General features: G+C 37.1%; 114 protein-coding genes and 4 pseudogenes (1 of these 118 only partly in view). 19 read left to right on the top strand and 99 right to left on the bottom strand.

All coding sequences use genetic code 11. The annotated features are described in order from the left end of the window. Positions 1 to 236: 236 nt before the first annotated feature. The 22 genes and pseudogenes from LDX58_RS02320 to LDX58_RS02220 form a co-directional block, all read right to left on the bottom strand. A complete protein-coding gene (locus LDX58_RS02320) occupies positions 237 to 1,028 on the bottom strand; it encodes a Cof-type HAD-IIB family hydrolase (protein ID WP_227935240.1) in 792 nt (263 codons plus the stop codon). Positions 1,029 to 1,274: 246 nt separating this feature from the next. After that, the gene (locus tag LDX58_RS26575; protein WP_227935477.1) at positions 1,275 to 1,586 is read right to left on the bottom strand and encodes a WYL domain-containing protein; all 312 of its coding nucleotides are present in this window, start codon (positions 1,584 to 1,586) and stop codon (positions 1,275 to 1,277) included. A 20-nt stretch (positions 1,587 to 1,606) separates the two neighbouring features. Next, a complete protein-coding gene (locus LDX58_RS02310; protein ID WP_227935239.1) occupies positions 1,607 to 1,750 on the bottom strand; it encodes a hypothetical protein in 144 nt (47 codons plus the stop codon). Between the two features lie 262 nt (positions 1,751 to 2,012). Next, complete coding sequence (locus LDX58_RS02305) at positions 2,013 to 5,105, bottom strand: AAA family ATPase (protein ID WP_227935238.1); 3,093 nt, start codon at positions 5,103 to 5,105, stop codon at positions 2,013 to 2,015. After that, the gene (locus LDX58_RS02300; protein ID WP_227935237.1) at positions 5,102 to 6,259 is read right to left on the bottom strand and encodes an exonuclease SbcCD subunit D; all 1,158 of its coding nucleotides are present in this window, start codon (positions 6,257 to 6,259) and stop codon (positions 5,102 to 5,104) included. The genes LDX58_RS02305 and LDX58_RS02300 overlap by 4 nt, the downstream gene beginning before the upstream one ends. 861 nt (positions 6,260 to 7,120) lie before the next feature. Continuing rightward, on the bottom strand, positions 7,121 to 8,020 hold the full coding sequence (locus tag LDX58_RS02295) for a benzoate/H(+) symporter BenE family transporter (RefSeq protein WP_265416522.1): 900 nt from the start codon (positions 8,018 to 8,020) through the stop codon (positions 7,121 to 7,123). Between the two features lie 34 nt (positions 8,021 to 8,054). Continuing rightward, positions 8,055 to 8,372, bottom strand: a complete 318-nt coding sequence (locus LDX58_RS25745) for a benzoate/H(+) symporter BenE family transporter (protein WP_265416521.1) — start codon at positions 8,370 to 8,372, stop codon at positions 8,055 to 8,057. A 254-nt stretch (positions 8,373 to 8,626) separates the two neighbouring features. After that, positions 8,627 to 8,968, bottom strand: coding sequence for a pentapeptide repeat-containing protein (locus LDX58_RS02290; protein WP_265416546.1), 342 nt, complete (start codon positions 8,966 to 8,968; stop codon positions 8,627 to 8,629). Between the two features lie 125 nt (positions 8,969 to 9,093). Beyond that, a complete protein-coding gene (locus LDX58_RS02285) occupies positions 9,094 to 9,264 on the bottom strand; it encodes a hypothetical protein (protein WP_227935236.1) in 171 nt (56 codons plus the stop codon). 654 nt (positions 9,265 to 9,918) lie between these two features. Further along, positions 9,919 to 10,132 (bottom strand): annotated as a pseudogene (locus LDX58_RS02280) (GMC oxidoreductase); the annotation flags it as partial. A gap of 229 nt (positions 10,133 to 10,361) precedes the next feature. After that, the gene (locus LDX58_RS02275) at positions 10,362 to 11,258 is read right to left on the bottom strand and encodes a DMT family transporter (protein ID WP_227935235.1); all 897 of its coding nucleotides are present in this window, start codon (positions 11,256 to 11,258) and stop codon (positions 10,362 to 10,364) included. 179 nt (positions 11,259 to 11,437) lie between these two features. Beyond that, positions 11,438 to 12,565, bottom strand: coding sequence for an NAD(P)/FAD-dependent oxidoreductase (locus tag LDX58_RS02270; RefSeq protein ID WP_227935234.1), 1,128 nt, complete (start codon positions 12,563 to 12,565; stop codon positions 11,438 to 11,440). Positions 12,566 to 12,955: 390 nt separating this feature from the next. Then, positions 12,956 to 14,542, bottom strand: coding sequence for an acyl-CoA synthetase MbcS (mbcS, locus tag LDX58_RS02265; RefSeq protein WP_227935233.1), 1,587 nt, complete (start codon positions 14,540 to 14,542; stop codon positions 12,956 to 12,958). Positions 14,543 to 14,657: 115 nt separating this feature from the next. Further along, positions 14,658 to 15,206 (bottom strand): hypothetical protein, encoded by a 549-nt coding sequence (locus LDX58_RS02260; RefSeq protein WP_227935232.1) that lies wholly within the window; start codon positions 15,204 to 15,206, stop codon positions 14,658 to 14,660. 20 nt (positions 15,207 to 15,226) lie between these two features. Further along, positions 15,227 to 16,876 carry a solute symporter family protein gene (locus LDX58_RS02255; protein ID WP_227935231.1) on the bottom strand — a complete coding sequence of 550 codons (1,650 nt, stop codon included), beginning with the start codon at positions 16,874 to 16,876 and terminating at the stop codon, positions 15,227 to 15,229. Continuing rightward, positions 16,877 to 17,149, bottom strand: coding sequence for a hypothetical protein (locus LDX58_RS02250; RefSeq protein ID WP_227935230.1), 273 nt, complete (start codon positions 17,147 to 17,149; stop codon positions 16,877 to 16,879). A gap of 784 nt (positions 17,150 to 17,933) precedes the next feature. After that, a complete protein-coding gene (locus tag LDX58_RS02245) occupies positions 17,934 to 18,098 on the bottom strand; it encodes a hypothetical protein (protein ID WP_227935229.1) in 165 nt (54 codons plus the stop codon). 60 nt (positions 18,099 to 18,158) lie between these two features. After that, complete coding sequence (pdxS, locus tag LDX58_RS02240; protein ID WP_227935228.1) at positions 18,159 to 19,043, bottom strand: pyridoxal 5'-phosphate synthase lyase subunit PdxS; 885 nt, start codon at positions 19,041 to 19,043, stop codon at positions 18,159 to 18,161. Positions 19,044 to 19,375: 332 nt separating this feature from the next. Further along, entirely contained in the window at positions 19,376 to 20,923 is a 1,548-nt protein-coding gene (gene pruA / locus LDX58_RS02235; RefSeq protein WP_227935227.1) for an L-glutamate gamma-semialdehyde dehydrogenase, read from the bottom strand. A 41-nt stretch (positions 20,924 to 20,964) separates the two neighbouring features. Then, on the bottom strand, positions 20,965 to 21,213 hold the full coding sequence (locus LDX58_RS02230; protein WP_227935226.1) for a biotin/lipoyl attachment domain-containing protein: 249 nt from the start codon (positions 21,211 to 21,213) through the stop codon (positions 20,965 to 20,967). Between the two features lie 12 nt (positions 21,214 to 21,225). Then, complete coding sequence (locus tag LDX58_RS02225; protein ID WP_227935225.1) at positions 21,226 to 22,488, bottom strand: Glu/Leu/Phe/Val family dehydrogenase; 1,263 nt, start codon at positions 22,486 to 22,488, stop codon at positions 21,226 to 21,228. 36 nt (positions 22,489 to 22,524) lie between these two features. Next, complete coding sequence (locus tag LDX58_RS02220; protein WP_227935224.1) at positions 22,525 to 23,721, bottom strand: ornithine--oxo-acid transaminase; 1,197 nt, start codon at positions 23,719 to 23,721, stop codon at positions 22,525 to 22,527. Between the two features lie 292 nt (positions 23,722 to 24,013). On the opposite strand from LDX58_RS02220, the gene LDX58_RS02215 reads away from it, so the two are divergent. Both LDX58_RS02215 and LDX58_RS02210 read left to right on the top strand, forming a co-directional pair. After that, positions 24,014 to 25,474 (top strand): sigma-54 interaction domain-containing protein, encoded by a 1,461-nt coding sequence (locus LDX58_RS02215; protein WP_227935223.1) that lies wholly within the window; start codon positions 24,014 to 24,016, stop codon positions 25,472 to 25,474. A gap of 905 nt (positions 25,475 to 26,379) precedes the next feature. Beyond that, on the top strand, positions 26,380 to 26,544 hold the full coding sequence (locus tag LDX58_RS02210; RefSeq protein ID WP_227935222.1) for a transposase family protein: 165 nt from the start codon (positions 26,380 to 26,382) through the stop codon (positions 26,542 to 26,544). Between the two features lie 132 nt (positions 26,545 to 26,676). Here the strand turns inward: LDX58_RS02210 and LDX58_RS26570 are convergent, their stop codons facing one another. Further along, positions 26,677 to 26,934 carry an IS3 family transposase gene (locus tag LDX58_RS26570; RefSeq protein WP_227935475.1) on the bottom strand — a complete coding sequence of 86 codons (258 nt, stop codon included), beginning with the start codon at positions 26,932 to 26,934 and terminating at the stop codon, positions 26,677 to 26,679. Between the two features lie 879 nt (positions 26,935 to 27,813). On the opposite strand from LDX58_RS26570, the gene LDX58_RS02200 reads away from it, so the two are divergent. The 3 genes and pseudogenes from LDX58_RS02200 to LDX58_RS02190 all read left to right on the top strand — a co-directional run. Next, positions 27,814 to 27,951, top strand: a complete 138-nt coding sequence (locus LDX58_RS02200; protein WP_227935221.1) for a hypothetical protein — start codon at positions 27,814 to 27,816, stop codon at positions 27,949 to 27,951. Continuing rightward, positions 27,948 to 28,184, top strand: a complete 237-nt coding sequence (locus tag LDX58_RS02195; RefSeq protein ID WP_227935220.1) for a helix-turn-helix domain-containing protein — start codon at positions 27,948 to 27,950, stop codon at positions 28,182 to 28,184. The genes LDX58_RS02200 and LDX58_RS02195 overlap by 4 nt, the downstream gene beginning before the upstream one ends. A gap of 44 nt (positions 28,185 to 28,228) precedes the next feature. Next, positions 28,229 to 28,451 (top strand): annotated as a pseudogene (locus LDX58_RS02190) (IS3 family transposase); the annotation flags it as partial. A gap of 72 nt (positions 28,452 to 28,523) precedes the next feature. Here LDX58_RS02190 and LDX58_RS02185 read toward each other — a convergent pair. Genes LDX58_RS02185 through LDX58_RS02175 form a run of 3 tightly spaced genes read right to left on the bottom strand, consistent with a single transcriptional unit; the run spans position 28,524 to position 32,425 of the window. Beyond that, positions 28,524 to 29,627 carry a GerAB/ArcD/ProY family transporter gene (locus tag LDX58_RS02185; RefSeq protein WP_227935219.1) on the bottom strand — a complete coding sequence of 368 codons (1,104 nt, stop codon included), beginning with the start codon at positions 29,625 to 29,627 and terminating at the stop codon, positions 28,524 to 28,526. Between the two features lie 27 nt (positions 29,628 to 29,654). Continuing rightward, on the bottom strand, positions 29,655 to 30,854 hold the full coding sequence (locus LDX58_RS02180) for a Ger(x)C family spore germination protein (protein WP_227935218.1): 1,200 nt from the start codon (positions 30,852 to 30,854) through the stop codon (positions 29,655 to 29,657). A gap of 11 nt (positions 30,855 to 30,865) precedes the next feature. Further along, positions 30,866 to 32,425, bottom strand: coding sequence for a spore germination protein (locus LDX58_RS02175; protein WP_227935217.1), 1,560 nt, complete (start codon positions 32,423 to 32,425; stop codon positions 30,866 to 30,868). Positions 32,426 to 32,759: 334 nt separating this feature from the next. Here LDX58_RS02175 and LDX58_RS02170 point away from each other — a divergent pair, with 334 nt between their 5' ends. After that, positions 32,760 to 33,101 carry a hypothetical protein gene (locus tag LDX58_RS02170; RefSeq protein WP_227935216.1) on the top strand — a complete coding sequence of 114 codons (342 nt, stop codon included), beginning with the start codon at positions 32,760 to 32,762 and terminating at the stop codon, positions 33,099 to 33,101. A 277-nt stretch (positions 33,102 to 33,378) separates the two neighbouring features. Here LDX58_RS02170 and tpx (LDX58_RS02165) read toward each other — a convergent pair whose 3' ends face one another. From tpx (LDX58_RS02165) to LDX58_RS02075, 19 genes are all read right to left on the bottom strand, one after another. Then, entirely contained in the window at positions 33,379 to 33,879 is a 501-nt protein-coding gene (tpx, locus tag LDX58_RS02165; RefSeq protein ID WP_227935215.1) for a thiol peroxidase, read from the bottom strand. A gap of 253 nt (positions 33,880 to 34,132) precedes the next feature. After that, the gene (locus LDX58_RS02160; RefSeq protein ID WP_227935214.1) at positions 34,133 to 34,990 is read right to left on the bottom strand and encodes a class II fructose-bisphosphate aldolase; all 858 of its coding nucleotides are present in this window, start codon (positions 34,988 to 34,990) and stop codon (positions 34,133 to 34,135) included. A 66-nt stretch (positions 34,991 to 35,056) separates the two neighbouring features. After that, positions 35,057 to 36,016: a 6-phosphofructokinase gene (gene pfkA / locus LDX58_RS02155; protein ID WP_227935213.1), complete on the bottom strand. Its 960-nt coding sequence runs from the start codon at positions 36,014 to 36,016 to the stop codon at positions 35,057 to 35,059. A gap of 366 nt (positions 36,017 to 36,382) precedes the next feature. Next, positions 36,383 to 37,375, bottom strand: coding sequence for an aldo/keto reductase (locus LDX58_RS02150; protein ID WP_227935212.1), 993 nt, complete (start codon positions 37,373 to 37,375; stop codon positions 36,383 to 36,385). An 11-nt stretch (positions 37,376 to 37,386) separates the two neighbouring features. After that, positions 37,387 to 38,667: a TRAP transporter large permease gene (locus tag LDX58_RS02145; RefSeq protein WP_227935211.1), complete on the bottom strand. Its 1,281-nt coding sequence runs from the start codon at positions 38,665 to 38,667 to the stop codon at positions 37,387 to 37,389. A gap of 8 nt (positions 38,668 to 38,675) precedes the next feature. Beyond that, positions 38,676 to 39,149 carry a TRAP transporter small permease gene (locus LDX58_RS02140; protein ID WP_227935210.1) on the bottom strand — a complete coding sequence of 158 codons (474 nt, stop codon included), beginning with the start codon at positions 39,147 to 39,149 and terminating at the stop codon, positions 38,676 to 38,678. 72 nt (positions 39,150 to 39,221) lie between these two features. Beyond that, positions 39,222 to 40,244 (bottom strand): DctP family TRAP transporter solute-binding subunit, encoded by a 1,023-nt coding sequence (locus LDX58_RS02135; RefSeq protein ID WP_227935209.1) that lies wholly within the window; start codon positions 40,242 to 40,244, stop codon positions 39,222 to 39,224. A 105-nt stretch (positions 40,245 to 40,349) separates the two neighbouring features. Beyond that, positions 40,350 to 41,366 carry a zinc-dependent alcohol dehydrogenase gene (locus LDX58_RS02130; protein WP_227935208.1) on the bottom strand — a complete coding sequence of 339 codons (1,017 nt, stop codon included), beginning with the start codon at positions 41,364 to 41,366 and terminating at the stop codon, positions 40,350 to 40,352. 390 nt (positions 41,367 to 41,756) lie between these two features. Then, positions 41,757 to 42,467, bottom strand: a complete 711-nt coding sequence (locus LDX58_RS02125; protein ID WP_227935474.1) for a FadR/GntR family transcriptional regulator — start codon at positions 42,465 to 42,467, stop codon at positions 41,757 to 41,759. Between the two features lie 290 nt (positions 42,468 to 42,757). Next, complete coding sequence (gene rpiB, locus LDX58_RS02120) at positions 42,758 to 43,204, bottom strand: ribose 5-phosphate isomerase B (RefSeq protein ID WP_227935207.1); 447 nt, start codon at positions 43,202 to 43,204, stop codon at positions 42,758 to 42,760. 138 nt (positions 43,205 to 43,342) lie between these two features. Further along, positions 43,343 to 43,468 (bottom strand): GapA-binding peptide SR1P, encoded by a 126-nt coding sequence (locus tag LDX58_RS02115; RefSeq protein WP_227935206.1) that lies wholly within the window; start codon positions 43,466 to 43,468, stop codon positions 43,343 to 43,345. A 282-nt stretch (positions 43,469 to 43,750) separates the two neighbouring features. Next, entirely contained in the window at positions 43,751 to 44,452 is a 702-nt protein-coding gene (locus LDX58_RS02110) for a FadR/GntR family transcriptional regulator (protein ID WP_227935205.1), read from the bottom strand. Between the two features lie 120 nt (positions 44,453 to 44,572). Continuing rightward, a complete protein-coding gene (locus LDX58_RS02105; protein WP_227935204.1) occupies positions 44,573 to 45,331 on the bottom strand; it encodes an SDR family NAD(P)-dependent oxidoreductase in 759 nt (252 codons plus the stop codon). A gap of 39 nt (positions 45,332 to 45,370) precedes the next feature. Beyond that, positions 45,371 to 46,318, bottom strand: a complete 948-nt coding sequence (locus tag LDX58_RS02100) for a transketolase family protein (RefSeq protein WP_227935203.1) — start codon at positions 46,316 to 46,318, stop codon at positions 45,371 to 45,373. Beyond that, positions 46,318 to 47,151 (bottom strand): transketolase, encoded by an 834-nt coding sequence (locus LDX58_RS02095; protein WP_227935202.1) that lies wholly within the window; start codon positions 47,149 to 47,151, stop codon positions 46,318 to 46,320. The genes LDX58_RS02100 and LDX58_RS02095 overlap by 1 nt, the downstream gene beginning before the upstream one ends. Positions 47,152 to 47,460: 309 nt before the next feature. Next, complete coding sequence (gene tpx / locus LDX58_RS02090) at positions 47,461 to 47,961, bottom strand: thiol peroxidase (protein ID WP_227935201.1); 501 nt, start codon at positions 47,959 to 47,961, stop codon at positions 47,461 to 47,463. A gap of 286 nt (positions 47,962 to 48,247) precedes the next feature. Then, positions 48,248 to 49,516 (bottom strand): TRAP transporter large permease, encoded by a 1,269-nt coding sequence (locus LDX58_RS02085; RefSeq protein ID WP_227935200.1) that lies wholly within the window; start codon positions 49,514 to 49,516, stop codon positions 48,248 to 48,250. Then, positions 49,513 to 50,031, bottom strand: a complete 519-nt coding sequence (locus tag LDX58_RS02080; RefSeq protein ID WP_227935199.1) for a TRAP transporter small permease — start codon at positions 50,029 to 50,031, stop codon at positions 49,513 to 49,515. Before LDX58_RS02080 ends, LDX58_RS02085 begins: the two co-directional genes overlap by 4 nt. 31 nt (positions 50,032 to 50,062) lie before the next feature. Then, complete coding sequence (locus tag LDX58_RS02075; protein WP_227935198.1) at positions 50,063 to 51,082, bottom strand: TRAP transporter substrate-binding protein; 1,020 nt, start codon at positions 51,080 to 51,082, stop codon at positions 50,063 to 50,065. A gap of 316 nt (positions 51,083 to 51,398) precedes the next feature. Between LDX58_RS02075 and LDX58_RS02070 the strand changes: the two genes are divergently transcribed. The 4 genes from LDX58_RS02070 to LDX58_RS02055 all read left to right on the top strand — a co-directional run bounded on the left by LDX58_RS02070 (position 51,399) and on the right by LDX58_RS02055 (position 54,163). After that, complete coding sequence (locus tag LDX58_RS02070; RefSeq protein ID WP_227935197.1) at positions 51,399 to 52,409, top strand: LacI family DNA-binding transcriptional regulator; 1,011 nt, start codon at positions 51,399 to 51,401, stop codon at positions 52,407 to 52,409. A gap of 732 nt (positions 52,410 to 53,141) precedes the next feature. Further along, the gene (locus LDX58_RS02065) at positions 53,142 to 53,429 is read left to right on the top strand and encodes a hypothetical protein (protein ID WP_227935196.1); all 288 of its coding nucleotides are present in this window, start codon (positions 53,142 to 53,144) and stop codon (positions 53,427 to 53,429) included. Positions 53,430 to 53,469: 40 nt separating this feature from the next. Continuing rightward, on the top strand, positions 53,470 to 53,997 hold the full coding sequence (locus LDX58_RS02060; RefSeq protein ID WP_308017416.1) for a transposase: 528 nt from the start codon (positions 53,470 to 53,472) through the stop codon (positions 53,995 to 53,997). 7 nt (positions 53,998 to 54,004) lie between these two features. Then, positions 54,005 to 54,163 (top strand): DUF4368 domain-containing protein, encoded by a 159-nt coding sequence (locus LDX58_RS02055; RefSeq protein ID WP_308017415.1) that lies wholly within the window; start codon positions 54,005 to 54,007, stop codon positions 54,161 to 54,163. 596 nt (positions 54,164 to 54,759) lie between these two features. Here the strand turns inward: LDX58_RS02055 and LDX58_RS02050 are convergent. From LDX58_RS02050 to LDX58_RS25735, 4 genes are all read right to left on the bottom strand, one after another. Next, the gene (locus LDX58_RS02050; protein ID WP_227935194.1) at positions 54,760 to 54,990 is read right to left on the bottom strand and encodes a hypothetical protein; all 231 of its coding nucleotides are present in this window, start codon (positions 54,988 to 54,990) and stop codon (positions 54,760 to 54,762) included. A 631-nt stretch (positions 54,991 to 55,621) separates the two neighbouring features. Next, a complete protein-coding gene (locus LDX58_RS27025; RefSeq protein WP_504752601.1) occupies positions 55,622 to 55,732 on the bottom strand; it encodes a transposase in 111 nt (36 codons plus the stop codon). 223 nt (positions 55,733 to 55,955) lie between these two features. Further along, a complete protein-coding gene (locus LDX58_RS02045) occupies positions 55,956 to 56,159 on the bottom strand; it encodes an alpha/beta-type small acid-soluble spore protein (RefSeq protein ID WP_227935193.1) in 204 nt (67 codons plus the stop codon). Positions 56,160 to 56,421: 262 nt separating this feature from the next. Then, complete coding sequence (locus LDX58_RS25735; RefSeq protein WP_265416518.1) at positions 56,422 to 56,544, bottom strand: hypothetical protein; 123 nt, start codon at positions 56,542 to 56,544, stop codon at positions 56,422 to 56,424. Between the two features lie 165 nt (positions 56,545 to 56,709). Between LDX58_RS25735 and LDX58_RS02040 the strand changes: the two genes are divergently transcribed. After that, entirely contained in the window at positions 56,710 to 56,895 is a 186-nt protein-coding gene (locus LDX58_RS02040; protein ID WP_227935192.1) for a hypothetical protein, read from the top strand. 88 nt (positions 56,896 to 56,983) lie between these two features. Here the strand turns inward: LDX58_RS02040 and LDX58_RS02035 are convergent, their stop codons facing one another. The 3 genes from LDX58_RS02035 to LDX58_RS02025 all read right to left on the bottom strand — a co-directional run bounded on the left by LDX58_RS02035 (position 56,984) and on the right by LDX58_RS02025 (position 59,914). Then, complete coding sequence (locus tag LDX58_RS02035; RefSeq protein WP_227935191.1) at positions 56,984 to 57,532, bottom strand: CBO0543 family protein; 549 nt, start codon at positions 57,530 to 57,532, stop codon at positions 56,984 to 56,986. Further along, positions 57,522 to 58,052, bottom strand: a complete 531-nt coding sequence (locus LDX58_RS02030; protein ID WP_227935190.1) for a CBO0543 family protein — start codon at positions 58,050 to 58,052, stop codon at positions 57,522 to 57,524. Before LDX58_RS02030 ends, LDX58_RS02035 begins: the two co-directional genes overlap by 11 nt. Positions 58,053 to 58,549: 497 nt before the next feature. After that, positions 58,550 to 59,914 (bottom strand): peptidoglycan D,D-transpeptidase FtsI family protein, encoded by a 1,365-nt coding sequence (locus LDX58_RS02025; protein ID WP_227935472.1) that lies wholly within the window; start codon positions 59,912 to 59,914, stop codon positions 58,550 to 58,552. 24 nt (positions 59,915 to 59,938) lie between these two features. Between LDX58_RS02025 and LDX58_RS02020 the strand changes: the two genes are divergently transcribed. Both LDX58_RS02020 and LDX58_RS02015 read left to right on the top strand, forming a co-directional pair. Next, positions 59,939 to 60,232, top strand: coding sequence for a metal-dependent hydrolase (locus tag LDX58_RS02020; RefSeq protein ID WP_227935189.1), 294 nt, complete (start codon positions 59,939 to 59,941; stop codon positions 60,230 to 60,232). Between the two features lie 137 nt (positions 60,233 to 60,369). Further along, a complete protein-coding gene (locus LDX58_RS02015) occupies positions 60,370 to 61,524 on the top strand; it encodes a cation:proton antiporter (protein WP_227935188.1) in 1,155 nt (384 codons plus the stop codon). Between the two features lie 1,150 nt (positions 61,525 to 62,674). Here LDX58_RS02015 and LDX58_RS02010 read toward each other — a convergent pair. Beyond that, positions 62,675 to 62,971: a hypothetical protein gene (locus LDX58_RS02010; RefSeq protein ID WP_227935187.1), complete on the bottom strand. Its 297-nt coding sequence runs from the start codon at positions 62,969 to 62,971 to the stop codon at positions 62,675 to 62,677. 906 nt (positions 62,972 to 63,877) lie between these two features. On the opposite strand from LDX58_RS02010, the gene nhaC reads away from it, so the two are divergent. Further along, positions 63,878 to 65,302, top strand: a complete 1,425-nt coding sequence (gene nhaC / locus LDX58_RS02005; protein ID WP_227935186.1) for a Na+/H+ antiporter NhaC — start codon at positions 63,878 to 63,880, stop codon at positions 65,300 to 65,302. 1,037 nt (positions 65,303 to 66,339) lie between these two features. Here nhaC and LDX58_RS02000 read toward each other — a convergent pair. The 31 genes and pseudogenes from LDX58_RS02000 to LDX58_RS01865 form a co-directional block, all read right to left on the bottom strand. Beyond that, the gene (locus LDX58_RS02000) at positions 66,340 to 68,268 is read right to left on the bottom strand and encodes an amidohydrolase (protein WP_227935185.1); all 1,929 of its coding nucleotides are present in this window, start codon (positions 68,266 to 68,268) and stop codon (positions 66,340 to 66,342) included. 25 nt (positions 68,269 to 68,293) lie between these two features. After that, positions 68,294 to 68,542, bottom strand: a pseudogene (locus LDX58_RS26565) (ATP-binding cassette domain-containing protein); the annotation flags it as partial. Positions 68,543 to 68,565: 23 nt separating this feature from the next. Then, a complete protein-coding gene (locus LDX58_RS01990; protein WP_227935184.1) occupies positions 68,566 to 69,135 on the bottom strand; it encodes an oligopeptide/dipeptide ABC transporter ATP-binding protein in 570 nt (189 codons plus the stop codon). A gap of 755 nt (positions 69,136 to 69,890) precedes the next feature. Continuing rightward, on the bottom strand, positions 69,891 to 71,321 hold the full coding sequence (locus LDX58_RS01985) for a YfcC family protein (RefSeq protein WP_227935183.1): 1,431 nt from the start codon (positions 71,319 to 71,321) through the stop codon (positions 69,891 to 69,893). Positions 71,322 to 71,409: 88 nt separating this feature from the next. After that, positions 71,410 to 72,585: a M20 family metallopeptidase gene (locus tag LDX58_RS01980; protein WP_227935182.1), complete on the bottom strand. Its 1,176-nt coding sequence runs from the start codon at positions 72,583 to 72,585 to the stop codon at positions 71,410 to 71,412. Between the two features lie 99 nt (positions 72,586 to 72,684). Beyond that, a complete protein-coding gene (locus LDX58_RS01975) occupies positions 72,685 to 74,310 on the bottom strand; it encodes an amidohydrolase (protein ID WP_227935181.1) in 1,626 nt (541 codons plus the stop codon). 320 nt (positions 74,311 to 74,630) lie between these two features. Further along, positions 74,631 to 74,723, bottom strand: a pseudogene (locus tag LDX58_RS26560) (hypothetical protein); the annotation flags it as partial. Positions 74,724 to 74,742: 19 nt separating this feature from the next. Then, complete coding sequence (locus tag LDX58_RS26555) at positions 74,743 to 74,865, bottom strand: hypothetical protein (protein WP_372459059.1); 123 nt, start codon at positions 74,863 to 74,865, stop codon at positions 74,743 to 74,745. Between the two features lie 34 nt (positions 74,866 to 74,899). Further along, positions 74,900 to 75,124, bottom strand: coding sequence for a branched-chain amino acid transport system II carrier protein (locus LDX58_RS25725; protein WP_265416517.1), 225 nt, complete (start codon positions 75,122 to 75,124; stop codon positions 74,900 to 74,902). 354 nt (positions 75,125 to 75,478) lie between these two features. Next, positions 75,479 to 76,846 carry a sigma-54 interaction domain-containing protein gene (locus tag LDX58_RS01965; RefSeq protein ID WP_227935180.1) on the bottom strand — a complete coding sequence of 456 codons (1,368 nt, stop codon included), beginning with the start codon at positions 76,844 to 76,846 and terminating at the stop codon, positions 75,479 to 75,481. A gap of 651 nt (positions 76,847 to 77,497) precedes the next feature. Beyond that, positions 77,498 to 78,475, bottom strand: coding sequence for a beta-ketoacyl-ACP synthase III (locus LDX58_RS01960; protein ID WP_227935179.1), 978 nt, complete (start codon positions 78,473 to 78,475; stop codon positions 77,498 to 77,500). Positions 78,476 to 78,559: 84 nt separating this feature from the next. Continuing rightward, a complete protein-coding gene (locus tag LDX58_RS01955; protein WP_227935178.1) occupies positions 78,560 to 80,134 on the bottom strand; it encodes a benzoate-CoA ligase family protein in 1,575 nt (524 codons plus the stop codon). 156 nt (positions 80,135 to 80,290) lie between these two features. Next, the gene (locus LDX58_RS01950; RefSeq protein WP_227935177.1) at positions 80,291 to 81,088 is read right to left on the bottom strand and encodes an enoyl-CoA hydratase/isomerase family protein; all 798 of its coding nucleotides are present in this window, start codon (positions 81,086 to 81,088) and stop codon (positions 80,291 to 80,293) included. Positions 81,089 to 81,152: 64 nt separating this feature from the next. After that, a complete protein-coding gene (locus LDX58_RS01945) occupies positions 81,153 to 82,673 on the bottom strand; it encodes an aldehyde dehydrogenase family protein (protein WP_227935176.1) in 1,521 nt (506 codons plus the stop codon). 14 nt (positions 82,674 to 82,687) lie between these two features. Then, positions 82,688 to 83,887: a thiolase family protein gene (locus LDX58_RS01940; RefSeq protein WP_227935175.1), complete on the bottom strand. Its 1,200-nt coding sequence runs from the start codon at positions 83,885 to 83,887 to the stop codon at positions 82,688 to 82,690. Further along, complete coding sequence (locus LDX58_RS01935; RefSeq protein WP_227935174.1) at positions 83,884 to 84,636, bottom strand: 3-hydroxyacyl-CoA dehydrogenase family protein; 753 nt, start codon at positions 84,634 to 84,636, stop codon at positions 83,884 to 83,886. Before LDX58_RS01935 ends, LDX58_RS01940 begins: the two co-directional genes overlap by 4 nt. Next, positions 84,629 to 85,486, bottom strand: coding sequence for a 3-hydroxyacyl-CoA dehydrogenase NAD-binding domain-containing protein (locus LDX58_RS01930; RefSeq protein WP_227935173.1), 858 nt, complete (start codon positions 85,484 to 85,486; stop codon positions 84,629 to 84,631). The genes LDX58_RS01935 and LDX58_RS01930 overlap by 8 nt, the downstream gene beginning before the upstream one ends. A 16-nt stretch (positions 85,487 to 85,502) precedes the next feature. Continuing rightward, positions 85,503 to 85,661 (bottom strand): PaaD-like zinc ribbon domain-containing protein, encoded by a 159-nt coding sequence (locus LDX58_RS26955; protein ID WP_443627126.1) that lies wholly within the window; start codon positions 85,659 to 85,661, stop codon positions 85,503 to 85,505. Continuing rightward, positions 85,651 to 86,292, bottom strand: coding sequence for a Phenylacetic acid catabolic protein (locus LDX58_RS01925; protein WP_227935172.1), 642 nt, complete (start codon positions 86,290 to 86,292; stop codon positions 85,651 to 85,653). Before LDX58_RS01925 ends, LDX58_RS26955 begins: the two co-directional genes overlap by 11 nt. Next, positions 86,292 to 86,516: a hypothetical protein gene (locus LDX58_RS01920; protein WP_227935171.1), complete on the bottom strand. Its 225-nt coding sequence runs from the start codon at positions 86,514 to 86,516 to the stop codon at positions 86,292 to 86,294. Before LDX58_RS01920 ends, LDX58_RS01925 begins: the two co-directional genes overlap by 1 nt. Next, positions 86,513 to 86,845: a metal-sulfur cluster assembly factor gene (locus LDX58_RS01915; protein ID WP_227935170.1), complete on the bottom strand. Its 333-nt coding sequence runs from the start codon at positions 86,843 to 86,845 to the stop codon at positions 86,513 to 86,515. The genes LDX58_RS01920 and LDX58_RS01915 overlap by 4 nt, the downstream gene beginning before the upstream one ends. 3 nt (positions 86,846 to 86,848) lie before the next feature. Continuing rightward, entirely contained in the window at positions 86,849 to 87,790 is a 942-nt protein-coding gene (locus LDX58_RS01910; protein WP_227935169.1) for a Phenylacetic acid catabolic protein, read from the bottom strand. A 276-nt stretch (positions 87,791 to 88,066) separates the two neighbouring features. Next, on the bottom strand, positions 88,067 to 89,038 hold the full coding sequence (locus LDX58_RS01905; protein WP_227935168.1) for an MBL fold metallo-hydrolase: 972 nt from the start codon (positions 89,036 to 89,038) through the stop codon (positions 88,067 to 88,069). Positions 89,039 to 89,048: 10 nt separating this feature from the next. Continuing rightward, positions 89,049 to 89,819, bottom strand: a complete 771-nt coding sequence (locus tag LDX58_RS01900; protein ID WP_227935167.1) for an enoyl-CoA hydratase/isomerase family protein — start codon at positions 89,817 to 89,819, stop codon at positions 89,049 to 89,051. Between the two features lie 19 nt (positions 89,820 to 89,838). Further along, a complete protein-coding gene (locus LDX58_RS01895; protein ID WP_227935166.1) occupies positions 89,839 to 90,825 on the bottom strand; it encodes an NAD(P)H-dependent flavin oxidoreductase in 987 nt (328 codons plus the stop codon). A gap of 21 nt (positions 90,826 to 90,846) precedes the next feature. After that, complete coding sequence (locus tag LDX58_RS01890; protein ID WP_227935165.1) at positions 90,847 to 91,623, bottom strand: enoyl-CoA hydratase-related protein; 777 nt, start codon at positions 91,621 to 91,623, stop codon at positions 90,847 to 90,849. Between the two features lie 138 nt (positions 91,624 to 91,761). Further along, entirely contained in the window at positions 91,762 to 92,640 is an 879-nt protein-coding gene (locus LDX58_RS01885; RefSeq protein WP_227935164.1) for a PaaX family transcriptional regulator, read from the bottom strand. Between the two features lie 75 nt (positions 92,641 to 92,715). Continuing rightward, positions 92,716 to 93,165: an acyl-CoA thioesterase gene (locus tag LDX58_RS01880; protein ID WP_227935163.1), complete on the bottom strand. Its 450-nt coding sequence runs from the start codon at positions 93,163 to 93,165 to the stop codon at positions 92,716 to 92,718. Position 93,166: 1 nt separating this feature from the next. Further along, positions 93,167 to 93,940 carry a CoA-transferase subunit beta gene (locus LDX58_RS01875; RefSeq protein WP_227935162.1) on the bottom strand — a complete coding sequence of 258 codons (774 nt, stop codon included), beginning with the start codon at positions 93,938 to 93,940 and terminating at the stop codon, positions 93,167 to 93,169. Between the two features lie 18 nt (positions 93,941 to 93,958). Further along, positions 93,959 to 94,873: a CoA transferase subunit A gene (locus LDX58_RS01870; protein WP_227935161.1), complete on the bottom strand. Its 915-nt coding sequence runs from the start codon at positions 94,871 to 94,873 to the stop codon at positions 93,959 to 93,961. Positions 94,874 to 94,960: 87 nt separating this feature from the next. Next, complete coding sequence (locus tag LDX58_RS01865; RefSeq protein WP_227935160.1) at positions 94,961 to 95,758, bottom strand: enoyl-CoA hydratase/isomerase family protein; 798 nt, start codon at positions 95,756 to 95,758, stop codon at positions 94,961 to 94,963. A 637-nt stretch (positions 95,759 to 96,395) separates the two neighbouring features. On the opposite strand from LDX58_RS01865, the gene LDX58_RS01860 reads away from it, so the two are divergent. The 4 genes from LDX58_RS01860 to LDX58_RS01850 all read left to right on the top strand — a co-directional run bounded on the left by LDX58_RS01860 (position 96,396) and on the right by LDX58_RS01850 (position 97,725). After that, positions 96,396 to 96,692 carry a hypothetical protein gene (locus LDX58_RS01860; protein WP_227935159.1) on the top strand — a complete coding sequence of 99 codons (297 nt, stop codon included), beginning with the start codon at positions 96,396 to 96,398 and terminating at the stop codon, positions 96,690 to 96,692. A 331-nt stretch (positions 96,693 to 97,023) separates the two neighbouring features. Further along, positions 97,024 to 97,155 (top strand): hypothetical protein, encoded by a 132-nt coding sequence (locus LDX58_RS25720; RefSeq protein WP_265416516.1) that lies wholly within the window; start codon positions 97,024 to 97,026, stop codon positions 97,153 to 97,155. 170 nt (positions 97,156 to 97,325) lie between these two features. Beyond that, on the top strand, positions 97,326 to 97,490 hold the full coding sequence (locus tag LDX58_RS01855) for a hypothetical protein (protein WP_227935158.1): 165 nt from the start codon (positions 97,326 to 97,328) through the stop codon (positions 97,488 to 97,490). Then, a complete protein-coding gene (locus LDX58_RS01850) occupies positions 97,483 to 97,725 on the top strand; it encodes a ferredoxin (RefSeq protein ID WP_227935157.1) in 243 nt (80 codons plus the stop codon). The genes LDX58_RS01855 and LDX58_RS01850 overlap by 8 nt, the downstream gene beginning before the upstream one ends. Positions 97,726 to 97,792: 67 nt before the next feature. Here the strand turns inward: LDX58_RS01850 and LDX58_RS01845 are convergent, their stop codons facing one another. The 6 genes from LDX58_RS01845 to LDX58_RS01820 form a co-directional block, all read right to left on the bottom strand. After that, a complete protein-coding gene (locus tag LDX58_RS01845) occupies positions 97,793 to 99,058 on the bottom strand; it encodes a benzoate/H(+) symporter BenE family transporter (protein WP_227935156.1) in 1,266 nt (421 codons plus the stop codon). Between the two features lie 432 nt (positions 99,059 to 99,490). Continuing rightward, entirely contained in the window at positions 99,491 to 100,183 is a 693-nt protein-coding gene (locus tag LDX58_RS01840) for an ABC transporter ATP-binding protein (protein ID WP_227935155.1), read from the bottom strand. After that, the gene (locus LDX58_RS01835) at positions 100,177 to 100,947 is read right to left on the bottom strand and encodes an ABC transporter ATP-binding protein (RefSeq protein WP_227935154.1); all 771 of its coding nucleotides are present in this window, start codon (positions 100,945 to 100,947) and stop codon (positions 100,177 to 100,179) included. Before LDX58_RS01835 ends, LDX58_RS01840 begins: the two co-directional genes overlap by 7 nt. Positions 100,948 to 100,974: 27 nt before the next feature. Next, positions 100,975 to 101,949, bottom strand: a complete 975-nt coding sequence (locus LDX58_RS01830) for a branched-chain amino acid ABC transporter permease (protein ID WP_227935153.1) — start codon at positions 101,947 to 101,949, stop codon at positions 100,975 to 100,977. Between the two features lie 2 nt (positions 101,950 to 101,951). After that, entirely contained in the window at positions 101,952 to 102,818 is an 867-nt protein-coding gene (locus LDX58_RS01825) for a branched-chain amino acid ABC transporter permease (RefSeq protein ID WP_227935152.1), read from the bottom strand. Positions 102,819 to 102,840: 22 nt separating this feature from the next. Next, on the bottom strand, positions 102,841 to 104,130 hold the full coding sequence (locus tag LDX58_RS01820) for an ABC transporter substrate-binding protein (protein ID WP_227935151.1): 1,290 nt from the start codon (positions 104,128 to 104,130) through the stop codon (positions 102,841 to 102,843). A 245-nt stretch (positions 104,131 to 104,375) separates the two neighbouring features. On the opposite strand from LDX58_RS01820, the gene LDX58_RS01815 reads away from it, so the two are divergent. Further along, positions 104,376 to 105,368, top strand: coding sequence for an MBL fold metallo-hydrolase (locus LDX58_RS01815; RefSeq protein WP_227935150.1), 993 nt, complete (start codon positions 104,376 to 104,378; stop codon positions 105,366 to 105,368). Here LDX58_RS01815 and LDX58_RS01810 read toward each other — a convergent pair. The 9 genes from LDX58_RS01810 to LDX58_RS01770 all read right to left on the bottom strand — a co-directional run. Beyond that, positions 105,361 to 106,620: a benzoate/H(+) symporter BenE family transporter gene (locus LDX58_RS01810; RefSeq protein WP_227935149.1), complete on the bottom strand. Its 1,260-nt coding sequence runs from the start codon at positions 106,618 to 106,620 to the stop codon at positions 105,361 to 105,363. The genes LDX58_RS01815 and LDX58_RS01810 overlap by 8 nt on opposite strands. Before the next feature lie 289 nt (positions 106,621 to 106,909). Continuing rightward, positions 106,910 to 107,311, bottom strand: coding sequence for an acyl-CoA thioesterase (locus LDX58_RS01805; protein ID WP_227935148.1), 402 nt, complete (start codon positions 107,309 to 107,311; stop codon positions 106,910 to 106,912). 65 nt (positions 107,312 to 107,376) lie between these two features. Beyond that, positions 107,377 to 109,593, bottom strand: coding sequence for a helix-turn-helix domain-containing protein (locus tag LDX58_RS01800; protein ID WP_227935147.1), 2,217 nt, complete (start codon positions 109,591 to 109,593; stop codon positions 107,377 to 107,379). Between the two features lie 151 nt (positions 109,594 to 109,744). Next, positions 109,745 to 111,118 carry a solute carrier family 23 protein gene (locus LDX58_RS01795; protein ID WP_227935146.1) on the bottom strand — a complete coding sequence of 458 codons (1,374 nt, stop codon included), beginning with the start codon at positions 111,116 to 111,118 and terminating at the stop codon, positions 109,745 to 109,747. Positions 111,119 to 111,239: 121 nt separating this feature from the next. Further along, positions 111,240 to 111,590: a cupin domain-containing protein gene (locus LDX58_RS01790; RefSeq protein WP_227935145.1), complete on the bottom strand. Its 351-nt coding sequence runs from the start codon at positions 111,588 to 111,590 to the stop codon at positions 111,240 to 111,242. Between the two features lie 39 nt (positions 111,591 to 111,629). Then, the gene (locus LDX58_RS01785; protein WP_227935144.1) at positions 111,630 to 113,213 is read right to left on the bottom strand and encodes a long-chain-fatty-acid--CoA ligase; all 1,584 of its coding nucleotides are present in this window, start codon (positions 113,211 to 113,213) and stop codon (positions 111,630 to 111,632) included. 20 nt (positions 113,214 to 113,233) lie between these two features. Further along, positions 113,234 to 114,415: an acetyl-CoA C-acetyltransferase gene (locus LDX58_RS01780; RefSeq protein WP_227935143.1), complete on the bottom strand. Its 1,182-nt coding sequence runs from the start codon at positions 114,413 to 114,415 to the stop codon at positions 113,234 to 113,236. 11 nt (positions 114,416 to 114,426) lie between these two features. Further along, a complete protein-coding gene (locus LDX58_RS01775) occupies positions 114,427 to 115,203 on the bottom strand; it encodes an enoyl-CoA hydratase/isomerase family protein (RefSeq protein WP_227935142.1) in 777 nt (258 codons plus the stop codon). A 14-nt stretch (positions 115,204 to 115,217) separates the two neighbouring features. Beyond that, a protein-coding gene (locus tag LDX58_RS01770; RefSeq protein WP_227935141.1) for a 3-hydroxyacyl-CoA dehydrogenase family protein crosses the window boundary here: on the bottom strand, positions 115,218 to 115,343 show its 3' portion. Its footprint extends 729 nt past the window's final position; the window shows 126 of its 855 coding nt (coding positions 730-855); its start codon lies beyond the right edge, outside the window; its stop codon occupies positions 115,218 to 115,220.

The following is a 115,343-nucleotide window of genomic DNA, read 5'->3' as shown; positions in this document are numbered from 1 at the left end:
TGGCCAGAAAGTCCTTAATAACTCGTTTTCACTAAACGTTAAGTTTACACCAATACAAATGAGCTAAAAAAGTCCTTCTAAGAATTCAGAAAGACTTTTCGCCCATAAACTGATAAAACGTTGAGAATGAGCGACCCCTATAATTTTTAGTAATAATCAATTAGCCTTAATTTATTCATGCTCTATTCGTTGCATACTTCAGTTCTAAAAATGTAAAATTTCTACTAACTACTTCTCTATTCAACTAAACCTAATCTTTTCAATCCGTTAAAGATTCCTGAATTCGTTACATCAGTTGTTTTATGCTTAGCATATGGAAAAAGCTGCGGTTGAGCATTCCCCATGGCAAATCCAGCCCCAACTGAACTAAGCATTTCCTTGTCATTCATCCCATCTCCAAAGGCAATAGCTGCTTCTTTGTGATAGCCAAGGAAATCTAACACCTGCTGCACAGCGAATCCTTTATTAACTTTGTCACGAATTACGTCATAGGCGTGATCTTTAAATCCTTCTACATTGATTGGTGACAGATGGATGACACCAGTTTCCTCATAGAGAGCTACATCATTTACATCTAGATTCATTAGGGATATCCCTAGAATGTCATGGCTATAAGCTGAATGATACAAATCATTATGTTTTAAATGAAACTGCTTGATAAATTTTCTCATAACCGGAGCTTTTTTCGTAGTGAGAAGATTTTTTTCATTTGTGTACAGGACCGCTTCATGACCCTTGTCTTTCATGACTTTTAAAAAAAATTCAACTTTCCTTGCCTCCATCGGCTCCATACATACCTCTTTTCCTTTATGTATAGCGTAGGCTCCATTGTAACCAATAAAGGATTCAATTTGTAATTCTTCTCCGATTTCACTAAGCTCATGTAGTGGTCGTCCTGTTGCAAGGAACACCTCTAATCCTTTTTGTTGAACTTGTTTGATCGCTTCTTTCGTCGATCTTTCAATCTCGTCTTCTGGAGTTAAAATCGTTCCATCAATATCAAGAAATAAGATTTTATGTTTTGGCATCTTTTTTCTCCTTTAATGCATTTCTTTACAAAACCAACTGAATAGCACTTTAAACTTCTCAAGGTAAAAATAGTATAACATGTTGTATTTTTCTATTATTTGGTTTTCTAAGTTAAACATACAAAAATTAGGATTCCAAAATTAAAAATCTAAAAAAATATAACTGTGATTCAAATCACAGTTATATTTTAGTAATTCTTTTATTCTAGAATTAACAGAACAACTTAACAAGAGGTTATCTTCATTTTAATTTAAAGGAGCGATTGATATGTTGAATGTATGTTGAACGTATGAGCTAATATCCCTTGATTTCTTGATGAACTTCTCAAACGTAATCGAAACATTCCGCATGCGGGCAAGCGGATAATGTCTTGAATTTTTGGTTTTATCATATGCGATATCATCCCCTATCAAATAATAAAAATTAGATTCCCAAACAAGGGCATAAGGCTTAATCTGATAGTGGTTCCCTTTATGTCGCAATTGAAAGTCTTTATGTATGTTCACATCACCATACTGAAAAGAAATGATCTTGCTTTCAGTTATCGCTTGATGAATCTGGTCAATATGAAACTTGATTAATTGATGTCACTGTTAATCGATTGATGATAAACAATCGGATCTGGAAACGTCTTAGCTAGATCTAGATGTTGACTCGTTAGTTTCTTCAACTGTTGAACAAGGTTTCTTTTTTCCTCTTCCGTAATAAATCTTGCTGACAAAAAAATAGAAACTTAGTTCGTTCCCATACTATTCGAAGAACCCTTCCCCTAGTATTGGTTCAACTAATCCATCGTCTCCACTCGCTACAAGGATTTCTACTGTTAAGATTGCTGAAACTTTTTTAAAATTTTGTTTCCTCCGTTTTCTATTGTCTGACAAAGAAAACAGCCACTGAATAAAGGACAATGTTTACCTTTGTAAGTGGCCTCTCGTTTTCATCTTTTTCAGTGGCTTCTATCGTAAGTAGGGTGCTTTCGTCATCTATTTAATTATAAAAGTCGTCCGACTATGTCCTTCTCGTGTTTTCTTCACGTCCAAAATAGCTGGAATGGCTTGCTTTAACTCTTGAACGTGAGAGATAATTCCAATCATCCTTCCTGATTGTTGTAGGTCGATCAATGTATCAATCGCTTTATTTAAGGACTCTTCATCTAAAGAACCAAACCCTTCGTCAATAAACATCGTTTCAATGGAAATCCCACCTTGATGAGACTGAATAACGTCAGCCATACCAAGAGCTAAACTTAAGGAGGCATTAAATTTTTCACCACCGGATAAGGTTTTCACATCACGGTTGTGCCCAGTATAGTTATCAAATACATCAAGACCAAGGCCACTTTGTTTTCCCCTTTTTTCAAGTCGTTCACTTCGGATCAGATGAAATTGACCATTCGATAGACGATTTAAACGTTGATTTGCGGCTTGAACGATTTGTTCCAAAAATTCAATTTGCAAATAGCGCTCGAATGACATCTTTTTCGAGTTCTCTCCTCTAACCACATCGTAAAGATCTTTATGAAGATAAAACGTTTGTTCTGCTTCTTTAACTTGTTCATGAGCAACTTGAATATTATTTTTTGCCTTAACCGCAGTTTCATAGAACTGATTCACTTGTGTTAAATCATGTTGAACCACTTCTATCTCTTGACCTAATAACTTCAACTGATCGTCTAGGACCATTAAATCTTGGTGTTCCTTGCCTTGAAGCTCTTTTTCTGTATCGACAATCTGTTGTGTTAGTGAAGAGATATTCGTTTTAAATAACTCGACTTCAGTCTTGATAGCTTCAAGGTTTCGTTTAGGTATTTTTGAAGCAACATACTCCTCTTCCGAAGCAAAATTCGCCTCTAAAAGAGCTTCCTTAAACATAGTAAGAGCTTTTACCTTTTTTTCTAACATTACCTCAAGCTGCTGAATAAAATTTTTCAATGTCATGTCTGCTGTTAGTTGGCGTTCTTTTGCTTGATTCAGCTGTTGTTGAACAAACTGCCACTTCTGTTCCAACTTTTGTTTCACTTGTTCCGCAATCTTTATTTCCCCGGCAAGTGCTTCAATTGATTGCAATTGTTCAGGAATCACGTTCATTTTCTGCTCAAGTAACGCTTGCTCTGTTTGATAGCTTGATTGTTTTTGATTCAACAAAGATTCAGTTTGCGTTTTTTCCGTTTCTAATTGTTCTATGTTATCTTCTATTTTCTCTTGCGCTATTTTTAGTTGCTCAACTTTTTCTTGGTCAACTTTTAAACATGTCATTTCTGTTTGAAGTCCTTGTTCAACCAGAGATAACTGCTGAAGGTCAGCTTCGGTCTGCTTAACCTTTACCCCTAAGGAAAGCAATTCCTGTTCTTTCTCGTTTGTCTGTAAGTAGACTGCGCTTAGTTCAGCCTGCAAAGTTCGGTAAGCCCCATCTACTGCATCTTTTTCGAGACGCTTTTGCTCAAGCAATTCTTTTGTTGGGATTTCCGCTGTAAACTCTACAGGGTTTGGATGCTCTTCACTACCGCATACTGGACACGGTCCCCCCTGATGGAGATGCTTGGCAAGTAAACTTGCTTGTCCTTCAATCCAAAGTGTTTCTAACTGGTCATAAGAAGCCTTTATTTCCCCTAACTTTTCCTCTTTGTGCAAAACTTGATCAGAAAGCTCTGTTTGCTTTGCTGATAAAGCTAGATAGCCTTTTACTGCTTTAAGTTGCGACTGCACGACCTGTAAATTTTCACTTGTTTCAGGTATTTTTTTTATATTGATCTCTAAGTGCTTGATTTGTTTAACAAGAGTTGTCTTTTCATTTTTCTTGCCTGTCAGTATAAGCACAATCTGCTCAACATTTTCTTGAAGCTCCTTTACTTCTTGTTTCAATAAAGCAACCGATTTTTTTTTCTGATCCAGTTCTGATACATCAGGAAGATAATCTTTAAGCTTATTAATCGTTAAACTAGCTTCTTCACGGTCTAGCTTCCTCTTTTCTTCCTCTGAATAAGCCATTTGCGCTTTCGTGAAAGATGTTTCTGCTTCTATTAATTCTGACTTTGCCGTTTTTCGGTTTTCCTGCAGCTTGTCTTCCTCGGTTGTTACTTCAAGGAAGTAACTCTCATGAATTTCAATTTGACTCGCTTTCACGGCTTGGCTAAGTTTCTGTTCTTTTTCCTGAATAATGGGAAGCTGCTCATCCAGTTTTAATTTTTGTTGGCGCTGGTTTTCTAGCGCAGCAAACCGGTCATTGATCGCTTTCGCTAAATGATACTCATTTGTTTTTTCTTGTAAGTGTTTCTTATTTTTATCTAATAGTAATTGCTGTTTGTTTTGTTCCTCAAAATAGAAAGCAATCTCTTCGGCTAACGCTTCAAGCACTTGATAAGTATTGTGGTTTTCTTGTTCAAACACCTGAACAAGAAGGGAATCGTCTCTTTTCGGGAGATTTTTCTCTAGATTCTTTATATAAAGATCTCGCTCTTGGCTTTGTTTCTCGTATTGCTTTTGTGATGCCAATCGTTTTTCATTCAGTCCCTCCGTCATTTGCTTGAAATGAACAGTCCGAAAGATCTTACGAAGAATTTCTTCTTTATTTTCGGTATCTGACGTCAGCAGCTTACGAAATTCACCTTGTGGTAGCATCACAATTTGTCTAAACTGATCTTTTGTTAGACCAATGATCTCTTGAATTTTTTGGTTGACGTTCCCTACTGTTAACCGATCCACTAATAGAATTTCAGATTGATTTGTCGTTTCATATAATTCGTATTTGTCACCCGTTGGTGTTTTGTTGGTTCCTTTAATATGAGGCATCTGTCGAAAAACACGATACGACCGTTCACGTAATTCAAACTCAAAATTAACAGAAGTATGAACGTCATCTTCAGCAAACTGGCTTCGTAACATTCGTGAATCGCTTCTGTCTTCACCACTTGCATCTCCGTATAAAGCAAAACAAATCGCGTCAAAAATCGATGTCTTCCCTGCTCCTGTATTCCCAGAAATGACAAAGAGACGATGTTCTTTTAAATTTTTAAAATCAATGGTTTCTTGATGTTTATAAGGTCCAAAGGCCGTGATCGTGATTTTTAATGGTTTCATCCTCGCTCACCTTCCCTTTGCAAAGTTTCTTGTAAAACGTCGCGAAATAACTGTTCTGCGTCTGCCTGTATTTCTTCGTTTTTCACCTCTTTGTAAAAAGCTTTGAAAAGAGAAAGGTCGTCCATTTTAGAACGGGAGACTTTGGATGTTGATTCCTCGCTTGTCATTACGGCTTTTATCGCTCGTTCGACATGCATTGCATTTGGATATACAGAACGAACACGCTCCATTGGGTAAATGACTGGGTTTTCATCCAACAATCTGATGAATACATAATCTTCATTTCGTTCATGTTGTTCGATCTCATCTATTTTGCCTTCCACCGTTCGAATCTGTCGTCTTGGTTCAAGCAGTCTTTTTTCAACGGTTGTTTGTCCGTCTTTATCTAGCTCAACTACATAATAGCCCTTTTTGTGGCGTTCTTCAGAAATGGAGTATTTTAACGGAGAACCAGCATAGCGAACTTTTTCAATTCCGACATGATGGGCTTGGTGTAGATGTCCAAGAGCTGTATAATGAAATGAATCAAAAAGACTTGCATTCACATGCTCGACCCCTCCAATTGCTAAAGGGCGCTCTGAATCACTCGTGTTTTCTTTTTTTTCACCACCTGGCGTTACAAAAGCATGACCAATAAACACATGACGAGCATCACGATCCATCGACTTTGAAATTTCTTCTATAACCACGCGCATCGCATCATCATGCGTGCGGATTTCATCGTTTTCCAACTCATAACGAACTTTGCTTGGTTCTGCATATGGAATGAGATGGAAATGTACAGCACCATGCTCATCTTGAAGAACAATCGGTTCCACTAACTTCGTAAACGAACCTTTAATATGAAATCCCGTTGATTTCATGATTTTGCTGCCAAAATCTAATCGCTCTGGCCCATCATGATTTCCACCTACGGCAAGAACTGGCGTTTTTAACTTAATAACAATCGTCTCTAAAATTTCATCCAATAAATCAACCGCATCTGTTGGTGGAATGGAGCGGTCATAAAGGTCTCCAGCAATAATAACAGCATCCGGCTTTTCTTCTTCAACCGCTTGTACAAATTGTTGTAAAACATATTTTTGGTCTTCCGTCATATATACACCTTGAACAAGCTTTCCAAGATGCCAATCGGCCGTATGAAATAATTTCAAATTGAACACCGTCCTTTTACCGTTTCGTGGATTAAATAAGCTATAACTCAAAATCACACTTGCTACAACATAATCGATACTGTCATTTATTCTATATACAGTATGTCAGAAAAGGTCTACCGAAAATGGTATACCTATGACGACCGTTGCAAATCTATAACTCTCTTTAATAATAAAGAATAACTGAATATTTCTCTATCGAAAAGTCTCCTAAACAAGGAGGTGATAAAAGGTTAAATCACCTTTCTAAGGCGTTTGCTCATTGTCACTTGTCAATCTCCATTAATTTATAAAATGGATTAACTTAATGAATACAGACCTTCCACAGAATCAGGACTTAATTTATTGATTAATTTAATTCAGTTCATTAGCACTCTGCCCTCTTCCTACATAAGTTATTAGGAATATCATCTAAATCGACCCTTTTAAGGAGAATTGCCAAATGAACCTCTATCACTATCACGGATATTCCCCCCGCAATCACTTGGTTTAAATCCTTATAACAATTCTTATTCGCAACCAGAACGAAATGGCTTTTTTCAACAGCAACCTTAAAGGGAGAATCTTGAAAACAAAATAAATGAACTCGGAAGACAAAATCAGCAGCAAGTCAGAGAACTCACACGACTTAATCAAGAAATCAACCGTTTAAACGGGGAGTTAAATCGCATTAACGGAAAATCAGTCGTTTAAATCAAAGAATGAACTATAATCCGAATAAATGAAACTGTGAAAAGAATCCTTTGTTTGGGTTATAGAGTCTGTATGTTAGTCGGTTACCTTTTTTAAAGAACCAATTATGTTTTCAGGAATTGTGCTCATTAGCAAAAAGAAGAACGATTCTCATCTTAAGCCTGTTTACTATGCAGACCATTTTCTCTTTCCTCGCTCTGTTCTTGTGGCAACATTGCTTCTATTTCTTTCAACAAACCTTGCAATAAGTGTACCTATTAATAATGCCCAAACTGGTGCACCTATATGAAATACAGTAATATTGGAAACCGCGATGACAAACGAAAATGTTGCACCCAGTTTCACCGTTGGGTTTGAGAAACTAAGGTGTAGGCTATTTGCGAATACGCTAATTAGTACAAAACCAATAAGGATGGAAACAAATGCTTGTGGTAATGAAGAAATAAATGGGACTAGTTTATATGAAAGTAATCCAAATAAAATGATTATTATCCCTGAAACAACCGACCCCATGTACCTTTTTTCCTTTGGACCTGCTTCCTTGTCCGCACAAATCGCTGTCATCATTCCTGCTATATTCGCAGACTGTCCCCCAAAAAAACTAGTAATCATTGAAAAAATACCGCTGGATGAAATAATCCGATTTACTTGTGGGCGGTAATTATTTTGTTGTAACGCCCCAATACCGACTGCTGCATCGTTGCTTAAAATAAGCAGGGAAAGCGGAAGCGAAACCGAAAGAAAGCTTAATAGGTTAAATTGGGGAAGAAGAACGGTCGGATAAACAAAAGATGTTTGCGTAATCCCGCTCTCTAGTGATTGTGTAAAGACGAACATGATAAATGCCGTGGTAATTGCCGCGAGCATTGGTGGTATCTGCCTTACCCAATTACTAACAACAAAATAAACTAAAAGCGAAGCAATACCAATCGATGCCATTTGCTGAATCGAACCAACGAAATCTATCATATATTTCATGATCATTCCTGCTAACATCGCTGCAAGTACTTCTTTGGGAACATAGTAAATTAGTTTTGCAAATAAACCACAATAGCCAATGACAAACATTAATAGACCCGAAAAAAGATAAGCCCCTAATAACTCATAGTAAGTAAACTAAAGAGGTAACCGTTGCAAGAAACGCGATTCCTGTAATCGTATGTGCCCCAACGATAGGTATTCGATAATACAGTGGAAGTAATATACTATATACTCCGCCAATAACGTAGATTGAAGACATCCAAAGAATTGTCTGTGTCATCGTAAAATTTCCATTGGCTGATGCTTGCAGTAAAAGTACTGGTGGTCCTGTCATTACAAGTAAACTAGCTACAAGACCTGCTGAAATATTTTTTTGATTCAAATCTTTCAGAGGAAAGGTGTCCCCCCTTTTCCCCAGTAGCTTTTGAAATAAGTTCATAAACTCTCCCCTTCAAATTTTTGTAATTAATATATTTACTCATTATACAGCCTTAGCTAAACAATTTAAATCGCATTGTTTTTCCTATTTTTGTTCTTGAAAGCTATTTAACATGTAATTTTAACCTTAGCAGTTTAGGGATTTTTTTAGGACACTGCGCTTCCTTTAGCCTTAATAAAAAAGAACAGCGACGCATGAAGCGAGCTGTTCCAAATCATCATCCGTTAATTCACTAAAGAACTATATCATAAATTCTATTCTTTAATTTTCAATCCCAACATTGTAGCAAATCCAATTGCTTGTTCAGGAGAAACTTCGCAACCGTCCAAATTTTCCAGAGCTACATTGAGTCGGTCAAATATACACGTACTAATATCTATTCCCTTTAGTAGCGTTTGAGTAAAATCAATATCGTTAATATCGCATTGATGAAACTTTACTTTGCTAAGTTTACAGTCGGAATAGTTAACACTCTGTAACGACGAATCACTAAATATTACTTGTTTTAATCGAGCATCTACAAAGTCACTCAAATTTGCGATGCAATTTTCAAATGAAACATTTCCAAGATTAGCTTCTGAAAAATCTAATCCCATTAGTTTGCATTCTGTAAAAGTGACTCTATGTATAATACCTTCACTAAAGCTAGCGTTAGACAGATCACAGTTTTCAAAAGTCACATCGGTCATATCGATTTTATTAAAGGAAGCATTTATGAACGTTACATTTTTAAAAATGACTTTAGATGATCAATCTCCTCATAATCGACTCTTTGATTAGTAATAATACAGTTAGATAGATATGGATCTTCATCATGATAAATGTCTTGTAAATTTGCTGTTTCTAAATCTAGTGGAATTTTCGGAAGTTCTATTTTAAATCTTTTTGTCAAAATAACGCCTCCATAAATGATTAGATAGTAAGGAAACTATATCATAAAGATAGTTAATTATAAGTCTTTGATTTTTTATGGAATTGTGTCTTCAAATTGATTTTAACAATTGTTCTCTTAAACTAACTGCGTCATAATTTTAAATATACTCCTTCACAATCTACCGCAATAATTGAAAATAACAAAGAAAAATAACATGTTTTTAGTACTTAATGAAGAGTAAAGAGGATGAATCAAAAGAAAATCTTTTGACTCATCCTCCCACCTTGTAGTATCGTTTATCCGAAAACTTCACAAAGGCTACATGTAATAATATTAGTATATTAAACTGCCATCTTAAAGATCGAGCCTATTTGTTATTTGATCTTTAATCCCTTTTCAAGGAAAGAAAGAGTCACTAATTACTTTGTAATATTTCTCAAAAAATTCAATCCGACTCTCTTACATGCTTTTAAGCTTTTTTTCAGGGCTTCATTCCTCTTCTTTAACGACCTCTCGAGCTCTTTTTCACTGTTTCTAGGCTTTATCCGTCTTCTATGATGTCCTCTCTTCAGAAATTCGAAACATCTATCGCTCGGATCAAGTTATAAAGGGTCGATCTTTTCTAAAAAGTAAATATTACCTGTAGTTCATCTAATTATAAGAACGCTCTCATTATATAGATTGCTGAATAATATAATCTGCTGTACGTATTGCTAATGCCACCGTTGAAAGTGTGGGGTTGGCCCCAAGTGAGGGCAGAACGCTGTTATCTGCGACAATAAGGCCAGATATCCATGTATTTGACCGTACTGATTGACGGCGGAAGTTGAGGGATCGATCCCCATGCGACGGTTCCTGATTCGTGGTTATCATCACCTGGAGGTCTTAAGTAAACATCAGGTTGACCTTTCAACGAGCCTAAGGATTCCATCACTTGTCTTGTGCCCTCGGTCACTAAAAAAGTCCCTTTTAGCAAATTCGAGGAAGTAGCAATAGCTCAACACGTTGCGCGCCCGCTGTGAGAACGAAGCAACCATTCCGCTCATTGCTTCAAGAGCACTGAAAATCACACCTTTTTCAGTGCCCTTGGAATCTGCTTCTTGTTATAACTATTCCTATAAGCTTTCCTGCTTTGTGAATTTTTTCTCAACATTTGCTTTCTTCCCTTTCCAATTTACTAAGAAAATTCCAGTAAAGATTAACAAGCCACCTAACATGATATACCATTTAATATCCTCATTTAATAGCACCCACCCTGAAAGGACACCAAAAAAAGGAGCTAAAAAGAGAAATGCACTAACCTTGCCTGGATCACCTTTTTCCAATAGATAGAACCATACTGCAAACTGAACGATCGACGCCATGATCGCTAGCCAAGCTAAAATCGTAATCGATTGGAATGAAATGATAAAGAAGGGCGTTTCAAGAAGAAAACTTGACACTAATAAAGTAAGACCACCGAATAACATTTGATAGGCAGTTAGCACCCACGTATCAAACAGATTTCCCCATTTTTTTATAAGTAACGTACCAATCGCCCATGATAAAGCGGATAAAAAACCTAATACTGTTCCGATCTTAAAATCAAGGTGTGCTCCTAATGTGATAAAAACCCCAATAAAGCCAATGATAACTCCTAGCCACTGGCGAAGCCCATATTTTATCTTCAAAAATAAAGTGGCAAGAACGACTACGAGTATAGGATTTATAAAAGTAAGAATGGACGTTTCTCCTGCGTTAATCGTTTCTAATGCAACGAAAATACAGCCCATAACTCCTCCTGTTTGCACGAATCCTATTATCGCTATTTTGAACCAGTCACCGCCTTGTTTAGGATGATTTCTTTTAAACATCCTAACGATAACAGCCATGATTATTCCCGCAAACGTAAAACGAAGAGCCACTAGTAAAAGTGGCGAAGAATATTCTAAACCTATTTTTCCTATGGCAAATGATGATCCCATCAAAGCAGTTGTTAAGATGACTAAAAGTGAAAAAATAATCTTATTCATATGAGGCCGCCTATCTCTGCTTTTTTTCTTTTTAACTATTAATCCATTCGCTTCTTTAAGCCCTTTCTCATCTATTAATGTTCAATGTACACGAACAAAATCCCTGTATTTCCATTGAAAACAAAAAGAACCAAGTTAGTTCTTTCGAAAACTAATTGATTCTTTGATAAAAAGTTCTGCTAGTGTTTACTCGCTTCAAATGCAGCGGTTGCATCATAAAGTTTAAGATCAATCTCCGTGTCTTTTCCAAGTGCTAACTTAGCAAGCTCAGCTCCAAGATATGGACCAACTGTTAACCCTGATGATCCTAATCCGTTTGCAACCAAAATTCCCTGATAATTTGCGACAGTACCAATTACCGGGAGAAAACCTGGGGCTACCGGCCTGAAACCTACTTTTGTCTCTAGTACTGTGCTATCAAATAAGCCCGGTGCTATCTTAAGAGCTTTATCAAAGATATCATGAATTCCCCCAACTGTTACACGGTGGTCAAAGCCTCGATCATCTTCGTGAGTCGCTCCGACCACGATTCGCCCCCCTTCAAACGCTAGCAAATACTGATTCGTAGGAGGCATGACAACAGGCCAAGAACTTGTATCTGTATTTGGTATTTCAAGATGAACGATTTGAGCTTTTTGCGGCTTAATTTTAAAATGAATGCCTAAAGGTTGCAACAATTCATTCGCCCAAGCCCCCGTTGTAACAATTACCTCATCAGCAAACAATTTATTCCCTTCAAACTGAATTCCAGTCACTTGGTTATTTACAAACATCAACTTTGCATCTGCTTCTATGTATATGGCTCCATGTTTTTTCGCCGCTGAAATTAATGCCTCACAAAGGGACTTTCCGTTCACACGGGCGGCACCACTAACGTGAATAGATCCGTACTCGTCTGCTAGTGGTGGAAACAAAGCTTTTGTTTCAGAAGGTGACAACCTTCTAATTTCACCGATCTCTGGTGCTTCCTCACGACGTTTTCGAACTCGTTCCTCCATCTTATCTAGTTTAGCTTCTTCCGAGTGAAGACTAATGGCACCGACCATAGCATAACCTGTCTCCGTTTCTCCTTCCGCTTCTAATTCGGAAATTAAAGCCGGATAATACCTCGCTCCTCCTCTCGCTAGTTGATACCAAGCTTTGTTACGGCGTTGAGATAGCCAAGGACAAACGATTCCAGCGGCAGCGTCCGTCGCTCTCCCTCGCTCTTGACGATCAATTAACGTGACCTTTGCCCCTGCTTTTGCAAGATGATAAGCCGTTGCAGCACCTAAAATACCAGCTCCAACTACAATGTATGAATTCATGAAAAACACCTTCATTTCAATTTATTTGCCCAATGATACTTGGATATTCTTGTTTAACTTCATCTAATTTCCGTTTACGGTTCAGATGGTTTGTTCAATCTTATCATTTTACTCCTATCATGCTTTTGAACTCAAGGTCAGTAAATTAATGAAGAACTTCCCCCGTAATTATTGACCATAAAGATATTTCTGTATGCTAGGTCTTTCCTCTTATTGATCAATCCAAATTAAACAAGGCTACAGACGCATAAAAAGTCATCGTAGATAGACTAACAAGAAGTTAGAATTAAAAAGAGAGGCTAGGGGTTCAACTTCCCCCAAGCCTCAAAATAAAACCTCTTAACTACTAGTACCTACTAAAAAAATAGTTTTATAATGATCTAGTATTGTTTACAAAGTACTCTTACCTTTTTCAAGCTGCCTTAATTCAACACGACGAATTTTTCCAGACGTAGTTTTAGGAAGTTCCTCGACGAATTCGATCGCTCTTGGGTATTTGTACGGAGCTGTCATTTGTTTGACATGCTCTTGTAATTCCCTCACTAAATCTTCATTTCCTTCTGTTTGCTCTTTTAAAATAATAAAAGCTTTGACAATCGACCCACGAGTTTCATCAGGGGCAGCGACAACCGCACATTCCTTCACCGCCGCATGCCTAACTAACGCATCTTCTACTTCAAAGGGACCAATCGTATAGCCAGAGCTAATGATAATATCATCAGAACGTCCTTCAAACCAAAAATAGCCGTCTTCATCTAATGATGCCTGATCTCCTGTTAAATACCAATCACCACGGAAGGCAGCTACCGTTCGTTCATGATCATTTAAATACCCTTTAAAAAGAGCCGGTGTACTACGATGAACAGCAATATCCCCTACTTGACCAGCCGATACAGGATTACCCTCTTCATCAATAATCGCTATTTGATTTCCAGGTGTCGGTTTTCCCATCGAACCTGGTTTTACTTCCATCCCCATTAAGGTGCCGACTAATAGCGTATTTTCCGTTTGTCCGTATCCATCACGAACTTGAACATTAAAATGCTTCTTAAATGTATCAATCACTTCTTGGTTTAATGGTTCACCGGCACTCACGGTACTTCGCATAGCAGGAAGCTTAAAGCGTTCAAGTCCATCTAGTTTTGCCATTAAACGGTATTCAGTCGGCGTACAACAAAGAACACTGACTTTATATTTCCCCATTAAGCTTAAGTATTTTTCAGGATTGAATTTGCCATTAAATACGAAACCAGTTGCACCAGCCCCTAAGGTTGACATAAAAGGGGTCCAATTCCATTTCGCCCAACCAGGCGCGGCCGTAGCCCAAACGACATCGTTCTCTTTTACATCAAGCCATAATTTAGCAGCTACTGCTTGATGAGCATAAGCCCAACTATGAGGATGAATCACGCCCTTAGGATTCCCTGTCGTACCAGACGTATAGTTCAGAAAAGCAATGTCACTCGCTTTTGTTTGAACCATCTCAAATTGATCGGATTCTGATTTTATTAAGTGATCATACGTCATCCAGCCTTCTTTCTCTTTACCTACCGTAATAAAGTGCGTTAAGCTTTTGGCACTAGAGCAAATTTGATCAAAACGATCCGTTAAGGTATCGATACAAATCGTCGCTTTTGCTTTTGAATGCTCAGCACGATACAGAAGGTCTTTCTCTCTTAGCATCTCTGATCCTGGAGAAATGATTAACCCTAGTTTTAATGCAGCGAGATAAATAGAGTATGCTTCAGGAATTCTTGGGAGCGTGATGATGACTGTATCACCTTGTTCTAACCCTATTTTTTTTAGGGCATTGGCAAATTTGTTTGATTCTTTTCTTAGTTGTGAGTAAGTTACCTCCCTCGTTTCGCCCTCTTCATTCTCCCAGAGCAGGGCTACTTTCTCTGGCTCGTCGGCAAATCGATCAATATCTTGAGCCATGTTATAGTATTCTGGTGCTTGTAAATTAAGTTGATCCATCATCTTTTCTCCCCTAACTTATTTAAATTGCATTTGCAATTTAAACGTTTTGTAGTTTTTAAAGAGACTATATGAACAAATATTCATCTCTCTCAACAATCCTAACCTTACATTTCTAGCTGATTGTTCCAGTTGGCATAATAAGATAGTAGACGCTAGCAAAAAATATGAAAACAGCCAATACAGATAGATACGCTTTAATGCCCTGAAATTCCTGTGTCACTTCTACGATTTTCACACAAATAAGAAACATCCATCCAATACCTAAAACTAAAGGCACTACGAGAATTAGCCCACCAGCTCCTACCAGAAATGGTACTCCAAGAAGACCTGGAACCAATGCAACGGAAACAAAATTGTTTAATTCCCTCATCCTACCAGGACCTCCGAACCCTTTTGCCCCCGCCCATAAGAGAAGTGTAAGTCCTAATTTCGTTATAATCACAGTCAAAAGACCAAACACCACGAATAGAGATGGGACAATCACTCTTCGAAGCATAGGTGATTCAAAGCTTATAATATAGTTGGCGTTAGCGATAATGGAAAAAATGCCGTAACCAAGGCCGACAATGAGAAGGATCATTCGACTGTACAACAGGGCCTTCGGGGTATCAACAAATACCCGGAAGGCTTGTGCATCTAAAGCAATCATTCTTCCAAACAATGGGAATCCCCCTTAATCTATTACATATTCCATGGCAAAATTGCCCATATAGCAATAGCTGTACAAAAGATAACCGTAACCAGAGCCCCAAGCTTGCTATTGTATCGATAAGGCTGAACATCCTTCCAGCCATGGATTCTCTCTACTAAAACTTCATCTGCTTCAGGAGTTAGTTTTCCTTTTAGTGCCGGTATTCGGTTCGTTACATAGGACACAACAATTAAAAGTATAAAACTAACAGGTACTGCAAGCATCGCTCCAGAAAGTCCCATTCCATCGGTTACCCCATGCCCAGTTAAAACGATGCTTGGGAAGACAAATGGTGAAACAATGATATAGAGCAAACCACCGATAACAGAAGCGGAAATAGCACCAATTCTGTTTGCTTCCTTCCACCAAACCCCCATCAAGATTAATGGAGCATTTGTCACTCCTGCAAGACCAAAGGCCCAGAGGATACTAACAACGAGAAAAGCTGGGGGATTAATAGCAAGCAAAATACTGACTATTCCACCGAAAAAGATGGCAATATAACCAAGGCGAACGCGTATTTTATTTGTTAGATTGGGTTTTAATGTTGTAACAATATCTTGTGACAGCAGGGCCCCAATCGCCAACAAGTTACCACTTAACGTTGAAAGACCTGCTGAAATGGCACCTGCGATTACAAGTGCTGTGACCCATTCAGGGTTGTAAACTAAATTCAAAATGAGTGTAAGTTTGTCAGCATCACCATCTGAAATGACAATACCCTGAGACTCAGTTGCGAATACACCAACAAAGCCCATTGCATACGTGGCAGAGAAAACGAGACCAAGAATGAACGCAAACCAGACCATAGCGGACCTAGCACTCTTTAAATTTGAAGCTGTATAAATTCTCATAGCAAGATGCGGCAGACCTAGAGCACCAATTGTCAGGGCAGGGATAATTGAAAAGTACCATTTCGGTGAAAATTGATAATCAAAAAATCCAGGCATTGCCTCAAGCATTGCAGGTACCATATCCGCATAAAGGAGCGGTGGGAAATACCAGCCACTGCCACCAACAGCTTTCATGATAGCACCGAGTGGAACGATGAACATAAGAGCCATAATTACCATCTGAATGGCCGCATTATTAGTAGCCCCAGCCATTCCACCAAGCGTAATGTAACCAACGATAATAAGACCGCCTACAATTAGACCTGTCATATATGGGATACCGAGAACGGTTTCAAATGCTAGGGCAATTCCAATCATTTGACCAAGGGCGTACATGATCGATACGAGAATCATAAAAAGGGCAGCTATGATCGATGCACTCACCCCGTATCGCTCTCGAATAAAATGTGTTGGAGAAAAGGCTCCCATCCTACGAAGACACGTCCCATAAATTATTGTGATAAGAGGGATCGCAAGAATGAGCTGAATCCAGAGAATAATAAAAGGAACTTGAAGCTTTAAAATTAGGGCAGTAATGCCAAGGAATGTGGCAAGACTCATATATGTAGAGGCCATCGCCAAACCATTCGTAAGTGGTCCTACACTAGCTCCTGCGACGTATAAATCCTGAACCGATTTACTATTACGATTGGAAATATAGCCAACTACGTAAAACAACAAAAATGTTGCTATAATTGCAACGAGTCCAAGTAGTGGATTGGATAATTGCCATGCTTGTTCTCCCATTTATAACACTCCTTTCTGCTTCTCGGTATCAACTGTCATAGCGCTCTCCCGATCGATTTCATCATCAATATGATTGCCGATCTTGCCCGCTATGATTGTTAAAATAAAGATGCCGAACCAACCGAGAAAAATAGGAATTATATACATAACTGGAAATCCGAACAACATTCCATCAACTGGAAAGATAGAAAAAAATAATCCTGCATTGCCAACAACGATAAAAACGAGAGACATCACAACAGTAAACCAAACTTCTTTTTTATAAGCTCCCATAAGTACCCCCTAAAAAATAAGTTTAACGTTTCTTTATAAGAGCGACCGCTCAGTTCGTTAACAACCTTACTCTTTTACATTTTTTTGAGAGACTCTAAGTTGGTTGTTTAGTTTTTTCTAACCTTCCAAGAATTATTTCAAGGTTCACTCCCCTTTCTTTGACAACTATCCTAAATGTAATTTTAACCAGACTGTTTAAATAGTTTTAATTTACCTCCTATCCAGAATATAGTTTAATTGTAACCGCTTTCAAAATAGTGTCAAGATATATTGTGAATCTTCAGAATATCTATTATTATTTTACTAATTTTGATGAGTTAGCTCATACTTCTTTATACCCACTCTCTTAATACGAGTATAATTTAACGATACACACTTCTTTTATTCATTTTTTATTCATTTAATTAGATGTTCTCGCCATACTTTGATGTACGGTTTGCTTGACATAGAGCTCGGAGGGCATGATATCCCTACGAGGAAATATTTTTCCAAAGCCACCAGCCGCCAAATAAGGCTTCTTGCCCTCCACTCTAAATCGCTCTTGCCACTAAGTTTCTCTGCTATCTCTATAGATTCATGTCTTAATTCTTTATGCTTCAACCTATTGTTTTTGACAAAACCCTTGTGGCTAAATTGAGAATGCTAGAATACATGCAACGCTCAATATAAAAGTTCATCAACAACAAGAGCTTTCTATTGGTATCCTCATAGGTTACGAACTGACAGAGGTAAAGAATGCACCTTATTTCACTATCTACCCGATATTAACTAGTTTGTTTTACAATCAATATCTAATAGGGTCGAACTTTCTTTTGCTTGAATCTTTTACATATCCCAAAAGCAAATGATCTCTTTTAGCATTCTTTATTTTTTCGTCTAGCAGCTCAGGCATTACATGCTCTTCACGTATGACTTTCTTTTGCCACTCAATCCACTCTTTATTTGCCATTTTTAAATCTCCTATCTTAGCTCTATTAATAAGCAACTCCGACAAAATAGACGCCTCCTGCTACCAACCGCGCTCTTGCATCCGTTCAGAAGGGTTTAGGGAAGAGATCTCAATCCCTTTCATTGCCGTTCCTAATCCTTTTGAAAGCTCAGCAATTAAAGCATAGTCTTCATAGTGAGTAGTTGCTTCAACGATTGCACGTGCAAACTTCTCAGGGTTATCCGATTTGAAAATACCTGAACCTACAAACACCCCATCTGCACCTAATTGCATCATTAATGCTGCATCCGCAGGAGTAGCAATTCCACCGGCTGCAAAGTTGACGACAGGTAGTTTTCCCGTCTCTTTAATTTGTAATAACAGCTCAAATGATGCACCTAAATTTTTCGCCTCCGTCATTAATTCATCCGTAGACATCTGTTTAACCTTTTGAATCTGCCCTTTAATCATCCGCATATGACGAACAGCCTCAACAATGTTCCCTGTACCAGGCTCACCTTTTGTCCGGATCATTGATGCGCCTTCACCAATCCGACGAGAGGCTTCTCCTAAATCTCGCGCACCACATACAAATGGTACAGTGAAGTCACGCTTATACAAATGGAACACTTCATCCGCAGGTGTTAATACTTCACTTTCATCTATATAATCAACACCCATCGCTTCAAGTACCCGCGCTTCTACAATATGGCCAATACGAGCTTTTGCCATAACTGGCACCGATACAGCATTTAACACCTGTTCAACAATCGTCGGATCAGCCATTCTCGCTACACCACCTGCTGCACGAATGTCGGCCGGCACCCGCTCAAGCGCCATAACTGCGACAGCACCTGCTTGCTCTGCTATTTTTGCTTGTTCTGCATTAATGACGTCCATGATCACGCCACCTTTTTGCATTTCTGCCATACCACGTTTAACTCGTTCTGTCGCTATATCTTTCATAATTTCCCCCTATAACTTTTGAAAAAAAGTGATTACAACTATCTAGTGATTTTCACTTAACGCTTTTATCTTGAAATCTACCTTAATTAAATGGCCGTTGAATCTTCTATTAACTTCTATCTCTAATGGATTAATAGAGTAGTGATCAATATTTAAATCGATATTTTCAATTAATAAATCGTTATTTAAATAAAACACATTCATTTCTCCAGGCCTTACCTGATAGATTTTTTTAGCAAATTCTTCCCATGTGCTTACATCAATAAAAAGGTTTATTTAAAATACTTCCCTACTCAAAAATTTGAGTAGGGAAGCTTTAAACCTATAATTTTTTAATACATTTCTGAAATTGTTTTAGCTTGCATATGAAGCGCTAAATAATCAGGTCCGCCTGCTTTGGAATCCGTACCAGACATCTTAAAACCACCAAATGGGTGATAACCTACAATCGCACCTGTGCAGTTACGGTTGAAGTAAAGATTTCCGACATGGAAGCCTTGTTTTGCTTGTTCAATATGTGCACGATTATTCGAAATCACGGCTCCGGTAAGTCCATATTCAGTATTATTTGCGATTTCAAGAGCATGGTCAAAATCTTTTGCTTTACTAAATCCAACAACTGGACCAAAAATTTCTTCCTGCATAACTCTTGAGTTCGGATCTAAATCACCAAATATTGTCGGTTGGATAAAGAATCCTTTAGAGTCGTCTCCTTCTCCTCCAGTTAGAAGATGCCCTTCTTTTTTTCCAATTTCGACATAGCTCATGATTTTGTCAAAAGCAGCTTTATCAACAACTGGACCCATGTACATTTCACGTGTTGTTGGTTCGCCAACAGATAGTTCCTTTGTTAAACGGACAACTTTTTCAAGCACTTCATCATAAACATCTTGATGAACTACCGCACGTGAGCCTGCCGAACACTTTTGTCCAGAGAATCCGAATGCAGATGTGACAATCGACTCCGCTGCTAAGTCTAAATCAGCTTCGCTATCGACAACAACTGTATCTTTTCCTCCCATTTCAACGATTACTCGTTTTAAATGTTGTTGACCTGGGTGAACTACCGCTGCTCTTTCATATAAACGAACACCAACATCACGAGATCCTGTAAAAGTAATTAAACTTGTTTTCGGGTGATCAACTAAATAATCCCCTACTTCTGCACCGCTTCCTGGAATGAAATTCAAAACGCCTTTTGGAAGACCAGCTTCTTCAAGAACTTCTGCAAACTTATAAGCTACTACAGGTGTTGTACTTGCAGGTTTTAAAAGCACTGTATTTCCTGTTACAATCGGTGCTACAGTTGTTCCTGCCATAATTGCAAAAGCAAAATTCCACGGAGAAATAGTCACACATACACCAGTCGACTGATAAATGTAACGATTTTGTTCACCAACACGGCTATTAATTGCCTTACCATCTTTTAACTCGATCATTTGGCGTGCATAATACTCAAGGAAATCGATTCCTTCAGCCGTATCTCCATCTGCTTCTTTCCAAGGCTTACCTGCTTCTTTTACAAGCCACGCTGAAAATTCATGCTTACGACGGCGAATGATTGCAGCCGCACGGATTAGAATATTAGCTCTTTCTTCAGGATTAACATTTCTCCAAGTTTGAAATGCTTGGTCCGCAGCTTGGATCGCAGCTTCAGCTATTTCTTTGTTCGCTTTTGAAACCGTTCCAACGACCTCTTCTTTGTTCGATGGATTATTTGATACGATTTTCGCTTCGGTCGTAATACGTTCCCCACCGACAATTAGTGGATAATCTTTTCCAAGTTCTTTTTCTACTTTTCTTAATGCTTCTTCAAATGCAATTCTGTTTTCCTCTACACTAAAATCAGTAAATGGTTCATGCTTATAAGTTGTTAACATATGTTATTCCTCCAAGTTTTTCATTTTTATTGTTTGCTAGATTAATCACTACCAGTTGGACGTGTATCTTCTTTCAATACAGCTAACGTCATCTGTGTACACACTCTTTCTCCTAGAGTTACATGTACTTTCGAGACGATTCCACTAGCCCCTAATTCTACTTTTTTAATAGTTCCGTTTGCTGTTTTAATTAGAAATAAAGGTTCCCACTCATAAACAAACGACCCTTCACTTACGAATACTTTCTCTACAACGCCGTCAGATAAACTATCTACTGCCAGGTAACCCAAATGAATCCCTCCTTAAACCCAACCACGGAATCTTGATGCTTCAGCTGTTTTTCGTACACCAACCATGTATGCAGCTAGCCTTGTATCGACTTTGTGCAAATTTGCTGTGTGAATAACTGAATTAAATGCATTAACTACTTTTTCGCGAAGCTTTTCACTTACTTCTTCTTCTGACCAGTAGTATCCTAAATTATTTTGTACCCATTCAAAATAAGATACGGTGACGCCGCCAGAACTTGCCAACACATCTGGAACAATCAATATATCACGATTTGTTAAAATGGTTGTTGCTTCCATTGTCGTCGGTCCATTCGCTGCTTCAACTACGATCGATGCTTTAATTTGATAAGCGTTATCTCGTGTAATTTGATTGGCAACCGCAGCTGGCACTAATATATCACACTCACATTCAAGTAGTTCTTTGTTTGTAATTGTATTTTTAAATAAATTCGTTACGGTTCCAAAAGAATCACGTTTATCTAGTAAATAATCAATGTCTAATCCGTTTTCATCATATAAAGCAGCATACGCATCGGAAATTCCAATTATTTTCGCACCTTGCTCTGATAAAATTTTAGCCAAGTACCCACCAGCATTACCGAAACCTTGAATGATAATTTTTGCTCCGACAATGTTCATTTGTTTTTTCTTAGCCGCTTCTTCTATGCAAATAGCAACGCCCATAGCGGTTGCTGTTTCTCTACCGTAGGAGCCACCTAATACGATTGGCTTACCCGTGATAAAGGCTGGAGAATCAAATTCACGAATCCGGCTATATTCATCCATCATCCATGCCATTATTTGAGAGTTAGTAAAGACATCTGGAGCTGGAATATCCTTTGTGGGGCCAACTATTTGACTGATCGCTCTAACATACCCTCTACTCAAGCGCTCAAGTTCTCGAAAAGACATCGTTCTTGGATCACAGACGATTCCGCCTTTTCCACCACCATAAGGTACATTGACAATTCCACATTTTAAAGTCATCCACATTGATAAAGCTTTTACGTCATCCTCTGTCACTTCCGGATGAAAGCGGATGCCCCCTTTTGTCGGACCAACTGCATCATTATGCTGCGCGCGGTAACCAGTAAACACTTTAGTTTCTCCGTTATCCATGCATATAGGGATTCTGACTGTTAACATACGGACCGGTTCTTTAAGCAATTCAAACATTTCATCTTTATAACCTAACTTACTCAAGGCTTGTTTGATAACTTGTTGCGTTGATGATAATACGCTAGCCTCTTTGCCTTGTTCAATGACAGCTCCCACGGACTTCCACCTCAATTTTCATTTTTGCCTAATCTATTATTTCCCTAGAACTTTATAAATTTTTTCGATTGCCCAATCAAGATCTTCCTTCTCAATGACAAGAGGTGGTGCAAAGCGAATAACCTTTTCATGTGTTTCTTTACATAACAAACCTTCTTCTTTCAATTGCTCGCAATATTTTCTAGCAGGTTCTGTAAGTTCAACACCAATAAATAAACCTCTACCTCGAACTTCTTTAATGATTGGGTTGTCAATTTGTTCTAGTTTTTCTTTTAAATAGTTTCCTAGTTCGAATGAACGTTGAACTAAATTTTCTTCTTCGATGACTTCAAGAGCAGCAAGGGAAACTGCACAAGCAAGTGGGTTTCCACCAAACGTTGAACCATGAGAACCTGGCTCAAATACTCCAAGAATATCTTGATTAGCCGCAATAATTGAAATCGGGAATACGCCACCGCCAAGAGCTTTTCCTAAAATATACATATCGGGTACTACATTCTCCCAATCACAAGCAAATAGTTTTCCTGAACGTCCTAAGCCTGCTTGAATTTCATCGGCGATAAACAAAACATTTTCCTTTTTACATAATTCGAATGCTTCCGTCAAGAATCCGTCTCTAGGAATAATAATTCCCGCTTCACCTTGAATCGGCTCAAACATGAACGCTGCCGTATTAGGTGTAATAGCTTCTTTTAATGCATCGATATCACCGTATGGAATAATCTTAATTCCCGGAAGCATCGGACCAAATCCACGCTTATACTCATCATTAGAAGAAAGGGAAACCGCAGTCATTGTTCGACCATGAAAGTTTTCTTCACACACGATAATTTCCGCTTGATTTTCTGCTACACCTTTAACATCATAAGACCAACGACGAGCTGCTTTAACAGCCGTTTCAACTGCCTCAGCACCTGTATTCATAGGAAGAATCATATCTTTCCCCGTTAACTGAGCTGCTTTTTCATAAAATGGTGCAAGCTGATCATTATGAAAAGCACGAGAAGTTAATGTGATTTTATCGGCTTGTTTTTTTAATGCATCTATAATTTTCGGGTGACAATGTCCTTGGTTAACTGCAGAATAAGCGCTTAACATATCTAAATACTTGTTTCCTTCAGGATCCTTCACCCAAGCTCCTTTTCCTTCTGCAATAACAACCGGTAATGGATGGTAATTTCTAGCTCCAAACGTTTCAGTTTTTTCAATAATTGTTGTACTTAACATTGTCATTCCTCCTAAAAAAACTTCATTTTATTTTTTACACTCACTTTTATACTTGCAATTTCTGTGCCAACTTTTAAAACAGATAAACTCAGCTATCCCCCCTCAAAAAAGAAAAAATTTTTTCTTTTTTGTATAAATAATTTTACAAAAGAAATTTTTTTATACATAATAAGAAAATAGACTAGTAAACTGGCTATTTTATATAAAAAAAATTGTCATTCTAAACATTCACGTATAAACTTAAAGAAAGATAACAAAGCAAGTAATAATCGAAAATAAAAAAGAGAGGTGCTATTTCATGCACTCAAACCAAAACGAACTCAACCAACTAGTAAAGATCTATGAAACGTTATTAAATGAAATCGATGTCGGCGTCCATGCAATCAATGAATCTGGCAAAACCGTTATGTACAATAATAAAATGATGGAAATTGAATCTCTTTCAAAAGAAGACGTATTTAATAAGGATTTTTTAGAAGTATTTGAATTTGAAGAAGGTCAAAGAAGCACTTTGCTTGAAGCGTTGTTTCAAAAAAAGAAATTTACAAATATGAGACAGACGTACTTTACGAAAAACGGAAAGGCGATTACGACCATCAATAATACGTTTCCAATCTATCTTGGCGATCAAGTAATTGGGGCTATAGAAATAGCCAAAGATGTTACAAAATTAGAAAACCTGATTAAAAACAATTTGAACCTAAAAGGTGACACACGTTTTACGTTTGATAGTTTAATTGGTGAAAGCGATGCGATTAAAGAAGTAATTGAAATTGCCAAAAGAGCGACTAGAACGCCTTCCTCGGTTCTGATTATTGGCGAAACAGGTACTGGTAAAGAATTATTCGCTCAAGGTATCCATAATGGAAGTGAACACTCTTCCGGTCCTTTTATTTCTCAAAACTGCGCCGCCATGCCCGATACACTGATTGAAAGTCTGCTGTTTGGAACTAAAAAAGGAGCATTCACAGGAGCAACTGATCAAGTTGGGTTATTTGAACAAGCGGAAGGAGGTACGCTTTTATTAGATGAGATTAACTCATTAAGCCCAATGCTTCAAGCAAAACTTCTTAGATCCATTCAAGAAAAGTCTATTAAGCGAATTGGCGATACGATTACTAGAAAGGTTAACGTTCGAATTATCGCAACCATCAATGAAGATCCAGTCGAAGCAATTGCTAACAACCGATTACGTAAAGATTTATATTACCGCCTGAGTGTTGTTTCTCTGTTCATTCCTCCTTTAAGAGAGCGAAAAGAGGATATTCCTTTTTTAGTCAACAGTTTCATACAGAAATATAATCACATTTTTCAAATGGAAGTAACTAATGTCAGTGAAGAAGTCACGCAATTATTAAAGCAATATGATTGGCCAGGAAATGTCAGGGAACTTGAACATATTATTGAGGCATCAATGAATGTATTAATAGGAGAATCGATTATCGATTTCTCTCACTTACCGTTTCACTTTAGAAACAAGTCAGCACTTTCCTCAACAATAGAGTCATCAATGGTAGGTGTCTATAATACAAATAATGAAAACAATAGCACAATTCCTAAAGATCGCTTAAATGACAATGAATTAAACAGCGCAGTTCCGCGCGGCAATTTAAAGGACTATTTACTTCAAGCAGAAAAGTATTACATTAAGAAATCCTTAGAAGAAAATAAATTTCATAAAACCAAAACTGCAAATGAACTAGGCTTAAGCAGACAAACTCTTCAATATCGTATTAAGAGACTTGATATTGATTCGTAGATTATTTTATCTTATGTAGAATCAGAATAATACAGTACATGATTTAACAATTCTTCAATAAAACTTGTTTCAACCTGACTTCGAATGATAGTCAATAGTTAATACTGCGTCTCAATTCCAAAAAAGATTACACCTTCAATAAAAAATAGAGAAAGACCTTATATTAAGGGCTTTCTCTTCAATAATTTATTATTCTACAATATCCATTCATGAATATTATAAAACATTCCAAAGTCTGTAGGTCCGAGGTCTTTTCGATAATATATTACATTTACCATCCTATAAACTCGACGATAATGAGCGAGATCGAGACCATTGTTCTATCTTTCATACCAGATAGAACTTTGGCTGTTTCCACTTCTTTCAAACTCAAATTCTTGCTATTTCAGCCAAGTTAGGATTACTCGGAAATCTAGAACAACTGAACGTTGCCTGCGACGGTACGCCCGTTGTCACTTCATCCCACATCCGAAGCAAGAACCACTTGTAACTGTCGCGCACAAGGTATAATGAAATGCAATCATGCCGCAAGCACTCCCAGCCAGACTGTGACAGCGGTTGGAATAGTCATCGAGAAAAGTACTTCAACGGGTATCATCTCTACATGATTAATGCCTGCGACAGTCCATACGACTTACCCTTATATCCGCGTCTTAATTTACAAGGAAACGTATCTCCACATTGGGCCCGCCACTTTTTTGTAAATTACAGTGTCATTGAGTTAGGACTACCAAGTCGTCCAGCAAACAGTTGGACATTCATCAAAAACAACAACAGAAGGTTATGTTGATAAACATATTCAAAAGAAACATGATGCTTCCTTACATTGGGATGAGCAATTATTTTCATCTAAGTAGAATAAGCATTTATATAGATTCTTTAGTAGCAATCGGAGACAGGATGGTGTGTCAACACTAAACAAGCATCAAACAACCCGTTATCGAGATTATCTTTATAAGGAATGTCTTGGGTCAACTATCAAAACGGTCAGCAAGAAGGAAAACGTCCCTTATACGACATTAGAGAATTCGATTGCCAAAGAGAAAGAAGTTGAACAGTTTGATGAGTAGCTAGATGAACATGAAGAACTAGCCGTGTTATAGGAAATTAAAAAACAGACGTAGTTCCAATGCTCGCCTACTTTGACATACGTTAAGTCACTCACCAATACAGACATCTCTTCATCTACTTGAAATTCCGATCTAAACGTTTCGGACGGATTCTTTATTTGGTCGGGTGCTCATTGGTTTGTAGGACGGTTGTGCATACTTCGATTGGATTCCAATCTCTCCCATCAATCTACCTATGCGACGTCTGGAAACCGTGTGACCAGCTTTTAAAAGGACACCTTTTATTTTGCGAGTTCCAAATACTTGGTGGTTTTCGTTAAAGATCCTTAATATTTCTTCTTTTAGTTTTTGTTCTTCTGTAGCCTTTTCTTGTTCGTTTTTAGCGGTAATTTCTGTTTCATAGTAAAAAAGTACTTCGAGCTATTTGTAGAACTTTGCACATTGCTGATACCGAATAGATGTGTCGATTTTTTTCGATCACTTCTTTTTTCGTCCTATGATCAGCGCGGCTTGCTAAAATATTCTTACATGAGTTCTGTCTCAACGAAAAATTGCAAAAAGGTTAAGAATATCAAGAAATACTGTAAGCTAATGAAAATAAATGAAGCTCCGACCACTATACGACAAAAAGTATATAGTCGAATTCTATCTTCCGACTTGTTCCGGAAAATTATCATAAAATTGATTTAATAAATAAGTCAGGTATGAATTTAGTTCAAATCGATCTCTATTAACAAAATCAGACAAGTTTAATTTACTTTCTCTAGACACAATTTTACCCCCTTTATTTAAATTCCTTACCTTTATGATTACCAAACTATCACTCTTTTAAACATATAAATTAATAAAATAGGTTATTTGTGAATTTCCTAGTAAAACATAGCAAAGCCCTTAACTACTCCTTTTTTTTGGAAGTTTATGGGTTATGGATACTTAGAATGATTATTTTTTTGAGTCATAAAAAAAGCTATTCTCAATGGAGCTTGGCTTTCTTAATATTTTTAGAGCCTTCATGGTGCAGTGAAGTTAATTTTTCTTTATCCTTTTTTTAAGTTATGAAGTTGTACAACATAGTCTACAAATTCTGTTTCTTCAGTAGTATAGAATGGCTCATCCCCTTCTAGTTCGTTGTCTTTATCATAAGATATTAACCACCAAGTGTTATCGCCGTCAAAATTATAAGTAATTGATACCGCGAACACACGGAGAACGGCTTGCCTCCAGGGAAATGGACAAGTATTTGATCAATCGAAGCAGTTAAATGGCGTATTGAAGGAAGAACAGAAGCGTTCGAAGCAATTAGAAAAAGAGCTACAAAAGAAGGAAAAGGCATTAGTGGAAGCAGCGGCGTTATTATTGCTTAGAAAAAAGGCCCAAGCGATTTTGGGGGACGAAGAGGCAGAATGATTAGCCCGTCAAATCGCGCATTAGCTGTCGAACTCATCCAAGAATCCAATCAAACCGGTGCGCGATTAGCAAAGGCTTGCGAGGAACTTCATATCAGCGTTCGAACATATGAGCGCTGGGTGGCAGAGGGTGATGTAAAGGTCGATCAGCGTCCATTTGTGAGAAGACCTGTGCCGAAAAATAAGTTGCCCGATGAAGAAAAAGAGGAAATACTTAAGTTAATATTATTATGAAATAACAAGTTAGAGCTGTCCAAGTTCATTTTGGGGCTATAGAAGGACAATCTATGTCTAGAAGAGGAAACTGTTGGGATAACGCTCCACAAGAATCATTTTTCGGGCATTTTTAGGACGAAGCATATATAAACCGTGTTCGACTTTAGAAGAGCTTAAAAAGGAAATAAAAAGTTATATGACGTATTAAACCATTATAGATATCAATGGAATTTAAAGAAGATGACCCCTGTTGAATACAGAAATCACCTTCTAGATGTAGCATAGTCTTTTTTAAAATTGTCCTTTACATAGGGTACAGATTACCATATGGATAGCTTATTATGCTCTAACGCCTCTTTACTTTTTTAACTTAAAAACTTTAGTCTTGATTGCCCAAACTAATAAAAGAATTAAAGGTAGAAGTAAACCAAAGCCTAATGAAATGCTTGGCCATATTTTTGTCATGAATTCTATAAAATGGTTGATGTCTGAAAAAAGTTTTATTGATAAAGTCACCAAAATAACAGCTAAAGGTAAAGAGAGAAGTCGATAATTCTTGAGCCCTAACGTTTGTGTTAGAGAAATTACCGATATGTAAAAGCAAATTAACAATTTAAAATATATAGTAACGATCCAGATTGCAGATAATAACCCTTCTATTCGTCGGATAACATTCTCAATTTTAATTTGTTGGGATAAAATGTAAATTGGATATAACTGAGTAGCAGTTTCTTCTGCCCCCAAAATAGAAACGACAAGAAATGAACTAACAATTAAAATTCCCCCTCCCATTGCAGCCCCTAGTAAAAAGTGATTTTTTGTGTTTTTCTCTATTTTCACTTGAGGATAGATAACTAAAAAAAGAACAAGCTCCAGAAAAGTAGAACTTATCAGCAAAAACGATCCATTCAAAATAGGAACCAACCCCTGTTCAAAAACAGGTCGTACATTATCAAGTTTAATATCTGTCATGACCAACAAAAAGAATAAAAGCATAAAAATATATAACCACGGGATACAAATTTCACATGTTCGTACAATATTTTCAAGCCCGTATATAGCACCTAACATAACAACACCTAAAAAAAAGATATGTACGGCTAACTTAGGAGTTTCAGGTAACGTAGTAATCGTCATGAAGTCCCCTAGACTGCGTAGAAGAATAATAGAAAGTCCAAACGAAAAAGCAAAAAATAATAAAACAATCATTCTGCCTAGCCACTTACCAAAGATTGTAGGAATGTATTCAGCGAACGTCATAGTTGGAAATAACCGAGCCACTGTCTGATAAAACCATACAAGCAAAAGTCCCCCACCTACACCAATAATGGAAGCAATCCAAGCATCTTGCTTTGCTTCCTCTGCAAGTAACGTTGGTAGGAATAATATCGAGTTTCCGACAGTAAATAATATCACCAGTTTTCTAAACTGACGTGGTCCTATCTTTATATTTTGTACCAAAAAATTCACCCTTTCAAAAAATCAATCTTAATTATTCTTCATCCTTTCAAGAAAAGATTTATTACTTCTAAATGCATGTTTAATAGTAACGTTGACCTCAACTTTAACCATTAAGTTTTCAAAATGGTTGTCCCAATCATCTTGGACATTCTTCCAGTACGTTGGATTGGCCCGATTTATAACACTGCCAAAGCCAAAGATATCTGCTTGATATGTCGATTGAACTTTTTCTATTACTTCTTCAATTTCAGTTTTTATCGTTGTTTCTGTTTCTTTTTCAAGTTTATTGAACGATTCCGGATTAGACAGTTCTATGTCACACCCAAGCTGTGTGATAGCACCATCTACATCAACAGTAATAGTAATCTGAGGGTTACCATTTTTTAATTCAAATTCTGTTTTTTCTTTCGCTTTCTGTACTTCGACATTGATATCTCCTTTATTAGGACAGGGAAAACTAACCGTTGTACTTTTTATATTTCCTTGAACAAAGTTATAACCTCTACTTTCATTTTCATTTAACCAGCCAATTAATCGATCTTCCTTAAACACCGCTAATCCAGAATAGTTTAAATGAGCGGGCGGACTAATCCGTGTTTTATTTTCTTTTGTCTTTCCTACTTCTTCATTTCCTTCAATCTCAAGGCCTGCTACTACAGCTTCTTTTCCGCTACTAAGTATGTCACCAACTAAATCCCCAAACATTAATGCAGTCGTTCCACCCCAAACTTCAGAGGAAACATTAAGGGAAGTCGACATTTTACTCGCAGGAATTTGTTCTAACGGTGTTAATACTTCAAGGATTTCCTGTGCTTCTGATCCTTTTGCGACAACAATAAAAAAGTCTTTTCCGTAATCATGATCTCTTATTACATGATCAAATAGCTCTCCTAATCCTTCCCTAGCTAATTTTTCACTAATGACAATCACTTGTAAGTGCCCTACAAAGAGCTGTCTTGTACTTTCTGTAGTCATTTTACGTAACGCTTCTTGTATTCCATTTCCTTTTCCTTGAAAATTCGCTACCGGAGCATCTTGCAAAGGCACTTCGCCTCCTAATGCACTTGGGTTAATCACTTGATTTGTAACAGTAATTTGATCGCCCTCTTTATCTAGACCTAACGCTAAAATAAATACGAGTTCGTTTAACTCACTATAGTTCCAACACCCCGTTACCAACGTCAATATTGCTAGTAATACAGCTAACTTTTTTATCCTTTTTATCACATTGATCCCCTCTAACGTTTTTTAGACCTATTGTTATTGCGTAAGACATTTATTTGGTCCATAAATTGCGGTCTTGAAATCATTTTCCCCCAAGGTACGCGGATCATTGTATCCTTATAATCTGCTTTAGTAGAAGGAGCATATGGAGACATAAATGGTATACCAAACGATCGCAGACTGCATAAGTGTTGGACCATTAATATCATCCCCAAAATAATTCCAAAAAGACCAAATGATGCGGCTAAAATCATCATTCCAAAGCGTAAGATTCTAAAAGCATTCGCCATATTATAAGCAGGTATTGCAAAACTTGTAATTGCTGTTATCGCTACTACAATAACCATTGCCGGTGAAACAAGTCCTGCCTCTACAGCGGCTTGTCCAATGACTAACGCACCTACAATTGAAATAGCTTGGCCAACAGCTCTCGGCATTCTTATCCCTGCCTCTCGTAACAATTCGAAAGTTGCTTCCATCAGTAATGCTTCAATAATGAGAGGAAACGGAACCCCTTCTCTTTGTTCAGTTAGGTTTATTAAGAGGGATTGAGGCAACATTTCATAGTGAAAAGCTGTAACAGCAATAAACATAGAAGGCGCTAAAAAGGTTATGAAAATAGAAATAAAACGCAACAGTCGAAGAAGCGATGAAATTTCTGAGCGCTGATAATAGTCTTCTGCTGATTGTAGAAATTGAGGAAAAATAGCTGGAACGATTAAAACAAAAGGAGTTCCATCAATGAGTATGACAACGCGTCCCTCTAAAAGTGCAGCTGCAGCGGTATCTGGTCTTTCAGTATTAAAAATTGTAGGAAATGGTGTGTATGTATGATCTTGAATAAGTTCCTCAATGTAGCCGCTTTCTAATATCCCATCAATCTTTATCTGACTCAGTCGTTGACGAACCTCTTTAATAACTGTTTCATCCACAATTCCATGAATATACATAAGAGCTACTACTGTTTTTGTAACTCTTCCGATTTGCTGCTCTTCTAACCTTAGAGTTGAATCTTTAATTTTCCTCCTGACTAAAGCAGTATTAAAACGGATATTTTCAGAAAAGCCTTCTCTCGGCCCCCTGATTACCGTTTGCGAAGAGGGCTCTTGAACTCCACGTTCTTCCCACCCTTTTAAACCGACAAGAAATCCAGTCGTATATCCATTCAATAAAATTGCAGGATCCCCTGATAAGACTCCTGCCAGCAAAGTCTCAAAATCTCCTACTTCTTTTAATTCACCAACTGAGATGACTAACTCCTTCAATACGTGAAAAGGGTCTTTTGTTGTAGATTTAAAATCCGCATTAAAAAGTAAGGATTCAAGAACAAAGTCATTTAACGAAGAGCTGTTAGATAATCCGTCAACAAAAATGATACTTACTTGAACATCTCGGTCTTGACCAATACTAATCTGTCTAATAATAATGTCAGAACTGTTTCCAAGTGTCTCTTGAATGATTTGAATATTTTTTTTAAGATTTATATAGAGCGACTTTTCCTGCTTATTAATTTCAATTGAATTAGTTTGAGGTAAATGATTGTTTACTACCGTTCTTTTTCTTAAGCGTCTCATTTATTATAAAACCTCCCACCTTCTTAGGTTTTCCTTAATTCAAAATTATTATGTCATTCATAGGAAGGATTTATGATGTGGAAGTAGAGATGTGCTTTATAGGTTCCTGACGTCGCATAGGTAGATTGATGGGAGAGCTTGGAATCGAATCGAAGCATGCACAACCTCCTACAAACCAATGAGCTCCCGACCAAATGAAGAATCCGATCGAAACGTGTTAGATCGGGAATTTCAAGTAGATGATGAGATGTCTGTATTGGTGAGTGACTTAACGTATGTCAAAGTAGACCAGCATTGGAACTACGTCTGTTTTTTGACCTATATAGAGAAATAGTTGGTTAGCGTTGGAAAGCGCAAAGACGCAACTTTAGTTCAACGTGCCTTCGCAACTGTTAATCGCCCATTAGAGAATGTGAAACTATTTCATACAGTTCGTGGATCTGAGTTTAAAAACATTGGTATCGATGAATTATTAAGTGAATATGAGGTTGAACGCTCTTTGAGCCATAAAGGAAACCCTTATGATAATGCGGTGGCAGAAGCAACATTTAAGATCCTAAAAACTGAATTAATAAACGGAGCGCACTTTCCACCCCTCACCAGCTTGATCTTGAACTTTTTGATTATGTCAATTGATACAATAATATCCGTTCGCTCAGTACACTTGGCTAATTAAGTCCAGTAGATACCGAAACTTAGCCCTTAAAAAGATTGCTTGATTTAGTGTTGACATACTAAAATTAATTGGGGAACAAATAGGGGTTAAATTTACTAAAATTGTAAATCTACGTTTTTATGAGGTCTAGAAGATTGAGTTAACAAAGACAATTGAATAAATTAAGTCTGCAATTTTTTTGCTCTACTAAAGTATGTGTTTGTAATAAAGAGTGACCCAAAATTTATATTCTTGGGTCACCCTCCTTTTATCCTTAAACAAGTATCTCTGTCAATTTTTATTGTGCAGTTTTAACAGCTTCAATCGCTGCGTCATAATTAGGATGATTCGTTACTTCACTTACATACTCAACGTATGTTACCTTGTTGTTAGAATCAATTACAAATACTGCACGTGCTAATAAACGTAATTCTTTAATGTGAACTCCATATGCTTCACCAAATGAAAGATCACGGTGGTCAGAAAGAGTTTTAACATTTTCAAGTCCATTTGAACCACACCATCTTTTTTGTGCAAAAGGCAAATCAACACTAATAGTTAAAACTTCAACATTCCTTAAATTAGATGCGTCTTCGTTGAAATGGCGTGTTTGAGCGTCACAAACCCCTGTGTCAATAGAAGGTACAACAGAGATTAAACGAACCTTTCCTTTTGAGTTTTCAAGTGTTACTGGGGATAAATCATTATCAAGGACTATAAAATCTGGTGCTGCGTCCCCAACTTTCAATTCATTTCCTAATAATGTAAAAGGGTCATTTAAAAATGTAATTGAAGCCATACCAATTCCGCCTTTTAGGTCTTTGCAGTAGATATCTTAGTCATCCAAATAACAATAGTAATGAATAATTAAGATTGTATATTCACTATCTTGTAAACTTGTATACTAAGCAACCCAACGAGTTAAAGGATACCACAAGTGACCTGTCTCCTACCTCTTATATCAGCAGCAATAGTACGTAATATGAAAGGGTCTCAACATCCAGTGTTGTTATCTCTTTTCTATATAGCTACTACTTTCATCTAATCTTTTATTAACATTTACCAGAAGACCCAAATGCACGCATTTTTTCAATAACTGTTTCTTTAATAGCCTCTCTACCTGGTCCTATAAATTTACGTGGATCGTATACTACTCTATCATTACTTAAGACTTCACGCGCTACCTGAGTAAATGCAATTTGGTTTTCTGTGTTAACGTTAATTTTTGCAGTTCCTAATGAGATTGCTTTTTGAATTTGCTCAGTCGGTATACCAGTACCACCATGTAATACTAATGGCAAATCAATCGTTTTACAGATTTCATCCATTTCTTTAAAACCTAATTTAGGCTCACCTTTATATGGACCATGAACTGAGCCTAATGCTGGTGCTAGACAATCAATCCCTGTTTGTTTGACAAGCTCTTGACACTCTTTTGGATCAGCATAAATAACACCTTCAGCCACTACATCGTCCTCTTGCCCACCAACTGTGCCTAGCTCCGCTTCTACAGATACTCCCTGTTTATGGGCGTACTCAACAACTTGTTTTGTTACTTTTACATTCTCTTCAAACGGAGAATGAGAAGCGTCAATCATCACGGATGTGAATCCAGCATCAATTGCTACTTTACACTTTTCAAAACTAGAACCGTGGTCTAAATGAATTGCTACTGGAACTGTGATTTTTGATTCCTCAATTAGTGCTTTTACTATTGCAGTAACAACTTTAAATCCTCCCATATAACGAGCTGCACCTTCAGATACTCCAAGGATTACAGGTGACTTTTCTTCTTCGGCAGCGTTTAATATAGCTTGCGTCCATTCTAAGTTATTGATATTAAACTGACCAACAGCGTACCCTTCCTTTAATGCCTTATTTAACATGTCTTTCATAGATTCTAAAGCCAATTTAAATCCTCCTTAAAACAAATATTATTTTATTTGCAGTTATTTCATTATTCACTAGAAACACATTTAGATCGATAAACTTCTAGCTAATTGATAATCTGAGATATTCAAAATGTGCTGTTCTTCTGCTGCTTTCTCAAAGGACATATGAATGATTTGACAATTTTTCCACCCAACCATTACACCTTTTTCACCGTCTATTAATAGATCTATGGCTTTAGCTCCAAATCTGCTAGCCATCATCCGATCGTAAGCTGTAGGAGTTCCACCTCGCTGGAGCAGACCTAACACTACTACCCTTGATTCATGCTTTAATTTTTCATGAAGCTTCTTTTTTAGTTCTTCTCCATTACATACTCCTTCTGCTAAAACGATGATACTATGCATTTTTCCACGTTCTTTTCCTTTTTTTATTCGGGTAAGAACATCATCTAGTTGATATGATACTTCTGGAATAATAATAGATTCCGCTCCAGAACATAAACCTGTCCATAAGGCAATATCACCAGCATGGCGACCCATTACTTCTATAATACAGATACGTTCATGAGAATAGGCAGTGTCCCGTATTTTATCAATAGCTTCTACAACAGTATTAATAGCTGTATCAAAACCAATCGAATAGTCGGTACCAGCAATATCGTTATCTATTGTTCCAGGAATCCCAATTGTAGGAAATCCTTGTGCAGTTAATTTACTTGCACCTCTAAAAGAACCATCACCACCTATCACAATCAATCCTTCAATACCAGCTTTCTTTAATGATTTAATTGCTTTTTGCTGGCCTTCGGTCGTTTTAAAAAATTCACTACGAGCACTCCTTAAAATCGTTCCTCCACGGTGAATTATATCTCCTACACTCCCGAGTTCCATTTGATAGAAATCACCTTCCATAAGGCCTGTGTACCCATATCTGACCCCGTAAACTTCCAGGCCATTATAAATACCACGTCTTACAACTGCTCGAATAGCTGCATTCATTCCAGGGGCATCCCCGCCACTTGTTAAAACCGCTACCTTTTTCATACTTAACCTCCAATCCGCCTATACTTGTATACTTGTATACTTGTCTGCTAAGTTAACTAAGTTAAGTTTACTTTTACAAATCATTGCTGTCAATAAAAAGTTATGTTATTAAACAGTTTGTTAATGCAATGCACTACTATTACTTGGGAAATGGAATTATTCAAGGGAATTATAAAGGGGACTAATAAGTATAGAGCTTCTATGTTTTAACACACTTAACTTTGGAGTGATTTTATAGACGAATAGCAACGATTTTAGGATTGAATGTTTAGTTTCTATATTATTAATTTAATTAGAGATAAGATAGGATGTCATCATCTAGATCTTAATTATATAAGTTAAAAAAGTAATAGAGAATATACCCTATTACTTTTCAGAAGATAAAGGTCTAAAAATCTCCTCCGTTCGGTCAGTAGCAAATGGTGGTGCAACAGATAGTTTAGTAATCTCTTCACGCCATTCTTTTGTCATCTTTATCTCAAGGGATGCTAAGGCAGCATTTAATTGTTCAAGATTTCTTGCACCTATAATAGGTGCTGTTACTCCAGGATGAGACATCACCCATGAGATGGCAAGGGAAGCCGGGTCGATTCTTCTTTCTTTAGCATGTACTGAAAACAGCTCAGCCACTTCATAGTTGCTTTGACCGGAATAACGTTTTGTGTACGCCTCGTCTTCGACCAATCTCCCCAATGCTGGCATTTTATCTACGCCATATTTCCCTGTTAATAAGCCACCACCAAGAGGACTGTAGGTAATCACACCTACTTGTTCAGATTGAGCGAGTGGTAAAATTTCTACTTCTGCTTGGCGTTTTACTAGATTGTACATTGGTTGAATTAATTCAAACCGAGCTAATTGTTCTTTTGCAGATATACCTAGTGCTTTCGCGATTTGCCATGCTGCCCAATTACTTACGGCTGGGTATAAGATTTTCCCTTGAGATTGCAAATCATCTAATGCCCTTAATGTTTCATCCATAGGTGTCGTTGGATCAAACTGATGAACAAAATAAAAATCAATCCGGTCCGTTTTCAATCTTCTTAAACTATTTTCCACCTCGAGCATAATTTGGCGGCGCGATAACCCTCTCGCATTTATGTCTGCACTCATTGGATTATATACTTTGCTGGAAAGGATAATCTCATCTCGACAATCAGAGATACACTCCCCTAATATTTCCTCTGCTGCCCCATTAGAATATGAGTTGGCACAGTCAAAAAAGTTAATACCTGCTTCACGTGTTCGATGAAACATTTCTTTAGAAGTTTCTTTGTCGGCACCTCCGCCAAATGACATCGTTCCAAAACATAAACTTGAGACTTTTACTCCTGTTTTCCCAACTGTACGGTATTCCATTTATATCTCCCCTATCTGAAAAAGTCTGTTAAAAATAAGGATAGCTCAGGAATAAGTGTTACAACAGCTAAACTTAAAATCATCGCAATAAAGAAAGGCATTGTCGCTCTTGCTAACGTTTCAATACTTAAGCCTGAAATTCCTGATCCAACAAACAGATTGACACCTACTGGTGGCGTGATAAAACCAATTGCTAAATTTATAATCATAATAATCCCGAAATGAATAGGGTCCACTCCTATACTTACCGCAATTGGCAATAAAATAGGAACTAAAATAATAATCGCTGCGACTGTATCCATAACCATACCAACAAATAAAAGTAAAATAATTAGTAATAACATAATAATTATCGGGTTAGATGAAATACTTAACAAAAGGTCTGCAACCATTTTCGGGATTTGTTCCATCGTTAATATTCTTCCAAATGCATTGGCAGTACCGATAATAATTAAAATAGTCGCAGAAGTAAGAGCAGCATCTTGTATTACTTTAGGAAATTTTTTTATGGTTAATTCCTTATAAACAAAAACACTCACCACTGTCGCATACACAACTGCAACAACTGCAGCTTCTGTCGGGGTGAAAATACCTCCATATATCCCACCTAAGATAATCACAGGGATAAGTATTGCCCATTTTGCTTCATTAACTGCCATTACTACTCTTTTTAATGTGAATTTTTCTCCATTACCTTTGTAATTTTTCTTCTTCGAATAAATATAACACCATACCATCATAACTAACCCAACAAGAATACCTGGTAAAATTCCTGCTATAAACATATCACCGATCGAAACACTTCCAGCAACACCGTAAATAACCATAGGGATACTAGGCGGAATAATAATACCTAATGAACCAGCTGCTACAACTACCGCTGTCGCAAATTTTTTATCGTACCCATAACCTACCATTGCTGGGATCATAATGCCTCCTACTGCCGCAACTGTAGCAGGACCTGACCCAGAAATAGCAGCAAAAAACATACAAGTTAAGACGGCTGCTATGGCAAAACCTCCAGTAAAATTACCTACAAAAACATTTGCCAGTTTAAAAAGCCTCTCTGAAATTCCTCCTTTTCCCATAATTTCGCCCGCTAATATAAAGAATGGAACAGCCATTAATGGAAAAGAGTCTGTGGATTGAACTAAACTTTGTGCAAGATATTGAATGGAAACTACATCAGCAAAGATAATTGTCACAAGTGTAGCTAATCCAAGCGAAATGCCGATCGGTACTGTTAGGAGTAGAAAAAATGCAAAACTACCAAATAATACAAGTGCTGTCATAAGACCACCTACTCTTCAGATTTATAAGTTTGAATTTGAATTTTCATTTGCTGAATGATCCTAATCGCAGTTAATAATAATCCAACCATCGGAGCTGCATAAACCCATTGCATTGGAATATTCATTGCAGGAGAACTACGCGTCACGTTGGCCACAACCTCAAAACTATAGTAAGCAAGCAGGACAGCAAAAATTAAGAATGTTAGATTAGCACAGATACCTAATACCAATTGCCCTTTTCGTTTAAATAGTAAAGCAAATGCATCTACTTTTATATGCGCTTGTTTTTTCACTCCAAAACTTACTCCGATATAAATCAACCATATAAATGCATATCTAGCTAGTTCTTCTGACCAAACTAAAGATGAATCTAGAATATAACGCATAAAGACTTGCACGAAAACAACCACAACAGTGAGAATACTTAAAACTATAAGTATAAACGACTCTATGTTCTTATCTAACCAATGTAAAACTTTCATAATTGGCCCCCTCTGATGAAAAAGCAGAACCTACCTAAGATATAGTTAGGATAGATTCTGCTTTCAATTGAACTATTGTTGAGCATTTAGAATACTATCAATAAGATCCTTTCCATAAACATCTTCATATTCTGCATAGACTGCCTGTGATGCTTCTCTAAACGATGCAATATCAGGACGGTTTACTTTCATTCCCGCTTCTTCTAACTCAGCAAGCAAAGCAGCTTCATCTTCCATAACTTTATTTCTATGAAACTCAGAAGTCTCGACTACACTTGACTGGATAATCTCTTGTTGTTCAGGTGTTAGAGTGTTCCAGAATTTATCACTTATTGCTACAGTTGTTGGGGCATAAGAATGTCCTGTTAAGCTTAAATAGTCTTGGACTTCAGAAAACTTACTTGCGTGAATGTTGGAAATAGGATTTTCCTGCCCATCAACCGTACCTTGTTGCAATGCCATATACAATTCACCAAACGCCATCGGAGTAGGGTTCGATCCGAGAGCCCTAAAGATACTGATTAAAATAGGCATTTCAGGTGTTCTGATTTTCATTCCTTTTAAATCTTCCACTGTTTCAATTGATTTTTTACTATTTGTAACATGTCTGAATCCATTTTCTAAATGACCTAAAACTCTTAAGTTGTCATCTAATAACGGTTCAAATACTGCCTGCCCAATCTCACCATCTAATGCTTCCCAAGCTTGCTCATTTGTTTCGAATAAAAATGGTAATCCAAAAACATCCACTTTAGACTCATATTGTGCAAACGTGCTGGCTGCTACCATTTGAATATCATCGAATGCAACCCCTTCCACCATCTGCGGTTCGCTTCCTAATACTTCATTTGGAAAAACCTCAACAGTGATTTGATTGTCTGACTTTTCCTCAACTAATGACTTAAATTTCAATGCTGCCTCATGTCTTGAATTTGATTCAGCTGCACTATGTGCAAATTTAATCTTAATTTCTTCTCCACTACTATCATTTGTTGTCTCGCTCTCATTCGTTGCTTTTTCTCCCCCACATGCTGCTAATAGCGAGATCATCACAATTAAGATCATAGAGATAAAGCCTTTACTTAGTTTATTCATTTTTCTTCCCCCTAAATTTATTTTTATATAAAAATAGATATGTTAAAAAAGTACTTAGAACACATCTAGTTTTTAACGAATGAACTGCAAAAAAATATTACTTTATTAAAAATCGACTACTATCTTTATAGGATAACCTTCTTTAGTTAAAGCCACTTCCATTGCATGACTGATCTCATTAAAATCAAATCGATGTGTAATAAGTGATTCCAACTGATACCGTTTACTAGCAATAATGTTAATTGCTGTTTCAAAATCTTCTTTAACATACATCGCAGACCCAAGCATTTGCGTTTCAGCAATCATTAATTCATTTAAATCAATAGCTACTTTTTCCTCAAACAAAGCAAGTGAAATGACTTTCCCTTTTCTTTTAATGACTGAGAACGCTTCTTTAATTACAGATTCATGACCAGCTGAAAGGAAAACATGATCAAATTCACCAATATAATCTGAGGCATACTGTTTTAATGATTGTTTATTTATGTTTACTACATCTGTAGCACACAATTTTTTCCCTATTTCCAAATTGACATCTATTGCATCTGTCAAACAAATGGTCGTAGCTCCTTTATAATGTGCTGCAACCGCTGTTGCGAGGCCAATAGGTCCCGACCCAAGAATGGCTACTTTATCTCCTTTTCTTACATCCGCAACATTAACTGCATGAACCCCTACAGCTAAGGGCTCTGTTAAGACTGCCAATTCAGGGGAAACAGTATCTGGGATCTTATATACAGTTTGCTGCGGAGCCACCATATACTCTGCAAATCCCCCATCCCATTTCGGAGTTCCAAGGACAACTTTTTCTTTACATAGATTGTATTGATCTTCCCTGCATGGTTGACAATGGCCACAGCTAATTTGCGGTTCAATGGTCACTACGTCTCCAACTTTCTTACTAGTTACCTTATTACCTATTTCACTAACTTTGCCAATTATTTCATGACCTAATATGCTTGGGGGAAAGCGAAAAGGATGGTTTCCCATATAGGCGTGGACATCAGAACCACATATCCCTGCTTTTCTGACTTGAATTAGTACTTCGTGATCTTCAAGTTTAGGCATCTCTTTTTCTATTAATGTCATATGATTGTTCCGGTCAAACAAAGCTACTTTCAAAATAATTCCTCCTGTCTTTAACTCTTTTAAAAAGGTAGAAAATCAATTAGGAAAACGCTTTCAATACGCATTAAAAAATGAGAGTAAATAGCATGAAAGTGGTATCGAAAGCAAACCAACTTTTTTAAGCGGTTACATTTCAAACTAAAAGAAAATGCCATCGGTTCCAATCGTTGTATTCTTGACCACTTGTATACTAAGTAACCTTATAACCACAGTATACTTTTAGAGTGCATTGATGTCAATCAATTAATTTATAAATCTTAATTGAATTTTAACTAACATATAGATAAGTAATGAATTCAATTTGACAAATGTCTAAAAAAAGGAATGAACGGAACAAGAAAATTGCTTCTTGTTCCGTTCATTCCTTTTTGTTTGCTAACTTCATTATTCCTTCCAATATCTATCATACAAATTTTGCATATGGGAAGTCATTAATTTTACGGCTTCTTTTTCATTACGATCTTCTATTGCCTTTATGATCATTTGATGTTCTTTAAAGTTTACTTCTCTATAATCTGGTCGAGTGACAGTACGATCTCGAATAAATTGCCACATTTTCTGTTGTTTCATTGCGCTGCTTATGGCCGACATCATTTTAACAAATAAATCATTATGAGAAGCCTTTGCTATTCCGTTGTGTAATGCCTCATCTGTCTCCGGATTATAAATTCCAGTATTTGTCTCACCTTCCATCTTTTTGATTATCATGCGAAGCTCTTTAATATCTTCATCCGTAGCTCGTAACGCCGCATATTTGATAATTTGAGGCTCAATATTCATTCTTGCCTCGACAATATCTTCCGGGGAAGTTGAGTCCCACATAACACCTGATTGAGATGTTTCAGTAGATAACTGGGTATTTTTAACGTACACTCCTTCTCCTTGACGTGAATAAATAATACCATTCAGTTCAAGGGCACTTAGTGCTTGTCTTACAGGTGCACGGCTTACTCCAAACTGCTCACAAAGTTCTCTTTCTGCAGGCAATTTGTCTCCGATATTGAACGTCCCTGATTTAATTTCAGAAAGAACTTGATTATAAATTTGTATATATAATTTATTACTGGATACTGGATTAAAGCTAATAATAATCACTTCTCTCAATAATTATTCTTTTAATGATTAATATTTTTATAATCACAATTAATTATAAGCTTTTCTTTTTTAAAGGGCAATACTATAACAGAAATGAAAATATGTATGCATGTGATTTTATTGGTGAATGGCCATATCTGTAGACCTGCCCTTTATCTACATAAATTATGTAAGTTAGACTGAAGCCAGGTTAAATAGTCGCCGATTTTATTAGATTACACTACAATAAGAAGGCTACAAGTATACTCAAAACATTCAGTATAAATGTAGCCTTCTTAATTAATTTTATTTTATATAGATATCTTTTCATATGCAGCGACTTTATTTACACGATTTGCATGTCTTCCACCTTCGAAAGAGGTTGTTAGCCAAATCTTTGCTATATCACGGGCCAACCCTGGACCGATTACACGCTCCCCCATAGCTAAAATATTGGAATCATTATGCTCTCTTGTTGCTTTAGCACTAAACATATCATGAACAAGTGCGCAGCGAACCCCCTTTACCTTATTTGCTGCAATACTCATACCAATACCTGTCCCGCAAATTAAAATGCCTCGATTGACTTCACCAGTTACTACCTTCTCAGCTACTGGAATCGCATAGTCAGGGTAATCAACAGATGCCTCGCATTCACACCCCAAATCTATATACTCTATATTCATCTCATCCATTAAAGAAATAATTTCTTTACGAATGGTTATACCCCCATGATCAGATGCAATGGCTACTTTCATTTTACTTCCCCCTTATATCGCTACACTATACGACTCATGAACGATCAGTTCTTCGTCCTTATTACCTATTTCTTACTCAACTTAACATTTAATCGTTTGAAACCCTTTACATTTTTCGTAGTTAAAAAACTTTTTTTGCTATTTCTCCAAAGTATCTCTTTTATTCTTCTCACAGCAATCACACTTAGAATAAAGAACAGTTACCTTTTCATCATTAAAGTAATCGACCGTCTTGGAACAATCCTGGCAAACAATTGTACCCATATTAAAATACCTCCTCGTGTATCGTTACCAACTTGTATACTTGTCTACTAAGTTTACTTATAAGGAAATTGTACTTTTGTTTACCCTAATTGTCAATACAATTAGAGCGTTGCTTTAAATTTTCTTAGTGATGAATTTTAACTTTGAAATTAGATGATATTTAGAATGAAAACAAAGTAGGAATAATAGTTTATAAAAAGTATTATTCCTTTATCTATTAGAAGAGTATAACGGAGAACTAGTCTTTTTAACCTCTATACAATAATGATTTAACTATTTAGCCTAACTCTTCCAGTATCTTTCATATAAATTTTGCATATGAGTAGTCATTAATTCCACTGCTGCATTCTCATTATGATCTTCTATCGCTTTGATTAGTGATTGGTGTTCTTTAAAGTTTATCTCTCTGTAATCCGGTCTAGTTACAGTCCGATCTCGAATAAATTGCCACATTTCCTGTTGTTTCATAGCATTACTAATAGCCGACATAAATTGAATAAATAAATCATTTTGAGAAGCTTTTGCTATCTGGCTGTGTAATGTCTCATCAGTCTCAGGCACATAAATTCCTTCCTTTGTTTCTTCTTCCATTTTTTTTAAAGTTGCTCGAAGTCCCACAATGTCTTCAGCAGTCGCTCTTAAGGCTGCAAATTGGATAATGAGCGGCTCAATATTCATCCTTGCTTCAACAATATCTTCTGGTGAGACTGATTCCAAAAAAAACGTTGTTTGAGAGTTTTGAGATAATGTCTCCTTGTTTTTTACATACACGCCTTCTCCTTGTCGGGAATAAATGACACCATTTAATTCCAATGCACTGAGTGCCTGTCTAATGGGCGCACGACTTACACCAAACTGTTCACAAAGCTCTCTTTCTGAAGGCAGCTTATCACCTATTTCGAATGAGCCTAACTTTACCTCTGATAATATTTGATAATAAATTTGTATATATAGTTTTTTATTGGCTACAGGATTAAAGTTCATATTACACCTCCCTCACTGATACTTCCTTGTTAAACTTGGAGAAAACTATTTTTACCAAACTAAACACTTTTACACAGGCAATCCCGTCCGGGAAGCCTGTGTAATTTACAATAAAACGTATTAATCCATGTGTGAACCACCATTTATATCTATTTCTTCGCCTGTGATATACGATGCTTCTTTTGAAGCTAAAAATGCAATTGTTGATGCAATTTCTTCCGTTTCGCCAGGTCTTCCCATCGGTATTCCATCAATAACTTTTTTCGCATCTTCTTCAGGAAGAGCCTTCCAAATTTCAGTATTAACAAGTCCTGGCGCAACCGAATTAACGGTGATTCCATCCAACGCAACTTCACGAGCAAGGTTCTTTGAGAAGCCTAACACCGCTGCTTTCGAAGCCGAATAGTGGGCACCACCGAATACTCCACCACCTCTTTTGGCTGAAACGGATGAAAGATTAATAATTCTTCCGAATTTTTGTTTTTTCATTGGTTCTAGTACTGCTTGGGTGCACAGGAATAATCCATACATATTAACATTAAAGACTTTTGCCATATCTTCAACTGTCATATCTGCAACTGTTACTTTTTGTGAAATTCCTGCATTATTCACAAGAATATCAATTCTTTCATAAGTCTCCATAACCTTTTCAACCATTGCGTCTACAGAATCTTTATCTGTAACATTTAATTCTACCCCTAAAGCTTTTCCTCCAGCTTCTTCAATAGCCTTTACAGTACCTTCGATTCCTTCTAAATTTAAATCAGCGACAACAATTGAAGCTCCTTGTTTAGCAAGTATTAGTGCAATTGTACGTCCAATTCCTTTTGGTGATCCACTACCTGTAACGATAGCTACTCTATCTTTTAATTCAAACATTTTTCATTCACTCCTAGAGTCATAGTTATTTATTTCTAATTAAAGCAATTCTTTAGCAGTGTTAATTATGTTTTCAACCGTAATTCCATTAAGTTCTAATAATTTCTCGTATGGAGCAGATTCCCCGAACTGATCTTGAACCCCGATTCTTCTTACCTTACCCTTACCTTCTTCTGCAACTACCTCACACACTGCACTTCCTAAACCATTTAAAATATTATGATCCTCAACTGTAATTAAACGCCCTACTTCCAAACAGTCAAGAACCGCTTCTCGGTCGATTGGTTTAATTGTATGCATATCTAATAGCTTTACAGAAACCCCTTCTTTTTCTAAAAGCTTTGTAGCCTCCATTGCTAAATGGACCGTATCTCCATTAGCAATTATTGCAAGATCCTTTCCTTCATTTAATTTCTTGGCTTTACCTATTGTAAATTCTTCATTTTCATCATAAATAACTGGAATATCACCTCTGGTAAAACGTAGATATACAGGACCATAAATTTTTGCTGCTTGCTCTACTAATTTTCTAGTAGAGTAGTAATCAGAACCCATGATTACAGTCATATTCGGCATACTTCTATAAATACCCATATCTTCTATAGCTTGATGACTTCCACCATCACTAGCTGGAGTTAACCCTCCGTGGGAACAAGCAATTTTTACATTAAGCATTGGATAACAAGCTTCCTGTCTAATTTGTTCTGCCATTCTTAAAGAGCCAAACACAGCGTAAGTGCTTACAAAAGGAATTTTTCCAGTTGTTGCAAGGCCAGCTGCGACACCAGCTGCATTTTGCTCAGCAATCCCAACATTAATATGTTGATCTGGTAACTCCTTTGCAAAATTAATAGTTTTGCAAGATTTTGCAATATCCGCATCTACAACATAAATATCTTTATTCTCTTTACCAAGTTTTAATATCTCATCACCAAAGGCCGCTCTTGTTGCTTTTTTTACATTCAGAGTTTTTTCCATAATACTCATTATTTTAACCCCCCTGCGATTTCTTCAAGTGCTTGTTGAAATTGTTCATCATTTGGAGCAACCCCATGCCAATCAACGACATCCTCCATATATGAAACTCCTTTGCCTTTCACTGTATCTAGAACAATACATTTTGGTACACCGTTTTTCACGTCTCTTATTTCATCTAATGTTTCTACAATCTGTTCCATAGAGTGTCCATTAATTCGTTTTGTTTCAAAACCAAAAGCTGCAAATTTCTTTTCTAAATCTTGTAACGGCATTATTTCTTCACAAGTTCCATCAATTTGTAGTCGGTTATAATCTACGAACACAACTAAATTATCAAGTTGGTATTTTACAGCTGTTTGAGCTGCTTCCCATATTTGACCTTCTTGACACTCGCCATCTCCAAGCAATGCAAAAACACGATAATCTTTTTTATCTCTTTTTCCTGCTATCGCCATTCCAACGCCACAGGAAAGTCCTTGTCCTAGTGACCCTGTGGAGATATCAATTCCTGGGCACTTCTTCATATCTGGATGCCCTTGAAATGGTGAGCCGTACTCTCTTAACGTGTAAATCTTTTCATACGGGACATAATCAAGTAAGGCTAAAGCAGAATATTGGATAGGACAAACATGACCTTTAGATAGAACAAATCTATCGCGATCTTCCCAAGTAGGATTTTTAGGATCAATGTTCATCTCTTTAAAGTATAAAGCTGTCATAAGGTCTGCTGCAGAGAGCGAACCTCCTGGATGACCTGCTTGTGCTCTGTGAATCATAGTTACAGCTGTTTTTCTCATTTCAATCGCTTTTTCTTTTAATTCTTCTATACTTGTATTTATCATTTCACTCACCTCAACTAAGATTTTTAATAAATATTAACTTATAATCTTGTTCACTTGTCTAACAAGTTACTTATAGTTTCAGTATACACACCTTTGGTTCACTTGTCTACTAAGTGTACAAAAATATTTCACTTTAATTTTTTGTTGAGAGGCAAATTAATTTGATAAGCTCTGAGGATGCTTAAATAAGGATTATGTAACTTTCCCTCTATGGACATATTAGAAAAATAGCCTTTCCCAGGTTTAATACCGAGGAAAGGCTGCATTTTACTTTTTTCATAATAGGGAACATTATCCCGTTTTTAATTATTATTTTGCAGTTTTAACAGCTTCAATCGCGGCTTCGTAATTAGGGTGATTTGTTACTTCATTTACATACTCAACGTATGTCACCTTGTCCTTTGAATCAATTACAAAAACTGCACGTGCTAATAAGCGTAATTCCTTAATATGAACTCCGTATGCTTCACCAAAAGAAAGATCACGATGGTCAGAAAGAGTTTTAACATTTTCAAGTCCATTTGAACCACACCATCTTTTTTGTGCAAAAGGCAAATCAACACTAATAGTTAAAACTTCAACATCCCCTAGATTAGAAGCCTCTTCGTTAAAACGACGGGTTTGAGCATCACAAACCCCTGTGTCGATAGAAGGCACCACAGATATTAAACGAACCTTCCCTTTTGAATTTGCAAGTGTCACCGGAGATAGAGCGTTATCAAGGACTGTAAAATCTGGTGCAGCGTCCCCAACTTTCACTTCATTTCCTAACAATGTAATAGCATCATTTAAAAATGTAATTGAAGCCATACCAATTCCTCCTTTAAGTCTCGAACGTAAAAATATCTTAGTAATCCAATTTTCGATCGATTTGTCTACTTGTATACTAAGTGACTCGATTATTAAGAGTGTACTTCTCATACTAGTTATTGTCAACACAAGGAATTAAAAGACCTTTTTTCAGGTTGTACACCAAGAAAAGGTAACTAGGCCACTGAAAAAGGTTAAAAACACACACAACCTTTTTCAGTGGCCTCCAACTACTAGCCTTTTTCATAGACCGCAAGTAATTAAGTGCAAAATTCTCCGTCTCCGCCTACAACAATAGCAATGTTAATTGTGGAATTATTGCTATTACAGTTAAACCAAGCAACATGATAAAGAAGAATGGCACAACGCCTCTTACTAATGCAGGCATACTCAATCCAGATATCCCCGCCCCAACAAAAAGATTTACTCCAAGTGGTGGGGTTATAAAACCGATTGATAATGTAACGATCATGATAATCCCAAAATGAATCGGATCTAACCCTAGTTGAATGGCAACCGGAAAAAGGATTGGTGTAAAGATAATAACGGCTGCTGATGTATCAATAAAGCATCCTATCAATAATAACAAAATAATAATTAACAAAATAATTACAATTGAGTTCTGAGACAGTGTTAAGAAAGCCTCTGCAATTACTTGTGGAATTTTTTCCATTGTCAATATCGTACCGAATGCATTTGCGGTTCCGATAATAATCAATATTGCTACTGAACTCATAGCTGCGTCTGCAATGATTCGTCGAAATTGAACAATTTTAACCTCTTTATGCAAGAAAAGACTTACAAATGCTGCATAAACAACTCCAAAAACCGCTGCTTCTGTTGGAGTGAAAATACCACCATAAATACCTCCTAAAATAATTATGGGTACTAAGAGTGACCATTTTGCTTGGTTTAATACAAGAAGCATTCTTTTAAAGCTGAAACTTTCACCCGAACCTGAATATCCTTTCTTTTTCGAATAGAAGTAACACCAAGAAATTAAAAAGATTCCAATTAAAACCCCTGGGATAATACCACCCATAAATAAATCGCCAATTGATTGGTTACTTGAAACACCATAGAGAACCATCGGTATACTTGGTGGGATAATAATCCCCATTGATCCTGCTGTAACAATTATGGCTGTAGCAAATTTCCTATCATATCCCTGTGCCACCATCGCTGGGATCATAATGCCTCCAACAGCTGCTACTGTTGCTGGACCTGATCCAGATATCGCAGAAAAAAACATACAAGTAATAACTGCTGCTATCGCGAATCCTCCAGTAAAACGTCCAACGAATACATTTGCTAAATTAAATAAACGATTTGATATTCCACCTTTCCCCATTATTTCGCCAGCAAGAATAAAAAATGGGATTGCCATTAATGCAAAGTTATCCGTTGAAGTAACTAAGCCTTGGGCTAATAATGTAATTGAGATATTAGGTGAATAAAGGGCCGCAATAAGACCAGCTAAACCCAAAGAAATGGCAATTGGAATTGAAAGGATCATAAACAAAAAGAAACTTCCAAATAAGATAAAACTAGTCATGCGACTCCCTCCTTTAGTTCTGGTTGTTCCTCTGGGTCGGCTTGGTTCATTTTTTTTAACTCTTTAACCTGCCAGATGAATTTTTGAACCAAACGGATCGCAGTTAGCACCATTCCAACAACCGGAGCAGCGTATACCCAACCCATAGGCAATTCTAATGCTGCAGATTCTCTTGTCACTCTTAAAACAATATCAAATCCATAATAAGAGATGACCACAGCAAATATAAAAAACGCAATAGTCGTAATCATATCAATGATAAGCTTCCCCTTCTTTTCAAACATCATAGGAAAAGCATCCACACCAAGATGCTTCCCTTTCTTTACTCCATAGCTAACACCAATATAAATCATCCAAATAAATAAATATCTCGCAACTTCTTCAGACCATGTAAGAGAATCTCCTAGCACGTAACGCATAAAAACCTGTGTGAAAACGATTACTACTGTTAAAATGCTTAGTAAAATTAAGACGTATTCTTCTAAATATTCATTTAACCATTTGATTAATTTCATATTTCCTCCCCCCTTAAAGAGCTTCTCGCCTTTAGTTATTTTTATCTGACTCTAATTCAACCGCTTTCAATACATTATTAACTAAATCTTCACCAAATCTATTTTTGTAATAATCATAAACAGGTGTTGCTTTATCTCTAAATGCTTCTAAATCTGGTTCAACGATTTCCATCCCGGCAGCTTGTAGATCTGCAATCATATTCTCTTCGTTTTCTCTTAATAAATCTCTGTGAAACTGTGCTGATTCTTTAGCGCTAGTCTCGATCATTTCTTGTTCTTCAGGAGTAAGTGACTGCCAAAATTCTTCACTAATTGCTACAGGCAAGGAAAAATACTGATGGGAAGTCATATTGAGATATTTCTGAACCTCGTTAAATTTACTGGCATAAATATTGGCAACTGGATTTTCTTGAGCATCTACCGTCCCCTGTTGTAAGGCCATATATAATTCCCCAAAAGCCATTGGAGTAGGATTAGCACCTAAAGACCTAAAAGTGCTTACTGATAACGGAAACTCGGGAGTTCTTATTTTCAATCCTCTTAAATCTTCAGGACTTTCAATTGGCACATTAGAAGTAACATGACGAAAGCCATTCTCGAAATGGGCAATAATTCTTAAATTATTTTCTAAGAAAGGTTCAGCCACGTCTTGTCCAATTTCTCCATCTAAAACACTCCATGCTTCTTCATACGAATCGAAGAGATAAGGTAATTCAAAGACGCTTATTCTTTGGTCATACTGACTAAACGCACTTGAGGCTACCATTTGAAGGTCATTAAAGGTGACGCTTTCAATCATTTCTGCCTCGGAGCCAAGTTGTTCACTAGGATAAACTAGAACGTTTAATCTTCCTTCTGATTTTTCTTCTACAAGTTCTTTAAACTTCATAACAGCCAGATGTCTTTCATTAGATTCTGCTGCACCATGTCCAAACCTTATTAATTTAACTTCCTCAGATTCAACAATGTTACTAGTAGATATGAAAACTACTAATATACTTACTGCTAGAGCAGCTGTAGCAAATATCATAATGTTTCGAAGTATTTTCATCTAATTAACCTCCTTAAGTTTATTGAACAATCTTAGCTGCTTACTATGCACTTTTGTATTTAACAGGTAACTTTTCTTATTTTCATCTCTACTTTCTTAATAAACTTAGTTAATCGTTTTACCGTCTTTGAAAGAATCATAATATGTAAGCGTTTCATGTGTCAATAAATATTTTTGTACAATTCACTGAATAAAAGGTATATTGTAAAGTGAAATCCCCTGAATAACAATGTTATAGTAAAATTAATTGCACCGAAAAAATAAATAAGATAAAATGTCGAAAGAGGCTATTTTAGTAAAAGGTTTAACCTAAGGAGTGGTTTTTCTGAAAATAAAAATGAAAGATATTGCTAAAGAAGCAAATGTATCAGTAGCTACGGTTTCCCACGTAATAAATGGGACAAAACACATTGGTGAAGAGAAACATGATAAAATCATGAAAATAATCAAGAAGTATAAATATATTCCGAATTCAGCTGCTAAAAATCTTAGACAACAAACTACCAAAACAGCAGGATTAGTAGTTTCTAGTTTTCCTGATACGTTCGTTACTGAAATGGTTTATGGAGTAGAAGAACGAGCTAGAGAAACCGGATACAATCTATTACTGATTAACACTAATGAAGACATTGAATATGAGGAAAAAACGATAAATCTTCTCCATTCACAAATGGTTGATGGGATCATTCTATCTCCCACTGCTAAAAATATTGAATATTTAAATGAATTTATCAATAAGAATTTTCCAATTGTACTCGTTAACCGTTACGATCCTAACATTCATAACATCCCTAGAGTAACTGGGGACAACCATCAAACTGGTTATGATTCAACTATGCATCTATTAAAACACGGACATAAAAAGATTGGCTTTATTTACTCAGTGCCCGATGTAACCACAACACTTGACAGGATTAACGGTTATAAAGCTGCATTAAACAAGTATAATTTACCTTTTAAAGAAAGCTATTTAGAAGTTGGTTATGCTACTGTAAACGGTGGAGCAAACGCTGTTCAATCCTTGCTGGCAAGAGAGAGTGATATAACTGCACTTTTTATTCAAAATGACCTGATGACAATCGGTGTAATTCAAAGAATTAAGGAACTCTCATTAAATATACCAAAAGATATTGCCATCATTGGATTTGGAGACTTTGCCTCTTCTGAAATAATAGACCCTCCCGTTACAAACATTGTCTTACCTCCACATGTTATAGGTCGGACTGCTTTTGACGTACTTTTAAGCAAAATAAATAATCCAGACTATGTAAAACATATCGAACTTCCACCTACTTTAATAACTAGGAAGTCATGTGGTTGTATTTAAGTCGTCGAATAAATTGCGCTGTTATCATAGTTATATAATTAATTTAATTCCAACACGCCCAGTATTGTCTGAGTGTGTTGTTTTATATTTTCTCTAATATCAAATCGCTTAGCAATTCTAAGGGGGAAAGGTGATAAGGAACGGCCCGAGAGGTATATATCAATACGGTGTGACATTGGGTTAAAGTGCTTTTTTCAAGATAGGATGGATAATGATTAATCCTTATTTGTAACGGTTCGTTCCCCTCATCGAAGTGAGACATGTAATTAAAAGAATTACAAAACGAGCTGGTATTAATAAAACCTTCACTTACTGCCTTTACTTCAATATCGCTTTCGCAAAACCATCTACGTTTTGCATCTCTATCCAAATACCTCGTTAAACACTTTACCCTATTAGCTGTAGACAAAAAAGATTTACAAATTCAAAAATGAGCCCAGTTTTGGGCTCATTTGATCAATTCCTTACTTCAAGTACCGCAACATTTTCTACATGGCTTGGATGGTGAACTAAGATAGAATTGATGTAGTGGTGTTTACCTGCATATTTTTATATAACTCAACTTTCGGAGTTGAATCCGAACTCTAAAGCCTCATGGTAACTTGGATAGAACACAATTTACTATCAATTTGTCTTTCATTGATTTTTATGTGCAGACAAAAAGAAAGACACCTGTTTCTTTGGTAAAATAATGGTGACTAAACCAATTACACAAAGAAAGGTGTCACCATTATGTTATCGAAAAAATCGTCTTTTGTCCACCTGTCACAAGCTATGAAAAACAGCTTTTCCGAATTAAATGTAGGTAGGCATTTACGCAATGCTGGGATTACGAAAAAACTGGTATTTTCATGCCTTACTATTTTTCAGCTATTGTTCCTATTAGTTTTTGAGCATCGGAACTGGTACCATGCTTGTTTAAATAAAAAAGCTACTGATCTTCCAAGTAAAGATGTGATTTATGACTTTTTAAAAGTGCCGACATTCAACTGGCGCAGTTTTATCAGCGCTTTCGCTTGAAATTACTCAACGTTTTCAAAAGTTAACCTCATCAAAGAGAGTGTCTGTTTTTTTATTAGATGACTCGGTTTATTCACGGAATCGTAGTAAAAAGGTTGAGTTACTCGCACGTATTCATGATCATGTTTCTCATAATTTTGTCAAAGGTTTTTCGATGTTAACACTTGGTTGGTCAGACGGATTTTCGTTTGTACCCGTTGACTTTGCGCTCCTCAGTTCAGCCAAAAAAGAGAATCGTTATTGTGAAATGGATTCTTCTATTGATAAAAGAACTTCAGGCTTTAAACGTCGCATGGAAGCTATACAATCTAAGCCTGATGTGGCAGCTAATCTTATTCAAAATGCCTTAGATAAAGGCATAGTTGCCGATTATGTTTTAATGGATACTTGGGTTACACATGCACCTTTGATCGAGTCGATCACAGAAAAAGGATTGTTTGTGATCGGGATGGTCAAACAAATGAAGCAACGCTACCGATATAACGACAAACTTTTGAAACTAGATGATTTGTTTAAATTAGTACGAGATCGAGAAAAAGACCGATTTACTCACAGCAATGGCAAGTGAAAAAACAGTGGATAACATCGAGTTGTTAAAACAAGAATTACTTCAATTTCTAAACTTTGATGAGTTAACACCAGAGATTTTACATCGTTTAATTAATCGTATTGAAGTAAAAGCTGATGGAGCGCCAATAATCCACTATCGTTTTTCAGCTCCAAAAATCAAATAAACGCAGCAGGAATCCCCTATTTGGGGCCTGCTACTTCTTTTAAAACTATCTGCGAGACGCACTCAACGTGACTTGACTGCGGAACAGCCTTTACCATTTTTCCAATGCGGGTAGTCAAGTTGGTTTGCCAAGTCGATACGAACTTCAATTCTGCCTCTCAGGGAGTATTCTATTGCTCTTTGAATCACTTTTCTCTTGTTTTGATTTGATTAGTAATACTTTTTCCAATTAATTATCCTTTGACGTAATCTCGTGGGGTTTCCACTTCCAAACGCTTTTCAATCTCCTCATCCGTTATCAAGTCAAACTAAATACCAATATTAATCTCACTAGACTTTTCATTTAGTTACTATTAATTCGTCTAGCTATCTCATACTCGGCTTCTGCTATTGGATTAATCAACACTCACTCTTCCATCATCGCTAACCGAATAATGGACATGATAACTAATCAACAATCTACTATATTCTAAAACATTCCTAGTGCCTCTAACCTCATGATTTGCGGTTCAACGCTTTTAATAAAAATTACTCATCACTTATCTCTTCCTAAAATGCATAGAAAAAACATCCATTGAATGGATGCCTTCATTTTCTTTATTCATCTTCAGCTCTAGTCATTTCATTATATTCCTCGATACTTAATTCTAATAATTCCGCAGCATAAGCTTCTACCTTTTCTTCACGTACTTGTTCATATTTAGATAAGATATCGTCTTCTGCTAATACTTCTTTTTCCATAAGAAGCTCCTTTAAAGCTTCTATCTCAATCCTATTTTCTACTGTTTCCATTCCTAATTTAGCAATCATTTTATTAGCATCGTCCATTTTGAATCATCTCCCTTTATCGTCATGTTTCCCAATTTCGAAGAGATAATTCCTTCTTAATCTAAATAAAAAAGCCACTCAAAAAGAGTGATTTATCGCATTAATATTTCTTCGGAATTCTCAACCTAACTTGTTTCGAACGGATTCATCATTTGGTCGGGAGCTCATTGGCTTGTAGGACGGTTGTGCATAATTCGATTGGATTCCAAGCTCTCCCATCAATTATGCGACGCCTGGAAACTGTGTGACTAGCTTTTAAAAGAGCACCTTTCATTTTACGAGTTCCATATACTTGACGGTTTTGTTAAAGAGATCATTAGTATTTCTTCTTTTAATTTTTGTTCTTCCGCAGCCTTTTCTAGTTGTTTTTGAGCTGCTATTTCTGTTTTATAATAAAATCACCCCGAGCTATTTGTAGGAATTCATACATTGCTGATACCGAATAGGTGTGTCGATTTTTTTCGATCACCTCTATTTTTGATCCATGATCAGCGTGGCTTGCTTTTAAATATCGACTTCTATTTCTAGCTGTTTATTTCTTTTTCATAACTCAATCAATTCTTGTTATTTAGGGGGTTGATTGTCTTTCTCTTTGAACGAAACAGACGTTGAAATTGAGTAATCCATCTGTCTAATCAGTTAATTCATATTCACGGACAATATCTTGACGACTTTTTCCACTTTCATGAGCAACCACTTGCTTCTTAAACTCTGTGGTAAACGGTTTTCTTTTTTTAGACATAGTGGAATTCTCTCCTCACTCGTTGTGTATTATTCAACTAGCCCCAGATTTTTTGTTGCCCAACTAAGTGTAGCCTATCCACTAACTGTTACTACTGCCTTCCCAGTTCGGGACTTGAACCCTAAGAATGGCCACATGCCGGGCACACCATAAGAAAGAAGCAAAATTGAATTTTGCTTCTTAGCCATATATTCAATTTCTCGAAGTTTGGATATAGTGAGACTTACTTTTGAAAGCCTCTCATTTGTTGCTCAGCCATTTGTACAAGGCGCTTTGTAATTTCTCCACCAACAGAACCATTTGCACGAGATGTTGTATCTGCACCAAGTTGAACACCAAATTCAGATGCGATCTCATATTTCATTTGGTCTAACGCTTGCTGTACTCCAGGTACAACTAATTGGTTTGAACTATTGTTATTTGCCATTTTTGTATCCTCCTTTTATTTAAGATGTATTAATATTTTGCTTATGAACATATTAAGATATGTGAGAAATTAGGTAATCCCATGAATTACATAAGAATCCCAATAACTGGGATATGGGTTCAGAACTATATAGTCGAGACTAGTTAATTGGTAAATAAAATAAATGTAGAATAGGATATAAAATCAAATCGGCCTTATTTTTTAGTTAATGAAGAAATCTGATGATAGATTAATACGAAAGTAGAGAAGTTGCTAAGTGGGTTTAAGCTGAGGCTTGATGATCTTGAGAAGCAACCATCCATTTAATACAATCTAATTCCTCTTCTGTAAGATTTCTATTTAATTTTTCTTCAAATTCTTTTTTAAGTTCATTGATAGTAATCATTATTTTCACTCCTTTTTCTTGAGAATACCTCATTTTTAAAAATAATCAAATGGTTTAGTAGAAACCTTAACACAGTTTACAAATTATTAATATACGGCCCACCAACGATTTAATAGCTGAAAAAACAGCAAAAGGATGTGAAACAGCAAGGAATAAGAGTAGCATATGGGACGTATCGGGAAGGCTGAAAAGGACGTTAAAAGTCTAAAGTCTATGAAGCTTTATGATGAAAGAGAATCAAGTGGATTGAGCGTCAACGATATTGTTAAAATGACAGGTGTGCCACGCTCTACTATTTACTCTAAAGTTAAAAGCCAAAGCAAAGCCCAATTATCATTAATAAAACACTAAGAACAGAACCTATTTCCGTCCTGTTTTTGTTTCGCTTATTACTAGCACCCGTTGAATTAGAAGATTAAAAAATAAAACATTTTATAGCCTATCTTGATATTTTAAGTAGTTTCTCCACAATCCATCTCACTAACATTCCAGTTAAAATGTAATAAAAGAAAGAATAAATGTATTTCCACTTTAGGTAATAAGTTAATTCTGCCCAGTGTGCAAAAGGTTCCCCTATAAATGCATAAATTAACGCCATAAAGACTAAAGCGGCTATGAAAGTTTTCCATCTTTTGAAATGTTGATAGATCAACATGTAAGCTACTGGAATCACGCTAAAATCAAAAGCCCCTGCACTATGGACGAATGGTGTTAATTCTATAGGGTATACCCAAAATCCCAGCTCTTTCCCAACAGCATCGAAAAAAACTGTAATTAAACTGGTTAGCATGCCAAAAGAAAAAATTTCGAAAATTCTTTTTCGGTCAAGGAATTTAATCCAAATAAACCACGGAGCAATCAAGAATACAATTAATAACCACCAATTCCATGAGAATAAATGATATTGCAACCATCTGTTTATTTCCAACTGAATGATTTGTTCTTGTAATTCTCTAATTTTCCACAGTATTTCATAGTTATTTTCCATAATAGCCCCTTTCTTCAACAGGCAGATGAACAGGAACGTCAAACCACCAAAGTAGAACAACTGAAACAATTCCAAACAAAAAATATGCTAACAATGGATATTTGACATGCAGTTTCAATAGAGGGAACATTACAAAAAGAGTTGCAACAGACCACCAAAATGTCCATCCGTATTGGTATTGAATGCTTCCCGTTAAATTAAAAATGTATTCCCAAAATGCATAAATCGCAATCCACTGTAATGTATGTAAAATCTGTTTTATGACTCCTTCAGGGTAATTACCTAAGAAAAGAATTCCAGTAGCTGGGAAAACAATAAACGTATATAACATTTCTGCAAGGGTGTGATTAGAAATAAAATCAGCATCCAAACGCCACAAAAAGTAATTTGCTGTTAAGAAGTTATAAGCTAAGTTCCCTAGAGCAAAGAATAGTAACGTTGCATGATACTTTTTCCAATTTCTCCAGTCCCCCCAAATAAAAACAGCAATGATACTAATAATGGCAGTAAAAACATGCATATGTTTTCATCCTCTAGTAATAGTTATAAAAAGCACACTTCATTTAAAAATAGTGTGCGCTTTTAAAAGGATACTATTAAGTTTTTATAAAATTACCTGTTGTGCTAATCTGCGTTGCTATAATAAGAAAAATAATTATTCATTGTTAAAGGCATCCCCCACTATTTTTGGAGACGAAACAAAAGCTTGAAAAAGAATGGTTTATCACACTAGCAGAAGAAGAGCTTAGCAAAAATAAGAGCAGGAGCACTATGACGAAAGAGAAGGGCAGATAAATTATACACAGTTCTTAGCCATTACAACAGGAATGACTGAAGTATTGATATTACGTCCCAGCTTGTACAGGGGGAAATTATCAAGGATCCCACAACATTTATAAATTTTGTTGAAGAAAATGGGTTATCATAAGAAATAATCAATGACAATGGGGGGAAATTGTAAGAAAATAACTAAAAAACAAGTGAGACAAAGACAATTGTACCTCACTTGTTTTCTGTTTACATATCTTCAAGAACCGGTTGATCTGCTTTTTGCGGACCGTTTCGAACTGTTTTCATTTCAAAATATGCATCTAATATATCTTTAGCGATATCTTGTGCAATCCCTTGTGTCCCTCCACGTGAGTCTAACTTAACATTAGGGACAACCACAGCAAATGCTATTTCAGGGTTCTTATATGGTGCGTATCCTACGAACGTGTGCGTATTTCCCTCAACACTTCGACGACTACTTCCTTCTCCAACCGTTACACTAACCTGAGCTGTACCTGTTTTTGCTGCCAACTGGTACGGTGCATTCGCAAAACGACTTGACGCAGTTCCTTTTGTTACTACATCACGCAGTCCCTGTTTTACACGGTCAATATGAGCATCTTTCATATCAATTCGGTTAAGAATCGACGGTTCAAACTTTTGCATTACCGCCCCCTGATCATCACGATCAGATACAGGCTCTCTTATTTCAGTTACTAAACGAGGTTTCATTCTATACCCATCATTAGCAATCGTCGCAATATATTGCACTAATTGTAGTGGAGTATACGTATCAAACTGACCAATCATTAAATAAGCCAGTTTGCCTGGTAAGGCTGTACCACCCGTTAGTCCAGTTGCAGTCGATGGTAAGTCAATTCCCGTTTCCACACCCAAACCAAACTGACTAAAATTATATCGTACTTGACTGTATGCTTCCTCGAGCTTTGGAAAACTACAGGTACTCGGATTATAACAACCTGCCATCCGCATACCAATTTCAAACATATAGACGTTTGAAGATACTTCTAGTGCACGTCTGTCGTCAACCCAACCAAAGTTTTTATACGAACTCATCGTAGGGGCACCTGGTAAATGAATTGGCCTGTCATGAAATTTAGTACCTGGACTGGTTACTCCTGATTGAAACCCAGTTAATACGGAAGCGGCCTTTACAGAAGAACCCATCTCAAACGATTTGTTAACATTTCCAATATGGTTAGAAGTAGTTGTTTGATCACTACCAGCAGGATCCCAAAAACCTGCCATTGATAAAATATCACCTGTTCGAGGATCCATAAAAGTGGCATAGGCAGAACGGTCTTTTACAAATGAATTTCCTGCTTCTTTGATTTCTTTGTCAATCGCTTTCTCAACAACTTGTTGCAACTCCATATCTAGAGCTAAAACAAGATCATTTCCACGCTTCCCTAATTGTTCAATAACTGACTTTTCAATGGTTTCTCCACCTGCAGAAGTCGTTAGACTATTAACGACAGCTTTTTGACCCCTGAGCACGTTCTCATACTGCAATTCGAGAAAACTTGTTCCTACAATATCCGATCTGTCATAGCCACTTGATAAATAATAATCTAATTTTTCACGTGGGATAGAACCTGTTGATCCAAATAGACTTTGAAAAGAGTCACCATAGGAGGCTTTTTTCTCGCTGAAAACTGGCTGGCGTTATTTGGATTCTATATCATCATTGCTTCTTTTGTCTCTCATCGAAGTTATACCCACTATCTATTAGGTCTGGCTTATTTCACCGTTATCGCCTATTATCTGCAAATCAGTCTAAGGACTGACGGAATACTGATAGCCTATGCGGGAGGGTACATTAGCCACTTGGTTGCTGACATGAAATGGCTGCCTTTTAACAAAAGGGGTGTTAAGCTACTTTTGCAAATTCTCCGAAAAGAGTTTTAATTCTTTTCTGGGTGACAGTGCAGTCACGATCCACATTTCGAATGTTATACCAGTTTATACTAAGCTTAGATTTCGAGAGAGAGGGGTATTGTAGAATATTGAAATTAAATGTTGAAGAATAAGAGGGTGTGCAAAAATTGAATTTACCGTTATTTCTTGGTTTATTTCTTTTAGTGATATTTATCACGGCTTACTTTGGAACTAAATTTCTGCGCATACCTGACATTGTCATATATATTTTGCTTGGGGCAGGCATTTCGCTTGGCGGACTGCTCGATGAAGTTAAAACGATAGAAGTTGCAGGGGAGATCGGTTTAATTTTGCTTTTCTTTCTTTTGGGAATGAAGTACCCGTTGAAGGAGATTGCGGCTAAAGGCAAGAAGATCTGGAAACCAGGTTTATTGGATTTCATTCTCGGAGTAGGTGTCACTGCTGGGATTTCTGCTCTATTTGGACAGAGTTTGTTTAATTCTCTATTAATAGGGGGGCTGGTCTATGCGACTAGTTCATCTATTACCATTAAGCTGCTCGAACACCAGAACAAGTTGGATCGAAAAGAATCAGGTTATATACTTGCCCTATTGATATTCGAAGATATGGTTGCGCCCATATTGATTACAATATTGATTGGATTCAGTGGAGAAGGATTCAATGTAATAGAATTCATTCTGATCTTTTTAAAAGTTGCGTTACTTATAGGTTTAGCGGTGCTGATCAGCCGATTCATACAGAAAAAGGGATATGCTCTAATCGAGAAATTTCTTCATGAGGATTATATGCTGATCTATATCATAGGTCTGGCCTTGGCATATGGAGGTTTTGCTCTATTATTGGATTTGTCAGAGGTTATTGGAGCTTTTCTGGCAGGTTTGATGTTTGCAGGAACAGACTTTAAAGATAAAATTAAGGAAGTGGCACTGCCTGTTAGAAATTTGTTTTTACCATTCTTTTTTCTGAACTTTGGTATTTCACTCGAATTTACAAGTGAAGTCCCGGCTTTGGGGCTCCTATTTGCGATTGTCCTGTGGTCGGTTTTTCACAAACTGATTGTTGGAGTGGCAGGAGGAAAGTGGTATGGCTTAAACAAGCGGGAATCCTTTGAAACTGGATTTACCCTGGTGCCAAGAGGGGAATTTTCGGTGATCATTGCAGGTCTCGCAGGAGGAGCTATACAAATCTTTGCCGGAATGTATATTCTAATTGCGGCTTTATTAGGAATGCTGCTATGTCAATTGGGTTCCAAAATAACAAACAGGATTTGCGGTAATGTCGAAACTAGGGGTAGGGACTGAATGAAATTTTAATGTGCAATCAGTAGAAGTGCTTTAACTGGTAATTTACTGATTGTAGTAAGGCCCTCCGATTTTTTATCAACATGAATTGTTCAACCATTTCGTTCATAGTTTGAGATTGCTCAACCGTTTTTAGGAGTAGAAGGTTCTCGCTTGAACTTTCGAATAACTCGTTTTTCCATAATAAAAAACCCCTTGACTTAGTATCAAGCGAGCTACGAACCAGTTTTCGAAAGATGCTGTAGCTTAATGAAATTCAAATTTCAGTAGAATGAACCTTTTATCTTTGTGTAGATGCAAGCATGTAAAGTGGTCAAGGATTTGGCTAGGAGGCTTTGCGAAACGACTTTTTCCAGCGCTTACGTTGAATACAATTGAAAATGATACTGTATTTTGGATCTTTTGCCCAGACAGGAATAAGACCCCATCGTAAATAACCAGCTTTCTTTTTTTCCATTTGAAATAATGCTCAGAACAGGCTGACTCGGTGCTATATTAAATCATGGATTATAATCGAACAATTCTACTAATAGCTGTTCTTCAATTTGTTCTTTAGGTGCAGCTAACGTAAATCTTCCGCACATGGTTATCACCTCAACAGCAAGTATAGCCTAACAAAGCGAAAAAGAACCTACTACTCTGCAAAATGAATGTAGGTTCTTTCCTGCTATTTAATTTTCATTTACTTATAGATGATATGCACGTTTATTGAAACATAAAAGGAAACCTTTCCCAAGTATCAGCCCCGCCTTCGCTAAATACCACGGTAGCCACTGTTGCTACCCGACCTAAATCCACTATAATTGAAAACGCTTACATTGTCAAATTTCACAAAATACTCGTAAGCTATTCCCAATCTATATAATATACTCCTGAATTATTCATAGAATTTCCGTGATAAGCTAACAACGCCTATCTAATAAGCTTTCTTGGTAACCGGTAGTGCATTAAAAAAGTGAAAAAAGAATCCATTTTTAATAAGAGCCAACGTACAAAAATCTAAGACCCATGATAATACTAGGTTTAAAGCAATCTTGTGAACGTGGTCCCACGAGTACTTGCTGGAACGAATCCAGTTGATTTGTCAAACCCCATTTTGGCTGAAATATGGCCATAATCAGTCACTCTTTTACATGGATAACCCAATTATTTACAGGATCTTTATGTAAGTTTCCATTACATCGGAGGTTTCCGCAAACATGACATGAAATTGTTCAAGATTTCGGTACCCTACTATGAAAATTCCATGAATCGATGTAAAGTGTCCCGGTACATTTTGAAACTCCTTATATTGCCCCGCTAGTGTAAACGTTACATTGTTTTCCTCGCGAGCTGTTTCTATCCAGTCAGAACTAGAATCAAAGTTCACTAAATGATTAGAAAGACTCGATAAAGCAACGTTTAAAGAAGAAGTAATCCGTTCAATTTCATTCTGGTATCGGGTCACTAATCCATCTCGAACTTCAAGGATCTCTGCAGAGGGTTCCTGAGCACTTCGAGCTGTTATTCCGTTAAAATCAGCTGCCTCATCGGGTGAAAGGACTCAGAATTATTACGATAAGGCCAAGTAAAGTAGTTCGTAACCCACTGTAGCAAGTCCTATTTTTCAACCTGTTTTGCTTCTGTAACCTGGTATCTTCATGATTGCCTCCTTTGTTAAGTAAGGGAGAATTTTTGTGAGTGGTAGTTGCAACTTATAACACAGATTTTATTATGATTTCACAAAAACAATGAAATATACGTGCTATTTATTGGGTAGGTTTAAAAAGAAAGAACTTTTGAATGAAGTAGTTATCAGAAAAGACTATAGGGATATTGTGAATGGATGTACATAAACTCCCTCATCTTGTCTAAAAATATTGACTTTTAGACACCTTATAAAATTCGAAAGATTTTTTTCTTAAGTAAAACTTCCTTTCGAAAAGAAAAAAAACTTTCGGTAATTAATAGAGAATCCTGAGTTTGATGGGTCTTAAAGTTGGCATAGAAATTGCAATAATTGGTAAATGAGAAAGTAAAGAAATTTCAAACCTTGTTCAGGGTCTTTCTTCAAGAATATTTAGATATTATCGTTTCAATTAGAAATTAAGACGGAGGAGGTTAAAACAGTTTGTGTTGTTAAAGTCTAATTCACTAAATTACTGACTATTATCAAAAAAATAAAAACGCACTCATTTAGATAAGATCAAATACATAGTATCGGTAAAATTACAAAACTGCTAGGTGTAGGTTTATAAGATTCAACTAAAATGGGCTGTATTCTCTGAAATAATTTTTAGATTGATAATGACTTTGGAGATGCAGCCAGTGGCTTAATGAAAATGCTTTTAAATTTTGTAAGGGAGGCAATAACATGAAACATGAAGAAAATCAGATTCCTTTTGGCTGGGCTATTATTCCACTTATTGTCATGATTACAGCCATGTCATTTACGATTGTTGTATTTGGCGGCGACCCACACATTCCTCTTATTTTAGGTACATTTGTATCCGCTCTCATCGCATGGAAGTGCGGCTTCTCATGGCAGAAAATTGAAGAGGGACTGTATAAAGGGATTCGCTTAGCACTCCCAGCAATCGTAATCATCATTATGGTTGGAATTATTATTGGTGCATGGATTGGCGGTGGAATTATTGCTACGATGGTTTATTATGGGTTAAAGCTCATATCCCCTTCCCTTTTTCTAGTTTCAATTACGATCATTGCTGCCATCGTTTCCCTTGCCATTGGTAGTTCATGGTCAACAATGGGGACGATTGGTGTAGCAGGAATGGGTATTGGCTTAAGTATGGGCATACCAGCACCGATGATTGCTGGTGCAATTATTTCCGGTGCTTACTTTGGAGATAAAATGTCTCCTCTTTCTGATTCAACCAACTTAGCTGCTGGAGTCGTCGGAGTGGATCTTTTCGAGCATATTAAACATATGTTCTATACGACCATTCCAGGTTTAATCATTGCCTTGGTCGTTTATTGGTTCCTTGGCAGAAAATTTTCTACTACTTCGATTGAGGATGGACATATTGCCGATACCATGACACAACTACAAACTAACTTTGTCATTACTCCATGGCTCTTACTCGTCCCAGCGATAGTCATTCTCCTTGTCGCAAAAAAAGTACCAGCTTTACCAGCTTTAACAATCGGGGTCATCTTAGGGTTTTTAGCACACGTTTTGGTACAAGGTGGTGCCATTGATGATGCGATTAATACACTCCAAGGTGGATTTTCAATAGAATCTGGAAATGAGATGATTGATAGTTTGTTTAACCGCGGTGGGATTGACGACATGATGTATACCGTTTCGTTAACGATCGTGGCTATGACTTTCGGTGGCGTTCTAGAAAATACGGGAATGTTAAAAGCAATTGTTGATCAAATCTTAAAAGTAGCGAAAACAGGAAAAGGCTTGCTTACAACCGCGATCAGTTCAGCATTCTTAACAAACGTTGCGGCTGCAGAACAATACATATCTGTTGTCGTTCCAGGCAGAATGTATGTTCAAAGTTTTCGAGAGAAGAGGTTGCACCCGAAAAACCTATCGCGTGCCGTAGAAGATGGAGGTACGTTAACATCGGTCTTTGTTCCTTGGAATACATGTGCTATTTTTATTTTCGCGACTTTATCTGTACATCCATTAGAATACGCTCCTTACGCCATTTTAAATTTAGTTGTCCCGTTCATTTCACTTATTTATGCTTGGACTGGCTTTTCCATAACCCCTTTATCCAACGAAGAATATAAAAAAATGGACGAGGAAGATAGAAAAGCCATATAAGATGTAACCCTATTAGTTTTTATACTATATGGGGGCAATTATGTTTATTGATTTTTCTTGTTTTAAAAAGGATGTCTTGTAACGTAACCATGTCTGCATAGACCTCTTCAGTTTAGAATTTCGAACTATAGTCAAAATGAAGTTGAAGCTAAGTAAATAAAAAGCCATCCAACAAATAATGGAATATGAAACCAATTCGGTGTAAGAAATAAAGACAAAGACAATATCTTTGAGATTAGAAATAGACGATAAAGTTAGAGCCAACGGACAAAAATCCAAGACCCTTGATAATACTAGGTTCATTTAAAGCAACCTTGTGAACGTGGTCCCACGAGTACTTGCTGGAACGAATTCCAGTTGATTTGTCAAATCCCATTTTGGCCGAAATATAGCCATAATCGGTCATTCTTTCACATGGAGAACCCAATTATTTACAGGGTTTTTATGTAAAATAGGAACTTTGTCAATTTAGACGAAAAGAAAAGCCATAATGAGTCTCCTTTGGTAAAATAGAAGTGTCGAAACAACTATCCCGAAAGGAGTTCATTATGACTTCCACCATTATACCAAAATCTTATTCAAATGTAATCTATCTTCAACCTTCATTTTCATTTACGCAAGTTGCTTTTTCCTCTTTGCGCCACCTCCTTTATGTAAAATTGGCGCTTGATTTCCCTTGGGAAAATGTTTTCTCTCCTATTGAACTAGATTATGTTAAAGCTCGCTTTGAGCGCTAGTGGAACAAAAAAGATCAAAAGTGTTTCGATCATGCCTGCACCCCCACCACTTTAGTCACCTTTTTTCACTCTAACTTTCGGGGGTCGGTACCAATGGTACCCGCCCCCTGTATATAGTGCTCAAACCACTGAAAAAGGTGAAAATTGTACCTTTTTTAGTGCCCTATAGTGCTTTAGGGGGAGCGGTGCCCTCCTCACAGTCAAAACATAATTAACAGTGAGTTGTTTTAATTATACTAATATGGGCGCCTCTTCTTCGATTTAATAGAGAGAAGCGTTAACCACTCACAACACACAATTCTACCATTTTTCAATTAACGCATCAGCACTAGATTTCAGGTAGTTATAAGCTGTTTCTGACATCAAACCATTGTTTTTATGCTTTTCTAGCAGCTGCTGAAAGTCCTGAACATGCTTGACTAGTTTTTCAGCTTCTTCTCTTTCCTCAAAACGTTCTGCATTACTCAGCTGTGCCTGGAGGGAGCGAGCAACACCATGGTTCTTAAATTCTCCTTCTGCTTCGAAACGGTCAATCGCTACTTTTATGTCAGTTGCACTGATGAAAGACGGATGACGAAATACTTCCTGTCCTTCAAACAATGTCATTAAAATCTTCGTTTCGCTAATATCAGTGACTGGAAGATCAAATAGGTTTTTTTCAATAACGGTTAAATCGGCTTTTTTGCCTACCTCAATCGAACCTATCTCCTCTTCTAAGAAAATGGCGTGAGCTCCGCTGATCGTATAACTTGATAACATTTCCTCTAGGGACGCTCTTTCTTTAGGCCATAACACTTTGTCAAGGTTGGTTTCGCTTGGAGGAAGTCTTGTCATCCCTACTTCTATTCCCTCAAGAGGCCAAAAATCAGAAACAGGATAATCACTAGAGGAGACAAATGGAATACCAGCTTCAAAATAGCTCTTCAGACGGTTCAAGTTTTCAAACTCTTCTTCCGTAGTTGCTCCTCTGTCACGATGGAACCAAGCCGGTTGGCCAATAGGGATGACCCCTAAATCCTTAAAACGAGCTAGATCCTCTTCTTTGACCCAAGGAACATGGGTAATAGCGTGGCGTGCATCTCTTATGCCATTTTGTTCAAACGCATACTCGATGGCATCCAGGGAGTAACCAACGGGATCAATGTCCATATTACCAATCGCGTGAATATAGATGCGGAATTTTTCCTTATCCAAAGCAGCGAACGTTTCCTCTAAATCATCTTGCTCCCAGACAAGATGGCCGTGACCATCTGCAAAGATTTTAATAGATGTTATATTAAACAGCTCTCCTTGATATTTATCACGCATTTCAATAAATGTATCAATTTGATCTGCTCCTTTCGTTTCATCTGCCCATAAGCCTAAATCATATCGTACCGTCAACTGTTTGGTATCATCAAGTTTCTGAAATGCCTGAAGGAGAGACTCAGTCGGGTAATGAATAGGCACAAACACAGATGTCGTCCCTCTCATTGCCGCAGCTTCCTGAAATGCCAGGAGGGCTTCTTCGTACTCTTCCACCGTGAAATCTGGCTGAGGTAGCTCATCGATCACTAAGTTTTGAGCAGAAAATTCGCGCAAAATCCCTGTTGGTTCTCCTGTTTCAGGATCGCGATCGATCATGCCTCCCTGTGGGTCAGGGGTGTCTTTGTCAATACCGGCCAACTCCAACGCTTTCGAGTTAACCCAAATATCATGATGACCATTTGTAATAAAAACAGCAGGAATATCAGAGACCACCTCGTCCAACAATTCCTTCGGCAAAAGCCCGCTTGGATGGTTCGTAACGAGAGCCTCTCTAAAGCCAACTCCGCGTAACTGCTCAAGTTCTGAGTTTTCTTCTAAGTATTGTTTAATGCCCTGCTGGTATTCCTCTACCGTTCGGTAAGGGTTCAAGTCGAGCCAGAATAAACTTTCTGCCATTAAATAAGCGTGGTTATGACTATCAATGATCCCTGGTGTGACCATTTTCCCTTTAAGATCCACTACTTCTGTATCTGGTCCTTTGAAAGGAGCCACCCCTTCATTGCTTCCCACGTAAGCAATAACTCCATCTTTTACAGCTACAGCTTCAGCCCAACTCCGCTCCTTATCAACTGTATAAATTTCACCATTTTCAAAAACTAGATCTGCTACTTCATCCTGAGTAATGGCCATCGTTCCCCAATTCGTTCCCATACTTCCAATGAGACAGACAATAAATAAAAAGATAAAAGTCTTCTTTACCATGTTCAACGCCTCCTCAATTTCATCATTTACCTTGAAAAAAAACTTTCCCCTCCGTTGGTGATTCCAACCCTAGCAACGTTTTTCCAAGTGTTGATTTTCCACATCCTGATTCGCCTACTAATCCTAACGTTTCTCCCGGATAAATAGAAAAATCGACTCCGTCAATAGCCTTCACTTGCCCCACCGTTTTTTAAAATATCCCTTTTTTAATAGGATAATAGGTTTTCAATTGTTCCACTCTTAAAAGTGGTTCTGATTGTGATAATTCTTGAATACTCACGGTCTATCTCCTTTCCATCATCCAGTAGTGACCTTTTGATCTGCCTCGTTCAACCAACATCTAGACCAATGATCTTTACCCGATAGAAACATTGGTGGCTGTTCCTTTAAGCAACGATCAGTTACATATGAACAACGCGTTTGAAAACGATACCCCTTTGGCATTCGTTTCAGTGATGGTACGTTTCCAGCTATAGAAACAAGACGTTCATTCGCTTCATAATCAATATGTGGAATGGATGTCATCAACCCTTGCGTATAAGGGTGTTTGGATGACTCAAATAATGTATATACATCGGCTTCCTCTACCACTTGTCCAGCGTACATGACGATCACTTTATCGGCCATCTCAGCGATGACACCCAAATCATGAGTAATCAACATAATGGCTGTTCCGGTTTCTTCGCGTAATTTTTTCATCATATCTAAAATTTGCGCTTGAACACTTTTTCCACAGCCAGATTCTCCAACTATACCAATGGTTTCTCCCGGCTTAAGAGCGAAACTTACATCATCAACAGAAACCACTTCACTTTCATCTGTTTTAAACGCCGTTTGTAAATTAACAACCTCCAATAAATTCTTCATATTTTCACCACACTTTCTTCAAAATTAGGCAATCCAATTATTATTAAAAAACTGGTTCACTGCAAAACAAGATCTGGGAATAAATTTAGAAATGAAAAAGTGAATCTAAATCTACTTTAATAAATAAGAATACTACGAAGTAAATCCCCCAATTTCATCAATGAACAATCAATAACAAATCTTAAATTAACTAACTATGATGAATTTCCTAACTATTTTAGATACTAGCCTCTCTACAGATTATCCATTCATGTTTCCCTTCACAATTATTGAAAAAAATGTGATTTCGATTGACTAAATAAACCAAATTTATTTGTTTGTCATTTTAGGTAGCACATACAAATCATCTTTATATTCCTCCCCCTTAAAAATAAATACTTATTTGATTAACTTTAGTAACAGTATTCTTCCCCCTTTAATGTCCTTGTGTTAATCTAGACAACTCGAAACACTTCTACATTACAACTTCCTATCTCTTTTTTTCATCCTCCTTCCTAAGCCTTCAATAAGTTATAATGCAAACTTTGTACCAGTTTTTTATATCCCTTTCTTGCTAAACTACTTAACTGCCCAAAACAATGTCTTTTACACAAAAAAACATTAAAGAATATTGTGTTTTTTTCGAATATTTAATTTTATTTTTGTTAAAAACATTAATTATAGGGGGAAATTTTCCCCTTATAGTAAAAATTTCTTTACCGAAAAGACTAAAAAGACCTCGGTTAGTCCGAGGTCTTTTCGACAATATATTACATTTACCATCCTATAAACTCGACGATAATGAGCGAGATGGCAGCGACCGTTAACCACAGAAAGAGTAGCGGTGTAATAAAGCGAAGCCATTTCGTAAAAGGTATCTGGGCCATGGCTAAAATAGCCAAAACCAGACTAACTGGGTAAATGAGGTTAGTAAAACCATCGCCAAACTGAAAAGCAAGTACTGCAGTTTGCCTTGAGACGCCGAGTAAATCAGATAAGCCAGTCATGATAGGCATCGTAATCATAGCTTGTCCACTTCCAGAACCTACTAGGAAGTTAAACAACCCTTGTACCACCATCATTACAATAGCTGTAAGAGCCGTAGGCATTCCGCTTACCACTTCACTTATACCATGTACTATAGTATCTAATATATTTCCTTCTTGGAGAACAACTGAAATGGATCGTGATAATCCGATGACCACAACAGCAACGATCATTTTCTTAAAACCTTCATTAAATGCTTCAGCAATGCTACTTGCATTCATTCCACAAATAAAACCGAGGACAATACTCATAAAAGCGTACCAACCGCCAATCTCAATAAAATACCATCCCCAATTTAACAAGCCATATATCATGATACCCATTCCCGTAGCTAAGAAGGCTATAGCAATCATATTTCTTTTTGATACCTTCGTAATTACTTCCTCTTCATCATTTATATATTGAGCATCTAGCCCATCACCATATAAAAAGCCGAGTGTGGCATCTCGTTCAATTTTCCTAGCATATTTCCACACATACCAAACCCCTATAGCAACAACAACCGCTAAAATAACCGCACGATATTCGATCCCTGAATATAATGGCAGATCCGATAATCGTTGGGCAAGTCCAACTGTTGCTGGTGCTGTAAGAGCAACAGAAAAGCCAGCGCTAGTACTTACGAGAACCATGGCAGTAGCTGTGAACCGGTCATATCCCATTTTCAATATTAACGGGATCATGATCGGAACGTAAATAAGCGCAAGCTCCATAGCACCTGTAAATGTCGTAAAAACAGCCATAGGTAACATCATTGCAGGTATAACGAAAATTCTTTTTTTACTAAATGTTGCAATAACTTTTTGGAGAACTAATGATAGCAAACCTGTTCGTTCTAGAACAACAAATAATGCCCCTATCATTAATCCCCCAAAAATGATCTCACTCGCTTGAACCATTCCGGTAGGGATTGAAAACATTAGATCAAAACCTGTTAAATTCGGCTGTTCTATATACTGAAATGTGTTCGGTACTATGAGAGCTGCTCCTGTTGGACCTTCTACTCGTTCAAATTGACCTTTTGGCACTAATAATGTAGCTACATACGCTAATATTAGCATCAAAACTAAAATAACATAAACATGAGGAAGTCTTAACCACTTTCTCTCAGGTTTGGGTGTAACACCTTCGTTGACTTCTTTACGCAATGCATTTCCCATTCATTTCTCCTCTTCCTACTTTTTCTAAGTAACATAAGACTTGAACTTCAAAATAGATATTTTAAATCGAATTCATTTTGTTTGACTACTATGACAAAAATTTAAATACTGAGTTGACAAAAATGTTCACCCCATATTCCAATGAATCTTCATCAATATCAAAGCGAGGATGATGATGTGGATAGGTGATCTCCTTTTCTTCATTCCCTGCTCCAATCCAGAAAAAGGCACTTGGAGCCTTTTGTTGAAATGCAGAAAAATCTTCAGCCCCCATATTAGGTCTTTGGATTTCTACCGCTTCATCTCCATAAACGTCACGGACTGTCTCTTCAATGGTTTGTGTCATTTTCTCATCGTTAATTACCGGTAGATATCCACATTGATACTTTAATTCATACGAAGCACCATGTGCATCTGTAATCCCCTTTACTACTCGTTCCATAAGTTCTGGTACGATTTTCCGGAACTTCACATCAAAACTACGTACCGTTCCATTAATTTCCACAGAATTTGCAACCACGTTGCCTGCCTCTCCTCCAACAAACTTGCCTATTGAAAGGACAAGGTTATCTAAAGGGTCCGTATTTCTCGAAACAATATGCTGAAGATTGGTGACCACTTGAGCCCCGATCGCTATGCTATCAATCGCTTGGTGTGGCATTCCACCATGACCGCCTTTTCCATTGATCGTAATCCAAAAACCATCCGTTGCTGCCATCATTGGGCCATAAGCAATACCAACCTTGCCAATCTCGAGATTAGACATTAGGTGCGCCGCAATAACCATATCGACACCTTCCATGACGCCAGCCTCTACCATTTCTTGCGCTCCTCCTGGAAAGTGCTCCTCTGCATGTTGAAAGAAAAAACGTATTTCTCCATTGATTTTTTCTTTCATACCAGATAGAACTTTGGCTGTTCCAAGAAGCATGGCCGTATGACCATCATGACCACAAGCATGCATAACCCCTGGTACTTGTGAAGAGAACTCCAATGAATTCTCTTCTTCAATCGGTAATGCATCCATATCTGCACGAATGCCCAATGTTTTCCCAGGTCTATCTCCAATTAAGCGCGCCATGACACTATATTTTGTAGGGCGTGTAACCTCTAGATTGCCAAATGATAGAAGTGTTTCGTAGACAAATTGTGAAGTTTTTTCTTCATGGTAAGATAATTCAGGGTTTTGATGAAGGTGACGTCTCCATTCAATCACATCTTTTTTCACGCTTTCTGCTGCCTTTTTTAATGTTTGAGTAAACATTTTTATCCTCCTCAATAATTAGAAGCTATATAAATTAACTTCATCTACTAATCAATAAATTTAAAAGGGATGTCTTTGCTCATTTCAAAATATTCGATCTTATCGCAATACTTTATCCTTACTCTTTTCATAAACCAAGCTTCCGCTCATATAAGTTTCTTCTACGCGTATTTCATCAATCTTCTCAGGGTTGATCTCAAGAATATCTTGATCAAGAACAATAAAGTCAGCATGATAACCTGGTACTAGCTGTCCTACTTCTGGAATTCTTGTAATTTCTTGAGCAGCTCGAGTATATAGAGTAATGGCTGTTTCAACATCTACTCGTTCATCTTGACCGGTATCTGTATTGTCATAGGCAAACCGCGTAACAGCAGATTTCATTCCAACAAATGGATTCACCGGATCCGCCCAAGCAGTTGCTGGAGCATCTGAAGAAAAGGCTACCGGAACTCCTGCCTCTATCATTGATTTAACTGGATATGACTTCTTTGTACGCTCGGCCCCTAAATTGTTAAGGTAGCTTTCAATTTCTGCATAAAGGAAGATCGGTTGGGTAACGAAAGCAATTCCCGTTTCAGCTGCACGTTGAATGGCTTGATCCGTTGGCAAAGAGGCATGCTCAATTCTAATTGAAGGTGCATCCTTCAACCAGCCTTTTTTGCCGTAAAATGTATCGATAATGAAATCAATTGCTTGCTCACCCATTGCGTGGACAACTAATTGAATATCGTTTTGTTTTGCTGCCTCAGCGGCCTCTATTAACTCCTGTTCAGAAGTCATTGCTATCCCATAAATTTCATCCCCACCTTTAAATGGCGGGTTTACCCATGCAGTTTGACCGGAAACGCTTCCATCTGAGAACAACTTAACCCCCCCAATGTGTATTGGGTTTTCACTACATCTTTTTTCTTCAGCTAAGTTGGATTCTCTCTTTAAATCTCCCCATATATAATAAAGAACAGTTCGCTGCTTGAGCCCTTTTTCACGAGCTTTTTGGTACAAATCAAAATAATCGACAGGCTCTCTTTTTGCCATTAACTCCGTTATCGCTGTAATTCCATGTGCAAGAAGCTGTGGACTTAGCTCAGCAAGAGCAGTAGCATTATTCTCAAATGTTTGAACAGGCATGACCTTTGCGATTAACTCCTTTGCATTCTCACGTAGTACTCCTGTTGGTTCACCATTAGCATCTTTATCAATTTGCCCACCTGGAGGATTTGGAGTGTCTTTATTAATTCCGGCCATTTCCAAAGCGATACTGTTCACAGAAGCAATATGAGCACAAGTACGGGTAACAATGACAGGAAACTCTGTTGTTGCTTGGTCTAAATCCCAGCGAGTAGGTGCCCGTCTTTCATTCAATTTCCCTTCATCATATCCCCAACATTCAATCCACGTACCTTTTTGTTGAGATTCACATTGATTTCGAATTTGTTGTTTTAAATCTTCAATTGAATCAACGAGTGGCGGAGTACAAGCAATTTGCTTAGATGCATTTGCTAAGTATAGCGGATGTAAATGAGCATCAATCAATCCCGGTAATACTCGACGCCCCTGAAGATCGATACAAGCACTATCCATTACATCTAATTCTGCTTGTTCTCCAACCCAAACAATTTTCCCATCACGTACGACCATGGCACTAACATTAGGTTGTTCTCTATTTGATGTGAAGATTTTCCCATTAATGAATATAGAATCACCATTTTTAATTAAGTTCATTGTTTGCCTCCTCTTATTATAGCTATGCTTGTTATGACACTTTTTAATGTGATTTCCTCTAACTGCTTTTTCCTAACAGAGTCTGAACGAACTTCTTCATACGCATATTTTTTAGTAATAAATTTGTAAATGAACCCTAGTACCATATATCGTTATTTTCCTTATATCAGATATTTCAGTATAACCTTTACCAATAATTGCAGAAATAAAGATCGATGCACATAAGAGACCTGTTAGAAGATCCCCTGTTTCGTAAGCGCTTATAAAAGAATAGACAAATAGGCTATCTAGCTCAGTTACGACTAGCTTTCCAATCGGATCTAATTTCCTTTAATGATGATAAACAGTAGAATGACAAGCAAAGCTGGTATCATAAATTTTCCAATTTCATCAATAACGTCCGATTTATCTAATGTAAAGTAATGTAAAGGCTCAGTGAAAAAATACTAGCATTGTAACTACTGCTGGAATTTGAGGAAATAATATCTGACTACCAACCTCATGTGTCGTGGCTGCTGTTCGCGGTATACCGACAGTCATCCCGATTCCTACCATCACAACCAGATTAAAAATCTTATAAAACATTGAACTAATAGGCTTTGTTAGTTATTTCAAATCTTCCTTCTGAATTTAAAACTCCTATAATAGCTAATACTGGTACCACAATTCCTGCTAGAAAAAAACCTAGCAATGCAATAGGCCAATTATCACCTGAAACAAGTCCAATAGCCGGCGAGAAAAACAAATTCGATCCGAAAAATAGCGAAAATAGCGTAAAACCAAAAATAAAACTATCTCTCGTATTCTTATTCATTCGCTTTGCTAAAGTTTTTTTCGCTAAGTTTTTTCATAACGATTCATTGGAAAGCGTTATTCATACTTAAACACCACCCTAAATATTTAAAAATGATTTCCACTCTCAATTCCATACTTGCAATTTCTATGCCAAATATTAAAAACATGTGAATTTTTAGTTAATTTAATGAAAACACCTTGAATAAATTATACTAATAGAGCTGTATGAACATGAATCATAATGAATCTACCCAAATACGAAATTCAAATTATGAAGTAACTAATGTTAAATCTATTTGAATTATTTTCCACAAAAACATTAAACTAAAGAAAAAGAGGGGGAAAATTTTCCCCCTCTTCAGTAAAAATATTTTTACCTCAATCTATATTTATCCATTTTATATTTTAATGATTGCTTAGAAGTACCTAAACGCCTTGCAGTTTCTGCTATTACTCCGTTTGCCTTATTCAATTCGCTAACAATGATCTCTTTTTCATAGGCATCAACAGATTCCTTCAATGATCTTACTTCACTCCCTGCATTTGCAATCTTTGACGTCTGACGAAAGCTAGTAATTCTATCAGGTATATCATTAATTGTAATTACATTTGAGGATACATTATTATAAGCGGTTTCTACCGCATTCTTAAGCTCTCTTATATTTCCCGGCCAGCTATAGTTCTTAAAACACTCTAAAACATCCTTTTGAACATCCTCTATGTATAGATTCATATTATTATTGTAAAATTCTATATAATGATCAAGTAAAACCTTAATATCTTCTTTTCTCTCCTTTAATGTAGGCAAATTAATCTGTACGACTCCTAATCGATAAAATAAATCTTCCCTTATTCTATTTTCTTCTAGTAATACTTCAGGATCTTCATTGGTTGCCGCAATGACTCTTATATTTAAACCTATATTCTTTTTACCGCCGATTCTTCTGATTGTCTTTTCCTCAATCGCTTTTAAAAGCTTTACTTGCAAGTTAATATTAAGTGAATTAATTTCGTCAAGGAACAACATGCCACCTTCAGCTTGTTCAAATAACCCTGGCACATCTTCCGACCCAGTAAAGCTACCTTTCGTTGTCCCAAAAAGAGTGCTTTCAATTAAACTTTCGGGAATAGCACCACAGTTTAATGAAATAAATGGTTTATCAAATCTATCACTCGAATTATGTATTGCTTGTGCGACCATTTCCTTCCCAGTACCAGTCCTACCATATATTAATACTGTAGAATTCGTCTTAGCAACTTTGTTAATTTTACTTTTAACCAACTCCATGATCGGATTCGAAGTGATGATGTCATCAATTGTGTAGATTGTATTATTTCTCCTGTAAATTTTATTACTAGCATATTTATCTAAAGAATGAATATTCTCTTTTGCATAATAGTGTTTTGCGAATTCAATTACTCCAATTATCCTGTCCTGCTCTTTTATCGGGTACGTAGAGCTGATCGAGTTAATCACAAATCCTCTTTTTGTGATCATTTCTTGTTTTACATTGCATAATGGAATGCCACTTTTTAACACTCTCATCACAGTGCTATTTTCATTGGTGAGGTTTTTATAAAATGTCGTAATTTTTCTCCCTAAAAAATTTTCTGGCCTAACATCAAGTTCTTTTAAAACATTTAAATCTGCTAAATCATAGAAAATGATTGTTCCATTTTCATCGGTAACTAAAATATTATCAAAATTGGATAAGTTCTCAAAATTTTCTAAATCAATCATGAACATTTCAGCCTCCTTCTCAATGTAATAATATCAATTAGAATTCAAAAAGTTAAGAAAAATAGCGTTTATACTTTCACCTTCTAAATCAGCTATAACAATCGGCTTTCATGGTATCCCAAATTTCAGATCACTTAAATATAAACTTGTAGATTAAGCTATTAGCCTGGCAGTAAACAGTCACTAGATTCATCTTTTCGACTGTAAATAATATGAGTACCTTTGATTATACTCTATCCTTTGTTCATCATCCCACCAAATAATAATTAATCCACACTTCTATTATCTGGTAAATTTATGAAAATGAAACTAACATTACGCACTTATAAGAGCTTGTTCAAAACCCCCATGTTTTAGCAAACACCACGATGAATGAAAACTGGGACTTACGCCTTAGTTTTCGTATAAAAGGGAAGACCGCTCTTTTTAAACATTTAGTATCCTCTCTCCTAATGCGGCGTTGCAATGGCTTCACTCACTGCGCGTCGATCCGAGAAAACCACTCGGATCGACTTAAAACATTGCAGTGGCTTCGCTCATTGCTTCGAGCTTGTTCAAAAAGGGAAGACCGCCCTTTTTGAACAAGCTCTATAACATTCCTAACTAAGAAAAACACTCTAATCCTTTTATGGATTAAAGTGTTTTAATTCTTTAATATTGAAAAAGCAATGAACCCCAAATTAGTCCTCCACCAAAAGCCGTCAGCACGATTCGATCGCCACGCTTAATTTTTCCTTCTTCTCTCGCTTTCGTAAATGCCAATGGAATGGTCGCTGCTGAATTATTTCCAAAGTATTTTATATTACTAATTACTTTTTCTGAAGGAAACTCTACATTTCTTGCCACTGCATCTATGATTCTCTGATTAGCTTGATGTGGAATTAACCAATCAATGTCATCGTAAAGGAGATTATTTTTCTTTATTAAATCCTTTACATTGCTCGACATCGCATTAACGGCTAATTTGAATATTTTATTTCCATTCATCTTAATTTTCGGGACGCGGTAATCACTTTTGTCTTTTTCACGACTTAAACCACCAGTAACAAATAAATCTTCGTAATACTGGCCATCAGAGTGAATCGTTGAATCGATTATCCCCTCACATTTGGTATCTAGCACTCTAGAAACGACAAAGGCGCCAGCACCGTCGGCAAATAAAATAGCAGTCGAACGATCTGTATAGTCAACAATTTTGGATAGAGCATCAGCCCCAACTACCAACACGTGATTGGCTTTACCGATTTTAGTAAACTGTTCTGCGATTTGTAAAGCGGAGATAAAACCAACACAAGTACTATGTACATCATAAGCACCAATGGTCCTACAACCTAATAGCGTTTGAAGTTTAGTTGCAACGGGAGGAAACATATGATCTGGAGTTTCCGTTGCTACTATTAGCATATCAATATCCTTAGGCTCTAATCCAGCATCTTCTAGTGCTAATAAACTAGCTTTATAGGCCAGATCAGATGTATTTTCTGTTTCATCAATCACTCTTCTTTCATGGATACCCGTTCGAGTTACGATCCATTCATGTGACGTATCCATTTGTTTTTCGAGATCTTGGTTCGTCATAACGGTTGAAGGTACATACGAACCTACTCCACTAATAACAGCTTTACCCATGTTAAATCACCTCCATTGTATTTTATTCTTAACCACCTAATAAAAATAGCCAGTGTACCTGGCTATTTTTACTGGTTCAATTCATTAAACTCTTAATCTAAAACGCTGTACTTTACCTGTTGCCGTTTTTGGTAATTCATCCTTAAACTCAATCTCTCTCGGGTATTTGTACGGAGCTAAGTTCGTTTTAACAAATAATTTTAATTCATCACTTAGTTCTTCTGAAGGAGTCACTCCATCTTTCAACACAATAAATGCTTTTGGAAAGACAAGATTGTTTTCCGTTTTCTTTCCAATAACAGCCACTTCGAGGACTTTCTCATGTTGAAATAAAACGGTTTCAATTTCAATTGGAGATACCCAAATGCCCCCAACTTTCAACATGTCGTCTGAACGACCTGAGTACCAAAAATACCCATCTTCATCTTGATAATACTTATCTCCAGTGTGCATCCATTCGCCGTAAAACTTACGATGATTTTCTTCTAGATTACACCAATAACCACCTGTTAGACTTTCACCTTTAATAACTAAATCCCCAATTTCATTAGGTCCTACTTCAATTGCTTGGTCATTGAGAATCCTAGCTTCATAGCCAGGTACAATTTTCCCTGTACTGCCTGCTTTTATATCTCCCATCCGATTAGACAAGAAGATGTGCAAGGCTTCCGTTGAACCAATCCCATCAAGAATATCAAGACCAAAAAGATCTTTCCATTTACTCATAAACGTTCCAGGGAGTGCTTCACCAGCAGAGACACAAACTCTTACAGATGACAGATCAGGAACGATACCAGTCTTCTCAACATAGTTAATCATCGCACCATAAAGAGTAGGAACTCCAAAGAAAATAGTAGGTTTAGATTCTATTAATTTTTCAAAAACTTTTTCCGGAGTAGGTCTCTCTTTCATTAGAATAGCCGTACCTCCCGCTCCAAACGGAAAGTACATTCCATTTCCTAAACCATATGCAAAGAAAAGTTTTGAGGCAGAAAAGGTAGTATCATTTTCTGTTATTTGCAACACTTGTTTTGCATAATTGTCAAAGGCAACTTCCATGCCTTTTTGATGATGAATGACCCCTTTAGGATTCCCAGTACTTCCAGAACTATAAAGCCAAAAACCAGGATCCTCAGATGTACTATAATAGGTCTCAAGATCTTCTGATGCACAATCGATAAATTCAAGAAAGTCAATTACGTCAGTATTTTTCGAGACGTTTTCAGAAATAACAATGACTTGTTTAAGATAAATAAAGCGCTCTCTTATTTCCTTAATTTCATCCCAAAAGTCTTCATGAATAACTAGAACTTTTGCTCGACTGTTATTTAGTAAGTACTCATAATCATTGGGTTGCAACATCGTATTAACCGGAATAGGAATGGCACCAATTTTCATTGCTCCAAAGAAGCTAACCGCAAATTCCGGGGAATCGTAAGTTAACAATAAAATCCGATTTTCACTTTCTACACCGACATTCCTTAATGCGCTTCCAAACTGATTCACCCTACGAAGTAGATCATTATAGGTTAACTGCTCATCATCAAAGATGATCGCTACTTTATTACCTAAACCTTTACGTACATTATCTTCAATAAAGCGACTAGCTGCATTGTAATGTTCTTTTATTCCTCTTAGATTTAATGCTGGTTCTATCACTTAGTTCCCCCCCAATGACAAATGATAATTGAAGGACACATAAACGAGATTTTCGTCCGGATGATGCCTTAACATTTTCAAGGTAAAAGCTTTGCTCTTACCTTGAAAATAAGACTAACCTGAATTTGATCTTTCGTTTCGGGTCCTACCGTTTTTTTACTGTCCAGACCAATCTGCAGCGCGTTTTCCAATAAATGCGCTAAGTCCTTCTTGTGCATCATTTGAACGGAATAATAAGTTTTGTAATTCACCTTCGTAACGAATTGCTGCATTTAACGGCATTTCTTTACCATTCATGATCGATAGTTTAATATTTTGTGCTGCATAAGTAGCACTGTTTGCAATTTTCTCAGCATATTCTAATGTTTTAGCTCTTGTTTCTTCTTGTGGGAAGACACGGTCCACTAATCTAATATCTAATGCTTCTTGTGGAGAAAGCGTATCACCTGTTAGGTTAAGATCTAGTGCTTTAGAGTGACCAACTTGACGAAGTAGGCGTTGCGTTCCACCCGTACCTGCTAGTACACCAAGTGTAATTTCTGGAAGACCAATCTTACCTGCTTCAGAACCCATGAAACGTAGGTCACAAGCAAGTGCCATTTCTAAACCGCCACCTACTGTATGCCCTTCTAAGCAAGCGATCCAAATTTGCGGTGAACGAGCAATCTTATCAAGAGTTTCATTACAGAATAAGCAGAACTGAGTTTTGAAGCGTGGCTCAGATGCTTTTAAGAAGTTAATGTTCGCACCAGCTGAGAAAAATTTCGGCATATCACTTAATAGTACGGCTACTTTAATGTCTGTATCGAAGCGGATATCATCAATTGCTGCGTTTAACTCTTTGTAGTAATCAAGATCGTAAGAATTCGTTTTATTCACATGAATGTGTACCTCTGCAATACCATTATTTTTTACCACTGTAAGATTTTTTGAACCTGTTTGAACTGTTGTCATTTTAACATTCCTCCAATTATAATTGTTTAATAGTTTTTTTTGTCTTAAGAAATTAGAACTTTGGTTAAATCCCGAAAATATTTAACGGACGCTCACCAATATATGAAACAACACTCTTTGTTTCTGTATACAAATCTAATGTCTCCACACTTAACTCTCGACCAAAGCCAGATTGCTTATAGCCACCAAATGGTGTACCAGGGAAAGCGGAGATTGGGTTGTTAACCATTACAATTCCTGCACGTAATCCGGCAGCAAAACGATGAGCTTTTCCATGATCCTTTGTCCAAACTGCGGAACCTAAACCAAAGATTGAGTCATTTGCTTGCTTAAGTACTTCCTTTTCATCACTAAACTTCATGACCACAACAACAGGACCAAACACTTCCTCTTGAGCGATTCTCATATCATTCGTGACATTGCCAATAATAGTCGGCATATACCAATGGCCATTTTCAAGTTCTGTACCTAACTCTGAAGCATCAGGACGTTTCCCTCCATAAAGGACTTCTCCACCTTCTTCAACAGCTATTTTCACATAACTATCAACGACTTTTTCATGCCCCTCTGAGATTAAAGCTCCCATATGAGTTTCTTTATTGAAAGGATCGCCAACCTTTAACAATTTTGCCTTTTCAACAAATTTCTCTATAAATTCATCATAGATGTTTTCATGAACAAAAAGTCTAGAACGCGCTTCACAAGATTGACCTGTGTTATAGAAAATCCCATAAATTGAACCAGCTACAGCACCATCGATGTCACAGTCATCAAACACGATGCTTGGTGATTTCCCGCCAAGTTCCAGGGTCACACGCTTTAACGTTTGAGATGCTTTAGCCATAATGTCTTTACCAGTTTCTGTTTCTCCAGTAAATGCCACTTTATCAACACCTGGATGTTCAGTTAAGTATGGACCGATTTCCGAACCACTTCCTGTAAGAACATTTACAACCCCTGCTGGAACACCAGCTTCATGGCAAATATCAGCAAGCATATAAGCAGTGATTGGTGTATGTGATGCAGGCTTTAATATAACTGTACATCCAGCAGCTAGAGCCGGCGCAATCTTCCAGGCTGCCATCATCAATGGATAGTTCCAAGGAATGATCTGTGCACAAACTCCAACTGGGTCTTTTAACGTATAGTTGAAAAATCCGTTAGGCATTGGATTCGTACGACCGCCAAATGTTGCAATCGTTCCTGCATAAAACTCAAAGTCTTCAATAGCTTGCGTAATTTGACCTTGCGCTGCCCCTACTGTTTTACCGCTATTAAGTACTTCAGCTTCAACAAGTTCTTTAAAACGGTCTCTCATAATCGCTGCAATGTTATTTAATAATCTTGCACGTTTCGTATGAGAAGTCCTTGGCCATTTTCCAGATTCAAACGCCGTTCTTGCAGCTTCTACCGTACGGTCTACATCCTCTTTCGTTGCTTTCGCTACCTTTGCTAACACTTCTCCAGTAGCAGGATTATACGTTTCAAAAAATTCATTACTGCTACTGTTTGAGTATTCACCATTAATTAATAATTGGTACGTATCTTTGATTACTGTACTTTTTACCACTGTATCTTTAATCACGTATCACTCACTCCTTATACTTTCTCAATTATCGTGGAAATTCCTTGACCTACACCGATACACATAGTTGCAAGTCCATACCTTACATCACGTTTTTGCATCTCATGGACAAGTGTCGTTAAAATCCTTGATCCACTGCATCCTAGTGGATGACCTAAAGCGATCGCTCCACCATTAACGTTCACTTTATCCATATCAAAGCCTAACTCATTAATACATGCGACCGACTGTGCCGCAAAAGCCTCATTGATTTCAATTAAATCAATGTCATCGACTGATAGTCCGGCTCTTTGAAGCGCTTTCTTAGTGGCTGGAATTGGGCCAACACCCATATAAGATGGATCAACACCGCTTACAGCAGATGTGACAATACGTGCAATTGGTTTTAAGCCAAGGCTTTCAGCCAATTCTCTATCCATAATCAGGACAGCACTAGCACCATCGTTTATGCCCGAAGAATTTCCTGCTGTAACGGTTCCTCCATCTCGGAAAACGGGACGAAGCTTTGACAATGTTTCCAATGTAGTTCCAGCTCTTGGATGTTCGTCTGTATCAAAGATGATTGGGTCCCCTTTTCTTTGTGGAACTTCAATAGGAACAATTTCATCTTTAAACCTACCACTTTCAATAGCAACTGCAGCTTTTTGCTGACTAAGTAAAGCAAGTTCATCTTGTTGTTCTCTTGAAACACCATACTTATCTGCAACATTCTCTGCCGTTTCTCCAAGACTGATCGGTGGGTACATCTCTGCAAGCTTAGGATTAACAAGACGCCAACCGAGTGTCGTATCATGCAATGTTTGATTCCCACGGGCATTTGATAACTGTGGTTTCATCATCACATATGGAGCACGAGTCATACTTTCAGTTCCACCTGCTATAAATACATCCCCTAAACCTGATTTAATCGCAGCCGACGCTTGATTAATAGCATCTAATCCCGAACCACACAATCTATTGACTGTAACACCAGGAACCGTTTGAGGGACACCGGCTAGCAATAAACCCATTCTCGCGACATTTCGATTGTCCTCACCTGCTTGATTCGCACATCCAAAGTAGACGTCTTCTATGAGCGCGGGATCAACATTAACCCTTGCTAATAATTGTTTAATAGCATGACCAGCTAAATCATCTGGCCGCACGCTCGTTAACGTACCATTTACTTTGCCAATCGGTGTGCGAACAGCATCAATAATGACTGCTTCCCTCATATTGAATACTCCTTCGATTTACGATTTTGGTAGTGATAGAAACCCTTGTCTGTTTCACCACCAACCCAGCCTGCTTGAACAAGTTTCTTGATCATCGGTGCTGGTCTATAGCGTTCTTCACCAAATTGCTTATACAACCCAAGTAGAACAGAATAGACATCATCAATTCCTATTTTTTCAGCCCATTCTAGTGGACCTAAAGGATAATTCGTCCCTTTTTTCATTGCTGTATCAATGGCGTCTACAGCTGCCGTCCCCTCCGTTAATGCAAATGCCGCTTCATTAATAATTAAGGAAAGGATACGTGGGAAAACTAAACCTACTTCATCCTCAACAATTTCAGTTTCCTGCCCTATTACTTGAAACGTATTTGTAGCCACTTGTAAATACTCGGGATCCGCTTGCAATGGAGCAGCAACCTCAATCAAAGCACCATTATTGAAGTTTGAGAAAGTACCAAACCCTATTAGTCTTTCAGGTTGACTTAACCAAGAAGCTGCTTCTGTTGCCGTCACATGTAATGTTGTTGTTAACATTAACGTATGAGCGGAAACTCGTGATTCAATGCCTTGAAGATTACTTTTCTTTTGCTCTAAATCAAGATTTGTCGTCTCAATCACAACATCAACATGATGATTGATAGGAAATTGATTAAAGGTCACTTCGACTTTCTCACTTTTTTGGAGAGCTCCGAAAAGTTCTTTAGCCAGTAAGTTTTCACCTATAACTACAATAGATTTACTAGTCATAACTAAAGAATCCTCCTTTCGTTTTCCTACCTAAGTTTCCTGACTGAACCATACGTTCTTGATAATAATGTGGTCTAAATCGACTTTCACCATAAAAACTGGCATGAACCGATTTCGTTGTTGCAAAGTTAATATCAATTCCTATTAAATCTTGAAGTTCAAAAGGTCCCATCTTGAAGTTCCCTGCTTTTTTCATAATGCGATCAATTTGTTCAACACTTGCAACCTGATCGTTCATGATACGTAAAGCTTCGTTATAAAAAGGACGAGCAACACGATTCACTATAAATCCTGGAGTGTCTTTACATACAACTGGACTTTTATTAATATTACTCGCAAATTGAACAAGTGCTTCAATGGTCTCTGGCGCTGTCTTTAACCCTTGTACGACTTCAACTAAAGGCATTACGGGCGCTGGATTAAAAAAGTGAAATCCTGCCACTCTTTTTGGATGTGACACCGTACCAGAAATTTCAGTAATGGAAAGAGACGATGTATTTGTCGCTAAAATTGTATTTTCAGAACAAATTTCTTCCAATTGCTGAAATATCGACCTCTTAATTTCTATTTTTTCAGGTACAGCTTCAATCACTAACTGACAATCTTTAAACTTTTTTAGATCCGTTGTCGCTTCTAACAATTCTTTAGCTAAATTCATTTCTGCAGCGCTTACTTTTTTCTTTTCCACTAGACGATCCAATTTGGACTCGATTCCAGCTTTTGCTTTTTCTACTGTATCTTGATCGATATCGAACATAACTGCAGCATAGCCGTTTTGAACCATTAACTGAACAATTCCTGCTCCCATTGTTCCAGAACCGACTACCCCGACTTTTTTAATCTGATCCATTAGTATTCGACACCTTTCATTTATTCGGTTGCTCTTCCTGCCAACGAATATACTCGAAGACACTCTTGCAATCGTTACAATAATATTGTCTAACTAGTTGCGCTGTACCAAATGATGAGATTTTTTCTACTTTATCTGATGAACAGAAAGAGCATTTGACGTTTTTATCCGACATTGGTAACAGCACCATCATTTAATAGTTCATCTACCTGGCTCTTAAAATTTGATGCAAGATTCGTGTTGGCAGCAATCATTTTTTCAGAGATTAAAAGTTGATCATTCTCTACTTTATTTAACCACTTCAAAGCATCATTTGTTGCTTTTTCGTACGCTTCCTTAAATCTTCTAGGGATTGAACCCTTATCATTCAAAAGCTGTTTACACCAGCTCTTTGAGTACACAAGATGTTCATTTTGTTCTTTTAGCATTTTGCTAAACGGTGGATTAATCTCTGGATGATCAGATTCAATAATCGCACGCATGACTAAGTCGATAGCAACATTTGTTGTATACAGCCCAGCGATTAATTCAATCCAATTGCTTGTTTCTACATTTGTTGAAAACGCTTTACCTGTTTGATCTTTTATTTCAACCTTACTACCATTTAGTCCTTTTAAATCGAAAGCCCACCTATAAATTAATCTTGAATGACCTAGTTCTTGTTGAGCCATCGCAATTGACGAAAGCGTTGACTCAAGCGTAGGTCCACTGATTCCAATTTCAACTAATCTATCACCTAAAATATACTTGTTATCTGCAATTGTTTCTGCCAATTCCACTAATGAAATGTTTTTTGAGTTCGACATTAGCTCACTCCTTCCTTATTAAATAATGGCTCTGGACTTCGTACACCTACTAGAGCATCTTTCCGTACGATATGCATCTCTACCCAATCTTCCTCATCATAAATATGTTGGGCATAAACCTTTGCTAATTCATCACTAACGGCTTTAAACGAGCCAACTTGGATTAAATCATCTCCTCGTTTTATACGTGTAAGGAGAAGATATTCGACAGGTTGATTGATCATGAACTTACCCCCCAATGCTTTAATTTTTTCTTACCTTCTTCGCTTAAATTATTAACTGTCCATGGTGGATCCCAAACAACTTGGATGTCTACTTCATCGATTTCCTCTTCCTTTAATAAACGTCCTTTGATATCGCTTTCAATCCATTGCATACAAGCACATCCAGTAGACGTGTAGGTCATCAACACTTCTAAATTATTATCCTTTTTCGTAATCTCATAGATCAATCCCATATCCACTACACTTATCGGAAATTCCGGATCCATAACTTCTTTTAATGCATCCCAATATTTCTTTGTCGGCACATCATTCATAGTTGCTTCATTCATCAGTTAAGCCCCCTCTGTTCTCATTGCTTCTAACTCTCTTGCTCCTTTTTGAATTCTGTCAACAAACTCTTGGTTTTCAGGTCCGCGCTTTTTAAATCGCTCAATTACTCCGTCCCAAGTGTCTGGCTGATCGTATAACCACTGCTTATTTTCAATATCAAATTTACAAGGGAATGGCACATCAATTACATATTTTTCTTGATCTTCATCATAGTGAGCTGGAACATTAATGCCGATCGACTCACAGAAAGGAACTGCAGTGGATAACCATTTTTGTCTTAATTCGTCGTTTGTTCTTCCTTTTAATCTGTAATCAAGTTGTGCTGAACGACTTTTAAGATTATCTGCAACTCCGAAGAATTCAAGTGCCATCAAGAACATCCAATCAACAGCCTCTTGCACTTGTTTCGCTGTTTCTGGCTTTTTCATACCAGCTTTCATAATGATTTCTCCATTTCTTAAATGGAACAATTCCTCTTTGTCTACTTTTACTAATGCACGCTTCCACGGTCCGTATGATGTATGTTCATGAGCATCGCCTAGTAATGTATAACCAGCACGATCAAACAATCCATTGAATACACCTAATTCAATCCAGTTATCAAGTTTAAAATCAAATGCATATGGATTTTTCCAACGGTTTGGTAGGCGGTCGTATAAAAGTTGATCCACATCCTCACCTAAATCTTCTAATAAGCGATAAGCGATATGTGCATGACCAATCTCATCTTGCATAACCGCTAATGCTGTAATTTTATAGTTTAAGTTCGGTGCTTGATCGTAGACAGTTAAAAGTGGAGGAACACTTAATAACTCAGTATCTCCTACTATTGTCAAAGTTTGCTTTAGCGCTTTTAAGTACTCTTCGTTCATGTCTTCTGTACGTTCAATCTTAAAACCATTTTGAACTTTTTCTAATAATACTTCCGCTTGATTTACGCTCATTTAATAACACCTCTTCATTATTATGTTTTTTAAAACATCGTCTATATTAAGTAATATAAAATATTCTCAATTATTTGTCAATACCTTTATTATGTTTTTCTGACGAAAGTAAATAAAAAGAGAAATACCTATTAACCTAGGCCACCTTAAACTCAATCATCTTATATGCAGATAAAACACTTTTAAAAAAAGATAGAGTTATATATTATCCTTTCGCAACAAAAAACATGTGTACCTGAAAAAGATACACATGTTTTTAAATTCATATTTTTAGTGTTAGATGACACTCGATTTACTTTGATAGACGATTGGTCTCGTGCCAGCTTTACTAACACGATTTTCTTGCTCTAAGAAAAACAAATGTGCAAGCGTTTCAGCAATAGCAAATCGCCATTGATGAGGTGATAATTCTTTATGAGCAAATAAAACTTCAGCAATCTCAAAGGCTGTTTTCGTATTTGCATGGTTTTCGATTTTCGATAATCGTTCCTCATGATGCAAGATTAGCTCATCGATGCGGGTATTTAAATCCTCTATTAACTTACCATGTGCCGAATACACGACCTTTATCGGAAACTGTTTTATTTTCAGCAGAGAATCGATATACTCATGTAATGGTTCTTGGCTAGATCCTGGCCAAACACTTATATTAGGAGTTATTTTATCAAGGACATGGTCCCCTGCAATAAGGATTTGTTCTTCTTTCTGATAAAAACATATGTGACCAGTACTATGTCCTGGAGTGTGAATAACATCCCATATTTTCTCACCAAATTCGACTTCCCTACTAATGGGCTCAATCTTCGGTAATGGCAGTACGTGTTTTGTTATTTTTTCCATATGTTCAATAATCACTTCACTTAATTGTGCGGGCACACCATAATCAAGTATCATTTCTTTCATACTTTTCGTTTGTATACTATTTTCTCCCCACACTCGCTCCATCATATTCATGTCTATTTCATGCATATAAACCTTAGCACCCGTTTTTTGTTGCATCCAACCACATAGCCCTGAATGGTCCGGATGAAAGTGCGTTAAGTATATGGTATTGATCTGAGATGGATTAATATTTAAATATGTGAACACTTCTTCCCATGCTTCTCTACCAGCTTGATAGTTAAAGCCGACGTCAATTAAAACATAGTCCTCATTTTTTGGAAAGAGGTAACAGTACACATATTTCATTGGAAAAGGAATAGGAATTCCAATCCGATATCCACCACTTTCAATTTCCTCTATGTTCATAATGCACCTCCTACGAATGCTTCCAAACTGGCTTACGTTTTTCCAAGAATGAATCCAGACCTTCCTTGGCATCATCTGTTTTCATTAAATCATTCAAGTAAATCTGTTCCACTTTCCCAATTGTTTGCGCAAATGTAGTTGCCATTGCTTCGCGAATGGCCTTTCTCGTAAACTCGAGCGCCACTCTGCTTTTTGACCTAAATGAATCTAGCAAATCTTCAAGATAGTCTTCTAGCTCACCTTCAGCAACGACTTCATTGATAAGACCAAATTCTTTCGCCTTTACTGCTGAAATTGTTTTTCCGGTTAGGAGAAGTTCCATTGTTTTATTAAATCCCATTAATAAAGGGAAGATTGCAACGGAAACAGGCGGAAATAAACCTAAATTGATTTCAGGTTGACCAAATTTTGCCTTTTCTGTTGCAACGGAAATATCGCAAAAACTAGCAATTTCACAACCTCCTCCAATAGCAGCTCCTTCTACTACTGCCACTGTCGGACAAGGAATCTTTGCCAGTAAATGAAACATTTTATGAAAAACATGAATCATTGGTTCTGCCTTATCTCCAATATGATCTTCAATTGCCACACCAGCCGAAAAGGCTTTTCCATCAGCTCGAATAACTAATGCATGTGGTTCTTCATTTGCAATAAGGTTTTCTAATGCGTCTACAATTTCCTGCATCATTTCAATATTTAATACATTAACCGGCGCTCTTTTTAACGTAAGCCAAGCAACTTGATTTTCAATTTGTAAATGAATCGTTTCATAGTTTGTCATTAAAATCACCTATTATCTATTATTTTAAGATCTGTTCTACATTCTGAAAAAGAGATTGATGAGATTGCTTCAGTTCTTGCATAATTTGGACAAATAATTCCTCTACGCTTACAATCGAATCAATTAAGCCCACCGATTGCCCTGCATGAACCCATCCCTCTTCTAAATTACCTTGTAAGGCCCCTAATTTATTTTTATATCCATTAATATATGGAAATAATTCTTGAAATGATATCGCTTGCTTCTCTAATTGCAACACACCATCAACATAGTTACTCTTCACAACACGATTGACTCCACCGATGCTGCGCTCCATGATAGTCGTATCTGAATCGTTTGAATCAACAAGCAATTGCTTGTAGCTTTCGTGAGCAATACACTCTTTCGTTGCAATGAAACGTGTTCCTATTTGAACTCCGTCAGCCCCTAAGACAAGTGCTGCTAGCATCCCCTGTCCACTTGAAATGCCACCTGCAGCTACGACTGGAATTTGAACTGCTCTACGGACTTGTGGAATTAAACTAAACAAGGTCAATTCATATGGACTGTTTCGTCCCCCCGCTTCAAATCCTTCACAAATAACTATATCAGCACCAGCTTTTTCAGCATTCCTAGCATGCTTAACCGTACCGACTACAACCATTACCTTCAGTCCTAAATTTTTGAAAAAGGGAATATACGATCGAGGATCCCCAGAAGATAGACTGACAGCTGAAATTAGCTCTTTGTTTTCTTCGATCACATCAAAATATTCATTATATGAAAAATGACCACTGATTGGAATATTCACTCCAAAAGGAAGCGATGTTTTTGAAGCTGCTAGTTCTAGTTCTTGACGAAACTTATTAGGACTCATACCAGAAATGGCGATTTGTCCAAAACCGCCTTCATTTGAAATAGCGGCAGCTAAATTTCCATCACCAATTTGGGCCATTCCCCCTTCAATAATTGGGTAACGAATGCCAAGGAGCTTCGTAATTTGGTTTTCCTTTAAGAGATCCTTCACTTCTTCCACTCCTAACGGTTGCTATTCACCTTTAAATTGAGCTGGTCGCTTTTCTTTGAAAGCTTCTAGAGCTTCAACTCGGTCTTTTGTAGGGATAATGACTTCATACGCTTTTGACTCAAGCGCAAGCCCTGTTTTCACATCTACATTGCTACCATAATTAATTGCATATTTTGCTTGTATAACAGCTAGCGGTCCGTTTTTCATAATTTCTTCAGCAAGAGCGACTGCACTTTCTTTTAATTCGTCTTCCTCTACGACTTTATTTAAAATACCTATTTCATAAGCTTGTTCAGCATTAATTTTTCGTGCTGTTAATATCAGCTCTTTAGCTCGTGAAGTTCCAATTAAGCGACTTAACCGTTGTGTTCCACCTGCACCAGGAATAATAGCCCAACTCACTTCAGTTAACCCCATTGTTGCCTTTTTAACGGCATAACGGAAATCACAAACTAGCGCAAGTTCGAATCCACCACCAAGTGCATAACCATTAATAGCCGCAATCGTCGGCTGAGGTAATTCCTCAATCATTGTAAACACATCACGAATTTTGCTTACGTTTCGACGTACTTCTTTATCATTTAATGTGCGTCTTTCTTTGAGATCTGCCCCTGCGCTGAACGCCTTGTCACCAGCACCGGTAAAAATAACCGCTCGCACTTCTTTATCCAATTTTATCTCTTCGATAATGTCTCCTAATTCCACGAGCGTTTCAAAATCAAAACAATTTAATTGCTCTGGTCGATTGATCGTGACAAATGCCAAATGATTGCTTATCTCTAAAATAACCTTTTTCATAATCATCCCTCAATCCACTAAAAAATTTCAAATAAAACAAGTATTTTCCTTTTAGCATCTTCAAAAAAAGTTTAACGTCGTAGCTCGATGCTTTGACCTGGTTCCAAAAGGGAAAATTCGCCCTTTTGGAACCAAGTCTTACATATAAATTTTCCTAAATGGGTTAATTGCTTTGTCGCGGTTTGCCTCTATTTCTCGATCTGGGGCGGGTTCGTAAAATGATTCAAAGAATCGTACAGCGGGAATCGATATTAATTGATGGATGTTCCAAAATAATTCTCTCGCTTTTGTTCCTGACCAATGGGGTGGTAACAAATCGCGTGGAAAACCAGGATCTTGGAATAGAAATTTCCGGTATTGATGAACAAGTTTTGTTCTTTCCATGAAACATTCATCATCTTTTAACAAGTTATTTAATGCTTTCTCACGTAACTCTTCAAATTTAGGTGAGAATGTTTCAATAAAAATATCGTATTCATCTGAAATGCCTTGTAGGTCCCACCCTTTATTGATAATGCTTTCATTGTCGTGAGAGACAATGGATGACGAACTAAATAAAAAAGTATGTTCTTGTAGTTTGTACGTTTCAATCATCTCTATCACTTGTTCTTCTAGCGAGTTAGGACTTACCCATGTACTATTGGAAATCACACCAAATCCAGTCCAATTTAATTCTTTTCTAATCACATTGCGCAGCTCTCGTTTTTCTTCTGGAAACGAATATGTAAGGATTCTCCACATTCCATCCCATGTTTGACTTTGAGTGGTGTAAACCCTTTTTACCCCATCTTCTATTCTTCGCTTTCCTAATTCAGTTACAGAATAATAACTTTTATTGCCTATTTTTCTAACTTGCAATAAATTTTTCTGAACCATGCGAAAAATGGCTCCTCTGACAGAAGACTCAGATACTCCAAATTTACTCATCAACTGAATTAAACTTCCAACCCAAACTTCTCCTCCATAATATTGGATGTACTCTCCGTATAATGTAAACATTAATGACCTTGGCTTCAAACTAGTTCACCGTCCATGTTGTATTGTTATTTTTTCCATCTAGAGACATCCTTTATTATAGAGGATTGTTACCTTTTATGCATTAAACGGTGTTCTACTCCTACTTTGATTTGAGTGAATGTCTTCTTTTAAGATAGCTATAACGTCTTCAGGAATTGAAACCGCCTTAATTTCATTGGCTGTTTGCTTCACCCAACCTCTTAGCTCATACCCATGTCCTGTTCGAATTTCACCATTATAAACTTCATGTTTTAGTTTAATCGTTTTATTGTTAATCTCTTCCACTGCGGTTCTTACTGTTAATACATCATCATATAATAAAGGCTTTTCAAAACTGCATCTAGCATCTAATAATGGTACGATAATCTGTCTTTCCTTTTCCAGTTTACTAGGTGCTAAATCACAACTGCGAAAAAACTGATGTCCCGCAATATCAAACCATTTAAAATAATTCGGGTAATACACAATTCCTGCTTTATCGGTATCTCCCCAATTCACCAAGATTTCTATTTCATTTGACCTCACATTAACTCCCCCTTTTCTTCCCAGTCCAAAAGCCTTCTGGATCAATATCACGAATGACTTGAAGTTCTTCTTTTGAAGGAGCTACTGTTTCTTTCAAATTACTTGAGAGCTTTAAATTCCATCCAGTATTTTCTTTAACCTCTTCAACAGTTACACCAGGGTGGAGAGAAATTAACTCTAATTCATTGTTTACAGGCTCTGGCCTCATTAATCCTAAAGTGGTAATTAAGGCACCAATCCCTCCACGAGGTAGGCCTTGTTCTTCACGCCAATTTCCTCCATCCCCGTATCCTGGTGATGTAATATAATCAACTTTTTCTTTAAAGCGTCGTTTTTCATGATTCATAATGACAAGTAACCTTTTAGAAAGTGAAGCAATATCAGCAGCCCCACCGCTACCTGGTAATTTAAGTGTTGGATCTTCATAGTTGCCTATATAAGAAGTGTTAACATTTCCGTATTTATCAATCTCTGCTCCACCGATAAAGCCACAATCTACATTGCCTTGTTGCATGAGGTACATCAAATGGTTCGTTGTTGTACACCACTGAGCACCAATTACATTAGGTGTGTCTCCCATCGTATAAAGCAACGTTTCTGAAGGGAAATCACGAACAATCCCACATTCATAGAACCCAACTGCGTTTGGAGCATGTGTTTTTTTAGCCACAGCAAATGCAAGCATCGGCAATCGCATTCCAACAAAGACAACTTCATGATCTTGAATTTCTCTTGCAGCAGCAACAACCATTAGTTCTTCTGTTGTATATGTCATTTTTTTCACTCCTTTCTACTATTCAGAGGCGTAATTTACTGGTGAAGCTAGGTACTCGCCTTTTACTTTTAATTTATTAATTCTTGATTGACCAACTAATTCCAAATACTCTGCGTGCGTGGATACACTTGTGATCCATTTATTAATCCATTCTGTAAAGCCTTCTCTCGTTTTTGTATCTGTATGATACTCATGGAAGAACGCATGATCACGACCGTAATGACCTTGCATAGGAGAAGGGTGACAATAAGCTGGACAGTGAACAACCGATGTCACTTTAAAACCAGGAACTAAAACCCGATTAGGATCACTTTCAATCACTTCAGTATCAACAATTTCTTCAGCTAATAGAATGACTTTTTTGCTAGCAAGTGCGGCATCTTGGGCAACACCAATATTCCCCCACAGATGTGCGTTTCCTTGTTTGTCAGCTCTTTGGACACCTAAGACAGCTACATCAGGATTTAAGGCTGGAACATGAACAAGCTTTCCTCCCTCATACTCATGAACCTTGAAGCTTGGATTACTAGCTAGAAGCCCTGTTCCTAAAAGGGATTTTGTTGGCAAGAATGGGATTCCCATTGCACCTCCAAGTAAAGCCAAACCTAATGAGAAATTACTGTGATCCTCAATCTCGATTTTATGTGGTACTTGCTTTTCAATGGAACGTCGATAATTATGGCCAAGTCCTGCGCTTACATTTCCTGCCCAAGCAGCAGTGATTTTCTTCACACTCCCCGCCCCGATCAACATATCAAATAAAATATCGGAAATAGGAGCAACCAATTGTAAATCCTTAATTTCTTGTCGAATAATTTCATGAGCAGCTGCAAACGGAATCATAGGTTCTAGACATGCACCTAAGACAACAGAATCACCGTGGTTAATATGCGATTCAACTGCTTCAGCTAAAGTTTGTATCTTATCTCTCATAATCATCACTTCCACTTCTAGAGAAATTGTCATACTGTTTAAAATGGCGATATCGGAATACCGATATCGCCATTTTACGTTTTTAAATTACTGACCTGACCAATTTGCAGCGCGTTTTTCAATAAATGAACTTAGTCCTTCTTGTGCATCCTTTGAACGGAATAATAAGTTTTGAAGTTCGCCTTCGTAACGAATTGCTGCATTTAAAGGCATTTCCTTACCATTCATGATAGATAGCTTAATATTTTGCGCAGCATATGTAGCACTGTTTGCAATTTTCTCAGCATATTCTAATGTTTTAGCTCTCATTTCTTCTTGTGGGAAGACACGATCAACTAATCTAATATCTAATGCTTCTTGTGGAGAAAGCGTGTCACCTGTTAGGTTAAGATCTAGTGCTTTAGAGTGGCCAACTTGACGAAGTAGGCGTTGCGTTCCACCTGTACCTGCTAGTACACCAAGTGTAATTTCTGGAAGACCAATCTTACCTGCTTCAGAACCCATGAAACGTAGGTCACAAGCAAGAGCCATTTCTAAACCGCCACCTACTGTATGTCCTTCTAAGCAAGCGATCCAAATTTGTGGTGAACGAGCAATCTTATCAAGTGTTTCGTTACAGAATAAGCAGAACTGAGTTTTGAAACGTGGCTCAGATGCTTTTAAGAAATTAATGTTCGCACCAGCCGAGAAAAACTTCGGCATGTCACTCATTAACACCGCTACTTTAATATCTGTATCAAAACGGATATCATCAATTGCTGCATTTAACTCTTTGTAGTAATCAAGATCATAAGAATTTGTTTTGTTCACATGAATGTGTACCTCTGCGATCCCATTTGCTTTCTTAACTGTAAGCGTTTTCGTTCCCGTTAGTGTTGTTGACATGTAAAGAACCTCCTTGGTTTTTCCTAATATGATTTTGTTTCTTTCGTAACTAATTCATAATATACATAATGTTTCTACAATTATCAAAAGGGTAAAAGTCTCATTTTGATCGATTAATACATGAAATAATCTAATTATCTCTTCAATACTCTCTTATTCTTATTTTTTTAACGAACGTAAAAAATACACAATTCTTTTGTTTACTTATTTTACTTATACGAAGTTCATTATGAAGGAATGACACTACCCAGTACCCTTTTCAACTTGTTCATCAAAAAGTCTATATTTATCGACAGCTGATTTCTATTTCGTTGTATTTAGACAGGAACAACCTGTACTTCTATTATTAATGTTTGTTATGAGCTCACGAACTAAAAAAGTATTAGGTGTATTTTGAATTTAACCAAATATTTATCCAACATTAGACATAAGAAGAAATATCAATGTCCACTTTCACAAAACGACTCTCTAGTACTGAAATAAGTGGAAAGCCTTCATGCGTTGAATACAGAACTAGCCGATGAAAACTTACATAAGAATATTTATCTCAACTTTCTCGTAAAAACAGGGCTATAGTTTACCTCTGTATTCCATGGTCTTTCTTGAATTAGTTCGACATTCAGATGAAGACTAAACGATGTTAGTCACCTTTTCCTTGAAAATCATTGATTCAAGCACCATGCCGCATAATCTCATCCGTTGTAAATCGTATATTTCGGAAGGGCAAGGGTGTTTCAAACTTCATTTTAGATTGGTTTTTGTCGATCAAGATACGGTATATCCTGATAAAGCCGTTGTTATAAATGCCGTTGAACACAGTCGGCAAAAACTGAAGATTCTCGTTAAAGATAAAGATGCCATGTATGTGATTAGCCGTGGGATGAAATTAAATAAACATTATCTATATATTGAAAACACCTTGACAGACTTTTAAGAATATTCTATATTGCTTATAAATAACGATAGTTAAATAAACGTAATATATGTTCTGTTCACAAGTTATAGGAGGTGTGCTTATGTCAGAAAACAACATTAATGAAATTATGATTATTGGTGGAGGACCTACTGGTTTATTCGCAGCCTTTTATGCAGGAATGCGTAATTCCTCATAAAAAATATCAAAGTTTATCCCCATTGGGCGGGAGTTATCTGCTTTGTATTCCGAAAAATACACTTATGATGAAGCTCGATTTACGAGTGCGGGCACAAAAATTAGTTGATGGCTTAACAGAGTAAGCCATCAACCCCACTGTAAGCTTGAACAAATGGTTGAGAAATTAGAAGTGTTAGAGAATGGGATTATTCGTCTTACAACGAATAAAGAAGAACACCTAACAAAAACAGTCATCTTCACAGCTGGAAATGAAACGTTTAAACCTCGTAAAATCGACTTGTAATAAACTGTTAAATAACGAACTAGCAATCTTCATTATTTAAAATGGAGATAACGAATTTATTCATTCCGTAACAGTCGAACATGGAAAAGATAAAACAGTTGATAAAAACTCAAATTCGTTAATTCGAAAATGGAAACAAACTTTCTAGGTGTGTAAATCAGCAGGTGTATATGTACGAAGGAAAAGTTAAACTAATCGCTACTGGTTATGGTGAAGTTCCAACTGCTATTAACATTGCGAAAGCATTTATTGATCGAGCGCTAAAGTACAACCGCTTCATAGTACGAGTATTTTTGCTTAAAATTAATATTCTGGAGGGCGATAAAGATGGCTAAATATACAATGGTAGATAAGGATACATGTATCGCATGTGGAGCATGTGGAGCAGCTGCTCCTGACCTATTTGATTATGATGAAGAAGGCATTGCAGAAGCAATCCTCGATAATAATCAAGGGATCACAGAAGTTGGTAGTGATTTAGAAGATGATTTAGTTGACGCACAAGAAGGTTGTCCGACTGAATCAATTCAAGTATCCGAACTACCTTTTCATACTCACGCTAACGTTTAAGTAAGCACCAACATTGAAAAAGGGTGAATGGATTACAATCCATTCACCCTTTAATACTAAATACGACTTAAGCTCCTTTAGATTCAAGCTCAATATCCTCTTCTTCCTCTGAACCCTCGTCTTTTAACCTAAAATTAAAATCTTTCGGTTCAACGATTAACGAAGCAACGATTCCAAACACTAATGCCCAAAATGGAGCACCTACAGAAAATAGTTGAATTCCAGAAGCGGCTATAAGGAAAGTAAATATAGCCCCTATTCTGTGAGTGCCTTCAAAAGATACGCTTATTGCTGAAATCAATACTTTGACTAATGCTAAACCAGCAATAATAGCGATAAAGTAAGCTGGCATCACTTCAAATAATTTCACCAGACCACCGTAAAACGGTGCACTAACCGTGAAAATAATCCCTATAATAACTGCAGCAACCCATCTTTGCTCTCTTTTCCCGGCATCTGGAGATGAGCTAATCGCCGTCATTGGTCCGGCAATGCACGTACTGTGAAGATAGAAGAATGACGATATCATCGTTGCAAAACCATTGACAGCTGTAATGCCGTTTACTGGTATCCGTTTATACCCCGCTGACTTCAATAAACTAACTCCTACTGGTGTTTCCATCCCAATTAAAATAATAGCAAGAGGAAGTCCATACGCCAGAAATGCTTCTAATGTAAATTGAGGCATAACAAATTGAGGATAATTGACTGTGAATTCAATACCTGTAAAGTTGACACCGCTAATAAGTAAATAAATTAGGCCGACTACTAACGAACCAAGAACTGCTGGGAATTTAGGGGTGACTTTAGATAGGATTAAAAATGTCCCAACCATTATTAGCGTGGGCAATAATGCATTTTCTAATGGCCGAACCATATCTAAACCAAATTTCAACAGAACACCTGCAATCATCGCCATTACAATAGGAGTAGGTGTAAATCGCATCACCTTTCCCATAACACCAGAAAAACCAACTAGCAAAGATATTAGTCCTGCAAGTAGAGTAGCTCCAAGTACAGGTGCTAGACCGACAATTGGGATCGCTGCCGTGAATAAAAGAGCTCCCGGAATCGAATTTGCCATCGCCAATGGTTGGCGATAGTAAGAGGGAACCAAAATTCCAAATAGCCCATTTATTAAATAAAAACTAGTAATCCACATCATGATTAATCCTGACCCTAAACCAGCAACGGTTCCAGCACTAATAAAAACCAAACCGACACTTAAGCCAAATATTCCAGCAACTAAACCTGCCGCAAAATTTTTAGAGTTCATATCTCTCCTGAAATCAGAGAACACATTCGTGAAACCAACACCTTTTTCGATCTTCATTATATACACCTCTAGAATTTGTCATCTATAAACTTGCTATGTATTGGTTAAGTAAATTGAGTTCCTTAAACTTAAATCTCACACTTTCAGACATGTTACTTCACCATTCAAAAATAGCTAGGTATAACGGGCTATTTTTGAGTTGCATACACTACTAAAGTGTAATACTTGACTTATTTATATAAGAAAAACGGCGCAGCCGTCTTTTCTTAGAAGCAATGAGCGGAGCCGTTGCCTTGATTTTAAGCCTTTTAGGAATGCCCTTCTCCTAAAAGGCGCGCAACGTACGGAGCCATTGCCCTTCGTTGAGTTGTCTAGAGAGCTTCTTTGAACTACTTTCACACTGCTTGAATTTTAATTCAAATTTTTATAAATTCTTATCTTTAATTAAAATTGTTTCAAAAAGGCTACGCACCTTTTTGAAACAACCTACTAAGAACTCAAAGATAAAAATTTATTTCGAACTTCTATATCAAATTCCTCAGACGAACCCTCAAAAACAACGGCTCCTTTATTTAATATATAGACATAATCTGCTAGGTCAGAAGCCATTGAAAGGTTTTGTTCAACTAGTAACATCGACAAGCCCTCTTCTTTCAATCTCTTAATGATTTTTATGACTTCTCTTACCATTAATGGAGAAAGACCTTCTGATGGCTCATCAAGTAGAAGCAAATCTGGATTGGTCATTAAAGCTCGACCAATCGATAGCATTTGTTGCTCTCCTCCACTTAAATTCCCACCCATTGAAGTCTCACGTTCTTTTAACCTAGGGAACATATCATAGATCTTACTTAAATTCCAACCATCTTTAACGGGTCTATATGTCGTTAATAAATTCTCTTTCACTGTTAAATTCGAGAAAATTCTTCTACCTTGTGGAACTAGGCCGATCCCAGCTTTTGAAATTTGGTAACTAGGTTTCCCTTGAAGGTCTTGACCGTTCATGACGATCGATCCCTTTTTAGTGGGAACCATTCCCATAATCGAGTGAAGTGTCGTTGTCTTCCCCATCCCATTTCGACCTAGTAAAACAGAGACTGAACCTTTATTTACATGTAAAGACACATCATGCAATATATGACTTTCTCCATAATAGGCATGGAGATTTTGTACATTTAGCATTCGACTTCATCCCCGCTTCCAATGTAAATTTTGTTCACTCTCTCATCCTTCCTTACTTCTTCAGGCTCTCCTTCTACTAACACACCGCCATCGTATAATACAACCATACGATCTGCTAAACCAAAGACGACTTCAAGGTCATGTTCAATGATCATCAAAGTTAGATCTTTGGGTAGCTTGTAAAGCAAGTCAACAATATAATCGGTTTCCGATTGAGACATACCTGCAGTAGGTTCATCAAGTAATAAGATAGAAGGTTCAGTAGCAACACCTAATAAAATTTCAATCTGACGCTGCTCACCATAAGAAAGATTTTTAATGATAGCATCACGCTGATGAGAAAGTCCCCACGTCTCAAGAAGTTCGTCGGCTTTTTGATATAAATGAGGATATTGTTTTGTCCCCCTTGACTTAAACCATATCCGACCGAATCCTTCTTGTCTTTGTAAAACCAACAATAAATTATCTAAAACCGATAACTCATTTAACAGATTATTTTTCTGAAAGGTTCGAACCATTCCGTTGCGAACCCGTTTATAATTAGGTTGCTTTGTAATGTTCTTACCATAATGAAAAATATCCCCATGTGATGGTTCCAAGTCCCCTGTTAATAGATTAAAAAAGGTTGTTTTACCCGCTCCATTGGGTCCAATAATTCCAATTCTCTCTCCCTTTTTTATTTCAAGGGAAATATCTCTTAAAATATGCAAACCACCAAAACTTTTTCCAACACCACTAATCGTTAAAATCGTTTCCTGTTCCAAGCAACTCACCTCAATTTCATTTTCACTTTAAGCTGCACGCGATTTTTTCTTTAGATAGGACCTTTGCTTATTAACTTTCAACTTACGGTAAATACTCTGACCAATTCCGACAATACCTTTCGGAAAGAAAATAACAAAGATAATGAAAACGGCTCCAACAATTAACATCCATAAATCGGTATATGAGCTAACAATAGTCTCAAGGGAGACGATTAAAGCTGCACCTAATACCGGACCAAGTATCGTCCCTGCTCCTCCAATTAATACCATAATTAATACAGCACCTGACGTCGTCCAATACACATCACTCGGTGCAATAAAACCATTAAAATAGGTGTACAATGAACCAGCCAATCCACCTAGCGCTCCAGCCATGATGAAAGCAGTATATTTATAAAGGTTTGTATTATACCCCATTGATTTGACTCTCGTTTCATTTTCTCTTATACCAATTAATACTTGACCAAATGGTGATTTCATTAAAATTCGTAAACCAGCATAAATAAGAAAGAACACCACTAACACTAAGTAAAAAATATAGACAGGATTAGAAAACTCAAAATTTCCTACGGTCACCCTTGGTATACCAGATAGACCATTCGAACCACCGGTAAGATCAGTTGATTGATAAATGAATGAGTAAATCATTTGTGAAAAAGCTAAGGTGAGCATCAAGAAATAAAATCCGCTTACCTTCATACAGAAAGCTCCAACTATAGCTGCTACAATGGCTGAAAACACAATCGCTAGACTTAAAGATACAAATAGGTTACTAGAAATATCTTGAGCAACAATTCCAGCCGTATATGCACCCACTCCAAAAAATGCTGCGTGACCTAATGAAACTAGTCCAGTAAAACCAACTAATATATTTAAACTAAGGGCAAAAACGGCAAATATTAAGATTTCTAATACTAAATTAAGATGAAAAAGCGATAGAACAAAAGGGGCTAAACCTAAAGCAACAATAGCAACGAGAAATTTAAACCATATGTTTTTCATGTTTAAGCCACCTTCTTTCCTAGTAACCCATTAGGTTTAAATACTAGAATAATTGCCATTAATCCGAATACTATAAACATACTTAATTCTGGAAAAAGAAAACGACTAAATGTCTCTAAAACACCGACAAGTATACTTGCAACTAATGTCCCTGCAATAGAACCTAATCCACCAATTACTAGTACGACTAAGGCGATAATTAACATTTGAAATTCCATACTTGGATAAATTCCAAGAATAGGAGCTGCTACGACACCACCAAAACCTACTAATATTCCTCCAATTACAAAAACAATGGTAAACACTAATTTAATATTTACACCAAGTGCTCCAATCATTTCCTTATCACTTAAGCCAGCGCGAATGATAGCTCCCCATCGTGTTTTATCTTGAATCAACCATAATAAAACAGCGATCATAATCCCAACCACGATCACAACTAAGCGGTAAACAGGAAATGTTTGATCAAAGATTGACGTTGATCCCGAGAAGATAGGAGGAACTGAAATCGAAAGAACGTTCGAACCCCAAATCAATTTTGCAATGTCATGGAAAACGTAAGCTAATCCAAACGTTAATAACACTTGCGACAAGTGCCCCAAATGATAGGTAGGGCGGAGCAACGTACGCTCCACCACCAATGCTAATAATGCAACAACAATCGGCGCAATAAGTAAGGCCATCCAGAAGCTTTGCGAAAATGTTACAGTAAGGGAGTAGGCAACGTATGCTCCAAACATGTATAAAGAACCATGAGCTAGATTTAAAACTCCCAATATTCCAAAAACAAGTGACAAACCACATGTAATGATAAACAATAGTAAACCATACGATAACCCATTAACCAATTGCGCTCCGATAATATCCACGTCAAACTCACTCCCTACTTTATTATTCGCCTGGATCCTGAACGGTTTCTATTGTTTCAAGTACTTTATTTTCTGTTTTGTCACCTTCAAGAACCGTTTCAGTAATATACATATTTTGAATGATATGGTGAGTGTCCTGATCGAACTCAATTGGCCCACGTGGACTTACAAACGACACATTCGAAATCGCTTCTACAATTGCGTCTGGGTCAGAAACATCTCCTTCTAAACTTACAAGAGCTTCAACAAGAATTCGTGCTGCATCATATCCTTCTAATGCCTCAATAGTAGGACGACGATCATAAGCTTCTTCGTACGCTTTCACAAACGCTTGGTTTTCTTCTGTATCCAAACTATAATCCCAGAAAGTCGATGCAAAGGTTCCTTCTGCTGCCTTTCCAATTGATTCACGTAAGTCTTCTGAAACTAACCAACCAGAACCTACTAGAGGAAGTTTGTCTTTCATTCCATACTGTTCATATTGTTGAACGAAACGGACAGCGTCACTTCCTGCAAAAAATCCATATACTCCATCAGCTTCTACTCCACCAATTGTTGTTAAGTATGAAGCATAGTCATTATTACCTAAAGGTGGATACACTTCACCAACGACTTCTCCACCAGCAGCTGTATACGCCTCTTTAAATGCAGCTGACACCTCTTTACCAAAAGCATAATCGGCAGCAGCAATATACATTTTCCCTCCGACATTTTCATATGCCCACTTACCCATCGAGTTTCCAATTTGCCATGAAGAGAAAGACGATCTCCAAATGTAATCACTTCTTTGTGCTCTTGTTAAATCATTTCCTCCGGCATGTGATGCGAGGTAGGGTAGTTTATTAGAGTCAACATCGTTGCGGATCGCGTATGCAACAGCCGTGCTTACTGCACCCGTTAAGATATCAACGCCATCCTGATCCATTAACTTACGGACACGTCTTAAAGCAACTTGAGGATCTGCTTCAGTATCCTCCTCTATTAACTCAATCTTTGCTCCTGCTACTTCCCAATCAATACTATCAAAGTAGAGTTTCATTCCATCAGATAAGTCTTTCCCTAACGACGCGTATACACCTGAGAATGGAAGAATTGATCCAATTTTAACTGTCTCATTACTCTCATTTTCACCTTTCTGCTCAGTTGAACTATCTGTTTCACTTGAATCAGAACCTGACTGTATAGCGCTATTTCCACAAGCAGCAAGCATAGTTAACACGAAGATGAAACTAATAATCAATAACCATTGTCTCTTCACATTCATCCACCTCTTTGTTTTTATAGTAAACGCTTTCAAAACAGAAGTTCTCATTCCCCCTCCTATGTATTCTAAATATTATAATATATCTGATAACGATTATTTTCAATACCTTTTTTACCCTTTCGTTAAAAAAACAAACAATAAATTCTTTTACGACAACAAAATAGTACGGTATAATATGATATATATAACATTTCCATCTAAGTAGTTATTTATTTCATTATACAATATTTTTTTTCGTAAATAATACATTATGTCTTTTAGTCACTATTTAGTATAAGGAAGAGGGTGTAGTATTGATTGAATTAAAGAAAATGAATTATGAAGTTTATCCTATTATCGTGCCTGATCAGTCAAGCTTAAAAAGTATAAATTTTTATCTGATTAGAACCAATCAGTCCCTTACTTTAATTGACGCAGGGTGGAACACAGATGAATGCTTTCAAGCACTTGTTGACACCTTGAATTTAAAAGGATTGACAATCAAAGATATAACCGAAATCGTAATAACTCATCATCATATCGATCATATTGGATTAGTAAATAGAATTGTGTCTATACAGCCAATTCCAATATACGTTCATCCTTTATCGATTCAACGTCTAAAAAGAGATAAAGACTTCCTTGAAATGAGGATTGACTTCTTTACCCATTTATACGAGAACCTCGGGTGTGGAGAAGCTGGTAGAAGGCAAGTAGACTTTTTAAAAGCATCCGTAGAGAAAAACAAGCATAATGCTATTCAATCAAGTCTTACCCCGATTCGTGGTCCATTTTTAAAAGAGTTTGAAGTTATTGATATTCCTGGGCATGCACCTGATCAAATTGCCCTTTTTGATCAAACTAGGAAATGGTTCTTTTCAGGTGATTTACTAATCAATCACATTTCGAGCAATGCTCTTGTTGAACCTGATCAAAATGGTAAACGCATGTATACACTAGTTGATCATATGAATTCCTTAAGAAAATGCCAAGCCTTACCTATTGATATTGTTTTCTCTGGCCACGGCGTCATGATAGAAAACCCCAATGAATTAATTCAAAAAAGATTAGATAGTGTTGAAGAAAAAGCAAGAAAGTTAAAGACTCTCATCGAGCAAGGAATAAGAACAGCAAATGATCTCGCACAAACCTTTTATGAAAAAAGCTACAACAATCAGTTCTCTCTTGTGATGTCTGAAATTATTGGTCATTTAGATTATTTAGAGGTGGAGGGAGTTGTTGAAAAGCAACTGATTAAAGGAGTTTGGCATTATTCAACAAAAGAAACAGAGGACCTCATTACTTGAGATTCTCTGTTTTTAGTTCATGAGTGTTACTAACATCACTTTTAATCTTTTTTCCTTTAGACTTCTGAAAGTCATCCTTCTCAAAAACAAAGGACAAACAAGTACCGAACACGAGTCCCCAAAATGGAGAGCCAATATTAAACAAAGTAAAATCAGATAACGTTATCATAAAAGAAAAAAGAGCGCCAATTTGAAATTTAGTGGAGAAGCTAGCAGCAAGACAATTTTTTAAAACCATTAACAATGCCAAGCCCGCTAATAATTGGATTAATGAAATCGGAATCTCACGAACAACCCCCATGACAAATCCAGCAAATAACCCAAAGAGAATCCAAAGAAGTCCCATGATGACAGCTGATTTATAGCGGTGATTAAGTTTTCCGGATGTTTTATCTGCAATGATCCCAGTCATCGGTCCAGCTATACAGGCTGAGTGTGCACCAAAAAAACTGTTGATTAACGAGCCAAGACCCGACCATGTTGTCAATGCATTTACAGGTGCTTTGTATCCAATGCTATTTAGAATCGTAATTCCCTGAGCATTTTGGATCGCAATAACGGTAACTAGCAAAGGAATCGTCAACTCACTGATCGTGCTAAGGTTAAATGTTGGGAGAAATAATTCAGGTGTCGACATTTCGAATGAATTAGCTTTCAAGGAAACGGGTTGTTGCAAAGAGAGTAAAATAAATCCAATAACTATGGCTCCTAAGATAGGAGGAATAAACGCTCCTATCCGTTTGAAAAACGTCAAAACCAAAAAGACAATAAGAGTAGCGCCATTTACTAGCGGCAATTCCAAGACAGACATAAAAATGTTGATTCCAAAAGGCAATAATACGCCTGACACCATGGCCATCATGATCGGTAAAGGAATCGCATTCATAAATAGACTAGTAGATTTTGTAATGGCAATAATAAGCAGGAGCACACTAGTCACAACATAAGCTCCTAACACATCCGTAAAAGAGTGACTCATTAACGTCGTCCCAACTAAAACAGCTCCAGGGATCGTAAAGGCAACAGCAATTGGTTGCTTATAATACACAGATAAACCTATTGTAGAAAGACCTCCTATTACATAGATAGCAAAAATCCAAGACGTTGTAATTGAATCACTGAGTCCTCCCACTTCAGCTGAATTCAAAACAATTAAGAGCGGACCGGTAACACCAAAAAGCCAAGCTATGAAACCGTTTACAATTCCTTGTGCCTTCCAGTTAGAGAAAAAACTATCATTAACACCTTTCATAACCCTCTCCTATCTTTAGAAAATTTTGTCTTTTGTATTTCCATTAAAATATAACTGCTACACATAGTCAACACTTTTCATTACGTTTTTTTAACCAACGTAAAAAATAATGGCTGAAAGGTAACATAAAGATCTGTTTTGTACCCAAACTACCTGCTTGTTTTCAGCAAAGCAAAAACACTTGAAATCCAAGTGTTTTATCAAGATGTCTTAAATTTAATTGTTTCTGTTACTATGAGTTATATGATGAATAAATCTTTTCTAAAGCTAAGAATACACAGAAACTTTACTACAACAGTGCTACTCGTATCGGATCAGGAATAGAAATCGCTTTTGGCTTCTCCCCAGCAAAACTAGCAAGTGCTCTTAATTCGAAGCCATGAGCAATTTCTTCAGCCCCCCTAAAAAATCCATGCTTAATTTTAAAAACCTTGTCGTGTAATTCCAATACAGTTGAAATGATCGTTACTTCTTCTTCAAAATAAAGAGGCTTTTTGAAATGACAGGTTGATTCAATCATCGGTATCCCAATTTTCTCGTCACTAATAAGCCTAGATAAAGGATAACCTATACTTGCAAATACATGATGAGTGGCTTGATCCATCCATTTATAATAGTTCGGTGAATAAACAATTCCTGCCGCATCCGTGTCTCCCCATTCAACTTTAAAGTCATAATTTATTTCTAACATGATAAACTCCTCTCTTCCTTATACATTCTCTTTTAGTACACATTTTACGATATGCAACTCCCCTTTTATATTAATTGTTCTGGATTAAAATTAAAAAGAGAGTGAAGTTTATAGGCCATCATTAATTCAAACCTCATCTCAGCGTCATTTAAATCGATTTGTAACAGATCTGTTACTCGTTCAAGTCGATATTCTAAAGTACTACGATGGATAAAAAGGTGTTTCGAGGCATCACGTAGGTTTCCATTATGATTCAAAAATACTTGCAATGTTTCAAATAAATCAACATGATTATTCTGGGAATACTTTATCAATGGTCCTAGATGTTTCTTAACAAATAATTCAGATGCTAATGAATCACTCGTATTGTTTAAAATTGTATAGGAACCAAGGTCATCATAAAAGGAAAACCCACCTTGAACATAACGATAAGACACTACATTTTTCGCTTTAACTGATTGTACGTAACAGTAGTAATAGTCCCCTATTTTTTCTGTTTTTCCACCTATACCCAAAAATATTTTTGTTTTTGTTCTTTCCTTTTTCAACAAGCTAGTTATCCGTTGATACAAACCATTCCAATAATCTGTATGTTGTTTGATGTTTAACGGTTGCACAATGAAAATAAAATCTTTATCTTTTCTTGTGAATATGATGGACGCGTCATATAATGCGAGCTTTGTCTTGATTTGATCCCAAAGCCAGGACTTATAACTCTCGAGTACGACCAAATTCGTTTCATCATGATCATATAATTCTAATGACAAAGTAGCGATTTGATGGGGTTCTAATACATTCCAATTAATTAATGTTGCATATTGAATAATTTTATCTTGATCATCGATTTTTTCAGAAAAAAGCTGATTAACGAAACTTTCTTTTACTTGTTCCTTAGCATCAAGTACTAGCTTTTGCTTAATAAATTCAATCGCATAAACATTGAGCGCGTGATCAAGCGTTAGCCGTAGCATACGATTTACCTTTCTTTTCGGTAAACAAATAACTAAATAACCTAGCACATCTCTCCCGCCAATAATTGGCCAAACAGCACAGGGTTCTTCTTCGCATTCATCAAGCCATAACTCGCGTGATTTCAGCTGAGTAACTTCCTGTTTTTGTTCTATTACTTTTTTTTCAATGATAGGTTGTAGATGCGTTTCCTTATCTTTAAAGTAAGTAGAAATCGGTTTTAAAAACCGGTCATAAAGGAGAATTGAACTTTCTAGCATCGAACTTATTGTTTTAGAAATATCATTTAAGTCTTGCCCCTGAACGGTTTTTTTTACGAGTTCTTGATGATGTTCCATTAGCCGTTCCATTCTTTTTTTGCTTTCAGATTCTAATTCATACAGTCTTGCGTTTTCAATTTGCATCGAAACAAAAGCTGAGACAAATTCTAAAAACTCTAAGTCATCATCTGAAAATACGTGGTTATCCTCTTTACAAACATAGAGCACTCCAATTGTCTTTAAATTGACAATAAGAGGAATTGTTAATTCATTGCTACTAGGTAACTCTACAGATGGAAAGTAGTTATCAATGGGTAGATTCGTATCGACTGTAATAAGCTCAGATCGTGTAATAGTGCCATAGTTTGGCGGATGAGGAGTAAAACAACTATTTGTTTCATCAAATAAATAAACACATGCCCCTTTTGCTTGAGTTCCTTTACCAGCGCGTTCTACTATTTTCTCAATTAAATGTTCGATAGTTGAACCTGGAAATATATTTTCCCTAATCCATTCAACACCTTTTATTTTCCGCTTCTGTTTTTCTTTCTCTTTTGCCAAATCCATTGCAACAGCAACATCATGTCCGAATTCTACGAATATTTTCTCCGCTTCTATCACGAGAGGAATAAAATCACGAAACCCAATTACACAAAGACCAAATTGCTTATTATTGTGATTAAGTGGCACGGTAAACCACGTTGAAAGCTGTTCTTTTTCCATGGCTTTTTTAAAACTACAGGCAACTCCTTCTTCTTGATCATCAGGCCCCCAAAGCGCATCTTGTAATAGGTTAGATGAACAGTCGTCTATTTTCAATTTTAATGTTTCCTCAATCGTAAATTCATCACCAATCCAGACTTTGGGAATTAATTGATTATCCTCCTTTAAGATGACCCCAACTAAATCACATGTGAATTCCTTATAAAATGACTCTAATAAATAATTCAAGGTTTCTTGTAACGTATCGAACTTAATCAGTTGACGGGTAATATTTCGAAGATGCGTATTAATTTTCTGTTTTAATTTTTCCTGCTTCACGTTCAGATCCATTCATAACGCCCCTTATATTACTAGTTTCTAAGGTGAGAACCAACCATTGGAACAACTTCAACTATTTTATTGTGCAGATGTACTGAAAAGTCAGCTTGAAAGTGTACTCTCAAGCTGACTCATTTAAATGATACAAATGAATAATTTAAAACTAACTTATTTTTTCAATACTTTCTTTCTTCTGCTGATCCACATCCTTTTTAAATAAGCTAGTCTTTTGAATGACCAAGTAAAGAACAATTCCGATTACAATCGCGTACGTTGCACCATATGCAAACAAAACTATTGCCATCACTCCCGCTACCCCACGTTCAGTATTATCTTGAAGTTGCTCAATCCCAATCGAAATACAAAGATAACCCGTAATTATTAAGGTTAACGATAGTGCGATCGGTAAAACTGGTTGAAAAAGAGTAACTAATGGTAGCAATACAGTTGCCAAAAGCATTGCCATAATTAATGAAGCTGTGCCAGAATAAATCGAGTCCATTGCTTTACGTCCATATTTATATCTTTCCATTACCGAAGCTGTACCAGCTGTAAATATTGGACCTGCAAGCCCTGGGTGTGGTGCAAACAAGGCATGAATAAAGTTCCGGATAAATGTAAGCGTATGCATATTACTTAAGCTCAAATGAACCTTCTCATCTATGCGAAACTCACTTGCTTTTTGGAACAAAGACGCGCCAACAACAATATCTCCGTAAGCGATAATATAGGCGAGTAAAGCTGTAGGGATCGCCATCAGAATAACACTTAAGCTCGGAAACCCTACAACAAAGGGGGTAAAGCTCCATAATTCTGTGAAATTAGGGACGACAATTCCCCATTCAATCGCTGGTGCAGGATATTCTTTTGTTACCCACCCAACAATAATTGACACAACGATTGCTGGCATAATCCCGTAATTACCGACAAACCTAGCAATTTTATTAGTCTTATATAAATTGTGGAATGATTTTGAGAACATCACATAGAAACAGACAAGAGTACCAATGATTAACGAGATTGGTGTGTTTGCTAATCTACCACCTTCAATAATTTCGCCATGAATGGCGGCAATTCCTGCACCAATTAAAATTCCACCCTTTAAAGAGTTTGGTAGTATTTTTACAATTACTTTTCCTAAACCGGTAATTCCTAAGATCAAGAAAATAAAAGCAACCGATAGTTGAAGGGCAACAAGGGCTTTGACGGCCTCAGGTCCAGGTTCAAAGTTCCCTAGAAAAATGATAACTAATGGGATGGCTGCCGTAATAAAGCCTGGCACTAACGGAACACCCATCAATGGTCCCATGAGCATTGTTACGAGATAAATAAGTGCTACGGCTAAAGCTGCATCATAGGAAAAACCAACGTAATTTTGTAGCAGTGGGATAACAGCTAACCCTATTGAAAACAATACAAACCCTTGAATAAGTTCCGGAGTCTCAAGTCGAAAATGAACAAACGGTAATCTAATTTGAAAAGGTCCTAGTTTCCAAAATGGTTGTTCCTCTCCATCTTTACGCTTATAAAGTGCCATGTTTCTTCCCCCTCAATAATGGTGTTATATTCGAATTACAAAAATAAATGTTAAATGGCACTAATTCGCGATTTGCTTTTCTATTAATTGATGACTCATTATTTCCCCAACTCTAAGAAGCTTATTTTTCTGATGGTTGGATGAATTTTAACGCTTCTGTAGTTCTGGCTAGTAAAATGCACCCTTCACGAGTAAACGGAGCATGAATCGTATGTTGGCTTGTAAAAAGATAATCTCCTTTTACTAAAGGATACTTTCCAACTCGACATTCACCTTCGATCACATAGACTTCTTCATCAGCAGGATGGTCATGTAACGGAAAGGAACTATTCGGTTCCATCTTAATGAGAACGGTACTTCCCCCTTCCTTAAATTTATAAAGGGTCTTGATAAATACACCTTCAAAAGGAAGTGGCTTCCACTCTTTATCTGCTGAAACATAACGGCTCTCTTGTACATTTTGTGAATTCATTTTGATTCACCCTTTCTAAAAAAAGACTAAGCTTAAAGCTTATCGTAACTCCGCTTTAAGCTCTTTCCTTAATTGATCTTGAAGAGCCACCTTTTTAATTTTCCCACTTGCCGTCATCGGAAGTTCTTCAACAATCAAAACTTTATCCGGCACTTTATAATCAGCAATTCTAGTTCTAATAAATTCAATTAAACTTTGTTCATCAATTTCAGCAGATGTTTTTAATTTAATGCAAGCACACGACACCTCTCCTAAAACGGTATCTGGTAAGCCAACAATCGCAACTTCTAAAACATCTGGGTGAGTATAATAGACTTCTTCTATTTCACGTGGATAAATATTGTACCCGCCACGAATAATCATCTCTTTTTTGCGACCGACAATTCGAAGATACCCATCATCATCAAGAGTACCTAGATCTCCTGTGTAAAACCAGCCATCGTCATCCAAAGCTTCCGCTGTCTTATCAGGCATATTGTAATACCCTTTCATCACACCAAAGCTACGACATGCGATCTCCCCGACCTCTCCAACAGCTACTGCTGCGCGCTCTTTGTTTACAATTTTCACTTCTGTATCAGGGAGTGCTTTCCCCACTGTTTCTGCACGAACAATATCATCATCGTCAAACTTTGTCATCGTTAAAGTTGGCGACGTCTCACTAAGTCCATAAGCAACCACAATGTCGCAGCCCATTTCATTACGTATTTTTTTTACGACCTCAACCGGGCATGGTGCTGCTGCAATGATTCCAGTTCGTAGCGTTGACAAGTTATAATCTGAAAAGTCCGGTTGATTGAGCTCTAAAATAAACATAGTCGGAACTCCATGTTTGACCGTTATTCCTTCAGCTTGAATAACTTCTAACGCCTCTTTTGGTTTATACTTATCCATCAAAACCATTCTTGCACTAGAAGCGATGGCACTTATGATACTAGGAACCATCCCAAATACATGAAACACTGGTACGGCGACTAAAAAGACATCTTCGGCTGTACAACTCATTTCTTCAGCAGAAATCGCCCCTGTTTTGACGACATTTGAATGAGTTAACATTGCTCCTTTTGGTGCCCCGGTTGAACCAGATGTATAAAGAATGGAGAAGACATCTTCTTCAGGCTGAATCTGCGCAGGTGTAATAGAAGAACCTCGCCCTTTTTCAACTAATTCTTCATAATTCAGTAACCCTTCATCTTGGTAACGTACAGTAATAAGCATCTCTAAACTTTTCACTGTCTGCATTGCCTGAATAAATTGTTCAGCATGGTTAATTCCACTAAATTCTTTCGTAAAGAAGGCAACTCTTGCTTCAGAATTATTAAGGATATATTCTACTTCATCCGTTCTGTAACGAGTATTAAAAGGAACAAGAATGGCACCTAAGTGAGCTACCGCCATATAAATGACGACAAACTCATTCCAATTAGGCAAACAAACTGCAATTTTATCTCCTTTTTTCACTCCTAGTGTTTGTAATGATGAGGCGAGACTAATCGATTTATCCCAGAGATCTTTATATGACATTCTCGAAATACGGTCAAAAAGAACTTCTCGCTTCAGACCACTTTTAGTAGCGTTTTCAAGCAATTGCGAAACGCTTAAATGACCAAGTTCTCTATACATATCATCATCCCTTTATTTTTTTATAACACTTCCCAAATGGCGGCAATTCCTTGCCCTCCACCGATGCATAATGCTGATGCTCCATATTTTTTATTTCTTCTCTTTAACTCGTAAAGCAGTGATAGACTAATTCTTGCGCCACTAGCACCTAGTGGATGACCTAGGGCAACAGCCCCACCATTTACATTTCCTATTTCAGGGTTAAAACCGAGTTCTTTTTGACAAGCAAGGTACTGAGCTGCGAAGGCTTCGTTGATTTCAATTAAATCCAAATCATCAACGCTCATATTTGCCCGTTCTAATGCTTGACGAATGGCTGGTGCTGGTCCGATCCCCATATACTTAGGTTCTACCCCAACAATCCCCCACGAGACAAGGCGTGCGATTGGCTGAAGATTACGCTTTTGGGCATACTCCCCTGACGTGACGACAAGTGAAGCTGCCCCGTCGTTAATTCCACTTGCATTCCCTGGTGTAACGACCCCATTCTCTTTAAAGCGAGCAGGTAATTTATTTAGTTTTTCCGTTGTCGTTTCTCTTGGATGCTCATCTTGATCGATCACCTGCTCTCCTTTTCGACTTTTTATCGTATAAGGAACAATTTCTTTTGCGAAATAGCCTTTTTCCATTGCACTTACCGCTTTATGATGACTATTAGCCGCAAACTGATCGATTTCCTCTCTGGAAATCTCATATTTTTCTGCAAGATTCTCAGCCGTGATCGCCATTGAACATTCTCCATATGGATCATATAGCGCTTCCCATAAGTAATCTTCCATTGGTGCCTTTCCTAGTGGCAACCCCCAACGTGCCCCTCGAACAACATGAGGAACTTGACTCATATTCTCTGCTCCACCGGCTATGGCTACTCTTCCTTCATTTAATTGAATGGACTGAGCCGCATTCACAATTGCTTGTAGACCAGAACCACATAAACGATTAACAGTTAATCCAGGTACATGCTCAGGGACTCCTGATTTCAACCCCACATGCCTGCCCATATAAACCGCATCCGTGCTAGATTGAATCACGTTTCCCATTATTACTTGATCTACCTCTTCAGGCTCGATGAAAGAACGCTTCATCGCTTCCTTCGCCGTAGCTGCAGCTAAATCAATAGCTGATACATCACGAAATGAACCTCCAAATTCTGTAAAAGCTGTTCGTGCACCATCAATCACAACAATTTCTTTATTTGTCATATATACCCCACCTATCTGCCAGTAAATTGTGGCTTTCTTTTATCTACAAAAGATTGCATACCTTCTTTACGATCCTCACTTGCGAATGCATTTCCAAAGCAAGCCGCTTCAAGATCCAAACCTGATTGCAAATCAACACTTGCACCTTGATTTATGGATTTCTTAAGCATTTGCATAGCAATGCTAGGTTTTTCTGCTAATTTTTCAGCCCATCTTGTTGCCTCTGAAAGAAGGTCTTCTAGCTCAACTGATTTATTCACAAGACCAACTTCAACCGCTCTTTCTGAATCAATCATCTCACCAAAGAATAGCAATTCTTTTGCTTTTGATTGACCAACTAAACGAGGCAAACGCTGTGTGCCACCACCACCTGGAATTATCCCTAAATTGATTTCAGGGAGACCAAATTTTGTATTGGACGAGCAAATCCGAAAATCACATGCAAGCGCTAATTCACAGCCTCCTCCTAGAGCAAGACCATTTACAGCTGCAATGACTGGTTTTTTAATCGCTTCAACTTTATCATACGCCGCTCTAGATACTCTGGACATCTCTAGCATTTCTGCTCCATTCAAATTCATCATTTCATTTATATCGGCTCCTGCAGCAAAAGCACGGTCCCCTTTCCCTGTAATAATAATAGCTCGAACAAGCGGGTTCTTTTCTAACTCTTCAAAGAGACTTGCCATCTCTTGATATAATTGGGTATTCAGTGGATTATATGGAGGACGATTTAAATAAACCGTCGCTACGTGATTATCATCGAGAATGTATTCTACTGTTTCCATTTTTACATCTCCTTTTACTTGTTGTAATCGTACCAGCCTGCTCCTGCCTTTTTTCCAACGCGTCCAGCTCGAACAAGATTTCTTAGCGTTAGCGGTGCTGCAAATCGTGAATCTTTAAACTCTTCATAGAAGTAATCCAT

It is taken from the genome of Alkalihalobacillus deserti (genome assembly GCF_020734105.1).
Taxonomy (GTDB): Bacteria; Bacillota; Bacilli; order Bacillales; family Bacillaceae_D; genus Halalkalibacter; species Halalkalibacter deserti.
This window is presented reverse-complemented; position numbering and strand designations above follow the sequence as displayed.

What these genes read in the sequence shown, in the direction of transcription:
- LDX58_RS02105 (WP_227935204.1), bottom strand. Translation starts at nt 45,331, where the DNA reads ATGTTTGAATTAAAAGATAGAGTAGCTATCGTTACAGGTAGTGGATCA.
- LDX58_RS01925 (WP_227935172.1), bottom strand. Translation starts at nt 86,292, where the DNA reads ATGTCGAACTCAAAAAACATTTCATTAGTGGAATTGGCAGAAACAATT.
- LDX58_RS01785 (WP_227935144.1), bottom strand. Translation starts at nt 113,213, where the DNA reads ATGTATAGAGAACTTGGTCATTTAAGCGTTTCGCAATTGCTTGAAAAC.
- LDX58_RS01990 (WP_227935184.1), bottom strand. Translation starts at nt 69,135, where the DNA reads ATGAAGAATTTATTGGAGGTTGTTAATTTACAAACGGCGTTTAAAACA.
- LDX58_RS01985 (WP_227935183.1), bottom strand. Translation starts at nt 71,321, where the DNA reads ATGGGAAATGCATTGCGTAAAGAAGTCAACGAAGGTGTTACACCCAAA.
- LDX58_RS01845 (WP_227935156.1), bottom strand. Translation starts at nt 99,058, where the DNA reads ATGAAGATCGAAAAAGGTGTTGGTTTCACGAATGTGTTCTCTGATTTC.
- LDX58_RS01960 (WP_227935179.1), bottom strand. Translation starts at nt 78,475, where the DNA reads ATGGGTAAAGCTGTTATTAGTGGAGTAGGTTCGTATGTACCTTCAACC.
- LDX58_RS02175 (WP_227935217.1), bottom strand. Translation starts at nt 32,425, where the DNA reads ATGAGACGCTTAAGAAAAAGAACGGTAGTAAACAATCATTTACCTCAA.
- LDX58_RS01775 (WP_227935142.1), bottom strand. Translation starts at nt 115,203, where the DNA reads ATGGAAACAGTAGAATACATTCTCGATGATAATCACGTAGCGACGGTT.
- LDX58_RS01980 (WP_227935182.1), bottom strand. Translation starts at nt 72,585, where the DNA reads ATGTTTACTCAAACATTAAAAAAGGCAGCAGAAAGCGTGAAAAAAGAT.
- LDX58_RS02215 (WP_227935223.1), top strand. Translation starts at nt 24,014, where the DNA reads ATGCACTCAAACCAAAACGAACTCAACCAACTAGTAAAGATCTATGAA.
- LDX58_RS01910 (WP_227935169.1), bottom strand. Translation starts at nt 87,790, where the DNA reads ATGAGCGTAAATCAAGCGGAAGTATTATTAGAAAAAGTTCAAAATGGT.
- LDX58_RS02115 (WP_227935206.1), bottom strand. Translation starts at nt 43,468, where the DNA reads ATGGGTACAATTGTTTGCCAGGATTGTTCCAAGACGGTCGATTACTTT.
- LDX58_RS01865 (WP_227935160.1), bottom strand. Translation starts at nt 95,758, where the DNA reads ATGTCAACAACACTAACGGGAACGAAAACGCTTACAGTTAAGAAAGCA.
- mbcS (WP_227935233.1), bottom strand. Translation starts at nt 14,542, where the DNA reads ATGGATCAACTTAATTTACAAGCACCAGAATACTATAACATGGCTCAA.
- LDX58_RS02145 (WP_227935211.1), bottom strand. Translation starts at nt 38,667, where the DNA reads ATGACAGCACTTGTATTATTTGGTAGTTTTGCATTTTTTCTACTCCTA.
- LDX58_RS01905 (WP_227935168.1), bottom strand. Translation starts at nt 89,038, where the DNA reads ATGAACATAGAGGAAATTGAAAGTGGTGGATATCGGATTGGAATTCCT.
- LDX58_RS02110 (WP_227935205.1), bottom strand. Translation starts at nt 44,452, where the DNA reads ATGAACTTTAATCCTGTAGCCAATAAAAAACTATATATACAAATTTAT.
- LDX58_RS01860 (WP_227935159.1), top strand. Translation starts at nt 96,396, where the DNA reads ATGTTAGTCACCTTTTCCTTGAAAATCATTGATTCAAGCACCATGCCG.
- LDX58_RS02085 (WP_227935200.1), bottom strand. Translation starts at nt 49,516, where the DNA reads ATGACTAGTTTTATCTTATTTGGAAGTTTCTTTTTGTTTATGATCCTT.
- pruA (WP_227935227.1), bottom strand. Translation starts at nt 20,923, where the DNA reads ATGTTAACAACTTATAAGCATGAACCATTTACTGATTTTAGTGTAGAG.
- LDX58_RS25725 (WP_265416517.1), bottom strand. Translation starts at nt 75,124, where the DNA reads ATGAATAAGAATACGAGAGATAGTTTTATTTTTGGTTTTACGCTATTT.
- LDX58_RS01855 (WP_227935158.1), top strand. Translation starts at nt 97,326, where the DNA reads ATGTACGAAGGAAAAGTTAAACTAATCGCTACTGGTTATGGTGAAGTT.
- LDX58_RS01870 (WP_227935161.1), bottom strand. Translation starts at nt 94,873, where the DNA reads ATGAGAGATAAGATACAAACTTTAGCTGAAGCAGTTGAATCGCATATT.
- LDX58_RS02195 (WP_227935220.1), top strand. Translation starts at nt 27,948, where the DNA reads ATGATTAGCCCGTCAAATCGCGCATTAGCTGTCGAACTCATCCAAGAA.
- LDX58_RS01950 (WP_227935177.1), bottom strand. Translation starts at nt 81,088, where the DNA reads ATGACAACAGTTCAAACAGGTTCAAAAAATCTTACAGTGGTAAAAAAT.
- LDX58_RS01875 (WP_227935162.1), bottom strand. Translation starts at nt 93,940, where the DNA reads ATGACATATACAACAGAAGAACTAATGGTTGTTGCTGCTGCAAGAGAA.
- LDX58_RS01935 (WP_227935174.1), bottom strand. Translation starts at nt 84,636, where the DNA reads ATGACTAGTAAATCTATTGTAGTTATAGGTGAAAACTTACTGGCTAAA.
- LDX58_RS02080 (WP_227935199.1), bottom strand. Translation starts at nt 50,031, where the DNA reads ATGAAATTAATCAAATGGTTAAATGAATATTTAGAAGAATACGTCTTA.
- LDX58_RS02270 (WP_227935234.1), bottom strand. Translation starts at nt 12,565, where the DNA reads ATGAATTCATACATTGTAGTTGGAGCTGGTATTTTAGGTGCTGCAACG.
- LDX58_RS26555 (WP_372459059.1), bottom strand. Translation starts at nt 74,865, where the DNA reads ATGGTAGGAATCGGGATGACTGTCGGTATACCGCGAACAGCAGCCACG.
- LDX58_RS01930 (WP_227935173.1), bottom strand. Translation starts at nt 85,486, where the DNA reads ATGGATCAGATTAAAAAAGTCGGGGTAGTCGGTTCTGGAACAATGGGA.
- LDX58_RS02035 (WP_227935191.1), bottom strand. Translation starts at nt 57,532, where the DNA reads ATGGAAAATAACTATGAAATACTGTGGAAAATTAGAGAATTACAAGAA.
- tpx (WP_227935201.1), bottom strand. Translation starts at nt 47,961, where the DNA reads ATGGCTTCAATTACATTTTTAAATGATGCTATTACATTGTTAGGAAAT.
- LDX58_RS25720 (WP_265416516.1), top strand. Translation starts at nt 97,024, where the DNA reads ATGGTTGAGAAATTAGAAGTGTTAGAGAATGGGATTATTCGTCTTACA.
- tpx (WP_227935215.1), bottom strand. Translation starts at nt 33,879, where the DNA reads ATGGCTTCAATTACATTTTTAAATGACCCTTTTACATTATTAGGAAAT.
- LDX58_RS01840 (WP_227935155.1), bottom strand. Translation starts at nt 100,183, where the DNA reads ATGCTAAATGTACAAAATCTCCATGCCTATTATGGAGAAAGTCATATA.
- LDX58_RS02220 (WP_227935224.1), bottom strand. Translation starts at nt 23,721, where the DNA reads ATGACAATGTTAAGTACAACAATTATTGAAAAAACTGAAACGTTTGGA.
- pfkA (WP_227935213.1), bottom strand. Translation starts at nt 36,016, where the DNA reads ATGAAAAAGGTAGCGGTTTTAACAAGTGGCGGGGATGCCCCTGGAATG.
- LDX58_RS01795 (WP_227935146.1), bottom strand. Translation starts at nt 111,118, where the DNA reads ATGGCACTTTATAAGCGTAAAGATGGAGAGGAACAACCATTTTGGAAA.
- LDX58_RS02150 (WP_227935212.1), bottom strand. Translation starts at nt 37,375, where the DNA reads ATGGAATACCGTACAGTTGGGAAAACAGGAGTAAAAGTCTCAAGTTTA.
- LDX58_RS02075 (WP_227935198.1), bottom strand. Translation starts at nt 51,082, where the DNA reads ATGAAAATACTTCGAAACATTATGATATTTGCTACAGCTGCTCTAGCA.
- LDX58_RS01790 (WP_227935145.1), bottom strand. Translation starts at nt 111,590, where the DNA reads ATGAATTCACAAAATGTACAAGAGAGCCGTTATGTTTCAGCAGATAAA.
- LDX58_RS02255 (WP_227935231.1), bottom strand. Translation starts at nt 16,876, where the DNA reads ATGGGAGAACAAGCATGGCAATTATCCAATCCACTACTTGGACTCGTT.
- LDX58_RS02040 (WP_227935192.1), top strand. Translation starts at nt 56,710, where the DNA reads ATGGGACGTATCGGGAAGGCTGAAAAGGACGTTAAAAGTCTAAAGTCT.
- LDX58_RS01805 (WP_227935148.1), bottom strand. Translation starts at nt 107,311, where the DNA reads ATGTTAGAAATAAATTATGACTTTAAAGTTGAATGGGGAGACACGGAT.
- pdxS (WP_227935228.1), bottom strand. Translation starts at nt 19,043, where the DNA reads ATGAAAGATATAGCGACAGAACGAGTTAAACGTGGTATGGCAGAAATG.
- LDX58_RS01820 (WP_227935151.1), bottom strand. Translation starts at nt 104,130, where the DNA reads ATGAGAACTTCTGTTTTGAAAGCGTTTACTATAAAAACAAAGAGGTGG.
- LDX58_RS02140 (WP_227935210.1), bottom strand. Translation starts at nt 39,149, where the DNA reads ATGAAAGTTTTACATTGGTTAGATAAGAACATAGAGTCGTTTATACTT.
- LDX58_RS01915 (WP_227935170.1), bottom strand. Translation starts at nt 86,845, where the DNA reads ATGAATGAAGCAACTATGAATGATGTGCCGACAAAGAAATATTGGGAT.
- LDX58_RS02045 (WP_227935193.1), bottom strand. Translation starts at nt 56,159, where the DNA reads ATGGCAAATAACAATAGTTCAAACCAATTAGTTGTACCTGGAGTACAG.
- LDX58_RS01780 (WP_227935143.1), bottom strand. Translation starts at nt 114,415, where the DNA reads ATGACAAATAAAGAAATTGTTGTGATTGATGGTGCACGAACAGCTTTT.
- LDX58_RS27025 (WP_504752601.1), bottom strand. Translation starts at nt 55,732, where the DNA reads ATGTCTAAAAAAAGAAAACCGTTTACCACAGAGTTTAAGAAGCAAGTG.
- LDX58_RS01810 (WP_227935149.1), bottom strand. Translation starts at nt 106,620, where the DNA reads ATGAAAGGTGTTAATGATAGTTTTTTCTCTAACTGGAAGGCACAAGGA.
- LDX58_RS02275 (WP_227935235.1), bottom strand. Translation starts at nt 11,258, where the DNA reads ATGAATAAGATTATTTTTTCACTTTTAGTCATCTTAACAACTGCTTTG.
- LDX58_RS01830 (WP_227935153.1), bottom strand. Translation starts at nt 101,949, where the DNA reads ATGAAAAACATATGGTTTAAATTTCTCGTTGCTATTGTTGCTTTAGGT.
- LDX58_RS25735 (WP_265416518.1), bottom strand. Translation starts at nt 56,544, where the DNA reads ATGATTACTATCAATGAACTTAAAAAAGAATTTGAAGAAAAATTAAAT.
- LDX58_RS02135 (WP_227935209.1), bottom strand. Translation starts at nt 40,244, where the DNA reads ATGAATAAACTAAGTAAAGGCTTTATCTCTATGATCTTAATTGTGATG.
- LDX58_RS02295 (WP_265416522.1), bottom strand. Translation starts at nt 8,020, where the DNA reads ATGTTTGTCATTGGCTATTGTGGTTTATTTGCAAAACTAATTTACTAT.
- LDX58_RS02100 (WP_227935203.1), bottom strand. Translation starts at nt 46,318, where the DNA reads ATGAGTATTATGGAAAAAACTCTGAATGTAAAAAAAGCAACAAGAGCG.
- LDX58_RS02095 (WP_227935202.1), bottom strand. Translation starts at nt 47,151, where the DNA reads ATGATAAATACAAGTATAGAAGAATTAAAAGAAAAAGCGATTGAAATG.
- LDX58_RS01940 (WP_227935175.1), bottom strand. Translation starts at nt 83,887, where the DNA reads ATGAGGGAAGCAGTCATTATTGATGCTGTTCGCACACCGATTGGCAAA.
- LDX58_RS02065 (WP_227935196.1), top strand. Translation starts at nt 53,142, where the DNA reads ATGTTATCGAAAAAATCGTCTTTTGTCCACCTGTCACAAGCTATGAAA.
- LDX58_RS02290 (WP_265416546.1), bottom strand. Translation starts at nt 8,968, where the DNA reads ATGGGATTAGATTTTTCAGAAGCTAATCTTGGAAATGTTTCATTTGAA.
- LDX58_RS01890 (WP_227935165.1), bottom strand. Translation starts at nt 91,623, where the DNA reads ATGAAAAAGGTTATTTTAGAGATAAGCAATCATTTGGCATTTGTCACG.
- LDX58_RS02320 (WP_227935240.1), bottom strand. Translation starts at nt 1,028, where the DNA reads ATGCCAAAACATAAAATCTTATTTCTTGATATTGATGGAACGATTTTA.
- nhaC (WP_227935186.1), top strand. Translation starts at nt 63,878, where the DNA reads ATGAAACATGAAGAAAATCAGATTCCTTTTGGCTGGGCTATTATTCCA.
- LDX58_RS02000 (WP_227935185.1), bottom strand. Translation starts at nt 68,268, where the DNA reads ATGGTAAAGAAGACTTTTATCTTTTTATTTATTGTCTGTCTCATTGGA.
- LDX58_RS02245 (WP_227935229.1), bottom strand. Translation starts at nt 18,098, where the DNA reads ATGGCAAATAAAGAGTGGATTGAGTGGCAAAAGAAAGTCATACGTGAA.
- LDX58_RS02030 (WP_227935190.1), bottom strand. Translation starts at nt 58,052, where the DNA reads ATGCATGTTTTTACTGCCATTATTAGTATCATTGCTGTTTTTATTTGG.
- LDX58_RS01800 (WP_227935147.1), bottom strand. Translation starts at nt 109,593, where the DNA reads ATGGATCTGAACGTGAAGCAGGAAAAATTAAAACAGAAAATTAATACG.
- LDX58_RS01965 (WP_227935180.1), bottom strand. Translation starts at nt 76,846, where the DNA reads ATGATTGATTTAGAAAATTTTGAGAACTTATCCAATTTTGATAATATT.
- LDX58_RS01900 (WP_227935167.1), bottom strand. Translation starts at nt 89,819, where the DNA reads ATGACAAACTATGAAACGATTCATTTACAAATTGAAAATCAAGTTGCT.
- LDX58_RS01975 (WP_227935181.1), bottom strand. Translation starts at nt 74,310, where the DNA reads ATGAACTTAATTAAAAATGGTGATTCTATATTCATTAATGGGAAAATC.
- rpiB (WP_227935207.1), bottom strand. Translation starts at nt 43,204, where the DNA reads ATGAAAGTAGCCATTGCATCTGATCATGGGGGTATAACCATTCGTAAA.
- LDX58_RS01850 (WP_227935157.1), top strand. Translation starts at nt 97,483, where the DNA reads ATGGCTAAATATACAATGGTAGATAAGGATACATGTATCGCATGTGGA.
- LDX58_RS02305 (WP_227935238.1), bottom strand. Translation starts at nt 5,105, where the DNA reads ATGAAACCATTAAAAATCACGATCACGGCCTTTGGACCTTATAAACAT.
- LDX58_RS01920 (WP_227935171.1), bottom strand. Translation starts at nt 86,516, where the DNA reads ATGATCAATCAACCTGTCGAATATCTTCTCCTTACACGTATAAAACGA.
- LDX58_RS25745 (WP_265416521.1), bottom strand. Translation starts at nt 8,372, where the DNA reads ATGAACTTATTTCAAAAGCTACTGGGGAAAAGGGGGGACACCTTTCCT.
- LDX58_RS02250 (WP_227935230.1), bottom strand. Translation starts at nt 17,149, where the DNA reads ATGGGAGCTTATAAAAAAGAAGTTTGGTTTACTGTTGTGATGTCTCTC.
- LDX58_RS26955 (WP_443627126.1), bottom strand. Translation starts at nt 85,661, where the DNA reads ATGTCGGATAAAAACGTCAAATGCTCTTTCTGTTCATCAGATAAAGTA.
- LDX58_RS02050 (WP_227935194.1), bottom strand. Translation starts at nt 54,990, where the DNA reads ATGGACGATGCTAATAAAATGATTGCTAAATTAGGAATGGAAACAGTA.